This is a genomic window from Uliginosibacterium sp. 31-16 (assembly GCF_030730865.1).
Taxonomy (GTDB): Bacteria; Pseudomonadota; Gammaproteobacteria; order Burkholderiales; family Rhodocyclaceae; genus Uliginosibacterium.
Window position 1 is genome coordinate 115,343 of sequence record NZ_JAVALZ010000001.1, and the last position, 114,401, is coordinate 229,743.

Below are 114,401 nucleotides of genomic sequence, written 5' to 3' on the forward strand. Positions count from 1 at the left end.
GGTGCGCACTGCGCACCGCATGGATGGTGCGCAGTGCGCACCCTACGGAACGAATATGCTGACCATCGACAACCTCAACCAGTACTACGGCGGCAGCCATACCCTGCGCGGCGTGTCGCTCGCCTTGAAGCAAGGTGAAATCACCACCCTGCTGGGCCGCAACGGGGTGGGCAAAACCACGCTCCTCAAATGCCTGATGGGCCTGCTGCCGGTAGCCAAGGGCTCTGTGCTTTTTGACGGCAAGGACATCACCAAGGCCGCGCCCTACACCCGCGCCGGGCTGGGCATGGCCTATGTGCCGCAGGGACGCGAAATCTTTCCGCGCCTCACGGTGGAAGAGAATTTGCTGATGGGACTCGCCAATGGCAAGGCCTCGCGTGGCGTGCCAGCCTACATCTACGAGATGTTCCCCGTTTTGCGCGACATGCTCAAGCGCCGTGGCGGCGACCTCTCCGGCGGTCAGCAACAGCAGCTCGCCATTGGCCGGGCGCTGGTCATGCGTCCCAAACTGCTGATCCTCGATGAACCAACCGAAGGCATCCAGCCCTCTATCATCAAGGACATCGGCGCCGCGATCCGCAAACTGGCCGAAGGTGGCGAAATGGCCATCCTGCTGGTCGAACAGTATTATGATTTCGCCGAGTCGCTGGCCGATCAGTACGCAGTCATGGCACGCGGCGAGATCGTCAAGGCCGGGCCGGGCAGCGAGATGCAGGAACAGAATGTGAAGTCACTCGTCGCGATTTGAGCGATTGGTGACCATAGGGTGGGTTGGCGAAGCGTAACCCACCGGTTGTAAAGCATGCAGGCGCAAAGCGCCCGGAAAAATCAGGATCGGTGCGTTACGCTTCGCTAACGCACCCTACGCAAACCCGCGAAAACCGTGAACGCAGTTACCGAAGCTTCCCTTCCGCACTCCCATCAGCACGGCTGGCAAGCCTCGCTTGCCCTGCGCGTGGAGAGCCGCACGGGCCGCAGCGTGCTGGCGCAGAACCGGCACCAGGGCCCGCTGCGCGTGCAGAAGGCGCTCTACCCGGAAGGCGATGGCGTGTGCCAGATCCTGATGCTGCACCCGCCTGCCGGCATCGCCGGGGGAGATCAGCTGCGCATCGATCTTGAGGTCGGCACAAACGCCCACGCCCAGCTCACCACCCCAGGCGCGGGCAAGTGGTACAAGAGCCTCGGCCCGCTGGCCACGCAGGACATCACGCTGAACGTCGCTGCCGGCGGCAAGCTGGAATGGCTGCCGCAGGAAGTCATCGTTTTCGATCAGGCCAAGGCCCGTTCCTCGACGACCATCAGCCTCGCCGAAGGGGCTCGCGCCATCGGCTGGGACATCCTGTGCCTCGGGCGGCAGGCCAGCGGCGAAGCTTTCAATACAGGCTCATTCCGCCAGCGCTTGCGCCTGCAGCGACCGGACGGCACGCCGCTGTGGCAGGAAAGCATGCATCTGCAGGGCAATGACACAGCCATGCGCTCCGCTGTCGCCCTGAATGGCTACAGCACTTTCGGCACGCTATGGCTTGCCGGCATCACGCCAGATGCGGCCCTGATCGAGGCGCTGCGCGCACTCACCATTAGTTCTGGCACATATGGGCTATCTGCCTTGCCGCAAACCACGATCATTCGTGCCATGTCAGACTCTGCTGAAGCAATCCGTCAATATTTTGAAGCGGTCTGGGCGCTGGCCCGTCCCCAACTCATTCACCGCGAGGCTGTCCCCCCGCGCATCTGGAGCACCTGAATGGAACTCACACCCCGCGAAAAAGACAAGCTCCTGATCTTCACTGCCGGTCTGCTTGCCGAGCGCCGCAAGGCCCGTGGCCTGAAGCTGAATTACCCGGAATCCGTCGCCTTCATCAGCGCCGCGATCATGGAAGGCGCGCGCGATGGCAGGAGCGTGGCCGAGCTGATGCATTACGGCACCACGCTGCTGAGTCGTGCCGATGTGATGGACGGGATCGCCGAAATGATCCCCGAGATCCAGGTCGAGGCGACTTTTCCTGACGGCACGAAACTCGTCACCGTCCATAATCCAATCATCTGAATTCAAACCAAGGAGACTCCCATGAAACGTATCCTGATTGCGCTCTGCGCCCTGCTGCCCGCCCTCGCCTTTGCCCACATCGGCGCGGACGCCGGTATCCACCACGGCTCCGCCTTCATCATGGGTCTCACCCATCCTTTCACCGGGCTGGATCACATGGCGGCGATGATCACCGTGGGCGTGTGGAGCATGCTGGCCTTTCGCCACAGCCCGCGCGCCGCACTGACGGCCCCTGCTGCCTTTGCTTGCCTGCTGCTGGTCGGTGGCCTGCTCGGTTTCGCAGGCATCGCCTTTGGCGGGGTTGAGCCGATGATCGCCGCCTCGCTGCTGGTACTGGGCCTGATGGTGGCCTTGCGCGTGAAGCTGCCCGCCGCAGTCGGTGCGCTGATCGTTGGCGCCTTCGCGATTTTCCACGGCATCGCCCACGGCGCCGAGTTGCCCGCAGAGCGCGCCGCAGCGGCCCTCTCCGGCATGGTTCTGGGCACGCTCATCCTGCATGTTTCCGGCATGACCCTGGCTCGCTTCGGTCTGGAGCGCAATGTATGGCTGCCGCGCATCGCGGGTGCCGGCGTAGCCCTGTTTGGCCTGAGCCTGCTGACCGCCTGATCTGTTCTGTTGCGGGTACCTCCTCCCTCGCCATTGAGGGAGGCGGGCCCGGCTCGCCCCAAGCATGAAGAAAGGAATGCGATGATCCCCGGAGAATTGCTCGTTGCCGAGGGCGAACACACCCTCAATGCTGGTCGCCGCAGCCTCACGCTGAGCGTTGCGAACACCGGCGACCGGCCGATCCAGGTCGGTTCGCACTACCACTTTGCCGAAACCAATGCCGCGCTGAGCTTTGACCGTGCAGCAGCGCACGGCATGCGCCTGAATATAGCCAGCGGCACCGCGGTGCGCTTCGAGCCCGGCCAGAGCCGCACGGTGGAGCTGGTGGACTACGCCGGCGAGCGCAAGGTGTATGGCTTCCGCGGCCTCGTGCAAGGCGCGTTGTAATTCGTAGGGTGCGCATTGCGCACCATTGATTGAATCGATGTCTCGGTGCGCAATGCGCACCCTACGGGGAATCAAAATGGCAACCATCTCCCGCCGCGCCTATGCGGAAATGTTCGGCCCCACCGTCGGTGATCGCCTGCGGCTGGCCGATACCGACCTGATCATCGAAGTCGAGAAGGACTTCACCCTCCTCGGCGAGGAAGTGAAGTTCGGCGGCGGCAAGGTGATCCGCGACGGCATGGGCCAGAGCCAGCTGCCCGCCGCGGAAGTGGCCGACACCGTGATCACCAACGCGCTGATCATCGACCACTGGGGCATCGTCAAGGCCGACATCGGCATCAAGAACGGCTACATATCCGGCATCGGCAAGGCCGGCAATCCGGATGTGCAGCCAGGTGTGACCATCGCCATCGGTGCGGCCACCGAAGTGATCGCCGGCGAAGGCCAGATCATCACCGCCGGCGGCATCGACACCCACATCCACTTCATCTGCCCGCAGCAGATCGATGAAGCGCTCATGAGTGGCGTGACCACCATGATCGGCGGCGGCACCGGGCCAGCCACGGGGACGTTTGCCACCACCTGCACGCCCGGCCCCTGGCACATCGCGCGCATGCTGCAGGCAGCGGATGCCTTTCCGATGAACCTGGGCTTTCTCGGCAAGGGTAATGTGAGCCTGCCCGGCCCGGCGGCTGAGCAGATCGAAGCCGGTGCGATTGGTTTGAAGCTGCACGAGGACTGGGGCACCACCCCGGCAGCCATCGACAACTGTCTGGCGGTCGCCGAAAAGTATGACGTTCAGGTTGCAATCCACTCCGACACCCTCAACGAATCCGGCTTCGTGGAAGACACCGCAGCAGCCTTCAAGGGCCGCACCATCCACACCTTCCACACCGAGGGCGCCGGCGGCGGCCACGCGCCGGACATCGTCAAACTCGCCGGCATGAAGAACGTGCTGCCCAGCTCGACCAACCCGACGCGCCCCTACACGGTGAACACCATCGACGAGCATCTGGACATGCTGATGGTCTGCCACCACCTTGATGCCTCGATTGCCGAGGACGTGGCCTTTGCCGAATCGCGCATCCGCCGCGAGACCATCGCCGCCGAAGACATCCTGCACGACATCGGCGCGCTGTCGATGTTCTCGTCCGACTCGCAGGCCATGGGCCGCGTGGGCGAAGTGATCATCCGCACCTGGCAGACCGCGCACAAGATGAAGCAGCAGCGCGGGGCGCTCCCTGGTGACGGCGCGAACAACGACAACTTCCGCGCCAAGCGCTACATCGCCAAGTACACCATCAACCCGGCCATCGCCCACGGCATCAGCCATGTGGTCGGCTCAGTGGAGGTCGGCAAGTTCGCCGACCTGGTCGTCTGGCGTCCGGCCTTCTTCGGCGTAAAGCCCAGCACCATCATCAAGGGCGGCATGATCGCCGCCGCCGCGATGGGCGATGCGAACGCCTCGATCCCCACGCCGCAACCGGTGCACTATCGCCCGATGTTCGGTGCCTTCGGCGGCGGACTGAAGACCTCGCTGACTTTCGTATCGCAAGCGGCACTGGACAAGGGCACGCTCGCCGGGCTGGGTCTCGCCAAACCGTTGGTCGCAGTGAAGAACATTCGCAACGTCCAGAAGAGCGACATGATCCACAACGACTGGTGCGGCGACATTCAGGTTGACGCGGAAACCTATCAGGTGCGCGCCGATGGCGAGCTGCTGACTTGCGAACCAGCGACCAGCCTGCCGATGGCGCAAAGATATTTTCTGTTTTAACCGCCGTCATCCCGGCGAAGGCCGGGATCCAGCACCACGCGCCCACTGGATTCCGGCCTTCGCCGGAATGACGCCCTGAACATGGTTTCCGACCTGAACATGCTCCTCATCGAATCCCTCTGCCCCACCGACACCCCGGCCAGCGAACAACTGATCCTCGATTTCGACGCCCGCACCAAGAGCCGCCTGCGCACCAGGCTCGCTTCCGGCGAAGAGGTCGGCCTGTTCCTGCCACGCGGCACGATCCTGCGCGGCGGCGACAAGCTGCAGGCCAAGGATGGACGCATCGTCGAAGTCGTGTCTGCACCCGAAGCGCTGGTCGAAGCGCGCTGCACCAGCGCCTTCGAGCTCGCCCGCACCGCTTACCACCTGGGCAATCGCCACGTCGCTGTGCAGGTCGGTGAAGGCGCGCTGCGGATCCAGCAGGATCACGTGCTCGAACATATGCTCGAAGGCCTCGGCGCCGAACTGCAGCACATCGTCGCCGCCTTCGAACCCGAAGCCGGCGCCTACGCCCCCGGCCATCATCACGCGGAGCGCGGCGCTACCGAAGCCAAGATTCATGTCATGGGCGGCCATGCCTGATCGCCTGCAGACCCGCATGCAGCGGTCGTCTTCAGGCAGCCATGCCGGACAAGCCCGGTTGACGTGCCTCTTCACGACACCTGCCTGCAGAGGATTGCTGCGAGCGGCTCTTCAGGCAAGGCCTCGCACATGAATCTACAACTCGTCCGCCTGCTGCATCTGGCCAGCCCGGCTTTGCCGGTCGGCGCCTTTTCCTACTCGCAAGGGCTGGAATGGGCGGTCGAATCCGGCACGGTCACGTCTGAAGCGGCTGCTCAGCAATGGATTCGCGACGCCCTGCATTTCGCCTTGGCGCGCTGCGAAGCGCCGGCCCTGATCGGCCTGCTGCGCGCCTGGTCGTCCAACAACGCGGCAGAAGTTGCGCGTCTGAATGCCGAATTCATCGCCACGCGCGAGACCAGCGAACTGCGCGCCGAAACCCTGCAGATGGGCTACTCGCTGGCGCGCCTGTTGCGCGATCTGCCGGACACACCGGAAGCCACCAAAATCACCCTGCTGAGCTTGAGCGAAATCGCCTTCCCCACGCCCTGGGCGGCGGCGGCCGCACACTGGCAGATTGAAGAAGCCGATGCAGCCAGCGCCTACCTGTGGGCCTGGCTGGAGAATCAAGTGATGGCGGCCGTGAAGCTGGTGCCACTGGGCCAGACCGCGGGCCAGCGCATGCTCGTCGCCCTGGCCGTAGATTTGCCAGCGCTGGCCGAAGAAGCGGTGCGCCGTGCGGACAGCGAAGACTGGGAAAACTTCACGCCCGGCATGACGCTGGCGAGCTGCCAGCATGAAACCCAATACACCCGACTTTTCAGATCCTGAGAATAAACATGACCCAATCCCAACCATTAAGAGTCGGCATCGGCGGCCCCGTCGGCTCCGGCAAAACGGCCCTGACGCTCGCCCTGTGCATTGCCCTGCGCGACAAGTACAACATCGCGGTGGTGACCAACGACATCTACACGGCGGAAGACGCGCAGTTCCTGGTGCGCAACGAAGCACTGCCCGCCGAGCGCATTCTTGGCGTGGAAACCGGCGGCTGTCCGCATACGGCGATCCGCGAAGACGCCTCGATCAACCTTGAAGCCATCGATCAGCTCAACCGGCGCTTCCCGGGGCTGGAGATCATTTTCGTGGAGTCGGGCGGCGACAACCTCGCCGCGACTTTTTCACCTGAACTGTCGGATCTCACGCTGTACGTGATCGACGTTTCTGCGGGTGACAAGATTCCGCGCAAGGGCGGGCCGGGCATCATGAAGAGCGACCTGCTGGTGATCAACAAGATCGATCTCGCCCCCATGGTTGGCGCTTCACTGGAAGTCATGGATCGCGACTCGAAGAAGATGCGTGGCGCCAAGCCCTTTGTTTTCAGCAATCAGAAAACCGGTCAGGGCCTGGACGAGATCATCGCCTTCATCGAGACGCAGGGCATGCTGCGCGCGGCCTGAACAACAGGAGCGCTCAGTCCCTGAGCAGGCGACGCCAGTTGCGCAGGCGGGTCTGCTGCCAGCCCTGACGACGGTAGAAATCCAGCGCGGGGAGATTGCCTTCATCCGCCAGCAACTGCAGACGCGAGCAGCCACGCCGGCGCGCCCAGGCTTCGGCGCCTTCCAACAGACGCTGGCCGATGCCGGCGGCGCGCCAGCCTTCGGCCACCACCACATCCTCGATCAGGCCCACCGGGCCGCCTTCGGCTGTCGAAATCAGGCACTGCACCGAACAGAAGCCCACCACTTCAGCCTCCCCCTCCAGCGTTTCCTCGGCCACCCACAGCAGGATGTCTTCGCGCGGCAGCATCAGCTTGAGCGCGGCAATCTGGCGGGCGGGATCGGGACTGAAATCCTGTTCAATGGCGAACAGGCTGGCAAGCAGGGTGGCAATCGCTGGCACATCGGCGAGCTGGGCAGGGCGAAACTTGATACTCATTGATACGGAGGGCATGGGACTACAGGGCGGTCAGGATAAGCGAGAGGCTGCGGGATTGCGAAAACAATCTGTAGCAAGATGTGACGTGCTGCACAGCCGCTTGCAGCAAGCGTCTTCAGGCAGGCATTCCGCTCGGGCAAGCAGGGCTTTGATCTCCGAGCATGCTACCTTGAAAGTCTTGCTGCGCGCGGCTCTTCAGGCGGAATCAGACCCGGACGCCGGCGCACCCTGACCCGGCCTCATTCATCCTCGCTCAGCTCGAATCCTGGCCGGCGCGGGACCGTCAGCGGGTCACAACTGATTGGCCGATAGATCTCGACCCGGTCCCCTGCCCGCAATGGCGCTTCGAGCTTCACGGCCTTGCCGAATACGCCGACACGCTGGGCATTCAGATCGATGTGCGGATACAGGTTGAGGATGCCGCTCTTGTGGATGGCGTCCTGCACGCTGGCGTCATCGGCCACATCGATATTGAGCCAGACCTGGCTGGCCGGCTCGGTATAGGCAACAGCGACTTTCATGCTCTTTCTCCTTGTTACACGCTGCAATGCGCAGCCGCTTCCGGGGCGGCACGGCCACGCTTCGCCAGACGCTGATCCACCCAGCGCTTCACCGCCAGCAGCAACCCCAGCACCAGAAAGCCTCCGGGCGGCAGGATCATCATCAGCACGCCGGCGTAGTTCGGGATCACTTTCATCTCCATGAAGGAGAAGGCCGGCCCGAGCAACAGACTGGCTTGCGCAAACAGCGTGCCGGCGCCGATCAGCTCGCGCACCAGTCCCACCACGGTCAGCGCCAGCGTGAAGCCCAAGCCCATCGCCAGGCCGTCGATGGCCGAAGCCCACACGCCGTTCTTGAACGCGAAGGCTTCGGCCCGGCCGAGGATGGCGCAGTTCACGACAATCAGTGCGATGAACAGGCCTAGAACCTTGTGCAGGCCATGCACCCAGGCGTTCAGCGACATGTCGACCAGCGTCACCAGGGTGGCGATCACCACCACGAAGATCGGGATGCGGACCTGATCGCTGACGAAATTGCGGATCGACGAAATCAGAATGTTCGACACCACTAGCACCGCCGTGGTCGCCAGCCCCATGCCCAGACCATTGGTGCCGGAGGTGGTCACCGCCATGGTCGGGCACATCGCCAGCAACTGGGCGAAGACCACGTTCTGATCCCACAGGCCATCACGAAAGAGTTTTCCGGCGCTCACCGATTCGCAGCTCATGATTTTTCTCCGGCAATTTCAGCTTTATGCGCGGCGTAAAACTCCAGCGCTTCCTTCACGGCCTTGACCACGCCACGCGGCGTGATCGTGGCGCCGGCAAACTGGTCAAATTCGCCACCATCCTTCTTCACGCCCCAGCGCGCAGTGCCCAGTGTCTTGCCTTTGAAGGAGTGAATCCAGTCGGCCTTGGCGACTTCGATCTTGTCCCCCAGGCCCGGTGTTTCGGCGTGCTTGAGCACGCGCACGCCCTGCACCACGCCCTCCGCATCCAGGCCGACCAGCAAGACGATTTCGCCGGCATAGCCACGCCCGCTGTACTGGAACACCGCAGCTGAAAAGGCACCGTTCTTGCGCCCGCGATACACGGTGACCTCCTTGCCTGCGGCGGCAATGCTCACGGTATCGGCAAGCAGATCGTTATCCGCCATGCCTTCCGGCAGGACCTGCACCAGCGATGTCTTCAGGTCATCCTGAGCGGCCTGCGCGATGGCCGGCAGGGTCAGGTGATTGGCGCTCATCAGGGCGGCGCCCGTGAGCACCGTAGCCAGCGCCAGCGAGATGCCGTGATAGCCGATTTTTTCGCGCAGGATGGCGAGCTCCATGTCACTTCCCTCCGGTCTTCAGAACAAGTGGCTGGCCCTTGAGATCGCGGCCATACACACGCGGCTTGACCAGCCGGTCTATCGCCGGGGTCAGTGCATTCATCAGCAGTACCGCGAAAGCCACACCTTCCGGATAGCCTCCGTAAGTACGGATGACCCAGGTGAGGAAGCCGCAGCCGATTCCGAACACGATCTGTCCGGCGCGCGAAGTCGGCGAAGAGACGTAGTCGGTGGCGATGAAAAAGGCGCCGAGCATCGCCGCACCTGAAAGTACATGCGTACCGGCATCCAGATAGCGCGCCGGATTGATGCCATGCGCAATCGCCGCCGGGATCGCCAGCGCGGCCAGCATGGCGAGCGGGATGTGCCAGGTGATCACCCGCATCAGCATCAGCGCCACTCCACCGGCGGCAATCAGCAGCACAGCGGTTTCGCCCATGCTGCCGGGGCGCTCGCCGGAGAAGGAAGTCGGCAAGCCACTGGCGAACACATGCAGCAGATCGACCCCGCGCGACAGCTCGCTCTTGGCGTGACCGAGCAGTGAAGCGCTGGAGATCGCATCCGGAATCGCCCCGCCGCCGAAGGTGACCTGCAGCGCATCCAGCAGCCCCGGCGCGTGCGCACCCGTCATCGGCATCACCCAGGCCGTCATCTGCACAGGGAAGGACACCAGCAAAGCCACCCGCGCGATCATTGCGGGGTTGAAGAGGTTCTGCCCCACCCCACCGAAGATCTGCTTGCCGATGACGGTGGCGAACAGCCCCCCGAGCACACCGATCCACCAGGGCGCCCAGGGCGGCAGCGACATCGCCAGCAACCAGCCGGTCAGCACCGCCGAGCCGTCGCACAGGGTGCTCGTGACCGGCTTGTTCATCAGGCGCAGACAGGTAGCCTCGCCGACCACTGCGGCACCGACGGTCACTACCCACAAGCTCAGTGCCGGCAGACCGAAAAACCAGAAACCGCACAGCGTGGCCGGGGCCAGCGCCAGCATCACCTTGGCCATCACGCTGCTGATGCTGCCCTGCGCCTGTGCGTGCGGCGAGGCAGCGACGGCAGGCAAAACTGATGAGAGGGAGGTATTCATGCGGACGTCTCCTGAGAACCTGTGGCAGCAGCTGTCTGGGCTGCCCGTGCTGCCTTGCGTTTGGCCGCGGCTTCGGCGCGCTCGCGGGCTTCACGCTCCAGCCGCTCGGTGCGGGCTTGCGCCAGCCCCTTGGTGAATTCGTTACGCTTCTTCTGCTGCGCGCGCTTCCAGATTTCGCCCTTGGCATGCGAGAAGCTCTGCACCAGCGGGATGTGCGAGGGGCACACATAGGCGCAGCAACCGCAGGCGAGGCAGTCGTCGATAGCAAGCTTGTCCGCGCCTTCGTAATCGCCGGCATGGATGCGCGCCACCATTTCAAGCGGCACCAGACCCATCGGGCACGCCTTCACGCACGAGCCACAGCGGATACACGGCGAGGGATCTGCCACCGTGATTTCGGCTGCTGTCAGCGCCAGGATGCCGCCACACCCTTTCACCGTCGGCACCTGTGCGTGCGGCAGCGCGGCGCCCATCATCGGCCCGCCCATCACCAGGCGGGCGGGCGTTTCCTTCAGACCGACAAAGGCCAGCAGATCTTCAATCAGGGTCCCGATCGGCACGAACACATTGCCAGGCTGCGCCACCGCGCCGCCATTCACGGTGACGATGCGGCGGTAAAGCGGCTCGCCCGTGCGCACCGCGCGATGGATGGCTGCGCAGGTGCTGACATTGTTGACCAGCACGCCAATGCTGGCGGTGCGCGCACCGGAGGGCACTTCCTTGCCGGTGAGCACCTGCACGAGCTGACGGTCGGAGCCCATCGGGTAGCGCGCCGGCACCGGCCGCACCTTGATCGCGGCGAAAGGCTCGGCAGCCTTGCGCATCGCGACAATGGCTTCGGGCTTGTTGTCCTCGATGCCGACCAGCGCTTCGGCCGCGCCGGTGGCATGCATCAGGATACGCACACCGTCGATCACCTCGCCCGCCCGCTCGCGCATGATGCTGTCGTCACTCGACAGATAGGGCTCGCACTCGCCTCCATTGATCACCAGGGTCTGCACGGCCAGCTTGCGCCCCAGTTGCGCCTTGGGTGCCGACGGGAAGGTAGCCCCGCCGAGGCCGACAATGCCTGCATCCGCGATACGCTGTGAAACCTCGGCCGGCTCCAGACCGAAAGGATCCACAGACTCTGCCGTCGGAAGGCCTTCGTCCTTGCCATCGAGCTCGATCGTGATCGCAGCAAACGGCAGGCCGGACGGATGTGGCGCCGTCACTTCACCAATCGCCGTCACGATGCCGGAACTGGGCGCATGCACCGGTGCGGAAACATTCCCCTGCGCACGGGCGATCAGCTCGCCCCGCAGAACCCGTTCCCCGACCGCGACACAGGGTTTGGCCGGCGCCCCCACATGCTGCAGCAGCGGTACGCACAGCCTCTTCGGCAGGGGCATCACGCGCAGTGGCACATCGGCCGCCGGGCGTTTGTGATCGTCATGCGGATGCACGCCCCAGCGCGCTCCGTTCAAGAGTTCAAGCAGACCCATGCTGTTCTCCTCAGGCGGCCAGAGCCGGTTTGGTCCAGTTCCAGTCGCGCAGCGTCACCGGCAGCGGGCGCAGAACAATCGCACCCGTTGGGCAATCCTCCATGCAGCCCCCACAGCCGGTACACGCTTCGTGCAGCACGCCGTGAATCTGCTTGGCCGCACCGACGATGGCATCCGTTGCACAGTGCTTCATGCACTTGCCACAACCAATGCAGATATCTTCCGCCACCTCGGCCACCATCGGGCCTTTGTCTTCCATGCCTTCGAGCGACAAGGTGATGCCCAGCTTGGCGGCAATGGCCTGGGCCAGTGCGACACCGCCACCGGGGCAGACCGTCGCCGGCACCGTGCCGCCAGCCACCGCTTCGGCCGCCGCGCCACAACCGGCCAGACCACACTGGCCACAGTTGGTGCCAGGCATCATGTCTGCCAGTTCGCTCACCAGACTGTTGCCCTCGACGGCAAACACCCTGGCGGTGTAACCCAGGCCCAAGCCCAGAGTCAGGCCCAGTGCAGTCAAACTCAGAATTGCAGCCAGCATCGCACTCTCCTCAATTGAAATTCAGGCCGGCAAAGCCCATGAAGGCCAGTGACAGGAGCGAGGCCAGTACGAAGGTGACCGGCACACCATCAAAGGTTGCGGGCACCTTGACCAGCGCCAGACGTTCGCGCAAACCGGCGAACATCACCATCACCAGCGTGAAGCCCAGTGATGAGCCGAAGCCATACACCAGACTTTTCACAAAACCATTTCCCTCCTGCACGTTGAGCAGGGCTACGCCGAGTACCGCACAGTTGGTCGTGATCAATGGCAGGTAGATACCCAGCGCGCGGTACAGCGCCGGCACCGACTTCTTCACCACGGCTTCGACGAACTGCACGGTGGCCGCAATCACCACGATGAAGGTCAGGATGCGCAGGTATTCCAGCCCCAGCGGGGCGAGCAGGAAGTGATCAATCACCCAGCCGGCTCCCGCTGACACGGTAATCACGAACGTCGTCGCCAGGCCCATGCCCAGCGCGCTATCAAGATTTTTGGAGACCCCCATGAAGGGGCACAGGCCGAGAAATTTCGCCATCAGCACGTTGTTCACCAGCGCTGTGGTCACCAGCAGGATCAGGTATTCGCTCATGTCGGGTACTACCTCCTGAGCCCTGTTTTGCAGAAAACATGCCAGCTCTCCGAACCGGCACCGAAGCGGTGCGTGCATGCCTTGCACAGCGGCCATTTGCGGGCATCTGCAGGCAGCATGGCTGGCGAGACAGGCTGCGCGCGGCCTGTAGGGGATGCGACAAGCCGACAAGCGGATGCAACAAAGCCCGCACTGGCAGAAAGGTTTGCGCTGGCGCAAAGAATTTGCGGCTCGGCACAGAGACGGCACGGAATCTGCATTGAGCAGACAGAACACACGCCCGAGCCAGCGCCATGCCCAGCAAACCGAAAACACCGAAGCCCAGCAATACAGCGTCTTCAGTCCGCAGCATTCCGGCGGCGCTGTACCGTGCCGCCGTGGAGCAGGCGGACATCGCCATCTCGATCACCGATCCACGCGCCGTGATCGAATACGTGAACCCCGCCTTCACGCGCAAGACCGGCTTCACCCCCGAAGATGCTGTCGGCCTGAACCAGAGCATTCTCTCCAACCGCACCACGCCACCCGAGGTTTACAAGGGTTTGTGGCATCAGATCACGCGCAAGCAGGCGTGGAGCGGGCGCCTGGTAAACAGTCGCAAGGATGGCAGCAAGTATCTGGCCGACCTGACCATCACCCCGGTGCTCGACGATGCCGGTGAGATCTCGCATTTTCTTGGTCTGCACCGCGACGTAACCGAGCTGCATCGCCTCGAATGCGCGGTGCGCAACCAGAAAGCGCTGATCGAATCCGTGGTCGATGGCGCGCCGCTGGTGCTGGCGCTGCTCAGCATGGAAGACCGCGTACTGCTCGATAACCATGCTTACAAGGCCTTGATGGCTGACCTGCGCATGCAGGAGCCAGCCAGCGTGCTGCTGGAAGCGGTGCGCGCCCAGCTCGGCAGCGGCTTCGGCCCCTTCAAGCCCGGCGCTCATGCCTTCCTCGATCAGCAGATCCGCCTTGATCGCCCACACTGGCGCAACCCGCGCTGGTACGCCTGCTCCGGCGTATGGGTGGCGGCCGACAAGGATGGCACCGACGCCTTCTACGACGAACAGGCCGAGGCCTATCTGCTGCTGGTTGCCACGGATGTCACGCGCATGGTCATGGAGCAGGAGAAATCCCGCGTCGCCGCGCTGCACGCCCTGCTCGCCGACGAGAATCGCCAGCAGGCCCTGCGCGAAAGCCTGTCGGCAGCGGTCTACCAACTGGAGGGACCGCTCAACGTCCTCAACTCGGTGGTCACCGTAATGGGCCGGCGCGGCTGCGACCCTGCCCAGGCGGCCCTCGCTGAAGCACTCAAGGCCGGCCAGAGCGCACTTGAAACCCTGCGCGCGGCCGTGCCGGCGCTCGGCAGCGGGGTCGATTCGCCGGTCAATCTGAACGAAGCCGTGCGCGATGTGCTGGATCTCTCGGCGCAGAAATTCCTCGCCACCGGCATCTCGGTGCAATGGGATCCGCAGCTTGTGCTGCCCACCCTGCAAGGCAACCCCAAGCGCCTGCGCACCCTGATCAAGGCTCTGGTCGACAACGCCATCGAAGCGATGAACACCAGGGGCTGGCAGCAGCGCCTGCTGGGCATCCGCACCCATGCCGATGCACAGAGCATTGAAGTCTCGATCACCGACAGCGGCCCCGGCATCTCGCCCGAGCTGCGTCTGAAAGCCTTCGAGCCTTTCTTCAGTACCAAAAAAGGTGGCGAGCACCATCTGGGCACCGGTCTGTCCTCCGCCCAGCAAGTGGCAGTCGATCACGGCGGCAGCATCGAGTTGAGCGAGGGGCCGTCCGGTGGCTGCGTCGCCAAAGTCGTACTGCCGCTCAAACGGCAGGGCATGTAGGCCGGGCTTCAGCCCGACTTGCGCAACCGATATGCAGCACCGAAGCAAAAGGTAAGCATCATGGCCATGGACGCCGAAGGCGCACTGAAACATACGCTGATGGAAACGCTCTACAAGGTGAGCGTCATCCTGTCACGCTCGCTCGATGTAAAACTGGCGCCGCAGGAAGTGCTGCGCGTGCTCGAAGAGTCCGCCGGGCTCACGCGTGGCATGCTCAGCGTCATTGATCCGGAATCAGGAGAGCTGGTCGTCAATGCCGTGCAGGGCATCGAGCCGCAGGAATTCGAGCCGGTACGTTACCAATCCGGCGAAGGCGTACTGGGACTGTTGCTCGAAGAAGGCAAGACCGTGGCCCTGCCGCAAGTCTCCGCCAACCCACACTTCCTGAACCGCCTGGGCATCTACGAACGCCGCCTGCCTTTCATTGCTGCGCCGATCCATGTCGGCGGTGCGCTGCAGGGAGTGCTGGCGGTACAACCCAATCGCCTCGATGACGGCCTGCTGGCAGTGCGCGCGCGTTTTGTCGAGATGGTCGCCAACCTGATCGGTCAGAGCGTCAAGCTCTCGCTCGACGTGGCCGAGGAAAAGAAAATCATTGCCGAGGAGCGCGACACCTTGCGCCGCACGGTGCGCGTGCAGCACGGCTTCGACAACATCGTCGGCCACTCCGCCGGCATGCGGAAGATTTTCGAGCAGGTGCGCATGGTTGCCAAGTGGAACACCACCGTGCTGATCCGCGGCGAAACCGGCACCGGCAAGGAACTCATCGCCAACGCCATCCACTACAACTCGCCGCGCGCGCGTGGCCCCTACGTCCGGCTCAATTGCGCATCACTCCCGGAGAACCTGCTCGAATCCGAGCTTTTCGGCCACGAGAAAGGCGCCTTCACCGGCGCCGTGAATGCTCGCAAGGGGCGCTTCGAGATGGCCGATGGCGGCAGCATCTTCCTCGACGAAATCGGCGAGATCTCCCCCGCCTTCCAGGCCAAGCTGTTGCGAGTCCTGCAGGAAGGCGAGCTGGAGCGCGTCGGCGGCGGGCGCACCCTCAAGGTGGACGTGCGCATCATTGCGGCCACTCATCGTGATCTGGAAGATGCAGTCGACGACGGCAAGTTCCGCGAAGATCTGTACTTCCGCCTTAACGTCATGCCGATCAAGCTACCCGCATTGCGCGAGCGCCTCGAAGACGTGCCCGAAATCGCCCGCCACCTGATGAACCGCATCGGCCAGATGCAGGGCCGCCCGCTGGAGTTGAGCGAGGCCGCCATCACCCGCCTGACCCAGTATCCCTGGCCCGGCAACGTCCGCGAGATGGAAAATTGTCTGGAACGCGCGGCAGTCATGTCCGAGTCCGGTCGTATCGATGTCGACCTGATCCGCATCGACCGTCAGCGCGAAGCCCCCGTCATGTCCGCGACCAGCACCGGTCCGCGCATCGACTTCGACGACCCGAACGTGGACGAGCGCAGCAAGGTCATCGCTGCGCTGGAACAGGCCGGCTGGGTGCAAGCCAAGGCTGCACGCTTGCTCAACATGACCCCGCGGCAGATTGCCTACCGCATCCTCACCCTGGGGATCGAAGTGAAGCAATTCTGAAGACCGAAGACGGAGCCTGAGTAACACAGCCCCCGCAACGTTCACCTCCGCTTGCCCTGAAGCAGGCAAAGCTGGATGACGGGCCCGGCCATTTTCTTCGCCATGAACAAAGGGGGGTTCAGGCACGTGCCGGTCCCCCGCTACCCGCGCCGTTCTCCGGCCCGGAACCGGAACACAGCCGTCTGGCAAGGCTGAACAGATGGGCAGATTTTCAAACCTCAGGCTCAGATGCCGTTAACTGGTCATATCTGTTCATTGAGCAAACATCAGGATGGGCCTGCGCACAAAACTGATCATTGCCCTGTTGCTGGTCTTTGGCGCCCTTGGTTTCGTCATCATCACAACGATCCAGAGTCGCGTCATGAAGAGCTACGACGCGATCGAGTTTCAGGCGGCGCAAGCCGACATGGCTCGCTTGATCGAAGTGCTGGACGACTCCATCCGGCAACTCGATGACTCGCTGCTGGAATGGGCCACGTGGACCGAGCTCTACGACTTCATGCAGTCGGGCGAACCGAAGTTCAGGGCCACCAACATTTCACCGGAGAGCATCCCTCAGGCAAAGTACTCGTGGCTGGGCATCTACGACGTGCAGGGGCGCATGCTCGCCCATATCGGCCGGGATCCTGACAGCCGAAAACCGCTTTCCCTGCCGGAACTGGAAGACTCCAGCACTCCGCTGGCCCTGGCCCTCAAGAACCCGCTGGCAGTTGGCGTCGTTGATTGCGGGCTGATCAGTATCCAGAAGCAGATCTATGCCATGTGCCGGCGAGCCATTTCGGATTCACGCGGGGTTCTGGCGCCGCGTGGCGTGGTCGTGATGCTCAAACTCATCGGCCCCGGCTATGTGAGCCGCGTGGTCAAGCAGACCAAACTTGATTTCCGGCTGAGTGCTCCTGAAAACCTCGATGACCAGGCCTGCCGGCTGTGCACGAGCTTCATCCACTCCGGCATTGGCGACGGTCGCGCCCATGTGCAGCACAGCTCCGATACCTACGAGTTCCGCTGGAATCTGCAGGATGTGCTGGGCAACAACATCAGCACCCTTTCGATGACATGGACTCGCTCGATTTCACAACAAGGGCGCCGCACCATCGACGAATCAGCAATCCTGTTTGCCATCATCGTAGGGTGCGGCGCCCTGCTCATGCTGCTGATCATTGACCGGCTGGTGGTTTTGCGTATCCGGAACCTCGCCGTGAGCCTGCACGACATCTGCAATCTCCGGAACTGGGGGCTGCGCACGAGCGATTCGCGACGCGACGAAATCGGCGAACTCAGCGACCGCACCAACGACTTGCTGAGTGTCATCGAGCAACAGGTCGAAGAACTGGAAGACAATTCCCGCACCGATCCACTGACCGGCCTGTCAAACCGGCGCCACCTCGACGAACAGCTGCCAAAGCTGATGCGCCAGCATCAGCGCAGCACACAACCGCTGAGCCTGATCGTCATCGATGTGGATTGCTTCAAGGACTACAACGACCACTATGGCCACGCGCAGGGCGATGCCGCACTGCGCATCGTTGCCGACTGCCTGCGCCAGAGTGCCCGGCGCAGCGTAGACTTGCCCGTGCGCATTGGCGGCGAGGAATTCGTGGTGGTCCTGCCTGACAGCACGATGCAGAACGCCTGCGTCATCGCCGAGCGATTTCGCGAAACCCTGCACAGCCGTCAGGTTGAACATGCTTTCTCGCAGGCCGGACCTTACCTGTCAGCCAGCCTTGGGGTCAGCACGATGCGCCCGGATGACTCACCGGAAGAGTTCTTCACGCGCGCCGATCTGGCCATGTATCGCGCCAAGGGACTCGGGCGTGACAGGGTCGAAACCGCCTCTGACGACTGAGCCTGAACAGGCTTGCACGCTGTCACAAAACCTTCACTCATCTCATACGCAAGCGTACTGCTCCCGTAACAATTCCTGCGGATGATTGCGCCCTTCGTTCAGCCCCTTCGGGCATAACAACAGGGAGCCATCAAGTCATGCAGGACGCTTTGATTTTCCGCCGCCGCGCGGCCGCCATCGCAGTATTTGCCACCCTGGGGCTCAGCGCCTGTGGCGGTGGTGGCAGTTCGTCTTCCGACAGCACCAGCAGCAATGCCCCGGAAACCATCAGCGTCCCGGCAGAGCCGGCGGGTCTGGGCTACATCGAAACCGCCGATGCCCCCAGTGGCGTGCTCGCCTATGTCGACACTGGCGCCACCAATCAGCGCAACAATCCATGCATGGTCACGCTCGACACCAACGCCGGCGTACGCGTGCTCAAGGGCTTCCTCGACGTCTGGGCCCCCAGCACCACGCTGGTGGATGCGGGTGTAACCCTGGCCGCCGCCAATGGCTGTGCGGCGGTAACCGCCTCGACCTGGTCCGGCGTGCCAAACGACGCCACCGACGGAACGGTCAAGAACAGTGATCTGCACACCGCCAACATCGGCTATGTGAAGACCGTCACGCAGAGTCGCAGCACCGCGCAGGCCCTCGCCGCCTACATGGATGACCGGCGCGCCAAGGGTTACAGCGTCAGCGACGGCATGGGCCCGCTGACCAGCATCTGGCGCAGCGGCACCGGCCAGACGAGTACGATCGCAGCCGTCGATCCGGCCAGCGCTGTCGCTGTCGTCAACGAGGGCGGCAACAACCTCGGCCTGACGACCTCCACCCTCGGCCCGGCCGTCAGCTTCATCGACAGCGGCAACATCACGGACGGCTCCGGCGAACCCGCCAAGCGCTTCTACAAGTACGCCCGCCCCTGGCGCTGGAGCAGCGATGTGCGCGTCGTGCCGGCACTCGAGTCCGCCAAGAGCGCGACACCCGCGACCGATGGCGGTTTCCCCTCCGGCCACACCGCCGAAGCCTGGCGTGACACCCTGCCGATGGCTTACCTGTTCCCGCAGCGCTTCCAGGAACTCATCACCCGCGCCATGGAAATGGGCGAGAACCGCATCCTTTCCGGCATGCACTCGCCGCTGGATGTGATGGGGGGCCGCGTCCAGGCAACCGCCGTGGTGGCCTACAGCCTGAACAAGACCGCGATGGACAAGGCCGCCACCTACAAGCTGGTGCAGGACTATCTGATGGCACAGACCGGCACGAGCGACTTCAACGCGCTCAACACTTACGCCCACACGGTCAAGACCACGGATACCGGCAACGCCAACTACGACCGCTTCGCCGACTACACCAGCAACAAGAGCTTCTTCACCCAGAAACTCACCTACGGTCTGCCGAAGATCGCCGCCAACGACGGCAAGGCGGCCAGCGTGCCCAAGGGTGCCGAAGTCCTGCTCGAAACCCGCCTGCCCTATCTTACCGCCGCCCAGCGCCGCGTGGTGCTGAAGACCACCGAGATCGACTCCGGTTACCCGCTCGCCAATGACGAGGAAGGCTGGGGCCGCCTCAACCTGTTCGCCGCGGCTGACGGTTATGGCGCCTTCAACGGCGACGTGGCGGTAAGCATGGACGCCAGCCTCGGCGGCTTCAATGCCCGCGACAGCTGGAAGAATGACATTGCCGGCGCTGGCAAGCTCACCAAGCTGGGCACCGGCAGCCTGCGTCTGAGCGGAGCCAACACCTATACCGGTGGCACGGTGATCGCGGCCGGGACCCTGGCCGCAGATGCGGCCAGCGCCTTCGGCAAGGGTGATGTGTTCGTGAAAGGCGGCGCTCTGGAATGCGCAGCGCCGGCTGCTCTCGCCATCGGTGGCGCCTACACCCAGACGGCGGGCAACCTGAATCTGGTCATGCGCGGCGCCAGCAAAGGCGTGCTCGCCATCAACGGCACAGCCACGCTGGCAGGCGGCACGCTGTCGGTCAGTTTCTCGGGTTACACCCCGGCGGTGGGCGACACGCTGACCGTGCTGACCGCTGGCAAGCGCAACGGCAGCTTCAGCAGCGTGACGGTCGCCGGCTTCAGCAAGGTCACGCCGATCTACACGGCCACCGGCGTACAGCTACGACTGGACGCAATCTGAGCGGATCGCCCGTCAAGCGGCATGCAGTCTGCCTGTGCAGGCAGCATGCCGCGAGACCCGCGTCCATGGTGGCTGTGCGAGCACGCTGCCCGCACAGCTCCGCCAGAAGCGGGTCTTCAGCCTTCCGTCATCTCACCCTGCCGAGCTGGAAGCGCGCAACGCTGGCTCTGAGCGTGCCGGACAATTCGTTCATGTCCGCAGAAGCGCCCGACATCGCACTGGCCGCCGCCGTATTTTCGTCAACCATCTGCACGACCGTTTCAACACGCACGGCAATATCCCGACTGGCTGCAGATTGCTCTCGCAGCGCCGAAGAAACTTCGTCAATCACCCCCATCACAGCCTGCGCTTCGGCATCGATTTCGCTCACCGTTTCGCCGGCGCGATGGGCCATCGCCAGCCCGTCCTGCACCGAGGCAACTGCACCTTTCAGGCGGTCCATCATGGCCTGCGTGCCATTCTGGATGGAGCCCACCATGGCACTGATCTCGCTGGTCGAGTTCGTCGTCTTTTCCGCAAGCTTGCGCACCTCGTCAGCCACCACCGCAAAGCCGCGCCCCTGCTCGCCGGCGCGGGCCGCTTCAATAGCGGCATTCAGGGCCAGCAGATTCGTCTGATCGGCGACTTCCTTGATCACCAGCACGATCGAAGAAATCCGCTCGGACTCCCTCCCGAGATCCTGCGCTTTCTCGGCGCTTTCGCGCATGGTCTGCGCGGCAGAATCGATCTGGGTAATCATTTCCTGAATGGCGCGCGAGCCCGAATTGGCCTTGTTGCTGGCCAGCGTCGAGGCCTGCCGTGCGGTCTGTGAAATCTCGGAAATATGATCCACGCTGGTAGACATTTCCTCCAGCGCTGCGGCCATTGCGGAAGCCGACTCGGACTGGCTTTCGATACTGTTCAGGACCGTCCGGGAACTGCCCGCCAGCTGCGTTGCCGCCACCCCGACCCGCCCCGCGCCATCGCTGACTTCGGCCAACGCCTGATTGAGCGAGTCCGTCATCCGGCCGAAAGCCGTTTGCAGCTGGCCGATTTCATCGCGTGAAGTCACCGTCACGTGCCGGCTGAAATCGCCATGCGCCAGGCAGGCTGCGTATTCCACCAGCTCGCTGACGGGCCCGGTAATCGAGCGTGTCACCAGCCAGGCGCAGCCCAGCCCGGCCAAGGTCGAAATCACGAACGCCACGACCAGCGTCACCAGAATGGCGCGGGCGTCAGCCTGTAACTGCGCCATTTCTTCGCGGGAGCTCTGCTGCACCGACTTGATGAGCTTGTCCGCCGCCCCCTGCAAAGCCGCCGCATGCACCCCGCCCTTGCCCACCGATGCGATGGCGGCAGGCTGGTCTCCGGCGATGGCAAGGCGCGTGGTTTCATCCGTCGCGGTTCTGAGAATTTCAGCCGCTTTTGCAATCACCGTGGCCTGCTCTTTCGTCTCCACCACCGAAACGCTCAGAAACGGCTCAACCCCCTTCTGGACCGACTCGATCGCGGCGAGCAGCTTGGGCGCCACATTCGCAACACCGGCGGCATCCTTCTGCAACAGCAGATCACGCGCGGTAATCCGGAAGGCCATCACCTCGCGCAGTAGTGCCGCCGCCGCCTCCGTGCGATCAATGCCTTCCCGCTCAACCCGCTGCGCCCGCTCCCGGATGTCCAGCGCCTCGAATCCGACCAAGGCCGTCGCACAGCCAAACAATACCAATACGGCGGCAAACGCCAGCAACAGCCGTTTCCCGATGGCAAGATCCCTCATGGCATACCTTTCATTTGAATTTTGATTACAACCCGACAAAAACCCACGGCGTTCACTCCCCTTTGCGAACACCGGACAAAATGGCGCGCAAATCCTCCGTCTCGCCCCTCCTCGCCGACATGCAGTTATCGAGACAACGACGGACCGGCCTGTTCCCTGAAGCACCCAGGAAAACAATGCCCTTCTGGGCATGAGACATGCCGGCGCACCGTCTGCCCGGCGGAGAGGCTTGCCGGCACACCACACCTTGTCACCAGGGCTTGTCCGGAAACCGGGGAATTCCGGGCAGGCTGAAAACCCGCAGCCCGCCTGACTCTCCAGCCACCTTGCCCGCACAGGCCCGCCAGAAGCGGGTCTTCAGCACACGCTGTTTTTCGCCCGCTCTTTGCTCCTGCGGCCCCCCGTGCGGCCGGCTGACGCGCTATCCTTGCGCCCCGTTCTGCGCCGATGCACCGCACCACCATGTCCCAGTTCCAGATCGACCCTGCCACCTACGAAACCCAGCTGGCCGAGAAACTCGCCCGCTTCACGAGCGATTTCGCCGCCCATGCCTTGCCCGAGCCGGCCGTATTCCGCTCGGCAGCGCTGCATTACCGGCAGCGCGCGGAATTCCGCATCTGGCACGCCGGCGCGGATCTGCACTATGCGATGTTCGATCCGGCGGCACCGAAAACGCCGGTGCTGATGGACGCATTCCCGGCCGCCGCGGAGTCGATCTGCACCCTGATGCCGCGCTTGAAAGACGCACTGCAGGTCAGCGAGGAACTGCGCCGCAAGCTCTTCCAGGTCAATTTCCTGGCGACCCGCAGCGGCCAGATGCTGGTCACCCTGATCTATCACCGCAAGCTGGAAGACGCTTGGGAAGCAGCCGCCCGCGAGCTGGCAGCAGCGTTCGGCATCAAGCTGATCGGGCGCAGCCTGAAGCAGAAAATCGTGCTCGACACCGACTGGCTGCTGGAGGAACTGGAAGTGGGCACACGGCGCCTGCGATACCAGCAGATCGAGGGCTCTTTCACCCAGCCCAATGCAGGCGTGAACCAGCAGATGCTGGGCTGGGCCTGCATGCAGGCAGAAAACCTGGGTGGCGACCTGCTGGAGCTGTACTGTGGCAACGGCAATTTCACGGTAGCGCTGGCTCCGCACTTCGGCCGCGTGCTGGCCACCGAGATGAGCAAGCCCTCCGTCAAGGCGGCGCATTACAACCTGGAGGCCAACGGGATTGGCAATGTCGCCATGGTGCGCATGGCCAGCGACGAGATCAGCGATGCGCTGGCGCGGGTACGGCCCTTCACGCGCCTGAAGGATATCGATCTGGACAGCTACCGCTTCAGCACGCTGTTCGTCGACCCGCCACGCAGCGGGCTGGACGCGCCAACCATTGAGCTGGCGCGCGGCTTCGAGCGCATCCTGTACATCAGCTGCAACCCGCAGACCCTGCGCGAAAACGTGGCGGCACTGGCCGATACGCATGTCATCTCGGCCTCTGCCGTATTCGACCAGTTCCCCTACACCCATCACCTGGAATGCGGCCTGCTGCTTACGCGCAAACCTGCGGCAGCCTGACTCGGGCCCGGACGCTCAGACCAGCACCTGCCGGGTTTCGGCAAGGAAGCGATGAATCTGCGCTTCGACGCCTGCGTCGATCATCGTCCCGGGGCGCCGGCCCTGCGGACATGGCATGCGCGGCGTGGTGCCGAACAGGCGGCAGATCAGCGGCCGCTCCTGATACACCGTGCAGCCTTGCGGGCCGAGATGCGGACAGTTCAGGGCCGCCAGGGCGGCCTCATGCACGGCAGCGCTGAGGCGTGGCAGACGTGCCATTTCTTCGCTCGACGTAGTGACCGGGCCACAACAGTCATGACAACCCGGCACGCATTCAAAGGCGGGAATGCGTTCGCGGAAGAAGCGGATTTTCTGGCTGTTGCGGGTCACGGCCGGCTCGGTGAAAACGAATGGCGCCACCATACTGATCCCGCAACAGCAGCACAAGCTTCACCGCAAACTCGCCGCTCTGCTGCCTGAAGACCCGCACCCCGCGGCCCTCTCCGGCCTGCCCCTGTAAACACCCACAGCGGCGTGCAGGCTGGACTAAACTCGTGGTTCACCGCCCCGGCGGGATGCGCCCACGAGAGGAAACCCCATGAAAACAATCAAGGTTCTGGCCATCTGCGGCAGTCTGCGCCGCGCTTCACGCAATCTCAAATTGCTGCAATACGCTCAGGCCCATGCGCCAGAGGGCATGAGCATCGACATCGCCGATCTATCGGCCGTGCCGTTCTACAACATGGATCTCGCCGACAAGCCCGCCGCCGTGCAGACGCTGATCGCTCAGATCACGGCGGCCGATGCCCTGCTCTTCGGCTGCGCGGAATACAACTACTCGATCGCTCCGCCGCTGAAGAACGCGCTGGACTGGGCTTCGCGCGAGCCGGAAAACCGTGCGCTGGCCGGCAAACCGGTGGCCCTGATGGGTGCGGGTGGCGGCATGGGCACTTCGCGCGCGCAATACCATCTGCGCCAGGTCTGCGTGTTTCTCGACCTGCATGTGCTGAACAAGCCGGAAGTCTTCGCCAATGCCTTCAGTCCCAGCTTTGATGCCGACGGCAATCTGACGGACCCGGCACTGCAGGGTCTGATCGTTGCCCAGCTCGGCGCCTTGCAGGCTCTGGCTCAAAAACTCGGCGCACGGTGAGGTCTGCATGATCACGGTTTACCCCGCAGAGAAGATGGGGCGTTCGGATCTGGGCTGGCTGCAAAGCTGGTTCCATTTTTCGTTCGCCGATTACGAGAATCCGGCACGCGTGCATTTCGGCGCGCTGCGGGTGATCAATGACGATCTGGTCAAGGCCGGCACCGGTTTTGACACGCACGGCCACCGCGACATGGAGATCATCTCCTACGTGGTAGACGGCGGCCTGACCCACGCCGACAGCATGGGCAACCAGCGCACGCTGACGCGCGGCCAGGTGCAGTACATGAGTGCCGGCACCGGCGTGCGTCACAGCGAGCACAACCGTGGCAGCGAGACCACTCGCCTGCTGCAGGTGTGGATTTTCCCGGACCGCAAGGGCTACGCCCCGCGCTACGGAGACCATGCCTTCGACTGGCGCGCACGCGAAAACCAGTGGCTGCATCTGGTTTCGCCCGATGGCGGGCCGGCACCGGTGCAGATCCATCAGGACGCGAACTTCCACGCCACCGCGCTGTCTGCCGGGGGCGAGACGCGCTTTGAAGTTGGCGCCGGCCGCCAGGCTTATCTGGTACTGATCGAAGGCGACGCCCGCATCAACGGCGAAACGCTGCAGGCCCGCGACGGGCTGGAATCGGTGGAAACCACGCTGGAGATCCTCACCGACACGGGCGCGCACATGCTGGTGATCGAGATGGCGGCAGGCCCGGTCGATTGACACGCACACGCTGGAGTTTCGCGCTCAAAAGCGTGATTTTTCTGGCGATCCGATGCAGATCGCATCAGCAGGACAACCCCGCCGGCTACGTCCGGCGGTATTCTTGCGTCCGCACGTCCGCCATACCGGCCAGACCACTCTCTCTGCCACAATGAAACCTTTCCTGACGCTCGCTTTCACCACTGTTCTGGCGGTTTTCTCCGCTCCGTCGCTGGCCATCTACAAATGTACGGACAGCGCCGGCAAGCCCACTTTCTCGGATATCCCCTGCCCTGCCAACACCTCGGCCACGACTGTGCGCGGCGCCGATTACGTAGAGCAAGACGAGCAGGCGCGCGCCCGCCAGCGCCTGAGACGAACAACACAGGAAGCGCAGGATCTGGACTATCAGCGCGCCCGGAAACAAACCGGCGGCGCGGTCGGCGCGCAGCCCGACCCCAAGGATCAGCGTTGCGCGGAAATCCGCCGCGGCAAGGCAGACGCCGAGCGGCAGATGGGCCAGAGCAGCAATCGTGAATACCGGGCCAGCGCGGCAGCCAGAGTCAAGCAGTGGGAAGACCGGGAGTTCTCCGAGTGCTATGGCAGCGCCAACGGCAATCGCTGAACACCGCCAGGCACCATCGCGCAGAGCCGCCACTGACAAGCCTTTCAAGGCGACCATCCCCAAGACTGGCCGTTTTCGCCAGTTTCCAGCCAGCCTGCCCGGAGAGGCCCGCCCCATGCGGCTCAGCGAACGGGCTCAGAAATCCACCGTTGGCCCGATATGCCCGGGCCGCACGAATCGCCAGCGCCCCACGACACATCCCATGAGGATGGCGATCAGCCCGGCCAGCGCGACCATCAGCAGCGGAAACGCCCAGGCCCCGGCATAGGCGCCGAACATGCTGGCCTTGATGGCACGCACCGCCCAGGTCAGCGGCAGCCAGGGGCTGATGTGCATGAACAGGCCGCCACTGAGTTCGACCGGCAAGATCCCGCCCGAGGAGGTGAGCTGCACGGCCAGCAGGATCATCGCCAGCCCCTTGCCGGCATCGCCGAAGGCACGGGTCAGGGCAAACACGATGAGCAGGAAGGTCAGCGCCGAAACACCCAGAGTGAGAGCAAAAGCGCCGGGGCTGACGATATGGATCTTCAGGATGTAATGCACCATCGCCAGCAGGAACAGGGTTTGCAGCAAGACCACTCCCGCCGGCAGGCACACCTTGCCCAGCAGCTGCGCCGGGCGCGAAAAATACAGCGCGTGCCGCGGCAGGACGCGCACATGCAGCAGGAAAACCGCCACCCCGGCGCCCAGCCACAAGGCGCCGGGAAGCACGTTGGGCGCGAAGCCGCTGCCACTGTTGCCCACCACCGCATCGGTTTCCACCAGCGGCTGCACTGAATTCGCCAGCCCCTGCGGGCTGCCGTCGAGTTTGGGCAGCGCCGCCGGCAGGGACGCGGCCAGCTGCTCGATACCCTGCGCAATGCGCTGACTGCCCCGGGCGAGTTGCCGTGTGGCCCCGGACACTTCATTGCTGCCACTGGCCAGCCCGCCAGCACCTGCCGCCAGCTCATCAAGCAGACGCTCCTCGGGAATCGCCCCGGCCGCCGTCTGGATGCCATTGCCCATGACAAGCATGCCACCGGTGAGCGAATCCACTCCGGAACTCAACAGACTGGCGCCTTCAGCCAGTTTTTGCTGGGCATCCCAGGCGGATGTCAGCCCGGTGTCGATGCGTGACATGCCGTCGGCAAGCTGCTCGACGCCGTCGACAGCCGTCGCCGGGATGAACAGGCTATCGCGTGCCTCATCCCGCAACAGGCTGAGCCCGGCAAACAAACGGCGCGAGCCATTCTGCAGTTCGGCCATGCCCCGCACCATTTCGCCATGCCGCAGCGCCAGGGTCTCGGCGCCGGTTTTCAGGCGCACCAGTTCGGTACTGGGTGGCAGGCTTGCATCCATGGCTTTCAGGCCGGCACCAAGCTGTTTGACCCCAGCGGTGAGCTGCCCGACGCCACTGCTGAGGTGCGCACTGCCACTGGCCACGGCCTTGGCCCCGGCAGCCGTCTGTTCAGCACCGCGGCTCAGTTGGCGGGCACCGTGCTGCAACTGGCCGACGCCGTCGCGCAAGCGCTCCACGCTACGCTGCGCATCGGCCGCATTGCCCAAGGCCAGCGCCCAGCGGCGCTCATTGAGATTCTGATTGACCTGCTGCCCCAAGGTTTCCGCAAAGTGACGCGAGATGGCCGCGCCCTCGAAACTGTTGCCCTCGGACGCAAAGACCACCGGCTTGCCGCCGCCCACCTGATTTCCCGGAATGGCATGAGCGCTGAAGTCGCGCGGAATGATCAGGGCAAACGCCAACGTGCCCTGGCGAACGGCCTGGCGCACCTCCTGCTCATCAGCGTAATCGCGGAAGCCGAACCGGCTGCTGGTCTTGAGTGTGGCCACCACCTCCTGGCCGACATTGAACTCCTGCCCGCGATAACTGAAGCCCTGATCCAGATTGACCAGGCCCACCGCCAGCGCGCCGGTATGCGCCGCCGGGTCCCACAGGCTCGACAGATAGATCAGTGCATACAGGGCCGGAACCAGCGTCACCACCGCCGCAGCCAGCAGCAGTTTGGGATGGCGCGCAAAGAATTGCGCCTCAATCCGGGCGATCGTCAGTACTTGCAGAAACAGTTTCATGGGATAAACCGGTACGTTCATCGGCATTGACTCCACACTCTTCGGCGGCAATGACAGCAGCTTGAGAAGGCGGGTCTGAACAGATTGAACGGCCGTCTGCCGGTTTCGGGTGAATGGACGCTCAAACCTTTGATGCCACAAGGGTTTCATGCTGGCAAATGGCAAGCCGCCAAACCACCGCACTCATGGGCAAGCGACCGGAGACCACGTCACAGACAGTCCGCTTTACCAATTCCCGCAACGGGAAATTCTGCTGAGCTTCCTGCTGGCTGTCGCCGTATTCCTCTCCTGCGAGCTGATCACGCCAGGAGTTTGCACACCCTATCTGCGGCGCCCGCAGCAGGCTGCGCGGGCGCACAGCTGCTCGACCACCACATCCATGAGTCCCCGGGCACGCCGGGGGGAATTTGCTTGAGTCTTTCAGATCTTGAAGCGCCCCACCTGTCGATTCAGGTTGAGTGCAACACGTTCGATGCTCGAAGCAGAGTCTGCAACGATGGAAATTGTCGAACTGGTTTGTTCGGCCATCTGAGAAACTTCCTCGACCTTCATCGCGATGCTGTTGCTGGCCACGCCTTGTTCCCGCGTAGCGGAAGCTACATCACGCAGATTGCTCAAGCTGGACTCCGAGCCAGAATTGATGTCGGACAAGGTAACGGCGACGGCACGGATCAATTGAACCCCCGCATCGACCTGCGGCCTGATCTCTTTCATTACGACCACGACCGATCGGGTGTCATCCTGTACGGCAGTCAGCATTTTCTCGATACTCACGGTGGCATTGGCGGTTCGCTCGGCCAGCTTGCGCACTTCATCGGCAACCACCGCAAAGCCGCGTCCCTGTTCGCCTGCCCGGGCGGCTTCAATGGCCGCATTCAGGGCCAGCAGGTTAGTCTGTCCGGCAATTTCCTTGATCTCGGATGCAATGCCGGAAATCTCCCGGGCCTTGCCATCCAGTTGGCGAATCTGCTCGCCTGCCAATCCAACGCTGCTGGAAATGCTCTCCATCGACTCGGTCGTTTCGCCCACTTTTGTCACACCTGCGCGTGCCTGGGAGGCAGCCTGCTGCGAAGCAGCTTCGGCAACGCCCGAGCTGCTGGCAATGATGTTGATGCTGACAGTCAGCTCCTCCATGGCCGCAGCCATGGAGGCGGTGGCATCGGCCTGGCGAACGGAAGCGGTAGCAATTTCCTGACTGGAGCGCGCCAGTTGTACCGAACTGTCGCCAAGCGTGTTGGCATCACGCACGATCTCACCGATCATCTCGCGCAAGCGTGCCACCATCAGCCCCAGCGAGGCGAGCATGCTGCCTGCAGGGGCTGAAGCCAGCTGGACCTTCATGTCCCCCTCGGCGACCCGGTTCATGATCTCGATGCCGAAAGCCGGCTCGCCACCCAACTGCCCCAGTATGCTTTTTCTGGCCAGAATCGCGACCGCCAGCATCAGCAACGACACACCGACAGTCAGCGCACCAATGATCAGGGCAAGCTGCCAGAACGCAGCATCCAGATCGTCGATATACACCCCGGAGCCAATAACCCAGTTCCAGGGAGCAAAACCCTTGACGTAGGAGAGTTTGGGGAAAAGTGTTTCGGTCACGCCGCCCCCTTGCTTGGGCTTGGGCCACTCATAAGTCACGAAGCCATCGCCATGCTTGCTGACCGTCTGAACGGCGCTGACAAACAGATTCTTGTTATCCAGACGTTCCTGACCACTGCCATCACGCGCATAAAGGCTGGTGGCTTTGTTGAAAGAGTCCTTGTCGAGACGGGTCCCATCCAGCGCAGGCACCGTCGGGTGCATGACCATGCTGGGGACGGGTAGGCCCATGTCATTGATCCAGAGATATTCCGTCCCGGCGTAGCGCATGGCCTTCAGATCCTGTCGCGCACTTTCCTGCGCAAGCTCATGGCTCAAGGTCCCTGCAGACTCAAGCTTCTGGTAACGCTCGACAACCGAGTGCGCCAGTTCCACCACCGCGATCAGTTGCTGTTGCTTGTCTTGCCTGAGTTTGTACTCAACCAGTTTCAAGGACAGGAAACCGAAGAGCATGAAACACAGCAGGGCGGCCACCGGTGCGAGCAACAAACGGAACCGGAGTGATCGGCCGGACAGCAGCGTATCAAGCATGGAGCATCCCTTTCGTGACAGGAGGTAGCGACGGCTTAGGCGGGAATACCCTCAACCGGAGAGCAGGATATTCAGATGCACCTCTGTCATCCGCTTGTTCCGGTCACACAGGCCCAGAAAATCTCTTAACGGGTTACGACACAGCGAACTTGAACGACCCTTGCTGCGAATGCGCAGGGGGCACGGACCAGGTCCGCAGGCATTCGACAGAAATCGCCGGAGCCACCCACTGCGCATCGAGGTCCCCGGCGGTGAGTTCATCGGTGCGCACCAGCCCTGCACAGCAGCTACCGGAAAAACATACGCCCCGAAACTGTGCCCTTCCCCACAAAAGGCCCTGTCGCCAAGCCGACATCGGCACCTGACAAATCGACACAAACCTTGATACAAGCGGGCTGCACGCGCCCGGCACGGCATTTGCACAGAGGAAGACAAACAGATCATCGGGAGCCAGACATGACCATTCCCCACCTCGGCACGCCGGTCAGCGCCAGCGGCTGCAGCGCCGGCAGTTGCGGCTCGAAATCCGCACAGATGGACGCCCTGTCGGCCGACACGCTGAAGAAGGTGCAGGATCATCCCTGCTACTCGGAAGAGGCTCACCACCACTTCGCGCGCATGCACGTGGCCGTCGCCCCTGCCTGCAACATCCAGTGCAATTACTGCAACCGCAAGTACGACTGCAGCAATGAATCCCGCCCCGGCGTGGTCTCCGAGGTGCTGACGCCAAAGCAGGCGGTGAAGAAGACACTGGCCGTGGCCGCCGCGATTCCGCAGATGAGCGTACTGGGCATCGCCGGGCCGGGCGATGCGCTGGCGAATCCGGAGCGCACTTTCAGCGTATTCCGCGAGCTGCAGCAACGCGCACCGGACATCAAGCTGTGCCTGTCCACCAACGGTCTGATGCTGCCTGAGTACGTGGCGCAGATCGCCGCCGCGAATGTGGATCACGTCACCATCACCATCAACTGCATCGACCCGGATGTAGGTGCGCAGATCTATCCGTGGATCTTCTGGAATCACCGCCGCGTGATGGGCCGCGAGGCCGCCGAAATCCTCATCGCCCAGCAGCAGAAGGGCCTGGAGATGCTGGTGGCGCGCGGCATTCTGGTGAAGGTCAATTCGGTGATGATCCCCGGCATCAACGACGCGCATCTGCAGGAAGTCTCGCGTGTCGTGCGTGCCAAGGGCGCCTTCCTGCACAACGTGATGCCACTGATCTCTGAAGCCGAACACGGCACCCACTTCGGCCTGACCGGCCAGCGCGGGCCTACACCGGAAGAGCTGCAGACCCTGCAGGATGCCTGCGCGGGCGACATGAACATGATGCGCCATTGCCGCCAGTGCCGCGCCGATGCGGTCGGCATGCTCGGTGAAGACCGCGGCGCGGATTTCACCATGGACAAGGTGGAGGCCATGGAAATCGACGCGCAGTTCGAACAGGCAGCCATGCAGCGCCGCCTCGCCCTGCGGGAAGCCATCAACGCCGAGCTGGAAGCCAAACGCAACGCCCGGCATGCCGCACCTGTACTGCAATTCCATGCGCCCAAACGCGGTCGCCCGGTGCACATGGCGGTGGCCAGCAGTGGTGGCGGCCTGATCAACCAGCACTTCGGTCACGCGAAGGAATTCCTGATCTACGAGGCCAGCAGTGCCGGCGTGCGCTTCCTTGGCCCCCGCAAAGCCGCGCAGTACTGCGGCGGCGAGAGCGATTGCGGCGAGGCCGAAAACACGCTGGCCCGCACCATCGCCGTCCTCGCCGATTGCGAAGTGGTGCTGTGCTCGCGCATCGGTTTCGAGCCCTGGGGCAAGCTGGAGTCCGCCGGCATCATGCCCAACGGCGAGCACGCCATGGAGCCGATCGAAGAGGCTGTCACGGCAGTCTGGAGCGAGATGCTCAAGGCCGGCAAGCTCGATGTGGCGGCGTTTGAGGATCAGAAGAGGGCTTGAATACCGTAGGGTGCGCAATGCGCACCCTACGTCTTTCCAAAGGAACGGGGGAAAAGATGGCCCTGGAAATCGTTGAAGGTTGTGTAAATTGCTGGGCCTGCCTGCCCTTGTGCCCGAACGAGGCCATCGTCGAAGCCCACCCGCATTTCCTGATCGAGCCCTCGCTGTGCAGCGAGTGTGTGGAAGCTTTCGCCACCCCGCAGTGCGCCGCCATCTGCCCGGTGGAAGGGGTGATCATCGATGAACTGGGCCAGGCCCTGAACCCGCCGGGCTCGCTCGGTGGCATCATCGCCGGCCTGCCCGCCCCGGCCGCAAACCCGCAGGTGGGAGCCTGACATGAGCGTCATTCATTTCTGGCAGAAACCCGGCTGCTCCACCAATGCCAGCCAGATGGCGGCCCTGCGCCGGGCAGGGCACGAGGTGATTCCCCACGACCTGCTCAGCGAGGCGTGGACGCCGCAACGCCTGCTCGATTTCTTCATCGATCTGCCCATCGAAGGCTGGTTCAATCCGAACGCGCCGAAAATCAAATCCGGCGAAGTCGTGCCGGGCATGTTCGACACCAGCTCGGCACTCAAAGCGCTGATCGCCGATCCCTTGCTGATCCGCCGTCCGCTGATCGAGATCGGCAAACTTCGCCTGGCCGGATTCGACCCCGCACATCTGGCCCTGGCACAACCCGCCCCGGACGAAAGCTGCTCCGGCAGCCCGGACGCGTGCCAACACTGAGCCCGCCCAGCATGCTCTCCAGCCTGTCACTCCTGCAAAGCATGGCGCTGAGCCTGCGCGGCGTGAGCAGCAATCCTGCCCGTCTGCGGCTGCGCAGCCATGCACGCGGCGCCATGCTCGGGCTGGCGCTGGGTGATGCGCTGGGTGCCACGGTGGAATTCCTGACCCCGCGCGAGATCCGCAAGCAGTATGGCCGACACGACCGCATCCGTGGCGGTGGCTGGCTGCGCCTGCCGCCGGGGCAGGTCACCGACGACACCACCATGGCGTTTGCCCTGGCAGAAGCCTGGCTGCTGAACCGCCATGCCCCCTCTGACGAAGACTACGCCAGGGCCTTCGACACCTGGATGCGCGGCAAACCCGTGGATATCGGCAACACCGTGCGCCGCGGCATCGTGCGCTTTCGCAACACGGGCCAAGCCTGCATGCCTCTCTCGGAAGACGCCGGCAACGGCGCCTGCATGCGCTGTGCACCGACCGCCCTCGTCCTGCTCGGCGCGCCCTCCGACACCATCGCCCGCGCCACGCTCTCACAGGCCCGTGTCACCCATCACCATCCCCTCACCGACGCCGCCACCCTCACCGTCGTCAACATGGTGCAGGCCGGCATCCTCGGCAGTGCCGCCGGCGCAGGCTTGCGCACCGTAATGGCCCAGGCCAACCTGCTGGCACGCGAATTCCCCCTCTTCCGTTTCCGTGGCAAAGCCGCCGAGAATCCAAGCGGCTACATCGTCGACACGATGCGCGTGGTGCTGCAAGCCATCGATCTGAACGACAACTTCGAGTCAGCCCTGATTCAGGTCGTTAATTGCGGCGGCGACGCCGACACCACCGGCGCGATTGCCGGCATGGTGATGGGTGCGCTGCACGGCGAAGCCGGCCTGCCCGAACGCTGGCTGCGCGACCTGAACCGGGACGCCTGGCGGCGCTGCATCGATTACGCGGACGGCCTGATCGAGCGCTCGCCAGCCTGGCAGCGCCTCTGACCAGACCAGTCTAGAACCCGCCCCCAGCCTTGATCTGCCGGCACACACCGCGCCAATCCGCATGCAGCAAGCCTATGCAGCCTTGCATGCTCGAAAGGCAGGCCAGAAGCGGCTGTACAGCCTCCCCCGGGCCGTGCCCAAGACCCCCTGTCAGCCCGCCAGGCTTTTCGCCACGCGGTACCAGTAGTGATACGCGTAGCGATAGCCCAGGCTTTCATAGAGACGAACCGCTGCGGTATTCGCCCCGACGACCTGCAGATAGGCTTCCGAGGCGCCCTGAGTCCTGGCCCAATCCAGCAGACCACGGCACAACTCTCGCGCAAGCCCTCGCCCGCGATGCGTGGCACGCGTCGCGATGTCGAACAGCCCCACGCGCCCGTCAACCACCACCGCCAAACCACAGCACACGGGGATATCGCCCTCATGGCTCACCGCATAGGCACACGGATGCTGGATGCTGCGCAGGATCTCGAGATGCACGTCCTGCCCCGCTACTGGCTTGCCGGAGACCGCCTGAAACAGATCCAGCCATGCCGCCGCATCGTGCATGAAGCGCAATGCCGGCGACGGTGCTGCGGCGTCCAGCGATGCCGTCATGACCAGCGAGAGATCGAAAAAACGGTAGCCGCGCGCGATCAGGAGTTCGTCCGTGCTTGCGAACACGGGGTCGGAGACGAGACGAAAGATGGGCGGCAGGCCGCGCGCTTCGAAGCGCGCCTCGATCGCCGCAATATCCGCCTCTGTCAGCGGCTGCGCCGTGGCGCCTGCGTTCACAGAATTCGCCCGCTTGGTGTAGCCCTTGGCGAAACGCAACAGCCAGCCGGCCCGGGTTTCCTCCTCCAGCGCCGGCCACGACGCCAAGGCCGCGCATTCAATTGACTTGATTTTCATGCGTACAGGTTAAACAAATAGCGCCGAGCCGGGTAGCTACGGCAATTGGCGGGTTTGGCGCAGGCTGGAGCGCCGACGCCGCCATTTCGATCATTGCATGCGAAGCGCTTGACACCGCCCCCTGCGACAGCGCCGTACGCACAGCCCGGAAACGCCCGCCCCGCGCCGCGCTGCGGGCAGGCACTCCGCACAGGCAGGCTGGGCGCGGCTCAGCAAGGGAAGCCTCCTCCATCAGCCTCGCCCTGCCAGCGGGCAAACCATTCGGTCAGCGGGCGTACCTCGCCCATGCCGGCCAGCTCGCGCTCCACTGCCTCGTGATTGCCCCACACCACCGTGGCATGCAGCCCTGCCGCCACCTGCGCCTCGATCTCGCTGCAGTACAGGCCGCCATCGCGCCGCGCGTAGAAGCCGTAGCTGCGGCACACGACTGGCCGCTGCAGATACACCGGACAGGCATTCGTCGCCTCATCCAGCATCGGGCACGTCAGTGGCCGCGTCGTCTGCTGCGCCAGCGCCTGCATGCGCTGCGCGATCAAGGCCAGATGCTCAGTCGACAAGGCCGCCAGCCCCTCGTGCAACAGCGCCCACTCAGCTTCCGTCAGCTGCGGCACTTCGGCCAGACGCCGGCAGCAGTTCGCGCAACCCTTCGCACACAGCCAATCCGGCGCCTCCGCGCGGATCGCGACGACGCGCTGGTCGATGGAGAGGTGAAGATCAGTCAGGGACATGGCACGAGGATACGGCGATTGGCAGGTTTGGCGTAGGGCGGAGTGCCAACTCCGCCACTTCGATCACCACATGCGGTGCGGTTGGCACCGCACCCTACGACTGCGCCGTACTCGATATTTCGACCTACAACTCGGAGCGCACTCCTAGTTACGGCCTTCTTTATTACGCCGTACGCGGTGCATCCGGACTTGCTACGAAACACACCAAAGATCATCCTGCTGCGCTTCAAATTCGCGGGTCAATAACTTCGCTGCTTCACCTAGAGGAAACTGATTAACCTCCAGGGCTAATCGAGTTGCCGCGATCAAGACCTTATGCGTAATCAAATTGAATTGATCAACCCACTGAGGAAGCAGCGATTTCTCCATTGAACCGCGAAGACCTATTTCACCGGTTAGCGAATACATCTCGGTAACTACCGGATATGCGCCGTGAACAAAATTCGAAAAAAGGTCGTTTCGGAACAAACCAGTTTGTTGCAACGTATGAGTGTCGCCAACGCCATATTTTTGGAACGTTCTCCCCGCTGCCGCGTACATTTTCTTTCGGCCAACCCCATGTTCTCTTTTGTTTAGTTCTCTGCCTTTCGATTGCTCCGTGCTGACTTCTTGGTAGAAATCTTTTAGAAAACACCGAGCAGCGGTGATGTCGCTCTCAGTTGATGCGTCGAGAACAAAACTGATCTCGTCACAAAAGTCGATAATGGTTCGGCAAAGCACTCCGGCTTCCTGAAAGTAGGAGTTTTTAATGAAAAGCTTCATTGCATTCAGCCCACTGATCACTCGTGCCAGCTTCAAATAGCAAGCCAGCACCGAGTTCTTCGACTCGTGATCAAACTTAACGCCCCCATCAAACGTAACAAGCTTGGGCTTTTCGACATAGGACGTAATCCTCTTAAAAAGTCCTTCTGTCTCACGCACATAGGAATCCAGAATTTCTAACGATTCTTCGCAGGTTTTCATTTTTATCCCTTCACACAAACCACCTGCCTCAAGGTATGCACCTCGTACGGCGCAGTCCGCATACTCCGGCTACCTTCGTAGGGCATCAATTAGCAAGTAGCCCAAATGCTGCATGGCGGAATACGGATGGACGTCACAAGCAAGCCCCGAATTGCCAGCCTGCGGCCTTCATCTGGGCTACGCCCTCCCGACAACCCACCTACTTTATTTCAACCTCATACCACAACGTCCGCCACGCCTCACCAATCTCCAGCGTGGCGCGCTCGCTGCCGCCTACCTTGATTTCCTCGCGCCGGTTGCCGCGTTCGTCCAGCGCCCAGGCGCGCACGCGGCGGGCCTCGACGGGTAGCGTGACGCGCGCAGCGAGGCCTTCGACCACGGTCGGCGCGCTGCCGAAATTGCGACCGACAGTCGTTTTCTTGTCGTCCAGCCAGCGCTGGCCGCTGTTCTCGACCTGCCCCAGCGCGCTGATCAGCACCTTGCCCGGCGAGGCGAAATCACGACCTTCGATCAGCGTGGCCATGAGCACGCCCCAGTCGTTGCGCGCGCCAAGCAGTTCGAGTTCCACGCCGTGTGCATCAAAGGGCTGGCCCAGCCGCGCGCCGATGAGGCCCTTGCTGCGCGGGCTGTCGATGATGACAGTCTTGCCGCCGATGCCCGCCAGCCCCCAGAGCAGTTCGCCGGTTTCGCTCCGTACCGGCAAAGGCAGGGGCGCAGCAGCAGGCGTGGAAATGTTCACCGCGCCTTGCAGGACGGCATTGCGCGGCGCGCCGAGGCTGTCGGCACCAGGCATCTTGTAGCTGGCACGCAGCGCATCGATCCACGCCTGTTGGGCGGGCTGCGCCTGCGTCAGCGCCTGGGCGGCACGGATGTCGCCGCGTCGGAAGAGTGCGGCGGCGCTGAGAAAGCTCGTCATCTTGACCGGGTTGGCGTGGCTGTCGAAGAAGCGGTCGATCATGCCGCTGTCCCATTTCTGATCGTGCGCGCCGAAGCTGTACAGAAAAATCCCGTCCCAGTCCTGCAGCGCGCCGTAGGCGGCGACCAGTGGCAGCGCCTCACCCTGGAAGTGGCTGGGCGCAGAGTGGTTGTATTCGGTGACGATGAAGGGCTTGCCGGGCACGCGGCGCAGGGCCAGATCGGCCAGCGTGCCGGCGCCGTCCACGCCCGCCATGGGCGTGTTGGCGATCTTCCAGTTGTCGATGTCCCAGGGCTTGCCGGGGAAGTTCGGATGCTGCCAGTAGGCATGGCCATCGACCACGTCCAGCGCGGCCTGAATCGGTGCGGGGCTGTAGCTGACCTGGGTGCCGACGATGAGCGGCTTCGCGCCTAGCTCTTCACGTAGCCATGCCTGAAAGCCGCGCCAGTAGCCGCTCTCCACGTCCCACAAGAATTGAATCCAGTCCTGCTGACCAGCACGAGTGCGGCTCATCAGATCGCCGCTGCCGATGATGTCGACCGTGCCGGCTTCCAGCGATTCGCCCGGCTTGAGGCCCAGCACGCCACCGGGACGCAGGCTGGCGGTCGCGATCTGCAATTGCCCGGTGAGCTGACCGAGCCCACCGAGGGTGAGGCGCGCCACCTCGTCGCCCTGAGTGGGCGCGAAGCTGATGCGGAAATCCTGCCAGCCCGTGCCGACCTCGATGGTCTGCGCCCACAGATGTTGCCAAGGAGCGTGCGCCTGCATGACTTGCAAGGCCAGCCTAGTTGGCTTGTCTGCACGCAGGCGCAGCGTCAGCGTGTAAGGCTGATCGGCCTTGAAGGCGAGGCGGTTCTGGTGGAGCTGGGTGTGCCAGTTCTCGCGGCTGGGCGCGGTCATGGCCAGATCGAGCACGCCGTCGGGCGTTGTGCTCAGGCGGGCTTTGGCGGACTCCACCAGTTGCAGGTTCCAGCCCGCCTCACCGCCTTTCACGTTCGGCGTGGCGGTGAGCATCTCGGCACCCAGCGCCTCTTCACGCAGCCCCCAGGCGGCGCGCAGCGCGGAGGTATCCGGATACTTCGCACGCAGCCAGCTTTGCCACTGGCGCTGCAGCTCGCCGCGATAGGGCTCGGTGATGCCGTTGAGGCCGCCGGTGCGCCACTCGCGCAGCAGCCCGTTCTCGTTGTTGATCTCGATGAGCGCCACCGCCGGCTCTTCGATGTAGCGATTGCCGGTCCAGGGGTTACGGTGCAGCAGCAGATCGCGGGCAAACTCGCGCTGCATGGCGATCATCGGCGGGTAGAAATTGTCCACGCCCTTCCAGTATTTCGGCGTGTCTTCGCCCCAGTCCTTGAAGCCTGGATACTTGCGGCCTACGTGCAGGTTCAGGTCGCTGTAGATGCCTTCGCGCTTGAGGGCGGCGATGAAGTAGTCCAGCCGCTCCAGCATGTCCGCATCCAGCGTGCGCATGTCTTTCTGCAGCAGCCCGCGTGGAACAGGCTGGGAATCCATGTGATGGAAGCGCACGATGTTGATGCCAAACCGCGCCATGCGCGCGGCGAGCCTGTCTGCCGTGGCGTGATCCGGCGCCACTGAGCCAAAGACGATGTTCACCCCGAGCAGGCGCAGGCGTTCGTCTCCTGCGTAGAGGTGGCCGTTTTCGACGCGCGCGAAGCCATGCCTGCCAGCCGGCCTGTGGTTCCAGTCCGTCAGGTTGGTAGCATTGGCGCTCGCATCATCCCAGGGCATGCCCCAGGGAAAGAGCTCACCGGCCATCGCAGCCGGAGCTGGCAGGCCCAGCGCCACCAGCATCAACAAGAAAACCATTCCGTAACGCGACATCGGGCTGACTCCTCGTGCATGACCTTCCTCGCGGAAGGGCTTCCGGGCTTACAAACACTTACAACTGCGCTGTCACCGCAAATGTCCTGCCCCGCGTTATTCGCTACGGAGGACACAATTTTGCATTACGGAGAATATCCATGAAAGCCATACGCGTTCTTTTCGTCACCCTGCTGGCAAGCACTGGTCTGATGCTCTCGACGGCCAGTCAGGCCGAAACCATCTTTGAGCGTTTCGCCCCTCCGCTGCTGCCCATTCCGGTGCCTGTGCCAGTGCCCGGCCATGTGCGCGGACCGGACGTACGGATTTCCACGCCTCCCGTCACTGTCTGGTACGACGATGACTACCGTGATGACCGTCGCGACTACCGGCGTGACTATCGCAGGGACTACCGACGCGACTACCGCCATGATTACCGGCATGACCATCGCGACTATCGCCGCGACTACCGGCATCACGATCACGGACATCGCTACTGAACCGCACCGCCTTTCCGGCGGCTCCCCCCATAACAATCCAGGAGACTCCCTGTGAAAACCAACCGACTGATCCTTGCTCTGCTCCTGTCAGGCGCCGGCCTGCTCGGCTCCGCAGTCAGCCAGGCCGAAGTGAACATCGACATCCGCCTGCCCGGCGTTTCCATCGACCTCTTCCCCGCCCCGCCACCGCCACGCGTGGAAGTCATGCCCCGCCCGCGCCGTGGGCATGTCTGGCACCCCGGCTACTGGCGCTGGGATGGTCACCGACACATCTGGGTCGGTGGCGTCTGGCTGAAGGAGCGCCCCGGCTATGTGTGGATTCCCGAGCGCTGGGAACCACGCGGCAGCGGCTGGTATTTTGCCCCCGGCCGCTGGGATCACCGCCCTGATCACTGGCGCGAGGAACAGCGCCGCGAACATGAGCGCTGGAACGAATGGCGCCGCGAAGACATGCGCCGTGAAGCCGATTGGCGCAGGGATAATGCCCGGCGTGAAATGGAACAGCGCGAACGTGAACGAGACAGGCGTGAAGCAGACCGGCGTGATCGCGAACAGGATCGTCGCGAAGCAGATCGCCGGAGTCGCGAACGCCAGGAAGAACAACGCAACGACCAGCGCCACGAAGAGCAGCGGCGCGGCCCGGATCGTCCGGACAATCGCGGCGGCAACGACCGGCACGATGATGGCCGTGGCGACCACGGCGACCGCGGCCACCGCCGCTGATCGAGCACCTGCCCGGAGAGCCGCACCTGACGTGCCTCTACGGGCACCCCCTCTGAAAAACAAGGCGGGATGCGGCTCTTCAGCCACCCTTTACACCATACACCCCACCGATCACCAGATATTCGCCCTCGCCCTGCAGCCTGCCGGGCAGCACTTCGGCGCAGCAGATGATCTTGGCCAGCGGTACCTCGGTTGCAATCACCCGGTCGCCGAACTCTCCCGCCCGCTCCGCATCGCCGGAAAATGAATTCACGTTATTGAGCAGCACCAGCGTCTCGCCATCTTTCTGGCCCAGGAATTCGTGCGCTTCCCAGCGGTTCACGCCGCGATACAGACGGAAGTGCGACAGGCCCGGATGACAGCGCGCCAGTTCCAGCTGCGTCCAGGTGTAGACAAGGTCAAGCTGGGATTCGAGCGCATTGGTGTTGTACAGGCCAGTCGCACGCTGCTCCAGATACAGGTTGTAAGCCTCGCCCGAGAAATCACGGATCGGCGCGCGATGGTGGCGTGGCAACAGGCCGAATCGGGATTCAGCCCAGGCCTTTAGCACCGCCCCTTCGACACTGTCGGCATTGAAATGCCAGCCGCGGATCAGCTTCAGATAATTGAGCTTGCCACGGTTCTTCGGCATGTCAGGCGCAAAGCCGGCGTCTTCAAGCGAATCCAGCCTGAAACACATCGACATGTAATCGTAGAAGAGCTGCACACGCTCCTCTGCAGTGTCCCGCAGATGCAGCATGCGGAAGAAATCGCGATGCAGCTCCGCCACCCCGTCAATCACCAGCGGAGCGGGATTTTTCTGAAAGGTGTGACTGCCCAGAATCACCGCCGGCAAGTTGCAACGGTTGATCGAAATCCGCGCCCAGGTCGGCAAGGTCGGATTGTCATGAGCGCCTTTCCCGCTGGCGCCATCTGCTTCAGGCGCTGCTCCGCGGGGATCAGCAACATCCCGGGGCGGGGCGGCATTTTTCTCGCACGCATTGTCATCATTCCGACATTGAGCAACGTCTTTGTCCCACGCCGCACTGCCGCAAGAGTCGGTCATTTTTACAGTACTTCCTGCCGGACAAGGCTCAAAGGGTATTTGCGAGACGCTGGAACAGGCGTTCGACATGCGTTGCAAGTCGTCAGAACCCGTACAGCTCCATAGCACGCAACACACATGCCTGAACCGGATCACGGCCTCCAGGCTGGAACCGCCCGGCAGAGCGGCAAGTCAGCCCAAAACCGGATACGCGCCTCGTCCCAGCAAAAAAGCGCGAGCAGCATCGCTCGCGCCTTGACTGGAATTCGCAGCCTTTGAACTTCCGCCTCAATTCAGCGAAGGCAGCAGTACCCGGTAAATGTGGACGAACCCTGGGCCCATCAAAACCAGCAACAGCGACGGGAAAATGCAGAAGATCAGAGGAAAGAGCAGCTTCAGTGCGATCTTCGCAGCGGCTTCTTCAGCTCTCTGGCGGCGCTTGGTGCGCAGCATCTGGGAATGGATACGCAGCGTCGACGCGATGCTGGTGCCAAACCGGTCGGCCTGAATGAGCATGCTCACCAGACCGTCGATTTCCTCCACACCGGTACGCGAAGCCAGATTGCGCAAGGCACGTTCACGATCACTACCGGCACGCAATTCAAGCCCGACCAGGCGCAATTCCTCGCTGAGCACCTCGCTCTTCTGCTCCATATCCACGGCAACACGGCTCAAGGCCGCATCGACGCCAAGCCCGGCCTCCACACACACGGTCATCAGATCCAATGCATCCGGGAAACTCTCGAAAATCTCCCGCTGACGCGTAGCGACCATGTGCGAAAGCACTGCATTCGGCAGGTAGTAACCGATGGTGGCCACCAGCAACAGGAATAGCAGCAAGGGGGTCATCGGGAACGCGCGCGAGCCCATTGAAATCAGCAGATACGCAATCAGGGGGAACGCCAGCGCCAGCAAGGTCTTGGCACTGAAGAACACGATTGGCGCAGAGGGGCTGCGAATGCCCGCATTGAGAAAGCGCGTGCGAATGCCTGATTTTTCCCAGCCTTCATCGGGCACAGAAAGCTTGCTCAAGGGCATGAACACCTTGGCAAGGCGCTCGTGCCAGTCATGTTTCTGTGGCTTTTTCAGCTCATCGTGAGCGAACGGATGAGCTCCCACCATTCGCAGGCGTTTGCGCGTCTCACTGGGTGAAAGCCTGCCCAGGAAAAAAGTGACCACACCGAATACGGCGACGAAAACCAGCGCCAGAAAAGTCATTTGTACGAGAGTCATGATGCAAATCTCCTACTGGCCGGGCGGTAAAGAACCCGCACGGCGATCAAACATGTATCTTGATGATTCGGGTCATCCACCAGATACCGAATGCCATCAAACACAGCGCACCGTAGACAAGCTTTATGCCAAAGGGGTCAGTCCAGAGAACTTTCAGGAACCCCGGGTTGGCCAACTGGATCATGACGCCCGCAGCAAACGGCAATATCGAGAGAATCCACGCCGACATCCGGCCTTCCGCAGACAGGGTACGGACCTCCCCCATCAGAACGAGACGCTGACGCACGATCGAAGAAATGTTGTCCAGCAGCTCGGCAAGATTACCGCCCGTCTCGCGCTGGATCAGGATGGCCACGACCAGATAACGCAGATCTCCGGTCGGCAGACGTGTCAGCAAGTTGAGCATGGCATCATGGACAGACACACCATAGTTGACCTCATCGAACAGCACCTTGAATTCACCACCCAGCGGGTCGCGCATCTCTTCACCCACCATCTGCAAGGCCGCCGGCAGGGCATGGCCTGCCCGGAGCGCACGCGACATCAGGTCAATCGCATCGGGCAGTTGCTGTTCAACCATCGCCAGACGCCTTGAGCGAGCGTGCAGGACGTGAAACAAGGGCAACGCAGCCAGCACCAGACCAATCAGGAAGGCGAAAACAAGATTGTGAAGACTCAGCAGGATCGACACAAATCCGAGAACAAACAGCATGCTGGTGATGCCCACAAATTCGCCGACCGAAAGATTCAAGCCAGACTGCACCAACGCGCGGTCGATGCTATGAATCCGGGGCAACAGAATCAGGAAGCTATCCAGCCCGCTCGACTCGCTCAAGGCACGCTGCTTGAGGATGGACAACTGGCTTTGCCCATGCGCTCCTGCCGAAGCCGCTCGCAGACGACGTGAAATACGCTGAGCCTCCGGACCACGGGTCGTGTTCCACCACATGAAAGCGCTTTCCAGTCCCAGCGCCACCGCGACAAATATCGCAACACCAAACATCAGGAAGACTGTATCGACCATCATCTCTACTCCTGAAAAAACTATGCATAGCGTCGTGCAGGGTCAAACAGCGAATCTGCCAGGTTGATACCGAAGGTCCGCAGACGCTCGCCGAACTTCGGTCTGACCCCGGTAGCAGAAAAATAGCCCTGCACCACTCCGGATTCGGACACCCCGGTTTGCCTGAAACTGAAAATCTCCTGCATGGTGATGACATCCCCCTCCATGCCGGTCACCTCCTGCAGCCCGATCACTTTGCGCTTGCCATCGCTCAGGCGAGCGACCTGGATCACCACATTGATGGCCGACGCGATCTGCGCGCGCATGATCCTCGGGGTAACCGACATCCCCGCCATCCCAAGCATGTTTTCAAGGCGCAGCAAACCGTCACGCGGAGAGTTGGCGTGAACCGTACTCATGGAGCCTTCATGGCCGGTATTCATCGCCTGCAGCATGTCAAAAGCTTCCGCACCACGAACCTCTCCCAGAATGATCCGGTCGGGGCGCATCCGCAGCGCATTGCGCACCAGAGCACGCTGGGGGACTTCTCCCTTGCCCTCGATGTTTGCCGGACGGGTTTCAAGGCGCACCACATGCGGTTGCTGCAGTTGCAACTCGGCGGCATCCTCAATGGTGATGATCCGTTCGGCGAGGGGAATATAACCAGACAGGATATTGAGCAGCGTCGTTTTGCCGCTCCCCGTTCCGCCGGAGATCAAGATGTTGATCTTGGCGCGTGTCAGACTCGCCAGAAGCTCGGCCATCTCCGGAATCAATGAGTTGAACTCGACCAGGTTATCCATGGTCAGCGGCACGGTGGAGAACCGCCGGATCGACAACACCGGTCCGTCCAGTGACAAAGGTGGAATGATGGCGTTGACACGTGACCCATCCTGCAGACGCGCGTCCACCATCGGACTCGACTCATCGATGCGCCGGCCAACGCGCGAGACAATCTTGTCGATGATCTTCATCAGGTGCGCATCGTTGACGAAGCTCACCTCGGTACGCTCGATGCAGCCACCGCGTTCGACATAGACCTGGCGGTAATTGTTGACCAGGATGTCAGACACCGAAGCGTCAGCGAGCAAGGGCTCAAGCGGCCCCAGTCCCATCATCTCGTACTGCATGTCCCGGACCAGACTGCGCCGCTCCGCTTCATTGATGACGATGTTTTCTTCCTGAAGAATCGTCTCGACAAGGCTGCGCAGCTCAACAAGAAGATGGTCAGGCGTCATCTTTTCAAGCGCTTCCAGATCAATCCGATCCAGAAGCGTCTTGTGCATGTGGCTCTTCAGGTCCTGATAGGCCTGGGTGCTGCGCGCAACAGGTGGGCGCGGAGAGCTCGCTTCGGCAGATATTGGCGCCGAAACGGCATTGACCGCTTCAAGTCGTTCCCTGAGAGACACAACCGCCTCCGTAATTCTTCTTCTCTGCCTGCGTTTCTGATGCGATCAAATCAGGAAAATACCCGCGACAACCAACCGCCACGGGTCGCCTCTTCTTCCGCTGCCGGAACAATCGCATGGGCCATATCGATCAACTCCTTGCTGAGCGGGTCCGTGCGTCGGCCCTTGATGATCGGAATGCCGAGATTCACCGAGGTAGCCGCTGCCTGATAGCTGTTTGGCAAGGTCATGAAAACCTTCAATCCGACCGTGCGCTCTATATCCGTCAGCGAGATTTCGCCACCTTTCTGGTAGCGATTCACAACCAGGTGGATCTGGTCCTGATGGTAGTCCAGCGAGCGGAATACGCTGATCAGGCGCTTGCTGTCGCGAACGAATGGCAGGGTCAGTTGCACGACGGGAAAGATCAGGTCTGCCATGTCCAGCGCCTGAAGAGTGATGGCATCCAGCGTGCGGGCCACGTCAACGACAACGAAATCATATTTGCTGCGTGCCAGGCGGATGATGGCTTCCACATGTTCACGTTTCACATCCGGCGAGCTGGACGGATCGTCCGGCGAGGCCAGTACATGGAAGCCGGATTCGACCTCCAGCATGGCAGACGACAGAAACGACGCGTCCAGCCGATGGATTTCCCGCGCAACCTCCGCCACGTTGCTCGGCGGAATCTGATCGGAGACGAACATCGCTGCATCACCAAACTGCAGATTGAGGTCGATCAGCGCAACACGCTGTTTCCGCTCAGCCGCCAGCGCATACGCCACATTCGCGGCAATGAAGGTTGCCCCGCTTCCACCTTTGCATGAAATGAAGGCCAATACCTTGCCGTCACCGCGCATGCCAAGAAGATGATTGCGCTTTTGCCGGATCCGGCCGATGGCCTCCTGCAAAGGCACACTGATCGCCGTCATGGGCAGAACCTCACGCACATTGGCGCGCATGGCCCGCATCAAAAAATCCACCGAGGTTTCGGTCGAAATCAGCAGCACATCAATATCAGGTCTGCGCTGGATCAAGATCTCCAGCGTGTCCAGACAGTCCGCGGTGGCCTGATCAATGATCAGCACATCCGGGCCTCCACCATCGATGAACGCCGGCAGCTCCTCAACGCGCCAGCCACCGCCAGAGACTTCCGCCTCCGGATCCTTTTCAACAGCTGCGCGCTTGATCTCGGCGAAGCGCTGACTATCGTTGCAGAGAACCTTTATCTTCATGACGAGCTCTATTCAATCAAACACGATGCCTCCGGCACACGCCGTCCATGCAGATCGGCATGCGCCGATCTGCTGCTCCCCGCCTTTGGCTATCGAGTGCTGCCACCAGAGCCGCCACTGGAGAACGAACTACCCGTATCGGATTTCGGTTTGCGGAAGCTCTCGTGATAATTTTCCATCGCACCTTTGGCCGACTTGCTGTCCAGCCCGCTGACCGGATCACGATTGCGCGCAGCTTCTGGATTCACGATCTGCTGCGCCTTGATGATGTGCAGTGAATCACCCATCTGATCATCCGTTCTGGGCGTGGTGGTTGCCGTACATGCAGTGAGGCTCGCCGCCGCGATGATGAGCATGCACCTAATCGAAAGTTGTTTCATGTCTGGCTCCCGTCATTACTTCAGATCTGAACCGCTCTTCGCGGGGTCCGGGTTGTTACGCGATGAGTCATCATCGCTGCGTGAACCTTCCTGCTTTCCACCCATGATCATGTCGTAACGCGAGGGCGGCACATAGGCGTCCGTCGGCAGCGGATAATTCTCCGGCAATGGTTTGACGAGGTGCGGTGTGATCACGAATACCAGTTCCGAGCGATCATTCTGGAAGCTGGTGCTGCGGAACAATGCGCCAATCACGGGCAGCTCACCCAGGAAGGGGAAAGCGGCTATGCTCGAAGTCACGTTGTTCTTGATCAGCCCACCGATTGCGAAACTCTGACCGTCGCGCAACTGAACCGTGGTGCTGGCTCGCCGCGTCGTGAAGGCCGGCAGGATTGAAGTCCCCGAAACGGTAGACGCCGTGATCGCCACCCCTTGGGCGCTCAGCTCCGACACCTCCGGCGTGACCCGCAGGTTGATGCGGCCACCCGACAACACTGTCGGCGTGAACTTCAGGCTTACCCCGAACTCCTTCTCTTCCAGAGTGACCGATGTACTGCCATTGCTGTTCGAAGACACCGGGATGAAAATCTTGCCGCCAGCCAGGAAAGAACCTTCCTGACCGCTGATCGCCATGACCGTCGGCTCAGCCAGAATCTTCACCAGCCCATCCTGTTTCTGGGCATCGGAACTGACCGTGGTCATGTTGGTACCGGTCGCCGTTGAGGTGCTCCCACCTGAGGTTGAAACCCCACCCGGAACGGATCTCGAAACCGTGTTGCTGCTATTGGATACCGATCCAGTCACCCCCAGTCCCACGCCTCCCGCCGCACCGGAAAGCTGGCCGGTCAGCAGGCCATTCCCGCCGAACAGGCCGGAGAAAAACCGCAGGGAGCCATTGCTAGACATCAGCGCACGCGTGAAATCGAGGCCAAACTGATCCAGCAGGGATTTGGAGATTTCCGCCACCTTCACCTCCAGCATCACTTGCTGGGGAGCAGCCACTTCAAGCATGTTGATGACTCGCGGATTGTTGCTTGAAGCAGAGCTGCCGGTGCCGCGCACGTAGGCATTGGCAATCTCGACAACCCGGTCAACCGCCTCGGCATCGCGCACGGAGCCGGAAAGTACGACCGAATCGGCCGCTGACGTGATCTTCAGATCAGCCTCGCCCGGCATCAATTCCTTGAACGAAGCGCTCAATCCCGCCGTATCCATGCCCACCACGATGTCGAGCATGGTGCATAGCCCCGTGCGGTCGACCAGCAGCACATTGGTTGAGCCGATTGATTTGCCCAGCACATAAATTTCAGTCGGGCTCAACAGCAGCACATCCACATCGGCTGCGCCTGTCCGCTGGTTCTGCTGTGCCGTCGTCCGCGACTTGTCGTCGTCGGTCTTGCTGTCCTCGCTGGGGCGCCCCACACGGGAATTCTGCGGATTGCCCAGCAACATCCTGGAAACAGCGTTCTGTGGATGGATCAGGCTGGATTTACCCACAGCGATCCTGACGACCTGCCCCATTTCCACGCGATGACAAGGCGAAGCACTGGCTGCCGGAGTTCTTGCAACACCCGCTTTGCCCGGCTCAGCCTGAACAGCGCCACACGCAAGAACAGACGTGATCAGTGCAGCCAGAGCATGCAACTTGAATTCAGATGACATGATTTTTATCTCCGCTCATTTCATTCAGAAACATTCGACGGATCGGCTGGTTCCGCGGATGATTTCCACACAGTCGCGCGACGCCTGCGCCACCGGCTTCGGAGCTGTGCTCGGAAGCGGCTTGCGCACCACGGCTTTCACCGGCGGCTGCACAATTACAGGTGCTGTCGGAGCGACCTCTTTCGGCGGATAAACCGTGAGCAAGGATTCCTTGGTTGCGCCAGAAGTCTGCAACGCCACCTGGTCGATCTGGTTACGCAACACCAGTGAAAGCGTTCCGACCGAGCGCGCCAGATCCAGCTTCTCGGCCTGCTCCGGCGTTACTTCAAGGGTGACCGCGTTGACCACCTTGGGCTTTGTTTCATCCCGCCCGGCCTCTTGCGCAACGGCCAGCACCAGGATGTGCTCAAGCACGATCTTCGAGATGGAACGATCCTTGTCGTTACTCTTGGATCCCTCTTCCATGGTGTTGACCATGATGTCCACAAAATTGCCTGGCAGCGCGAACCCCGCCACACCAATGACATCATTGACCCGCACGGTAATGGCACGCTTGCCCTCGCCCACCACGGCGGACAATCCACCCTTCGTCCCTTGTGGAGCGAGCTTTCCTTCGAGAACGACTTCGCCACGGGTGATGCTGGTCTTGGCCACCCGAGCTTCAAGATTCTTGGGGTCTTTGAAAACGCCGACCGGCTCGTTGCCTGCCGGCCAGGAGACCATCTGGATCATCTCCGGAGTAATCCGTGCGCCGAACTGGATGTCGACGGATGCGACGGCGACTTTATCTCCGCCGGTCTGACCTTTCTCGTGGATCCAGCGTGCAGCCAGCAATACCGCTGCCAGCCCCGCCAGTAAGGCCACCACGAGCATGACTACGCTTCGTGTGTTCTTCATGACAAACCTCTCCCGACCAAACTACCGTTAAGGAAGCTTTCATTTCATCGGGAAACGTATTTGCTTATCCGCTCATGCCAACGGAAATTTCGGCGGCAGGCTTTTTGTAACCTGATTCTGGTTTTCGATCCTGAAAAATCCCGACCCACACCCTTTTGTCTTGTTATTTTCACCACCTGTCATCAGGACCGTGACTTAAGTCACGGATAAACAATGCAAAACAGAGGCAGCCCTTTCGCGCATTTGTATTGCGCCGGGCGTGACCTAAAGTGGCGGTGAACCATCGCGGTTCAGGGCACTGATTCCGGGTCCGGAAAATCAGCCTCCAGAAGTCGCCAGAATGCGTATGGCGTGCTGCAACAAGCCTTCATGCACAACGTGTTCTGGCTATGTCGGCCGGGCCTTGGCTGGCATGCGTACGCACCGATCTGATCCAGCGCGGAAAGTACCAACAGCCAGAAATATCCGACCACTCCATGGCGACAGCTTTGCCAGCATCGCGCGTGGTCTATTTTTCCTGTTTCGCCCTGCGCAAAAGAGCGGAACACACAGGCGGGGCTGTTCAAGTGGAGGCAGCAATGAAACTCAGAAAGCAAGCAGGAGCATCTGCTGTCGAATTCGCTCTCGTCGCACCGATCTTCTTCCTGCTCATCTTCGCCATCATCGAATTCGGTCTGCTGTTCTGGGTGGACATCACCATGCAGCACGCCGTGCGGGAAGGCGCCCGCTACGCCATCACCGGGCAGGTCAATCTCGACCCCAACACATCCGATCAGCAGCGCTACCGCGCCATCATCGCGAAGATGAACGACAGCTCGATGGGCCTGTGGGCCAAGGTCGACCCGGACATCAAGATCACGCTTAACGGAACCACAAGCACGGAGTACGGCGACGCCAGCAGCTACAACGCCGGAATGTTTGGCCGTGAGGGGGATATCGTCACGATCCAGCTCAACTGCAAATGGCCGCTGTTTACCGGCTTCATCAGCAAATTCTTCAGCAATGGCGAGCACGATTTCAGTGTCGCAGCCACCATGAAAAATGAGGCCTTTGGATCATGATCTCCCACAAACTCCGCATACCTCACGCATCCCGCAGCCAGGGCATTGCGGCCATTGAATTCGCTCTGGTGCTGCCCTTCCTCATCCTGCTGTCGCTCGCCGTGGTCGACTTTTCACGCTACATCCAGGCCCAGCTGATCATCAACAACGTCAGCCGCGAAGGCGCCAGCTTGGCCGCCCGATCAACCAAGTCGATGGTGAACCTGGACTACCAGGCCATCATGGACGGTCTTGCAGCCTCCATGCCGCCACTGCGCATGAGCACGGCCGGCATGATCTACATCACCGAGGTCACCGCCATATCAGCCAACAACATCGTCACGAATACGGTCACCAACCAGTTCCGCTGGCAACAGGGCTGGAGCAGCAGCCACTACGTGCCGGACAGCTCGATCTGGAATTGCGGAGAAGACTCCACCCACTGGGACGCCGATGGCAGCTGTGCGATGAACACCGGGCCGAACAAACCAACGGCCAATCTCATGACCGGCCAACTGAATGCCGGCGATCAGATCTATGCCGCCGAGGTTTTCTACGAGCTCCCCTCTCTCTTCGGCGGGATGCAGATCAGCGCCAACATCAGTATCCCGAATGTCGGCCCTGTCCTGCATTCAATGAATGTCTTGTGATCCCGCCAATACGGAGGACAGATCATGCGCACAGCTGGCTTCAGAAAAATGCAAGGGCAGATCGCCATCATGACCGGCCTGCTGATTATCGTGCTGGTCGGGGCCGTCGGTCTGGCGATTGATTCCGGGCTGGGTTACATCATCCGCGCCAAGCTCAACGGCGCCGTGGATGCTGCCGCGATTGCCGGCGCCCGGGCGGTGGTGATCGGCAACAATCAGGCCGAACAGACCGCCAGTGCCAAGGCGGCAGCCGTCAATTTCTTCAACGCCAACTATGCCAACGGCTACATGAACTCCATCCCGACCTTGAACCCGGGTGATATCAGCGTCACGTTCGATCCACCGCCAAATAACGGACGGATCACCGTCGGCGTGACCGCCTCTGCCAGGGTGCCGGTCAACCTGATGGGCGTTTTCGGCTTCGATATCATGCAGGTCGGCTCCAGCGCCGAAGCCATCCGCAAGGATCTCGACATGGCTTTCGTGGTGGACACCACAGGGTCAATGAGCGGTGTAGCAGGCACTGTCAGAAGGGAAGCCAAGAATTTCCTGACGCTGTTCAACGCGACGGTTGACCGCGTAGCGCTGATGCACTTTTCCAGCGGCGGCGTACTGGATGTCGGCTTCAAACCTGGTTACACCCGCGGGTTTGACCGCGGCACCGACATAAACAGCACTACCGGCGGCAGTATGTACACCAAGATCAACAGCTATCGGTTTGAAGGCTGGACCAACTACGCCGAAGGCATGTGGCACGCCCGGAATCAACTCAACAGCATTCCCTCGGGGAGCCGCTCCAGCCTGCGGGTGATCGTGTTCTTCTCGGACGGGTCGCCGAACACGATTTCGTCTTTCTATACCTACAGGAATGCAAGTTACTGCACACAGGCAGGTTCAATTGCTTCGAACGAGGGAGCAACGGGAACACCTACCGGTTTGTTCTCTTACAACCTGCAGGATGAGATTTTGCCTGGCAATTGTGGGGGCCGTGATGATGACATCTGGCAATTTCTCAGCACAACGGCCGCTTTGCCGGAGTATTACAACGCACACGCTAAAACGGATCAGGAATTCAGGTTTGCGCCAAACCCGACGACGAACCCCTCCGGTTTGCGCACAGTGACCAACAACAACAGCACGCGCCAAAGGCTCTATACCAACATCAACAATGCCTCCCGCAACATTGCCGAGCAGATGGCCTGGAAATCGCGCTCGGAAGGTATTTACGTCTTCACCCTGGGCCTGGGCAGCAACCTGACCCAGCGCAATGGCCCCAATAACGAGCTTGGTTCAGATGTACTCAAGTGCATGGCCAATACCAAAGACGCACCTGTACGCTGCCGCATGACAGCACAACCAATCGGCGAGTATTGCTACGCGGCCACCACGTCCGAGTTGCAACCCTGCTTTGACAGGCTGGCCTCACGCATCCTGCGCCTGAGCAAGTAAGCCGCTGCCCGCCACACGCCCGCGCAAGCCGCACCGGCTTCGCGGGCACTGCTGCAACTTGAAGCAAGGCAGCCTGAAGAGCCGCATGGGACGGACGTCTTCAGCCATGCATGCGGCACAGCGTTTATCCATGAGCCTCTTCAGCAGACCTTCCTGAAGAAGTCCGCCGGAAGCGGCTTGGCGAGGGCGCTTGATCTTTGTACCCTAAAAACCGTTCGTGCCGAGTGCCGGCCGCAGGCCGGTGTATCGAGGCGTGGGCCTTACCCTCGACGTGACCTGTCCTGAGCCTGTCGAAGGGCGCCCTGCGGGCGCACTCGGGCCGAACGGACTTCAAAACCAGGCCGGATCAATAGTTAAGCGTCACCCCTCTCCACTTGGCGTCATCCCGGCGCAGGCCGGGATCCAGAGCTCGGCCTGCCTCGCCTGAATGCAGCTTTCAAACGCAAACCATCAAGGGGAATGCGAAATGGCGCCACGGCAACGTATAGCACCTACCGCCACTCGCATCCTCCTGGATCCTGGCCTGCGCCGGGATGACGGCATCAATGGGCGCATCACACGGCGCTATTGATCCGGCCTGAATCATAAGCCGAAGGGCCAGCCTGCCACACGCGCCAGCAGCAGTTGCAGCAACGTACCGATGGCGATGGCCACGGCATACGGCAGGCGACCGCTGGTGGGCGCATCGCTGACCCTGAGGCCGGCTTCGCGGCCGGAGGCGAGATACAGCAGCATGAGGCGCAGATTGTTCAGCACCTGCGGCAGCGAGCGCGCAAACAGCGCGGCAGCGAGCGCGAGCAAGCCCCCTGCGAGGAAGGTGAGCAAGGCGGCGCCAAAGGCTTGCAGAGGGCCAAGGAAGGCCCCCACGACGGCCATCAGCTTCACGTCCCCCGCTCCCATGGCACGCAGCAAATACAGTGGCAGCAGCATGGCGCCACCTGCGAGCATGCCGAGCAAGGCTTTACCCAGCCCCAGCCCGCCCGCATCTGCCATGAACAGGCCCGCCCCCTGCGACAGGAGGGCATTGCAGGCCAGCCCGGCAAGCAGGCCGGCCAGTACGAGGCGATTGGGGATGCGCCGGGAAATGATGTCCTGCCACAACGCTGCGGCAAGCAGGGCCAGGAGCAGGCACCAGGGCAGGAAGAAAATGGCGTTCATGCTTGAGCTTAGACCAGACAAATAAAAACCGGCGGCCTGCCGGCCACCGGTTCATGCACCCACGCGTTGAAGTTCTATCCCAAACGCCAGATGACTATTGCAGATTCGTGTTAACGGTGGTGAATACACCATTGAGACTGCCGCCGACCAGCGCAACAGCTGCAACGATGACAACAGCGATCAGCGCAGCGATCAGGCCGTATTCAATAGCCGTCACACCGTCTTCGTCCCGCAGGAATTTCGTCAATGCTTTCATGATGTCCTCCTTGAATACAATTCCCTCACCTTGCGGTGAAGATCCAAACCGGCACCAGCGTTCGCCGTACCGGGCTTTCTGCTGCGATGGCGGCCACAGCCGCCCACTACCAGAAACTTGTGTTGCTCAATTCGCTCATGTCGCATTGCCGACTTCGGTTGCCACATGCGTCCAGGTCGCCCCGACATGCACACCCAGAGCGGCGATTCCGCCCAGTGCTGCAATGGCGATCAACGAGGCAATCAGGGCGTATTCAATGGCCGTTACGGCGTTTTCACCTGCCAGGAAACGCGTGACCTGCTGCAATGCTTTCGCAAGGAAGGCCGTGCCACATGAATGCTGATGAAATGTGCGGTGTGTCATGACCAGACCTCCTTTCATCTCACTATAGAAAGGGCCCGGTGACTCACACACGGCGCTTCCGCCCGTCACACCCGGGAGGTTTGTTCCGGTGTGGGCAGGACAAATGTCATGGTTTATCGCGTTGCGGAAATTGCGCGAATTCCCCCCGTCGCAGACACTTCAGCTTGCTTGGTGATCCGACCCGGCGATGCTTGAAGACTGTTCGGCCCGAGTGCGCCCGCAGGCGCCCTTCGACTATTGATCCGGCCCGATTTTGTTTGATCTTTGCGTACCCCCCAGCCGTTCGAGCCGAGTGCCGTGCGAAGCACGGTGTATCGAGGCTTGGGCCGCGCCCTCGATACACGCCCTGCGGGCGCACTCGGGCCGAACGGACTTCAAAACCAGACCGGATCAATAGCCCAGGACAGGCCAAGTCGAGAGCCAGGCCCACGCCTCGATACAGCCGGCGTTGCCGGCCACTCGGCACGAACGGTTTTGGGGGCGCAAAGTTCAAACCGCTCAGACCGGATCTATCGTTAAGCGTCAACGCTCTCCACCTGGCGTCATCCCGGCGCAGGCCGGGATCCAGAGCTGGGCCTGCCGCGCCTGAATGCTGCCTTCAAGCGCAAACGATCAAGGGAAATGCGAAATGGCGCCACGGCAACGTATAGCACCTACCGCCACTCGCATTCTCCTGGATCCCGGCCTGCGCCGGGATGACGACATCAATGGGCGCATCACACGGCGCTATTGTTCCGGCCAGGTTTAGTTTGAAGTCCGTTCGACCCAAGTGCGCCCGCAGGGCGCCCTTCGACAGGCTCAGGACAGACCACGTCGAGAGCGGGGCCAAGCCCTCCCGACCTCCCCTTGACAGGGGAGGAGCAAACAAAATCGGGCTGGATCGAGCTCCCTCCCCTGTCAACGGGAGGGCTAGGGAGGGGTTTGAGTGACCAACAAAAGATCCTGAACAGTTTCTTGCTGCTGAATCAGTAAGGTCCGTTAGAAGCGGGTTGTGAGGCACCCGGCGAAAAACGCACATGCACGACGGCCACCGGGTCTGCATACAGGCGCCGCCAACCCGGCATCTGGTCCATGGCTGCGACAGCGGGCATGGCCGGGATGAAGAGTGTCCAGCCGATACCGGACTCTTTGAGCATTTCGGCGAGACGTTCTGGCGAACGCGTCACCGTGGCGATGTAATGTCTTTTCTGGAAGGCATCGCCATAGACGGCACGCGAATCAACCGAAGGAGCAATCCCCACAAAAATCAGGTAGCCGCCGAATTCGTAGGCATTCAGCACCGGTCCGGGTGGCTTGGCCGCCAGCCCGACTGCCACGGCCCGGGCTGGCGACATGGCCGCTGCAGGCTGCAGGAGCTGAGTGCGCCCGATGCTCAGGGAGAGCACGGCGAGCATGAGCAAAGTGAGCGCCTGGGTGAGTTTTCGCGCGGGTTGCGCCAGCGTGGCAAACTGCCGGTCAAGCACAGAGGCGGGCATTTGCGCAGCGGCGCTGGCAAGCCCCCACTGTGCCGCCAGTGGCTGCGCCACGATGATCGGGGCCAGCAGGCCGAGCAGCTCACCATGCCGTACATGCCAGAGCGCCAGGTGCAGCAGGCCCAGCAGCAGCACGATCCGGATTGGCGGCAAGCGCAGGCCGTTTGCCAGGGTCAGTGCGGCGGCGGCCAGCAGCCAGATTTCCAGCGGTTCCAGACCGCGGAAAGCTGGCGCTTTCCATTCCGTGATGGTGTTGAGGCTGAAACTCATCTGATGCTGGTCGTACACGAATCGCCAGGCGTCGAGGCCATGCGGCGTCAGCAATGTGGCCAGCGATACGAGCAGCAGAAAAACTGCCCATCGGGACACGACGGCACGTCTGGCGCTGGCTTCGGCATTGAGAAGGGCTTCCAGCGCGAAAGCGGCTGTCAGCCCCAGCGGCACCGGGAACCCCCCGTGCAGATTGGCCCACAGAACCATGACGGCAACAAGCCACAGCGGTGGCGCACGCTGCAATTCAACGGCCTGCACCAGCGCAATGGTCCAGATAACCAGCAGCGGGATGGTCAGTGCATGGGGACGTGCCAGCATGTGCGGTGCGACAAGGCATAGCGCCATGGCAACGCAGAGCAACGCACGGATGGGCAGCAGATGCCGCAGCAGGTAGCGGGTGAGGATAGCCAGCGCAGCGGCGTAACACGCCGCGGTCAACGCGACGACACCGGTCCATCCCCCCGCATCGAAAACCAGCGCATACAGCACGGCGGCAAGCCAGGTGTGTACGACCCAGGGCTGGCCACGAACAGTGTGGGAGAAAGGATCCGTGGCGGGCACCGCGCCGTGATCAAGTATCCAGCGGCCGGTGGCGATGTTCCAGTAAGTGTCGCCATCGTTGAGTAACCCCGGATGCAGGATCAGCCACAGGAAAATGAGCGTGCCGATCATGAGCGGCCACGACAGCCAGGTACGCGTGGCAGACGCGGATGAACCGATGGCACAGAGACATTTCAGTTTCCACATGATGTCCCCTCGCAGGGCGTGTCAGCCTCGATCCAGGTCATGTTCAGTGGCAAATGCGAACAGATCTATCCGGTTGCGCAGACCGAGTTTGTCGTAGATGGCGGTGAGGTGGTTGCGCAGGGTGTGTTCGCTGATGCCAAGGGCCTCGGCGATGACGATGCTTTTGGCCCCGCGGTTGCGCACGATGGCGCGGATGATCTCGCGCTCGCGCGCGGTGAGGCTGGCGATGCGACTGTTGCCCGCAAGGGCATCAGGCGTAGCGCGTGAGGCAAGCATGCCGACCATGCCCCCCGCGATCAGCGGCGAAGCCCAGAATTGCGCGGCATGCACATGCTCGATGGCTTGCAGCACGACGTCGGCGCCTTCGTCTTTGAGGACGACGCCGCGCGCGCCCGCAACAATTGCGGCCTGGTGCATGGCTGGATCACGGTCGCCAGTGAGGATCAGCACTTGCGCCTGACAGCTGCGGCGCAACTCGGGAAGACTGGCGAGGCTGTTCGTGCCGTTCAGGTCCAGATCAAGCACGATGACATCTGGCTGGCAGTCCGCCGCAACGCGGAGCATTTCGCTGCAGCTCGATGCGGTGGCGATGGACTGGAGACGGGGCTGAGCGCTTTCGACAAGACGCTCCAGGCCCCACAGGATGGCCTTGTGATCATCGACGATCATGACCCGGATGGGGCGGGGTTCCACTGTTTCGGCAGTGCTGGCGAGGGGCATTTGTGGCCCTCCGAAAACAGTTAATTCAACGGGATCGTGACAGTTATCGAACAGCCACGGGGATCGATATCCACACGGGTTTCTCCCCCCAGCAGCGCGGCGCGCTCGCTGATGGAGCGCGGGGTGAAGGTCGGCAACGGAGGCTGGTTACCGTGTTCGTTACGTATCCGTAATTCAAGCACGCCTTCTTCACAACGCAGCGCTATCCAGGCCATGTGGGCACGTGTGTGGCGGCGGATGTTGCTGAGACCTTCAGCCACGAGATGGAACAATTCGTCGGCAATATGTCGATCCACGGGCAGGGTGCCCTGGATATCGACACTCACCTCAATCCCGAACAGCTGCCCGAAGCGCAGCGCCTGGCGCTGCACTGCGCTGGCCAGCAGTTCCCCACCCTGCCCTGAGCTGCCGCGCAGGCCGCTCACGACATCACGCATGGCGGCGAGTTCGGTGCTAGCCATGGCGAGCATGCGCTGCAGGTCTTCGCTGAGCGGATTATCCGGACCGGCCTTGCGTACCAGCGCTTCGACCGCGAACTTGAGCCCGATGTAGGGCTGGATCGCGCTGTCATGCAATGTGCGGCCAATCTTGGCCCGTTCGTTTTCGACCGCTTCGGTGGACAGGCGCTCAAGGAGCAGCGCGTTATCGATCAATGGGGCGATCTGCTCGGTCACGCGCATCAGAACCTCCAGCCCGTGCGTACGCAGATGCCCGGATGCACTGCCGAGAATAAGGGTCATGTTGCCTACGCTGCGACAGCGTACCGGGGTGATCATCAGACAATCCTGTTCGAGCAGCCTGGCGAGCTGCTCGAAGACAACAGGCTCCGGCATGCCCGGCAATTCGTCGCTGCCTGGCATGGGTTCATGATGCGTGCTGGAACGCCCGAAAAGATGGGTGCGCCGCCGGTGCAGGAAGGCATGTTCTTCACTCAGGCTTGTCACGCAGGCCAGCAGGGATTCCGCACTGGCTTCGGAGAGGCGGCTGCAGCCTTCGCCCTCTTCCCAGCACAGGGCGTGTTCGCCACCCTCGACATCGCGCATCAGCAGCAGTGCGCTTTGGGCATCGAATTCATGGCAGATGGGTTCCAGCAGCTTCGGCATGATGGCGTCAAACCCGCGGCGCGGATCGAGGCGCTCCACAAGATGGGTGGAGAAGGCATAAGCCCTGCGGCTATCGGCTTCGGCACGCGCCAGAACGGCCACCAGCGAACCAGTCACCAGCAAGGAGAGCGGCAACGCCAGCAAGGTAGGCCAGGAAATCCCGGGGGCACGCAGGCAGAGGATGATCAGGGCCGCCGAACTGCTGAAGATGGCAACGGCGGTACTTTCGCCCACGCCACGCTGCCAGGAGGCGAACAGGACAGGGAAGAACAGGAACAGGAAGTAGTGGAAGCCGCCCGGCCCGGCCAGCGCGATGAGCAGCAGGAACCAGCAGCAATCCAGCCAGGGGAGGATTCTGAGTACGGGCAGGACACGCCCGCTGGCCGAAAACCATAGCAAGACCCCGGCATATACGCTGAAGCCCGCAATACCGGCAAACAGGTAGGTATGCGACGCGGCCTGCGTGTCGAGCATCAACTGGGCGGCAATGATCGCCAGGACGACACGCATGCTCTCGATCAGCCGGCGTTCATCGGTGAACAGGTCGGTGACGCGGGCACGCGCGGGCACGTCACTCCTCGCACTGAACGGTGTTCGCGCCCCCGACTCCTGTGGGTACGGCTTCGTCACAGATTCCCCTGGCATGCTAAACGTGGCGGGCCAAACTGGCACCAGATCAACTCATACAGTCTAGACCGCCATTTTTTCAGGTTCTGAGCGACCACCCTTCACGCCATGTTCACCACGCAGTGCAGTTACCTTACGGCGCCAGGGCATGCGAGGACTCGAAGTCGCGGATCTCCTGCAGCGCCTCGCTCAAAGTCATTTCATGGACGTTCAGAAGCTTGCCTACAAGATGCTCGGTCAAGGGTTTGAGAGCCGCCAGAACAGCCTTGGTTTCGCTGTACAGGCGTTCGTTCTGGGCTTCCATGATGTTGCGCGTTTCCTCATCCAGCGCACGGCCACCGCCGTTATCACGATTGAGCGCGCCAAAATTGAGACGGGTCTTGCGATACATCCCCATCTCGCCGACAGCGTGGTGGAGCAGCTGCGTCACGCGAGTGATGTCGTTGTGCGCACCGTTGGTTGTGCCTTGCTCGCCAAAGAACAGCTCTTCATTGGCCATGCCCCCCAGCAGCACCCGCACGTCGTGTTCGATATCTCCTTTGGTCTTGAGCAGGTTTGCCCCTTTTTTATGAAAAACGAAACCCAGGGCATTGGTGCGTGGATTGGCTTTGAGTGAAATCTTGATGACCTTCATGTCTGCCAGAATTTTTCCCCAATCGTCGTGATTGAGCTTGCGCTCATAGTCGAGATCAACCAGAAAGTGCCCCCATTCATGCACGGCAATGATGCGGCGGTCACGCTCACGTTCCTGGGTGGTGCTGAGATTGACGTTCCCCAGTAGAACCCGTTCGGCGGCCTGCATCAGGGTTTTGGCGCCAATCATCTCGCCGGTTTGCACCGCCATGATGCCGGCCTGATTGACGATGGTTTCAAGGTCTGCCGGGCTGCAGCCTTCGGTCACCGCGATGTGTTGGCGAAGATCGAGGTCGGGCATCACTTTATCGGCGCGTTGCGCCAGATAGTGCTCAATGATCGCCAGTCGCTCTTCCCTGTTGGGCAGACGGAAATCCACTTTCATCTGGAAGCGACGCAGCATCGCTTCGTCCATCTGCATTGTCTCGCTGTTGAAATTACTGGCAACGATCCAGATGATTTTCACGTCGCTCTTGCTGCGCACGCCATCGAGCACAGACAACAGCGTGTTGGCGGTGTCGTCATCGAATTTGTGATGGCGGCTGCCACGCTTCATGAAGAGGTCCTGCGCCTCATCAAGGAAAATGATGCAATGTTTGCGCCGCTTTGCCATGGCAAGAATCCGGCTCAGGGTATTTGAACCACCGGCAACGAAGCCCGTTTCCAGATTGGCGGCGGAATGGAACAGAATCGGCAGATTGAGCTCTTTGGCGAGATAGCTGGCCAGCTTGGTCTTGCCGGTGCCTGCAGGCCCGCTGAACATCACATTGAAGGGTTTGCGGATGCCGTACTCGGCGTATTCGTCGCGACGCTGATACTGGTCCTTGATCTGGGAGACCTCTGCCTTGATGTCGTCCATGCCCACCAGTTCGTCGATGGAACCGTTGATCTGGGAGGGCTCGATGAACTTGAGCGACTTGAACTGCCCCTTGAGCTGGAGATACAGAAAAGCCACCAGACTGAGCATCAGCGCGGCTGAGAGCACGCCACTGGCCGCACTTTTCCAGCCATCCTTCTCGGACAGGGGGCGCGCGTCAGAAAACCGCAGATCCAGACGCTCGACCATCTGAAGATCTTCGGGGCCGAGCTCGCTGCGGGGAAGGAAAACGAGCTTGCCGCCCCACGATGCGGTGACAGCCTTGTCGGTGAAAATCCTGGTTTCCATGTCACCCGGGTAATACGCATACAGCTTCCCTTGCGACTCGATCAGGACAAAACGATCCGACAGGTTCCACATCAGCGTTTTGTAGATCACAACGATGCGCTCGACGGGATGCGACTCCAGAAAGCTCAACACCGAACCGGCTCCAATGACCACAGGAAGATTACGCCCGAGAACTCCCGCGCCCTCGCCCGCCTTGCCATCAACGGCCATGGCCCTGACCTGTTCGGCCAGTGCGGCATTTTTCTGCATGAGAGTCAAAGAGTAGATGGCAGAGCCGGGAATCAGGATGGCCGCGACCAGCACGCCAAGCCTGACGAGGAGCGACTGGATCGCAAACCAGTCCTGCATCCGGCCGATGAATTTCCTGATGGCGAACCACGGGCTCGTGGGACGAGCAAGTGGAGCAGTGCTGGGTTTGGATGAATTGGACACGGCAGTCCTTCGCTCTGTGAAACATTGAGTTTCGGCGTCGGCACACATGGAGCCAGACTTGGCCATGCGTGATGGACGCGTCTCCTTTTCCAGGCGCAACCAATCTGCTCAGGGTTTGCCAGCCCTCGCGCCAGGTCAGGTTGCAGCGTTCAGCCTGTGGTCTCTTCTGGCGGTCGCGGGGCCAGGTGCGCAGAAAACGAAGAGGACGATCAGCGAAAGGGCGTAAAAAAGGGCGTAAAACCTGTGCCTGGATCTTCTCAAAGCTTAGTGGATCGATGACGCGGGAGCTTGCCTGGTCTGCCCACCAAGGCAGTCATGCGCATGCGGAGTTCTTCCCTTTGCCATCGCCAGCGTCCCGGGATGGGCTATCCGTCGGCGGAAAAGAACCGGTAGCCATTCCCCCCGGCTTCCTTGGCGCGATACATGGCGGAATCTGCGTGCTTGATCAGCCGGTCAGCGTTATCACCATCCAGCGGGTAAATGGCGATGCCGATACTCGGGGAAACGCGGGCCTCCTGCCCACCCAACAGGAACGGTGCAGTCAGGGCTTCGATGATCTTGGCTGCGACAGTGACAGCATTTTCAGGCGTGGAGATCTGCTCAAGGATCAGCGTGAATTCGTCCCCCCCCAGACGCGCCACCGTGTCTACTTCGCGCACGCACTGCCGCAGGCGCGATGAGACTTCCCGCAGCAACAAGTCGCCCGCACTGTGGCCCAGGGTGTCATTGACCGCCTTGAACTGGTCCAGATCCAGAAATAGCAGCGCAATCAGCCCGCGGTTACGTTCGGCTCGTGCCAGAGCTTGCTTGAGGCGATCGTGGAACGCCAGCCTGTTTGGCAAATGTGTCAAAGCATCAGAGTGCGCCATGAGCTGAAGGCGATCCTCTGCCTGATGACGTTCAATGACAATGCGGGTCAGATGAGAAGCCACCAGCATCAGGTCAAGATCACGGGGAGACAGTACGGCTGGATTGCGGTAATGCACAACAATCAGAGCCAAAGGATTGCCGCTCGATGCTCGAACCGCCACGGCAAAACAGGCGTGAATGCCATATCTGGCGGTCAGTTCGCAATAGCCTGCCCAGATCGGGTTGCTAGCGAGATTCTCGATCAGCTCGTTCGAATCTCCGTGCGCCAGAGCTTCACCGGATTCAGTAATGGCGGCAAAAACATCATTCAGGACCTTCTGACCGTGATGAACGATGTCCTCCGCCACACTGCCTGGCAAACTGCGCCCAGTAGCACAACTCAGATCGCGAGCCTCTGTGTCGTCCCGGAACAGGATCGCGCAGAAAATTTCGCCGGAAAATGCTTCCACATGGCGGACAAGCGCCCCCAGAGAGGTTTTCAGGGAGCTGCCGCAGACGACCATTTCAAGGGTTTCTTTCTCAATCGCCAGAAGTGCTTCGGCCAGCCACCTCTCGCTGATGTCACGAAAGCTCGAGACCCGCCCGACAACCTTGCCATCAACAAACTGAGGCTGGGAGTTCCACTCGAATCGACGCCCATCCCGCAACTCAAGGATTGAATCGTGATGCCGGTCGGGATCATTTATCAACTCTTTCAGCGTCAGATAAAAAGCAGTTGGATCCCGCAATTGCTGCGCCACCGCGATCATGGTTTCACTGCTGGAAGTGGAGAGCCCCCTTTCACCCTGCAAACCCCACATTTTCAGGAAGCGTTGATTCGTTACGACTTCCTGCCCGGAGGTATCCGTCACGAAAATGCCGTCGACAGTGGACTCCAGCGTCGCGGAAAAAATGCTCAGGGATTTTGCCAGTCTTTCCTCAGCCTCCTTGCGCACGACAACCTCCTGCAAGGCCACGCGCAGGGATCGCATCGGAAGGTCCTTGAGCGCCATGAAGGTTATCCCGCCGAGCAAAAGGCCCGGCAAAAACATGGCCATGGAATACAGCAAAAGAGTAGCCAGAGAGCTCTCTACCTCCAGCAGCACACTCCCGGCGGCGCCGAGATCAAGCGGTGCAACCCGGGTCAGGAGTGGAGGGCGCAGATCGTGCTGCTTTTCGGCCAGCAATTGCTTGTCCGCAGTGATGATGCGGAAATTGACGGTTTCGTCCAGCCAACCCATGGCGGCCAGAACATCCCGGGGTGACGCTGGTCTTCCTGTTCCGGCTTTGCCTGGATGCCCATCCGACTGTTTTGCAACGCTGTGGGCGCCGACCTCAAGCATCAAATCCAGACGTGCGGCTTCCCTCTGGTACCCGATAGCAAAAAAGATCGTGGAAACCAGACAGGCCACAACCACTCCGCCTCTCCACGCAAACCGGGAAATAACCCCGGGCAGCTCAGGAAGATTGATCTGATGAGAAGGTAATGACTTGAACACCATGAGATTTCGTCATGGCCGGGCATGACTCCAAATGGTTTAACGGGTATTCATGATTTGTCGTGCTTATCCGGGTCGCTATTCAGCTCCTGACATGAAGCAAGGAAGGACTCTGCACGGAACCGCGCCGCATCTTTCCGGAAAGTTATCAAACAGTCCGGCGAGTCACCGCAATGCATAGCAATTTACTGTAGTAAGCACGCGCCAAAGTTCAATTGCCCAGGCCTGTGTGTACAGGAGAAAGCCGGCTTCGTTGATGCTTGGATGTCATCGCTCCGCCCGCCTGATCAATGCTTGCTCATGCTTATTGATCCGGCCCTGAACTTTGCGCCCCCACAAACGTTCGTACCGGGCGGCCGGTAAAACCGGCTGTGAGAGGTGCAGCCGTTGATCCAGATCCGGGCTCAGAGTGGCAGGATCGGATTGTCGCGGGCCTTGTCGTCATCCTTACACTCCTCCGCCTGTTTGTCGCATGCCGCACCGTCTCCGGCGTCCTGGAATTCAACATTTATCCTTTTTATTCATTGGCTTGCCGAATCACTCTAGCATCTGGCACAGCCGTTGCGACATGTGTTGCGAGTCGTCAGCGCCCATGTTGATCTGTTTCACGCAGCACACATGCCTGACCCGAGTCACTGTTTCCTCAAGGAGAAGCACCATGGCAAAACTGCGTCAATGCGCAATTTACGGCAAGGGTGGGATCGGCAAGTCCACTACCACCCAGAACCTCGTGGCCGCACTGGCCGAGGCGGGCAAGAAGGTCATGATCGTCGGCTGCGATCCAAAGGCCGACTCCACCCGCCTGATCCTGCACGCGAAAATGCAGAACACCGTCATGCAGCTGGCTGCTGACGCCGGTTCCGTAGAGGATCTGGAACTGGAAGACGTGCTGCAGGTTGGCTTCAAAGGCATCAAGTGCGCTGAATCCGGTGGTCCGGAGCCGGGCGTGGGTTGCGCCGGCCGCGGGGTGATCACTGCCATCAACTTCCTCGAAGAAGAAGGCGCTTACGACGAAGAACTCGACTTCGTGTTCTACGACGTACTCGGTGACGTGGTGTGTGGTGGTTTCGCCATGCCGATCCGCGAAGGCAAGGCACAGGAAATCTACATCGTCGTTTCCGGCGAAATGATGGCCATGTACGCCGCCAACAACATCGCCAAGGGTATCGTGAAGTACGCCAACTCGGGTGGTGTGCGTCTGGCCGGCCTGATCTGCAACAGCCGCAAGACCGACCGCGAAGATGAACTCATCATGGCTCTGGCCGAGAAAATCGGCACCCAGATGATCCACTTCGTACCGCGTGACAACGCCGTGCAGCACGCTGAAATCCGCCGCATGACGGTCATCGAATATGACCCGAACCACAAGCAGGCCAATGAGTACCGCGCACTGGCCCAGAAGATTGTGGATAACAAGAAGTTCGTGATCCCCAATCCGCTCGAAATGGAAGAGCTGGAAGAGCTGCTGATGGAATTCGGGATCATGGAAGTGGAAGACGAAGCCATCGTCGGCAAGACCGCCGCCGAACTGGCAGCCTGATCCGCACCGGATCTGTTTGACGTGCCGTTACCCCGTCAGACGGGGTAACGCAGACACAAAGCTGTTCAACGCTTGTGCCCCGTGGCGAGCTAGAGCCCGGAGCAAAGGAGAATCAAATGTCTGAGCTCACCCGCGAGCAAGCCCAGGCCCTCATCGAAGAGGTGCTGGAGGTTTATCCCGAGAAGGCCAAGAAAGACCGGGCCAAACACCTGATGGTCAATGACAAGACCATCGAGCAATCCAAGAAGTGCATCACCTCGAACCGCAAGTCGGTGCCGGGCGTGATGACCCAGCGCGGCTGCGCCTACGCCGGTTCCAAGGGCGTGGTGTGGGGTCCGATCAAGGACATCATCGACATCTCGCACGGCCCGGTCGGCTGTGGCGCCTACTCGCGTGGGGGCCGCCGCAACTACTTCTCCGGCACATCCGGGGTGGATTCGTTCTGCGACATCAACTTCACCTCCGATTTCCAGGAGAAAGACATCGTCTTCGGTGGCGACAAGAAGCTCGCCAAGCTGATCGACGAACTGGAAGGCCTGTTCCCACTCTCCAAGGGGATCTCGGTGCAGTCCGAATGCCCGGTCGGCCTGATCGGCGACGATATCGAGGCCGTCTCCAAGAAGAAGGCGGCAGAAATCGGCAAGGTCATCGTGCCAGTGCGCTGCGAAGGCTTCCGCGGCGTGTCGCAATCGCTGGGCCACCACATCGCCAACGACGCCGTGCGCGACTGGATCATCTCCAACCGCGACGACAAGGCCTTCGAAGGCACACCGTATGACGTCGCAATTCTTGGCGACTACAACATCGGCGGTGACGCCTGGGCTTCGCGCATCCTGCTTGAGGAGATGGGCCTGCGCGTGGTTGCGCAATGGTCCGGCGACGGCACCCTCACCGAAATGGAAAACACCCCGAAGGTGAAGCTGAATCTGCTGCACTGCTACCGCTCGATGAACTACATCGCGCGCCACATGGAAGAGAAGTACAACATCCCCTGGCTGGAATACAACTTCTTCGGCCCGACCAAGATCAAGGAGAGCCTGCGCGAAATCGCCTCTCACTTCGACGAAAAGATCCAGGAAGGTGCCGAGCGAGTCATCGCCAAGTACACGCCGGCCATGGACGCCATCATCGCCAAGTTCAAGCCGCGCCTGCAGGGCAAGAAGGTCATGCTCTACGTGGGTGGTCTGCGTCCGCGTCACACCGTCGGTGCCTACGAAGATCTGGGCATGGAAGTGATCGGTGCTGGTTATGAATTCGCGCACAACGATGACTACGACCGCACCATGAAGGAAATGAAGGACGCCACCCTGATCTATGACGACGTCACTGGTTATGAGTTCGAAGAATTCGTCCGCCAGCTGAAGCCGGATCTGATCGGCTCGGGCATCAAGGAAAAGTACGCCTTCCACAAGATGGGCGTGCCTTTCCGCCAGCTCCACTCCTGGGATTACTCCGGCCCGTATCACGGCTTCGACGGCTTCGCCATCTTCGCCCGCGACATGGACATGACCGTGAATAACCCGTGCTGGGGCATGCTCAAGGCGCCCTGGCTCAAGGATGACGCCGAAGGCGAACTGAAAGCCGCTTAAGCCGGACCGTAGGGTGCGCATTGCGCACCATTCGCCCGAAGCGCACATGTGGTGCGCGGTGCGCACCCTACCTATGAGCCGTGGCACGTAAGCGCCGCGATCAATCAACCTTCACCCGCGTCCACAGCTAGCTGGCCGGGCAAGGAGATGCAAGATGCAAACCGTCGAAGATACCAAACCCTGTTTCCCGCTCTTCAATGACCCGGAATATCAGGACCTGCTGGCCCGCAAACGCGAACAGTGGGAAGAAATGCCCTCCAAGGACAAGGTTGCCGAAACCTTTGCCTGGACGACTTCTCAGGAATATCAGGACCTGAACTTCAAGCGCGAAGCGCTGACCATCAACCCGGCCAAGGTCTGTCAGCCCCTGGGCGGCGCCCTGTGCGGCATGGGCTTTGAAAAGACCATGGTGTACATCCACGGCTCGCAAGGCTGCGTGGCCTACTTCCGCACCTACTTCAACCGGCACTTCAAGGAGCCGATCGCCTTCATCGCCGACTCGATGACGGAAGACGCTGCCGTTTTCGGCGGGCAGAAGAACGTGCATGAAGGCCTGCAGAACGCCACCAAGCTCTACGGCGCGAAGATGATCGCGGTGTGCACGACGTGTATCGCCGAAGTCATCGGGGATGACCTTGGAGCCTTCATCGGCAACGCCCGCAAGGAGGGCAACGTCGAAAAAGACTTCCCGATTCCTTACGCCAACACCCCGTCCTTCGTCGGCTCGCACATCACCGGCTGGGACAACATGTTCGAAGGCATCGTCAGCTACTTCACGCAGACGACCATGGACGGCAAGGTGGTTGGCAGCAACAAGAAGATCAACATCGTTCCGGGCTTCGAAACCTACTTGGGCAACTACCGCGTCATCAAGCGCATGCTGAAGGAAATGGATGTCGATTACACCTTCCTGTGTGACCCGGAAGAAGTGCTCGACACTCCGGCCAACGGCGAATACGAAATGTATGCCGGCGGCACGACCATCGACGAAGTGAAGGATGCACCGAACGCCATCACGACCTTCATGCTCCAGCCCACCAGCCTGGAAAAGAGCAAGAAATTCGTGGAGGGCACCTGGAACCACGAAGTTCCGAAGATCAACATCCCCATGGGCGTGGAGTGGACCGACGAGTTCCTGATGAAGGTCTCCGAAGTCACCGGCAAGCCGATCCCGGCTTCGCTGCTCAAGGAGCGTGGCCGCCTGGTCGACATGATGACCGACTCCCACGCCTGGCTGCACGGCAAGAAGATGGCGGTCTTCGGTGATCCTGATTTCCTGCTGGGCCTGGTCAAGGTGATGCTGGAACTGGGCATCGAGCCGACCCACATCCTGTGCAACAACAGCAACAAGCGCTGGGAAAAGCGGATGAAGGCCCTGCTCGAATCCTCGCCCTACGGCGTACATGGCAAGGTCTATGCAGGTTGCGATCTGTGGCACCTGCGCAGCCTGTGCTTCACCGACAAGCCGGACTTCATCGTCGGCAGCACCTACGGCAAGACCATCCAGCGCGACACCCTGCACAAGGGGCCGGAGTTCGAAGTGCCGCTGATCCGCCTGGGCTTCCCGATCTTCGATCGTCACCACCTGCATCGCATGACCACGCTGGGCTACGAGGGCGGCATGTATCTCGTCACCACGCTGACCAACGCCGTGCTGGAGTTGCTCGATGAGAAAACCAAGCTCATGAACAACACGGATTACAACTACGACATCGTTCGCTAACCCAACCGCAGGGTGCGCAGTGCGCACCCTGCAACGCCTAACCCAGCACCCGGAACTTCCCCATGGCCAACATCATGGTTCGTAAAAGCGCCGACGGCGGATTGTCGTTCTATCTGCCCAAGCGCGACATCGAGGACAGCATCACCTCCATCGAATTCGACACTCCGGAGAAATGGGGTGGCGAAATCAGGCTGGGCAACGGAGGCGTGTATTACATCGATCCGATTCCCGCTCCGCGCCTGCCCATTTCAGTACGGGCCAGGCGTGTGGATGGGGTGGAGTGAACTTGAGTCCAAGGAGTACATCATGGCAATGAAAATCCTCGTCGCGGAATGCAGCAGCTGTGGCGACTGCATCAAGGTTTGCCCGACCAACTCGATCTTCGACAAGGGCGGCATCGTCAAGATCAAGGCCGACACCTGCAACGAATGCGAAGACAGTGACGACGGCCCCAAGTGCCAGGCCACCTGCGCTTCGGGTGATGCCTGCATTGTTTACATGTAAGACCGTAGGGTGCGCATCGCGCACCATTTCAAGCGGCGCACGCTCGGTGCGCAATGCGCACCCTACATCCTTCCCTGGGAGCCCGCCATGAGCAACACATCCATCACCCGCGAAGCCGCACTGCGCATTGGTCTGGCCGCCCGTGAATTGAACGTCACCCCGCGCGAGCTGACCCTCGCGCTGGCCGAAAAGATCGACCTGCCGCTCACCGAGACCAAGCTCGCGGCGTGCTCGGTAGAGATTCTGCGCGAAGCCATGGACGGCGACGGCGGCATCTGCGTGGCCGAGAAGGAAGACCTCAAGCGTGCCGTGCGCCTGCTGTGGGGCGAAGGCGTTTCGGGCAGCGATCTGCCCGCGCTGGATGCTTATGCCGAAGGTGACATGCCAGGCTCAATCCGGCTGGCCTGCGCCTCGAACAGCGGCGAGATCCTCGACGGCCATTTCGGGTCCTGCGAGCGCTTCCTGATCTATCAGGTCTCCGCGACCGAAGCGCGCCTGATCGGCATGCGCTCCACGCTCGAAACCGAGAGCGCCGAAGACAAGAATGTCGCCCGCGCCGCCCTGATCTCGGATTGCGATGTGCTCTACGTGCAATCCATCGGCGGGCCAGCCGCCGCCAAGGTCATCCGCGCCAATATCCATCCGGTCAAGATTCCGCAGACCGGCCCGGCCCGCGCCAGCGTCTCGCGCCTGCAGGCCAGCCTGGCCAGCCCGCCGCCCTGGCTGGCACGCGTAATGGGCATTGCACCGCCGTCGCTGGCGCAGTTCGCGGCCATGGTCGAAGAGGAGGAAGTATGACGGTCAGCGTCACACCCGAACTGCTCACCACGGTCAGAGCTGCGCTCGCCAACGGCAAGGTGCAGCGCCCCGGCGTCGATGCACAACTGCGCGAAGCCTTCCCCGGCATCGTCTTCAGCGTCTGCAGCGACAACGACATCCCGTCGCGCCTCAAACCGGTGGCCGAAGGTGATGGCTTTGCGCTCTACGCCATCAACACCAGCGGCCATTGCGCCCAGCTCACCTCGCAACTGGAAGGCGCCGGCGGCCTCGCCATCGGCCTGATCGACGATGAAGACTGAAGCCCCCTGCGGCTGCCTGCAGCACAAGGCAGAAGAGCGCGATCGCTACGCCAGCTTCATCGGCCTGGATTGCAACGGTCAGGCACGCCGGCTTGTCGCCCTGTTGCGCCCGTACATGGATGATCCTGCCCGCAGCAACGCCTTCTGGCAGCTCTTTGCAAAGAAACTCTCGCCCACCAGCGGCCCGAAACACGACGAGCTGTTCCTGATCCACGCCCACATCAACATCCTGCGCGACCAGCTCGAACAGCTTGACGACGTGCAAGCCCTGTTGCTGCTGGACCAGATCGAGCAGGAGTGCTGCTGATTTCATGCCCGGATCAATCCGCTCTTTGTCGACTTCGCCTTGCCGTGGCCTTACCACTGTCTGCGGCTCGTCTTCGCGATCGTATTGATCTGGACATGAAATGACGCCAACCAGGAAAAACCCATGTGCCAAGCCCGTACCGATGACAGCCCGGCCACCCTGCATGAGAAATTCTGCCGGACCACGCATGGCGTGCCCTGCAAGGCAGCACACGCCATCGGCTCGCTGTTCAGCATGATTCTTGGCCGCACGCCGAAACCCGATTGCTGCAGTGGCCCCGGCCAGAAGGCCGGCTGCGACTGCCAGTCCCCCAACCCCTGATGACCCCTGAGGATGATTCCCCATGCTGCTGAAGAAATACGATGAAGCAGGCTGCCTGATCAACGCCAACCTGAACGAAGCCTGCAGTGGCGGCCTCAAGGCCTTCCGTGGCGAGCTGATCGTGGTAGAAGGCGAGATGCTCGACAACTCCGGCCGCCGCAAGCCGCCACTCAAGGTCCTGCAACAGGCGGCCATCCTGGCGGACGACAGCCGGCTCAGGTTCGTTTCAGGCATGCTCGACGACGTGGCCGACGTACCGGTGTTTCTGGAGCGCTATGGCAAGGATATGGGCAGCGACACGCTGGTGGTGATTTTCGTGCCCAACATCGACAAGCCTGCCAGCCTCGCTCTGGGTGGCACGCTCGTTCATCTGGTGTCGATGGATGATGGCCTGCCCTGGCCCGAACTCATGCAACTGGCCGGTCTGGAAAAAGCCGACATCAAGAGCCTGTCGCCTGCCGACAAGGTGCAGGCGGTCTTCAAGGAGCTCACCGGTTTCCGCCCGCGCAACGCCGTCAGCGTCGAGCTCGCCAGCGTCGCTGCGCTCAACAACGGCAAGCGCCGGGAAATCCGCGGCGCCGTGTAAACCGGCATTCAGCCACCTGCCTGAAGAGCCGCATCCAGTCCCGGTTTCAGGCAGGGCTTGCCGCACACCCAATCCCGGCGGTCATTTCCGGAACGGCATGCCGCAGAAGCCCGCCGCATGCGGCTCTGCAGCCACCTTGAGTTTTTTTCAAACCGCCCCAGATCGGCGGGACTGCAACGTTTCCGCCTGCGTCCCCAGCCACAAGGCGATTCCCAGCCAGGCTGCCGCCAGCGGCACCGACAGCCAGGCAATCTGGCCGGCGCTCCAGCCCAGCGCGCGCAGGCCATTGAACATCCACGCCGAGGCCGTGTCGCCAGTACGGTGCACCAGCGTGTCGATCACGTTCTTGGCCCGGTATTTCTGCGCGGCGGGCAAAGCATTGAACAGGGTCTCGCGGGCCGGCTTGCTGATCGAATACTCACCGGCCCGGCGCAGCACGCCGAAACCGACCAGCACGCCCAGCACCGGCCACAGGGCAAACACCGCAAAGCCCAGCAAGGACACCAACGGCATCGCCGCCAGCAGGGCCCGCGTGCCCAGACGCCGGATCAGGCGCCCGAATGCCGCCGTCTGCACCAGCAAGGTCAGCACATTCACCGCCAGATCGATCTGCGCCAGCAACTGGGTACGAACGGCGCTGTCCGCGATATGCCGGGGCAGGAGTTCCGCACTCTGGAAATACAGAAAGGTCGACAGCAGCGCATAGCTGAACAGGAAGGCGCAGATCGCCAGCAGGTAGCCCGATCGGCAGACCTCGCCCAGGCCGCTCCACACGCCTCCGGCCAGCACCTGCTCTTCACCTTCCGGCGCAGTCTGCCCGGTCGCGCCGGTGTGCCGCGCCCAGGCACGCAAGCGCAGGATGGCGACAATCGCCAGCCCGAGCAGCGCGGCAGAGACCAGCATCAGCAGCTTCGCACCGACCAGCCGCACCAGCCCGGCGGTGAGCAGCGGGCCGAGCAAGGCCCCCACGGTCCCGCCCGCGGCAATGAAACCGTACAGGCGTTGCGCCTGCTCCGTATCGAACAGGTCGGCCATGAAGCTCCAGAACACCGACACGACGAACAGATTGAACACGCTGACCCACACGTATAACACCCGTGCCAGCAGTGGCCCGGGGTGCCCACCGGTCTCGAAGACAGCGTAGAAACCAATCAGATTTGCCACGCAGAACGCATACAGCCAGGGCAACAGGCGGCGACGCGGAAAACGCCGGGTCAGCCAGCCAAACACCGGCACCAGCACCAGCATGCTCAGGAACACGGCAGAGAACAGCTCCTGCAACGCCCCCGCCCCGACCTGCATGGCCATCTCGTCGCGGATCGGGCGCAGCACGTAATAGCTGGCCAGCAATGCCAGGAAATACACGAAGGCCCATAAGGCCGCCGCCAGCTCTTTCGGGGTGGCGCCACTCAGGCGCAGGGCCAGAGCTTTCATGGCAGGACCGGGCCTCCCTGTGCAAACGCCCCTTGCGGGGCGTTCGGGTCCATCATGTCTAGCGCAGAATCAGTCACGCCCGCTAAGCTGCATCAGCAAGCGCAGCACGTACCACAACATCAGTGCCACCGACGCGAACAGGTGCAGCGCGGCACCGGCCGGACGATCCACCGGGTAGTGGTGAATGATCTTGCCCGTGTCGAACAGCACACAGCCGCCGGCAAAGACGATCATGATTGCCGAGAACCAGATGCCCAGCGAGAAGCCGAAGATCACACCGGTAACGATGGCGCCGATGGCGCACAGACCGGCCACCTTGAGGATGCCGCCAAGGAAGGAGAAATCGGTCTTGGAGGTAAATGCGGTCCAGGTCAGCGCAGCACACAACAGCACGGTCAGAAAGGCTGCCGAACCGATGGCACCAGGCGCCACGTACTGGGCCAGGGCAAACATCGGTGCAAAGATCACGCTCTCGGCCACCACGTAGATGCCCAGCCCGCCGAGCTGGGCCGCATTGCTCGCGGCGCCGTCAGCCATGCTCGTCGCCAGCCAGCCCACCACCATGAAGCCCCCGAGGAACAGCAACCATCCATACTTGGCGCCGGCCATCCACTGCAGCATCTGCACGCCCACGCCCGCAGCATTGAGAATGAAGGACAGCAGCACGAACCCGGCGATCGCGCCGGCAAGATGCAGATAGGTTGCGCGCAGGAATGAGGCGCGTTCGGACAGACCGCTGAGCGCGGCCTGACCATCCGGATTGACTGGTTCCATCGGTTTTCCCCCCGTTTGATTGAACGAAATGCCGTCAGCCACAAGACTGACGGCATGAGCCGGATGGTACGCGACTCCGGCTGCAGGGCAAGCGTCCGTCTGGCCGCTGCTGATCCGCTCCTGGGGCTGCCTGCAGAGCCGCGTCGCGCCTGCCTCTCCAGCCTGCCTGCCCGCTCAGGCTTGCCGGGCGCGGCTCTTCAGGCATGCCCGGTCGGCATATTGCTGCCAGCCTAGCCATAGCGCCGCGCCGCTTCCACCGCCAGCCCCGAACCGATGCTGCCGAACAGATCCCCCTCGCAGGTGCGTGCATCCGGCAGCAGCGCCGCAATCTGTGCCCGCAATTGCGGCACGCCGCTGCCGCCACCGGTGAAGAACACGGTATCAACCGCACGGGCCGGGATGTTCGCCTGCACCAGCAACTCGCCAACGGTTTGCGCCACGCGCGAAACCAGCTCGCCGGTCGCCGCACTAAACAGGGCCTGATCGATCTCGCCGCCCAGCTCCGGCCACAGCTCGCCCAGATCCAGCCGGGTGCTGTCGGCGGCAGACAGCGCAATCTTTGCTTCCTCCACCTGCAGCGCCAGCCAGTGGCCGGCGCGCCGGTCGATCAGGCGTGCCAGGCGTTCGAGCTTGTCGCGCTCTGCGCTCATGCGATAGAGCTGCTGGAAATCGGCATAGGCCGCGCGCGAATAGGCCAGCGGAATGGTGTGCCAGGTGGCGAGCTGGAAAAACAGCTGCGAGGGCAGCGCCGCGCCGTTCTGCGTGCGGCTGCCCAGCCCGAGCAGCGGCATGGCCGCCGCCAGATTCAGGGCCCGGTCGAAATCCGTGCCGCCAATATGCACGCCACCGTTGGCGAGCAGATCGTCGCGGCGTTCATCGAGCTGCGCCCGCTCGGGCGACAGGCGCACCAGGGAAAAGTCCGCCGTGCCACCGCCGATGTCGGCAATCAGCACCAGTTCCTCGCGGGCGAGCGTGCGCTCATAGTGAAAGGCCGCGCCGATCGGCTCGAACTGGAAACTCAGCTCGCGAAAACCCGCCGCCCGCGCAATCTCCGCCAGCGTGTCTTCAGCCAGTTTGTCCGCCTCCGGTTTGCCATCCACGAAGAACACCGGTCGGCCGAACACGGCGCAATCGAAGGGCCGCCCGGCGGCCAGCTCGGCACGCCGCTTGAGTTCGCTGATGAAGGTCGCCAGCAGTTCGCGGAAGGCCAGCGCCCGCCCACCGACCTCGGTATTGGCATCAATCAGGCCGCTGCCCAGCAGACTCTTCAGCGCCCGCACCAGACGGCCTTCATAACCATCCAGATACTGCGCCATCGCATCGCGGCCAAAGTGCGTGCTGTTTTCGTCGGCATTGAAAAACACCGCCGAAGGCAGCGTCGGCCGCCCGCCTTCGAGCGCCAGCAGCGTCTCTGCGCCGGGACGCAGCTGACCCACCGTGGAATTGGAGGTACCGAAATCCACGCCACAGGCGCGGGCAGGTGCTACAGACATCGGAAAGCTCGGGAAGGGAAACGGGGGCGGATGATACCGGAGTGTCGGGAACGTTGGCAGGAAGGCTGAAGAGCCGCGCCCAGCAATGATCCGCAGCCGTATGGCCAGCACAGGCAACAGGGAAGCCACTGTTCACGCCACATCCCTCAAGAGCCTTGCTGCATGCGGCTCTGCAACACCCTGCAATGGAAGCGACTCCCGCTCCCACACCCCGACGTATAACGGAAGCAGTCCATTTCGCCCGGACTCAACAATCCAGCCACGAAGTCCGTCCATCACAAGCATGCCGCAAGAATTCAAGCTTCATGGAACCGGATCAACAGATAACGACCATGCCCAAAGGGTTCATCCCATGCTCCGAACAAGTCATTACTTTTAGAATGGTTTTATCGCTCTGGCTCTCCACCTGACGTGAAAACCATCCCATATATGAAAACAGCAATCCGTCACACACTTTCTGGAGTAAACATGAAGCCACGCCTCCTGTCTGTCGCCCTTGCCACACTGGGGCTCGCCGCCACCTCGCCGGCCCCCGCGGCCGGCAACGTATTGATCTACGACGGCGACTACAGCGATGTCGCCACCAGTCTGGCCGCACGCCAGACTGCAGCAGGCAACACGCCAACGGTCATCAGCTGGAGTGGTGGCAGCCTTGCCGCACTGCCAGCGTCCCTCTCGGGCTACACGCAAGTCTGGGATGTCAACGGGCATCTCGCGCTTAGCACCTCCCAGGAGACGGCCTATCTGAGCTACATACAGGGAGGCGGCTCGCTGTTCCTGATGGGCGAAAACACAAGCTATGGCGCAGCCCGCAATGCCTCGCTGATCAGCTTCATCGCCACCGCCGGTGGCGGCACGCTCAGCATCGTGGGCAACGGCGGCGCTGCGGAAACGGTCTCCAGTGCACTACAGAACCCGACCCCCCTCACGACCGTGAGTTACGCGGCTTCTGGCTCCTTCAGCTCCCCCGGCACCGGCATCTGCCTGACATCCAATTCTTCAGGCACGTGTTCAGCCATTGCTTTCAATGTGGGCACACTCAGCAATGCCCGCAACGGTTCGCTGGTCAGCGTGCTGGACATCAACTTCCTGGAAAGCTCGCGTATCGCCTCATTTCAGGGTTTTATCGACAACCTGATCGCCTACATGGCAGCCCAGGCCGCTGCGGGCGAAGCCGCTGCCAGTGGCGGGGCGGGGAACTTCGTCACCCTCTCCAACAGCACCAGCCGCGGAGCAGCACGCGTTCTGGATGAACGCACCAGCGCCAGCATCATCGATGCGGACATGGCGCTGGCCATCGGGCGTCTCTCGTCCCTGCCCGCCGATCAGAAGGTCGTGGCCCTGCAGCGACAGGCCCCGCAGACCGGACGTGCGGCCATCGTGGCGTCAAATCAGGCGGTAAGCGGCTCGCTGGATTCGGTAGCCATGCGCCTTGAAGGCGTCCGCGAGCAGGGTTTCATCGTGGGGCTCGACGAAGACCTGATGAAGGGGCGTCTCAAACTGGCCGCAGCCGGTGACAACGTTGCAAGCCAGCTGGCTTCAGAGAAGACCCGCCGCAGCAACGCCTGGGTGAAGGCTTTTGGTGCCTATGCGAACCAGAATCTGGACGGCGACTACGCTGGCTACCACGCCTCGACAGGCGGCATGGCACTTGGCGCAGACACCTTGCTGGACAGCAAACTCGTCGTTGGTGGCGCGTTCTCCTATGCAAAAACCGATGTAAGGATGAGTGACTTCCGCAACGGAGACAGCACGAACATCAACAGTTACCAGTTCACCGCTTATGCCAGCCGTGACTTCGGCAAGTTCTATATCGACGGCATGCTGGCCTATGCCCGCCACCAGTTCAACGCCAACCGCGACACAGCCGTTTCCGGAACCGCAGCAGGAGAATTCGAAGGCAGCGAATATGCAGCCAAGGCTACGGTGGGGCTCCCTGTCAAACTGAGCGAGAAACTCACGCTCACTCCGGTGGCGGGCCTCGAAGCCAATCATATCTACTTCGAGTCTTATACCGAAACGGGAGCCGGAGCTCTCTCACAACGCGTCGACAATGACTCGGTTACCCGCGTACGCAGCATGCTGGGCAGCAAGCTATCGACGGAGTTGCAGACGGCGGGCGGAATCAGCATCAAACCATCCCTTGATCTGGCATGGCGCCATGAATTCGAAAACGACGGCATGGACTCGACATCAACCTTCACCGGTGGTGGCGGCAGCTTCTCGACTGCCGGCCAGAAGCTCGCCAGGAACACGTTTGCTCTGGGCGCCGGTGTAGCCATCCAGAAGACCAGGGACTTCAACCTCAAGATCCGTCTCAATTCAGAACTGGCCAAGGGCTACCAGTCTTTCGCCGGACAGATCCAGGGACAGTGGCTGTTCTGACTCAAGCTGCACCCACAAAAACAGCAGGGGCAACCCTGCTTTTTTTACGCTGTTTGCAGGGCACGTGCGCCAAGAGGCTCTTCACCCGCCTGTCGCAAGACGAAGGCGGCATGCGCCTCTCCAGGCAGACCGAGAAAGGCGGCGAACTCAAGCCAGCCCGCCGAAGCACAGGTACTTGATGTCCAGGTACTCGTCCGTGCCGTAGTGCGAGCCCTCGCGCCCCAGCCCGCTCTGCTTGATGCCACCGAAGGGCACGACCTCGTTGGTAATCAGCCCGGTGTTGATGCCGACCATGCCGGTTTCCAGCGCCTCGGCCACGCGCCAGCAGCGCGCCACGTCGCGACTATAGAAATAGCTGGCCAGGCCGGATTCGCTGGCATTGGCCAGGCGCAGCAATTCTTCTTCGGTGTCGAAGCGGAACAGCGGCGCGACCGGACCGAAGGTTTCCTCGCGAGCCACGCGCATGTCTGCCGTGGCACCCGCCAGAATGGTTGGCTCGAAGAAGCCATGTCCGAGCGCGTGCCGCGTGCCGCCCATCACCAGCTGCGCGCCGTGAGCCAGCGCGTCAGCCACATGCGCCTCGACCTTGAGCAGCGCACGCTCGTCGATCAGCGGGCCGAGCGCGACCCCCTCCTCCAGCCCGTTGCCGACCTTCAGCTTGCGCACGGCCGTGGCGAGCTTGCTGGCGAAGGCGTCATGCACGCCGCTTTGCACGTAGATGCGGTTCGCGCAGACGCAGGTCTGGCCGTTGTTGCGGTACTTGGAGACGATGGCGCCTTCGACCGCCGCGTCCACATCGGCGTCGTCAAACACGATGAAGGGTGCATTGCCGCCCAATTCGAGGGACACCCGCTTGACCGTCCCCGCGCACTGCGCCAGCAGCTGCTTGCCGACTGCGGTAGAGCCGGTGAAGCTGAGTTTGGCGACAACAGGGCTGGCCGTCATCTCGCTACCAATGGCGTGCGCGTCGCCCGTCACCACATTCAGCAGGCCCGGCGGCAGGCCGGCTTCCTCCGCCAGCACCGCCAGAGCGAGCGCCGAGAACGGCGTCTGCGGCGCAGGTTTGAGCACCACTGCGCAGCCCACGGCCAGTGCCGGCGCGGCCTTGCGCGTCACCATCGCGTTCGGGAAATTCCACGGGGTGATCGCCGCCACCACACCGACCGGCTGCTTGATCACCACGATGCGCTTGTCGGCCTGCGGACTGGGAATGCTGTCGCCATAGGTGCGCTTGGCTTCCTCGCCGAACCATTCGATGAAACTTGCGCCATAGACGATCTCGCCACGCGCCTCGGCCAGCGGCCGGCCCTGCTCGCGGGTGAGGATCTGCGCAAGATCCTCCTGATGGGTCATCACCAGCTCGTACCAGCGCCGCAGCACCGCCGCACGCTCCTTGCCCGTGCGCTGTTTCCATTCGCGCTGGGCAACCTGCGCAGCAGCAATCGCGCGCTGCGTCTCGGCAGCGCCCATGTGCGGCACGTGTCCGAGCAGCTCGCCGCTTGCCGGATTGTGAATCGGCTGCTGCACGCCGGAATCGGCCGCGCACCACAGGCCACCAATCAGGGCTTGCTGACGGAACAGGGAAGGATGATGAAGCGGGATGGACATGACAGACCTCTTGGCAGTAAAACGTCAGGAAAACAGACCGAAGTGTAGTCGACGGCTCAGCGTGCAGGCTTCTGCGACAATCCGGACATTGCTTGCTGAACAGCCGCGCCGGATGGGCGCCTGCAGGCAGGCCACCTGAAAACCAAGACTGCGCGCGGCTCTCCAGTCACCCCACTGTTAACTTCCCACTGCCGACAGCCCGACACCATGCCCTTCGATCTCTCCGACAAACTCGTCATCGGCATCTCCTCCCGGGCGCTCTTCGATCTGGAACTGGAGAACAGTCTTTATGAAAAGGAAGGCGTAGGCGCCTACGCCGATTACCAGCGCAGCCACGAGGATCAGCCGCTGGCGCGCGGCACGGCCTTTCCGCTGGTCGAAGCGCTGTTGCGCCTGAACAGCCTGCTGCCGGAGCGTCAGCTCGTGGAAGTGGTGCTGATGTCACGCAACACGCCGGACACCGGCATGCGCGTATTCAACAGCATCGAGCATTATCAGCTGCCGATTACCCGCGCTGCATTCTCGGGCGGGCACCCGATTGCTGGCTACCTGCAATCCTTCAAGGTCGATCTGTTTCTCTCGAAATCGAATGACGACGTGCAGACCGCCGTCGACGCCGGAGTGGCCGCCGCCACCCTGTATGCCCCGCCAGACGTGAGCGCTGCAGCGCACGAACAGATCCGCATCGCCTTCGACGGCGACGCCGTGCTGTTCTCGCCGGAGTCCGAACGCATCTTCAAGGAACAGGGACTGGAGGCCTTTCAGGCCCACGAGCAGGCGCACCGTTTCGAATCGATGCAGGAAGGTCCGTTTGCCAAACTACTGGTGCTGCTCGCCCAGCTGCAGCAGAAATTCCCTGCCGAACGCTGTCCGGTGCGGATTGCCATCGTCACCGCCCGCTCCAGCCCGGCACATGCCCGCGTGGTACACACCCTGCGCGCCTGGGGAGTCAGTGTCGATGAAGCCTTCTTCCTCGGCGGCGTGGCCAAGGACAAGGTGCTGGCGGCCTTCGGGGCACACATCTTTTTCGACGATCAGGATGTACACCTGAAAAGCGCTTCACGGGTCGTCCCCTCCGGCAAGGTGCCTTATCGAGGCGGCCATCTGGGCTGATGCCAGAAACCGGACACGAGCGTGACGTATTACCGCGCATGACATTTGCGATTTTGTTAAATTCTTCAAATAGCCATCCCTGCAGTACTGCATCCCCCTGAAACGACCTTTTACAGGACGATCCCATGCCCGCGGCCCTTCGCACCCTGAGCCTGCCAGTGCTCGCCTGCCTGCTCACGCTGGGCCTCACCGCCTTCGCCTGGCAACAGCAGCACAGTCTGGCCGAGCAAGAACTGCGCACCCGTTTCGATGCCCAGGTGAGTGAAACCACCCTGCGCCTGCAGCAGCAAATCGATGCCAGCGCACAACGCCTGCAAGGCGTGCACGCCCTGTATGGCAGTCACAGCAACATCAGCCGCGAAGCTTTCGCCAGCTTCCTCGAACAGCAGCCTTCGCTCACCGGCCTGCGCAGCATTCAGCTCGCCGCACTGATTCTGCCCGAGCAGCGCGATGCTTTCATCGAGAGCCAGCGCCAGGCCGGGTTGCGCGACTACATCATCCGCGCCGGTAGCGGACGCGCCCTGTACGCGCCGGTCAGTCAGATCGTGCCGGCCGCGAATGCCGGCCCGCTGGATTTCGGTCGCGATCTGCTTGCCGACCCGGAACAGCAGCGCGTACTGACTCAGGCACGGGATACGGGCGAACCCGCTCTCTCCGGCAAGCTGAACCAGGGCACCGGGGGCGCCAGCAGTTTCATCATGGCCACCCCCTTGTATGCGGCAAGCAAAGCACACAGCAGCATCGACGAGCGTCGCAGCGCCATCATCGGCTGGGCCGTGGCCAGCTTCGACGCAGCCGAATGGCTGGCCGGCGCCTTCGACGACCGCGGACCCACGCTAAGCTACAGCCTGTTCACGGGCCAGGACGACACGGAAGACAGTCACCTCGCTCAGAGCGATCCAGGCGCCAAGAGCCCGGCCAGCAAGCCGCTGTTCAGCGCTCGCCAGACCCTGCGGCTGGGTGATCAGAGCTGGACCTTGCAGGCCAGCAGCCCGCCAGACTTTGCTGCGACGTACGGACACGACTCGAGCACGCTGATCGCCCTGCTCGGCAGCGCGCTTGCCGTCGCGGTGCTGCTGCTCTGCCAGTATCTGAGCACTCGTCAGGCGCTGGCCAGCACGGCCGCCGAAAAAGCCGCCGAGGCTCTGCATGAAGCGGAAGAACGCTGGCGCTTTGCGCTGGAAGGTTCAGGCGATGGCGTGTGGGACTGGGATCTGCAAACCGGCAGCATTCACTTCACGCCTCGCTGCGACAGCATTCTCGGCGTCCCCACCAAAGGCGCCGCCGCCGCACTGATCCACCCCGAAGATGAAGCTCCCGAAAAAGCGGCCATGCAAGCCTGCCTTGACGGCAAGAGCAGCCAGTACAACAGCGAGCACCGCATGCAGGGCGAAGACGGTCAGTGGCGCTGGATTGCCGCCCGCGGCATGGTGCTGGCGCGAACCACCAGTGGTGCTGCTGCGCGCATGATCGGCACCGTCACCGACATCACCGAGCGCAAGACGGCGGCGGATCGCCTCAGCAACATGGCCCAGCACGACGCCATCACCGGCCTGCCCAATCGCACCCTGTTCTTCGATCTGTTGCAACACGCTCTGTTTCAGGCCAAACGCCATAAGGAAGTACTGGCCCTCGCCTATATCGATCTGGACAATTTCAAAGGCATCAACGACAACTTCGGTCAGAGCGTCAGCAACCGGCTGTTGCGCGAAGTCGGCGAAACCCTGGGCGCGACTCTCCGCGACTCGGACGCCGTGGCACATTTCGGCGGTGATGATTTCGCGGTCATGCTGCCCAGCCTGGCCAGCGAAACAGACGCGGCGCTAGTCGCCGAAAAACTGCGTCAGGCGCTGGACCGCGATTTCAACATCAATGGCCGCCACATCAAGCTCACCGCCAGCATCGGTGTCGCACTGTTCCCGCAACACGCCCGCTCAGCAGAGCCATTGATCAACTGCGCGGCCCGCGCCGTGCTGCAGGCCCGGAAAATCGGGCGCAACACGGTGTGCTTCGGCTTGAATGCGGGGAAAGAGTAGCGCGCCGGACTCAGCGCCCCAGATGCTCGCGCAGCATACGCGCCACGCCAGCCTTCCAGTCCGGCAGCGTAAGGCCGAACGCGGCCTGCAGCTTGCGGGTATCCAGGCGCGAATTGAGCGGACGCCGCGCCGGTGTCGGGTAGGCACTGGTCGGGATTGCACTCACCTCGCGCACTTTCAGCTCCACGCCCAGCGCACGCGCCTGCGCAAACACGAACTGCGCATAGTCGTACCAGTTCGTCTCGCCGGCGGCCACGCAATGATAAAGACCAAAAGGATAAGAGCCGGCGGCGGCGTGGCGAGTGCCGAGATACTGCTTGACCGCGTGTGCGCTCACGTCGGCCAGCAGGTCTGCTCCGGTCGGAGCGCCAATCTGGTCGGCGATGATGCTGAGCTGCTCGCGTTCGCCCGCCAGCCGCAGCATCGTTTTCGCGAAATTGCCGCCACGCGCGGCATACACCCAGCTGGTGCGCAGGATCAGATGCCGGCAACCGCTCTGCTGGATCAGCTGCTCGCCTTCCAGCTTGGTTTGCCCGTAAACGCTGAGTGGGCCGGTTGGCGCCGTTTCATCGCGCGGGGCAGCGCCGCAGCCATCGAACACATAATCCGTCGAGTAATGCACCAACAGCGCGCCGATTTCGGCGGCCACCTGCGCTACAGCCCCCGGAGTCGTGGCGTTGAGCAGGCGGGCCAAGTCCGGCTCGCTCTCAGCCTTGTCCACCGCGGTATGCGCGGCCGAGTTCACGATCACATCCGGCCGGATCGCCCGCACGGTGGCTGCCACCGCCTCCGGCTGGCTGAAGTCGCCACAGTAATCCGTGCTGTCGAAATCCAGCGCAATTACCTCGCCCAAAGGCGCCAGCGCACGCTGCAGCTCCCAGCCGACCTGACCGCCACAGCCCAGAATCAATATTCGGGGCGCTTGGGTGCAGGGGGCTGGGTACTGAGTGGTTTTGGCGAATTGCTGCGACATGAATTTCTCTTCCGTTTCGGGTATGACCAGTTTTTCAAAGACCTGCCCGGAAAGCCGCCCCCCGCCTGCCTCTGCAGGCATGCAGGCGGGAGAGGCCCGCTGCGCGCGGCTCTTCAGGCGGATGCCACCAAGCCGCTACACTCTTTGCTCGGTCCGGCGCACAGCGCTCAATAGATCTTCTCGCCCATGATCTGCAGCAGATACTGACCATAACCACTCTTCGCCAGTGGCTTGGCAATGGCTTCGAGCTGGGCGTTGTCGATCCAGCCATTGCGCCAGCAGATTTCCTCCGGGCAGCACACCTTCAGCCCCTGGCGCTTCTCCAGGGTCTGGATGAACTGACTGGCTTCAAGCAGGCTGTCGTGCGTGCCGGTGTCCAGCCAGGCATCGCCACGCCCGAGCATCTGCACGTCCAGCTCGTTGCGCTCCAGATAGATCCGGTTCAGATCGGTAATTTCCAGCTCGCCACGCGCGGAAGGTTTCAGGTTGCGGGCGAAATCCACCACCTGATTGTCGTAGAAGTACAGCCCCGTCACCGCATAGCGGCTGCGCGGCTGTTTCGGCTTCTCCTCCAGGCTGACGGCGCGGCCTTCGGCATCGAACTCGACCACGCCATAACGCTCGGGATCGGTCACCGGATAAGCAAACACGCTCGCTCCGCTCGCACATGCGTCTGCCGCTTTCAGGCGCTCGGCCAGGGCGTGGCCGTAGAAAATGTTGTCACCCAGCACCAGCGCCGAAGGCCCGTTGCCGACAAAGTCCGCGCCAATGATGAAGGCCTGCGCCAGTCCGTCAGGACTCGGCTGCACCGCGTATTCAATTTTCACGCCCCACTGCGCGCCATCGCCCAGCAGCTGCTGGAAACGCGGAGTGTCTTGCGGCGTGGAGATCACCAGAATCTCGCGAATCCCCGCCAGCAACAGCACACTCAGCGGGTAATAGATCATCGGCTTGTCATACACCGGGATCAGTTGCTTCGAAAGTGCCAGCGTCGCCGGATGCAGACGTGTACCGGATCCACCTGCGAGGATGATCCCTTTGCGTTGTGCCATACCAAATCCTTTCAATCCTGATCGTTTCAGAGCGTCCTTACCGGCAGCGCTCCATCCGTTCAACGAACGCTGTAGTTCTTGTCCAGCCAGTCGCGATAAGCACCGCTCTGCACGTTTTTCACCCATTCCTGATTGGCCAGATACCACTCAACCGTCTTGCGGATACCGGTCTGGAAGGTTTCGGCCGGGCGCCAGCCCAGTTCGCGCTCGATCTTGCGGGCGTCAATCGCGTAGCGACGGTCGTGACCGGGGCGGTCGGTCACGTAGGTGATCTGCTCGCTGTAGGACTTGCCGTCCGCACGCGGCGAAAGCTCGTCGAGCAGCTTGATGAGGGTCTGGACGATTTCGATGTTCGGCATCTCGTTCCAGCCGCCCACGTTATACACCTCACCCACCTTGCCCTTGGTCAGCACGGCGCGGATCGCGCTGCAGTGGTCGGTCACGTAGAGCCAGTCGCGGATCTGCTGGCCGTCGCCGTAGATGGGCAGCGACTTGCCAGCGAGCGCGTTGGCAATCATCAGCGGGATCAGTTTCTCGGGGAAGTGGTAGGGGCCGTAGTTGTTGGAACAGTTGCTGGTGCTCACCGGCAGGCCGTAGGTGTGATGCCAGGCGCGCACGAGGTGATCCGAAGCGGCTTTGCTGGCCGAATACGGGCTGTTGGGCTCGTAGGTGTTGGTTTCGGTAAAAGGCGGATCGGTGGGCTTGAGCGAGCCGTAGACTTCATCGGTACTCACGTGATGGAAGCGGAACGCTGTTTTCGCCTCGCCCTCAAGCTCCGACCAGTAGCCGCGCGCTGCCTCCAGCAAGGTGAAAGTGCCATCGATGTTGGTACGCATGAACTCGCCGGGGCCATGAATGCTGCGATCCACGTGGCTCTCGGCGGCGAAATGCACGATCGCCCGCGGCTTGTGCGTCGCCAGCAGCGAATCGATCAGCGCGCGATCGCAGATGTCGCCCTGCACGAAAATATGGCGCGCATCGTTTTGCAGACTGGCCAGATTCTGCAGATTGCCTGCATAGGTCAGCTTGTCCAGATTGACCACGGGCTCATCGCATTGCTTGAACCAGTCCAACACAAAATTGCTGCCAATGAAGCCGGCGCCACCTGTCACCAGAATCGTCATTCCACGCTCCCGAAAATGAAGCGCGGATTATCCCAGATACCTCAGAACAAAGGAAACGATCGCCTCACAAAGAATACCAACGCGCAGAAAGGCCTTGGCAGTCACGGCAACCAACCGCATTGTGGCGCGTGACCCCGCCATCACGAACCACGTCAGCACCTCCGGCAACACGGAGGTTTTATACAGAGGCGGCCCGCATCAAGGCCAGCGAATTCGCAGCTGGACGGCAAAGGTCGCGGGGGTTTTGGTCATTTCGGGAATGTACATCAGCGCGATTTCCGCATAACGCGTCGTCGCTATGAACTCAGGCACCGCCATCAGGTTGATGCCATGTTCATGGCCAAATGTTATTCCGTCGAGGTAGCCGGAGACGGCTCCTGCCACAACACCGAAATTGACCCCATTATCGCCCTCGCCCAGCAGGCGCCACTGGAATTCGCGCCCGGCATAGACCGAGTAACGACGGTAACTGTTGTAGTACTCACCAATGACCCAGCCACCTTCGGCACGCACTCCGATACCCCGGTTATGTTCATTCAGCTCCGAATGACCGCCTACGTGCTGCGACTCAAAACCGGTCACCACAGCCCAAGGCAGCGGCTGCATGGAATTGACAATCTTGCTGAAGCTCGTGGTGATCATGCCATCCTCTTCGGCCCGGGCAATGCTGGCGGCCAATAGAAGAACCAAGGCTGACAACCAGAATCTTGTTTTCATTTTTTCCTCCAGCTGCAAACACCCCGAGCTACCCGCCTGCAGCCTCCGGATCACGTTTCTGCAAAACCTCCGCACGGAGGCAGAAACGGATATGCAGCACTGCTCGCGTGCCCGGCATGAACCGCACGAAATGCGGCGCCAGATCCATCGCTGCAAAAGCAGCGCAGGATGATTTCATCTACGGCCATTCCGACAAGCTGCGCAACCCGAACACCCTTATAGGACGGGGCTTTCCGGCTTTCAGGTAAATTTTTCTTACAGGGATTAATGCGCGTTCTGAAGCGGAAAAATTCTTTTCAAAAGGCGAAAAAAAACACCGCCGGGTGGCGGTGTTTTTCATGGCAGGAAACGGCTGCTTCAGCTTGCGGAAAGGGCCTGATCGAGATCGGCGAGGATATCGTCGATGTGCTCGATACCGATCGACAAACGCACCATATCTTCTGACACGCCCGCGCGCTTCAATTCCGCCTCAGAAAGCTGGCGGTGCGTAGTTGAAGCTGGATGGCAGGCAAGTGACTTTGCGTCACCTATATTCACAAGCCGGGTCACAAGCTTGAGCGCATCCTGGAATTTCGCTCCGGCTTCACGCCCGCCTCTCACGCCGAAGGTGAACAGGCCGGAGGCTTTGCCACCGAAATACTTGTCGACCAGCGGACGGCTCGGGTGATCGGTCAGACCGGCATAATTGACCCACGCAACCTTCGAATGCTGTTTCAGGAACTCGGCAGCCTTGAGGGCGTTTTCGCAATGGCGATCCATGCGCAGTGCCAAGGTTTCCAGCCCTTGCAGGATCAGGAAGGCGTTGAAGGGCGAGATGCACGCACCCATGTTACGCAAGGGTACGGTGCGAGCGCGCCCGATGAAGGCCGCCGGGCCAAGGGCTTCGGTGTAGACCACGCCGTGATAGCTGACTTCCGGCTCGTTGAGGCGGCGGAAGCGCGCCTTGTGCTCGGCCCATGGAAACTTGCCACTATCCACAATGATGCCGCCGATGCTGGTGCCGTGGCCACCCATGTATTTGGTCAGGGAATGCACGACGATGTCGGCGCCATGTTCGATCGGACGCGTCAGATACGGGCTGGGCACTGTGTTGTCGACAATCAGCGGCACGCCGTGGGCATGGGCTATTTCGGCAAAGGCGCCGAAATCGACCACGTTGCCAAGCGGGTTGCCAATGGATTCGCAATACACGGCCTTGGTACGTGCATCAATCTGGGCGGCCACGCTGGCCGGATCGCTGGCGTCGACAAACCGCACTTCGATGCCGTACTGCGGCAGGGTGTGGGCAAACAGGTTATAGGTGCCACCATACAGCGCGCTGGTAGCGATGATGTTGTCGCCAGCCTCGGCTATCGTCAGGATTGCGTAGGTAATCGCGGCCTGACCGGAAGCCAGGGCCAGACCACCGATGCCGCCTTCGAGCGCGGCCACGCGCTGCTCCAGCACATCGGTCGTGGGATTCATGATGCGGGTGTAGATGTTGCCCTTGACCTTCAGGTCGAAGAGGTCGGCGCCATGCTGGGTGTCGTCGAAGGCGTAACTGGTGGTCTGGTAGATCGGCACCGCTACGGCCTTGGTGGTGGGGTCCGGCGAGTAGCCGGCGTGAATGGCAAGGGTGTCAAAGCGCATGAAGGTCTCCCACAAAACCTCGCAATCTACGCCATGCGACATGTCTGGCAAAGGCCAATTTCCTCTATCCAAATAAGCTTTTCTGCTTCAATGAGATCCGTTTGAAACGTAGTCCTCCGCCAATCACCGTGCAGACACGGACGCGACGGACTGGAATTTCGTACGCACGGCAAGCATTGGTGGGCCGCACGGGCTCGCGCCCTGAAATTGCTCCGTATCAAGGCACCCCCTGCTGCTTGCGCGGTTTTATTGCATACCCGTCTGAGGCCATAATGCAGCCATGATCGCCACCGAAACCCGCATTCCGCTCTCTGCCTTGCGTCGCAATACCGCCGCGCTGGCAGACCCTGTGCTGACGGATCGGCTCGGACGACCACTGCGCGATCTGCGCATTTCGGTGACGGATCGCTGCAATTTCCGCTGCAGCTACTGCATGCCACGCGACAAATTCGGCCGCGAGCATGCCTTTCTCAGTCATACCGAAATCCTGCGCTACGAGGAAATCACGCGACTGGCAAAGGTTTTCGCCGGACTAGGCGTGGAAAAGATCCGTTTGACCGGTGGCGAACCACTGATGCGCAAACACCTGGACCGGCTGGTTTCGATGCTGGCCGAGATTCCCGGCCTGGATCTGACCTTGACCACCAACGGAGCCCTCCTCGCCCGCCACGCAGCCACGCTCAAAGCGGCCGGTCTGCGCCGCGTGACCGTCAGCCTGGACGCGCTGGACGATGCGGTTTTCCGCCGGATGAGCGATGCCGGCTGTGGCGTGAATGAAGTGCTGGCAGGTATCGACGCGGCCGCCGCGGCGGGGCTCGGGCCGATCAAGATCAACATGGTGGTGCGCCGCGGCGTGAATGATCAGGAAATCCTGCCGCTCGCGCGCCGCTTCCGCCACAGCGGACACATCCTGCGCTTCATCGAATACATGGACGTGGGCAGCAGCAATGGCTGGCGCATGGACGATGTAGTGCCGGCGCGCGAAATCCTCGCACGCATTGCTGCCGAGCACCCACTCGAAGCGCTCGACCGGGACACGCCCGGCGAGGTGGCCGAGCGCTGGCGTTATGCCGATGGCGCAGGCGAAATCGGTGTGATTGCCTCGGTAACCCAGGCGTTCTGCAAGGATTGCACGCGGCTGCGCCTGTCACCCGAAGGCAAGCTGTTTACCTGTCTGTTCGCCAGTCAGGGGCATGATTTGCGGGCCTTGCTGCGTGAAGAGCGCGACGATGCTGCGCTGGCCGGCTGGATCAGCAGCGTATGGCGCGAGCGCGGCGATCGTTATTCGGAGTTGCGCGGCACGGCACAGGCACCCACACAGAAAATCGAAATGAGTTACATCGGCGGATAGGTGACATGCTCGCCCCGGCCCTCTTTGCAGAAAGAAACGTGACATGAAACTCACCGGAGCCATCCTCGCCGGTGGTGCCAGCCGCCGCATGGGCGGGCAGGACAAGGGGCTGGTCGAGTTTCGCGGGCGCCCGCTGGTCGCCTGGGTCATCGATGCACTGGCGCCGCAGGTTGATGAAGTCCTCATCGTGGCCAATCGCAATCTTGAGGTCTATCGGGCCTTTGGTCACCGTGTGGTGAGTGATATTCGCCCGGACTTTCCCGGGCCGCTCGCCGGTTTCGAGGCTGCGCTGGCGCATGCACAGCACGACTGGATACTGACCTGCCCGACAGACGCACCGCTACTGCCTCCCGACTACGCCTGCCTGCTGAGCCGCGCAGCGCCTGCGTCTCCAGCAGTGGTGCTCGTAGATGGCCACTGGGAGCCGCTCTTCAGCCTGCTACCCAAAACAGCGCTGCCCAATCTGAGCACCGCGCTGGATGCCGGCGAGCGCAAGGCCCAGCGCTGGCTGGCCAGCCTGGATCCCGTGCGGGTAAGTATGGACAGCCATGCAGCACAGCTGCGCGACGCAGACTCGCCCGAGGATCTGGCTCGACTTGACGGGGCCAGCTGATGCTTATGCATAGCCGCTCTTAAGTTCACTGGCGGTACGGCCGTAAAACCCTTTCAGCATCAGCGATATTTCTGTCTGAGGCCCCGAAAAAGGAAGGATGAACGGCATGAAACTCTCTACTCGCCTGAGCATCATCGTCGCCTGCAGCATTGCAGGTCTCCTGCTGATAGGTGGCCTGGGCCTGCAGAGCCTGCGCAGCAGCATGATGGCGGAACGCCACGCCCAGATTGAAACATTGCTGAAACTCTCGGTCGGGCTGGTCGAAAGTTTTCAGAAACAGGAGCAAAGCGGCAAGTTGAGCAAGCAGGAAGCACAGACCCGCGCCGCCCAGGCTCTGATGGGTCTGCAGTCGGGCACCGACTACGTGTTCGCCCGCGATGACAGCGATGTACTGGTCGCCCACTCCAGCGCAGCTCGCGTCGGAAAAGTGGATCTGGGCAGCAAGGTGCCGGACGGACGCACCACGGTACAAGTCTATCGCGACGGACTGGCCCAGCAAGGCAAACTGGCTTTCGTGGAAATCCTGACGGCCAAACCGGGTGACAAGTCCGACAACAAAATCCCCAAACTCAACGGCGTCACGCGCTTCGAGCCCTGGGGCTGGACGCTCGGCACCGGCTTCTTCCTGGACGACATCGACGCCGCCTATCGCCGCTACGCCATCACAATGGCGCTCGTCGGCCTCGTCATTCTGGCCGTCACGGCCGGCCTCTCCTTCGTATTCTCGCGCCAGATCTATGCCCAGCTTGGCGGCGAACCGGACTATGCCGCGGCCATGGTAAATGCGGTGGCTCGCGGAGACCTGACCCAACAACTGGCGACCGCCCCCGCCGGCAGCCTGATTCATGCGCTGGGTGAAATGCAGCGCGCCATGAAAGACCTGATCTCACAGATCCACAGTCAGTCCGAAGCGCTCAAACATGCCGCCAGCGAGATCAACACGACGATGGAAGAAATCAGCGCGTCCTCGCAGCAATCCTCGGACGCCACCTCCGCCACAGCCGCTTCGGTGGAAGAAATGGCAGTCAGCGTCGGCATGATTGCCGACAGTGCCCGCGACACAGAATCCAATTCAAGCCGCGCCGCCGAACTGGCCAGAGGCGGCACCACCCAGATTTCGGCCGCCGCGGTGGAAATCCAGAAGGTTTCCGAGCAGATCGAAACCGCCTCGGCCCAGATCGGCGAACTGGCCGAGCGCACGCATCACATCGGCGGCATCGCCAATGTGATCAAGGAAATCGCCGCTCAGACCAATCTGCTGGCTTTGAATGCAGCCATCGAGGCCGCACGTGCCGGCGAACAGGGGCGCGGCTTCGCCGTCGTGGCCGACGAGGTGCGCAAGCTGGCGGAACGCACGACCAAGGCCACCAGTGAAATCAACGACACCATCCTGGCGGTGCAGTCTGATACCAGTGCCGTCGTGACCAGCATGCAGGCTGTCGGGCCGCAGGTGGCGCGTGGCGTATCGCTGGCCGATGCCGCCGCCCGCTCCCTGAGCGAAATCAGCTTGAGCACCGAAGCGACGCTGGAAAAGATTCACGATGTAGCACACGCCACCTCGGAGCAGAATCAGGCCAGCAACAACATCGCAGCCAACATCGAGCGGATTGCCACGATGGTTGACGAATCGGATCGCTCGGTCCGCAGTGCCAGCGATGCGGTTGCCTCACTCAGCCGCATGGCTCACGACATGAACAGCGCACTGGCCCGTTTCAAACTCTGACCGGCGATTCAACAACCTGCACGGGCGGTCTGGCGCGGCAGCCAGCGCGCCGCGCATGCTGACATCAGCAGGCACGCGAGTCCCATGCCGACAAAGGCAGGGGTGAGCCCGAAGCGGTCTGCCGCATGGCCAATCGCGATCGTGCCCAGCGGGCCGGGCAGGATGGTGGCAAAGCGCATCGAGGTGACCATGCGGCCAAGCATGCCATCTGGCGTCACCGCGAGGCGCAGACTGAGATAATTGACCACGTAAAGCGTGCTGCCAGCGCTGAACACGAACAGCGCGAGGCCCGCCGCGAGGGCCACGAAATACCAATCCGGCTGGGGCAGCACGTACAGCAGGTAGCCGGCAGCGGCGAGCGCCACCCCTGCCACCAGTGCATTGCGGATACCGAAGCGCAGCTCCATGAAATGCGCCAGCGGCGCGCCGGCCAAGCCCCCCAGCGCCCCAAGCGTATTGATCAGGCCGATGGCGGCCTCACTCAGATGCAGATTGCGCGCGGCGTGCAATACATACAGCGCCTTGAACGAATCCGATAGCAGGATCCACACGGCCACCACGCCGACCAGCCCGCGCAACATGGGGGTTCGCCACACCAGCAGGAGCCCCTCGCGTATCTGTGCCAGCACCGAGGCACCGGCATGTGAAACGATCACTTCACGCAGACGGATGCTGCCGATGAGCAGGCCGGCGATCACAAAGCTGACGGCATCCACGCTGACCGCCAGAGGCGCACCCACGGCGGCAATCAGCAAAGCCGCCAGCGCCGGGCCGCAGACCTGCGCAACGGAGCTGGCGGCAGACAGTTTGCTGTTGGCCACCACCAGGCGCTCGCGCCCGACCAGCAACGTAACCAGCACCTGCGTCGCAGAGCCCCCGATGGCTTCGGTGCTCGACACGATGAAGCCCACCACATAGAGCACCCCCATCGAGAGGAAGCCGGTTTCAAAGCCGATCGGCACCAGAGTCAGCCCGGCCGCAGCAATGAAATTGAAGAGCACCGCCAGCCGCTTCTTGCTCGCCCGGTCGATCCACACTCCGGCGGGCAGGCCAATGGTGATGAAGGGCAGCAGCTCGCAGGCGGCGAGGATGCCCATCTCGGTAGCACTGGCATGCAGCAGGCTCACGGCAGTCAGCGGCAGTGCCATCATGGACACGGCCGTACCCAGCGCGGACAGGGTGCTGGCGAGAAACAGGCGCAGGAAGCCGGCATCACGCCACAGCGAGTCGGCCGGAATCGAGGAAAAAAGGATGCGGTGCAGCATGGGGGCGGCAGTTTGGCGCGACGCCTGCGCACCGTCAAGGCTCGCTTGCGGAGCAAGTGCAGCACCCGCCCGGGACCCGCGCGCAGCGGCCTTCTTCAGGCAGGCATGCGGCAGAACAAGGCGCAGTGCGGCTGCCCGGACCGTTCCCTCACGCGTCGCAGCGCTTCATCGCGCTTTCCCAGAATCCGCGACAATGCTCTAATCACGCCTCCCACCCGGCGTCACTTCTGGTTTGCACATGGATATCAAGAATTACATGCAGGATCTCGGCCGCCAGGCCCGCGCCGCCTCGCGCCTGATGGCGGCCGCCTCGACCGAAGCCAAGAACACCGCGCTGTGCGCCATCGCCGCGAAGATCCGCGAGCGCGCCGGCGAACTCCTCGCCGCCAATGCGCGCGACCTCGAGCAGGCCCGCGCTGACGGCCTTGAGCCCGCGATGCTCGACCGCCTGACCCTCACGGCCAAAGGCGTTGAAACCATGGCCGCCGGGCTTGAGCAGATTGCCTCCCTGCCCGATCCGGTCGGCGAAATCACCGATGTAAAACGTCGCCCCTCGGGCATCCAGGTGGGTCACATGCGTGTGCCGCTGGGCGTCATCGGCATCATTTACGAAGCTCGTCCGAATGTAACAGCAGATGCCGCCGGGCTCTGCCTGAAGAGCGGCAACGCGGCTATTCTGCGCGGAGGCAAGGAAGCCCTGCACTGCAATCAGGCGATTGCCGCCTGCGTGCGCGAGGGGCTGGAAGAAGCCGGCCTGCCCGCGGCGGGCGTGCAAGTGGTGGAAACCACCGATCGCGCCGCAGTAGGCGAACTGATTACCATGCCCGCGTTTGTGGATGTGATCGTGCCGCGCGGCGGCAAGGGCCTGATCGAAAGGATCAGCCGCGACGCCCGCGTGCCGGTGATCAAGCATCTGGATGGCAACTGCCACGTCTATCTGGACGACGCGGCCGATGCCGCCAAGGCCCTGCCCATCGTGGAGAACAGCAAGACCCAGCGCTACGGCACCTGCAATACGGCCGAATCGCTGCTGGTGGCCCGCTCGCAAGCCCCTGCCCTGTTACCGGCCATTGGCGCCATGTTCGAGAGCAAGGGAGTGGAGATGCGCTGCTGTCCTGAGTCTCTGGCCATACTATCCGCAAACCCAAGCCTGACTCGGCTCTTGAAGGAGGCGACCGAAGCGGACTGGAGCGAGGAATATCTCGCACCGGTCATCGCCATCAAGGTCGTGGCCGGACTGGATGCCGCGATCAACCATATCAACACCTACAGTTCGCAGCACACCGAATCCATCGTGACCGAGAATTACAGCCACGCCATGCGCTTTCTGCGTGAAGTGGACTCGGCCTCGGTGATGGTGAATGCCTCCACCCGCTTTGCCGACGGCTTTGAATACGGGCTGGGTGCCGAAATCGGCATCTCGACCGACAAGATTCACGCCCGTGGCCCGGTCGGTCTGGAAGGCCTCACCTCACAGAAATGGATCGTGTTCGGCAACGGAGAAGTTCGCAAATGACGCGTGAAGGAATTTCCACCCTCCTGATGGTCACCGCCATCATCCTGCCACTGGCCAGCTGGAAGAATTTCCGCAGGCCTGGCGTCCCGTTCTGGCGGTTTGCGCCGCTGCACAGCGTGCACAAATTCCTGTACCCGGTCGGCACCGCCTTGTACTGGATGGGCCTGGTCCTGGCCATCATCGGTCTGGCCGTGCGCTGGCTGCCCATCTGAGAGCCTCCCCCATGCGCCTGAAACCGCTGCTGTTGCAAATCACCCTGTTTGGCTTGAGTGCCAGCGCGCTGGCGATGGATGTGGCAGGCGTCAGCTTCGAGGAGAAAACCCGTCTCGGTGACAGCGAGCTCGTGCTCAACGGCGCCGGCATGCGCAACAAGCTGGTATTCAAGGCCTATGCAATGGGCCTTTACCTGCCACAGAAGATCGACACGGCGGCCGGCGTCCTCGCCAGCAAGGGGCCGCGCCGGATCCAGCTGGTCACGCTGCGCGACCTGACGGCCGAACAGCTGGCCGACGCCCTGATTGAATTCGTGCACAAGAATCACAGCGCCGCCGAACTTGAGAAACTCAATCCGCGCATTGAAACCCTGCGCGGCATCATGCTCGGCATTGGCAAGGCGCCGGAGAAAACCCGCATCCGTCTGGATTATTTTCCCGCCAGCGGCACGCGGGTTTATGTCGGCAATGAGCAAAAAGGTGCCGATATTCCCGGCGAAGATTTTTACGCCGCCTTGCTGAAAATATGGCTGGGCGAACATGTACCGCAGGAATCCCTGCGCGACGCCTTGCTGGGGCGTAAAGGCTGACGCAAATGAGCCACGTCCGCGTGCTGGCCAGCCTGCCGACCTGCCATCTGGGCATGCGTCAGAATGCGGCGGGCCTGATTGAAGAAATTCTTTTCCTGCCGCTGGATGCCACACCTGAAATTGCCAGCGATGCACTGGCAAAATCATTTATCGCCCAGATCGAGCAGTATCTAACGAGCCCTCAGCACACCCTTTCCTTGCCACTCGCACCGTGCGGCACAGCCTTTCAGCAACGCGTCTGGCACGCCATTCGCAGCATTCCGGCAGGTTGCACACGTAATTATGGTGAATTGGCGGAGATTCTGGTTTCGGCACCACGCGCCGTCGGCCAGGCTTGCGGCGCCAATCCCTTTCCGTTGATTACGCCCTGTCACCGGGTTCTGGCCAAAACCGGGCTGGGCGGCTTTGCCCACGCGCAGAACGGCTGGCTGCTGGACACCAAGCGCTGGCTGCTGCAGCACGAAGGCGCACTCTAGATGGCTGCGGCGGGCAGCACACATCCCGATATCGACGCCTTCATTGACGATGTGTGGCTACAGGACGGGCTTGCAAAAAACACGCTGGAATCCTACCGCAGCGATTTGAATCTGTTTGCCCTCTGGCTGCAGGCACATTCAGCCAGCGAGCTCGTCCATGCCAGTCAGCAGGAACTGGCGCAATATCTCGCTGAAATTTCCTCGCGCAGCAAACCCTCCACCCAGCGCCGCATCATGTCGGCGCTGCGGCGCTTTTATCGCCTGCAATTGCTGAATCAGCGCATCCAGCAGGATCCGACGCTGGATCTGGGCAATCCGGCTACGGTTGAGCGCTTCCCGAAAACGCTCAGCGAAACCCAGATCGAGAATCTGCTCGCCGCACCGGATATTGAATCGCCTTTCGGACTGCGTGACCGGGCGATGATTGAAACCATCTACGCCAGCGGTCTGCGGGTTTCGGAACTGGTAAATCTGAAAATTTCGGAAATGGATTTGAATCAGGGCCTCGTACGCATCACCGGCAAGGGCGCCAAAGAACGACTGGTACCTTTGGGCGAATGGGCGCTGGAATGGGTTCGGCGCTATTTGCAGGAAGCCCGCCCGGCACTTCTGAAAACCCCTTGTGATGAGGTTTTCCTGACCCGCTTCGGCAGTGCCATGAGCCGCCAGATGTTCTGGAACACCATCAAGCAGCATGCCCGCCAAGCCGGAATCGCCGAAAACCAGATTTCGCCACACACACTGCGTCACGCCTTCGCCACACATTTGCTGAACCACGGCGCCGATTTGCGTGTGGTGCAATTGCTGCTGGGTCATGCAGATATTTCAACCACCCAGATTTACACACACGTCGCCCGGGAACGCCTGAAACAACTGCATCAAATTCATCATCCGCGTGCGTGACATATTCCACAGGGCAGGCAGGCTATTGCCCTCAGGAATACCTCCATTCAAACGATGATTTGCGTTGATTTAAATATTGGTGGCAAAATTGGCCCCTTGGCATCCGCTACGCAACATTCAATAAATTCAAGCGGAGCCCATACGAATCGGCCGGCCATATTCTTGAGTTCTTAATCAGGCCGACCATTGCAACGGAAAAAGGAAAAATATGCTGCTGACCAAATCCCAATTGAACAAGGCTTCCGACAAGGATCTCGATCAGGCCGTCGTCGCCATCAAGGCAGAAATCACCAAGCGCGCCAGCAATTCCAAGGAAAAAGCGCTGAAGGAATTGAAGGCTGTCGCAGCCAAGCACGGCATGTCGCTGGATACGCTGCTCGGCGGAAAACCGGGCAAGGCTGCTGCTGCCAAGGCTCCGCGCGCCAAGAAGGTCGCCGGCAAGGTCAAGGGCAAGGTCGCTCCGAAGTATCGCAACCCGGCCGACGCTTCGCAGGTGTGGACCGGCCGTGGCCGCCAGCCGCTGTGGGTGGGCGCAGCGCTGTCGGCAGGCCAGAGCTTGGACTCTCTGCTGATCAAATAAATCTGCGGCGGTCAGAAACAGAAAAGGCGACCAGACGGTCGCCTTTTTTTCATCGGTACAGCCCAGCCATTCAACTACGCGGCATGCCCATCTGCAGCGCACCGGCGGCCGGCGGGCCATCACCATTGCGACCGCGTTCGATATACACCCCGACCCGGCGCACATTACGCAACACGCCGGGCTTGGCAATCGACACCCGCACCCACGGGGCGTTGAATTCTTCGAACATCAGCGCCACCACGAATTCGCCCAGGGTTTCGAGCAGATTGAATTGACGTTGCGCCAGCACTTCACGAATTCTGTCGACAACCAGGTCATAACTGATGGTGTCCGCGATATCATCGCGCTCTGCCGCTGCATCGGGCACACCGAAAGTCATGTTGATTTCCAGCGCTTGAGCCGCCGAGCGCTCACGCGGATAAATGCCGACGTGTGCGTCGACCAGCATGCCTTCGATGAAAATGAAATCCATGAATGACCAACCCGGCCTGTGGCCCATTTGAGAAATGTCGCTGATTCTACCCCTGCTGCTTGCTGCCTACCTGATTGGCTCCATCCCGTTTGCTGTGGTCGTGAGCCGCGCCATGGGCCTGACCGACCCACGCAGTTTCGGCTCCGGCAACCCCGGCGCCACCAATGTCCTGCGCAGCGGCAACAAAACTGCCGCTCTGCTGACCCTGATCGGCGATGCGGCCAAGGGGGGCCTGGTGGTATGGGCTGCCCGTGCGTTTGCCGCCCCCATCGGCCTCGGTGCCACAGATCTGGCGCTGATTGCGGTGGCCGTCTTCCTCGGCCACGTGTTCTCGGCTTTCCTGCGGGGCAAGGGCGGCAAGGGCGTGGCCACCGCAGCCGGCGTGCTGCTGGGAATCAACCCGCTGCTGGGCGGCGCGGTGCTGCTGGTATGGCTGGCTACCGCATTGATTTCGCGTTACTCCTCGCTGGCCGCTGTCGTTGCTGCAATAGCCGCCCCGGCACTGACCCGTGGCATTACCGGATCGGAGTATTGGACGGTGGCAGTGATGGCCATGGTGACCGTGCTGATCTGGCGTCACAAGGACAACATCCGCCGCCTGATCAAGGGAGAAGAGAGCAAGATCGGCAGCAAGAAAAAAACCCCAGCAGAAACCCCTGAGGACAGCGCCGGCTGAAGACCCGCCCCCTGCCTTGAGCTACAGGCATGCCCTTTGGAAAACCGCACCCAGCGCGGTTTTCCACGAAGCCTCGCCGAAGCGCCTTGCTGGAAGTGCCTCTGCAGGAAGGCGGGTTACCCGGAAATTTCGGCCAAGGGCCAGCGCGGCTTGATTGCGAAAGCGCCCATTTCACTCGACACCGCCTTGCCCGCCTTGACCCGCATCGCGCAGGCAAAGGCAATCATCGCCCCATTGTCCGAGCAGTATTCCAGTTCCGGGAAATAGACTTGGCCGCCACGCTTGCCGACATCTTTCGTCAGGCGCTCGCGCAGACGCGCATTGGCACCCACGCCTCCCGCCACTACCAGCTGCGACAGGCCGGTTTGCGCCAGCGCAGCCTTGGCCTTGGCGCACAGCACATCCACCACGGCCTCCTGGAATTCGGCCGCCAGATCAGGAATCTGCGCCTCGGAAAAATCCGGTTTCTTCGTGGCCGTGAGCACCGCGGTCTTCAAGCCGCTGAAGCTGAACATCAGGTCGCCGGAGCTTTTCATCGGACGCGGCAACTTGAATTTGCCTGCCTCGCCCTGCCCCGCCAGTTTCGACAGGATCGGCCCGCCCGGATAAGGCAAACCGAGCAGCTTGGCCGTCTTGTCAAAAGCCTCGCCGGCGGCATCATCCACACTTTCACCAAGCAATTCGTAATCGCCAACAGCGCCTACACGCATCAACTGGGTATGCCCACCTGACACCAACAATGCCACAAAGGGGAAAACCGGCGGCGTAGCCGAGAGCATCGGCGAAAGCAGGTGCCCTTCCAGATGGTGAATCGGAATCGCCGGAATGTTCAGCGCCAAAGCCAGGGATTCGGCCACGCTCGCCCCGACCAGCAGCGCGCCCGCCAGGCCGGGACCGGTGGTGTAACCAATCGCATCCAGTTCCTGCAGGGAATGCCCGCTCGCCGCCATGGTCTCGCGAATCAGCGGCACGATGCGCCGCACATGGTCGCGCGAGGCCAATTCCGGCACCACACCACCATAGGCCGCGTGCATGTCGATCTGCGAAAATACCCGGTGCGCAAGCAGACCACGCTCAGTATCGACCAGACCAATACCGGTTTCGTCGCAGGAGCTTTCGATGCCAAGAACGAGTTGGGGCTTCATCATGCGGCCGATTTTATCCCATCGCGCTTGACAGTCCTGAACAAGATGCTTGGAATTTTGCAAACTTCCGGATAGACTGGCGAGCTCTTCTCATAGTTTGTCCAGCAAGGAATACAGAATGCCTGGTGTACGCGTTAAGGAAAACGAGCCGTTTGAAGTCGCCATCCGCCGCTTCAAGCGCACCATCGAAAAGGCTGGCACGCTGACCGAACTGCGTGCTCGCGAGTCGTACGAAAAGCCCACGACCGAGCGCAAGCGCAAGAAGGCTGCGGCCGTCAAGCGTCTGCACAAGCGTCTGCGCAGCCAGACCCTGCCGCCGAAGATGTACTGATCGGTCGAGCGTCGTCCGCGACGCTCTCCCGCAAGCGGTAGAAGCAAAACCCGGAGCCCTCAGGGCGGCCGGGTTTTTGTGTTCATGCACACTGGAGATTCACCTCATGAGTCTGAAAGAACGCATTTCCGAGGACATGAAGTCCGCCATGCGCGCCAAGGAAACCGCCAAACTCGGCGCAATCCGTCTGCTGATGGCCGCCATGAAGCAACGCGAAGTCGACGAGCGCATCACGCTGGACGACGCAGCCGTGATTGCCATTACCGAAAAGCTGATCAAGCAGCGCCGCGACTCTGTCAGTCAGTACGAGGCAGCCAACCGCCAGGATCTGGCAGACGCGGAAAAAGCTGAAATCGCCGTTTTGTCGGCGTACATGCCTGCCGCCCTGTCGGACGCAGAAATCGACGCGGCAATCAGCGCCTCGATCAGCGAGGCGGGCGCCACCGGCCCGGCCGACATGGGCAAGCTGATGGCCGCTCTCAAGCCGAAGCTGGCAGGCCGCGCTGACATGAGCGCCGTCTCTGCACGCGTAAAGACCGCACTGGCCACCAAGGCCTGATCTGCCAACACCTCACCGCATCAGCGGCGAGGCCATCGTTTTTGGAGCAGGAATGATTCCCGAGTCGTTCATTCAGGATGTTCTGGCGCGCACCGACATCGTCAGCCTGATCGAACGCTACGTTCCACTGAAGAAAGGCGGCGCCAATTACATGGCCTGCTGCCCCTTTCATAACGAGAAGAGCCCCTCGTTTTCGGTTAGCCCGACGAAGCAGTTCTATCACTGCTTCGGCTGCGGAGCACACGGCACCGCCATCGGATTTCTGATGGAATACAGCGGCATGTCTTTCCCGGAAGCCATCAAGGATCTCGCCCAGCAAGCCGGCCTTAAGATCCCGGAAGACAACGCACCGCAACAGGATCGCGCCCAGATCAGCTCTCTGCTCGACGTCATGGGGCGCGCCACACGCTTTTATCGCGAACAGCTCAAGCACTCCCAAAAAGCCATCGAATACCTCAAGCAGCGCGGCCTGACCGGCGAGATCGCCGCCCGCTTCGGAATCGGTTACGCCCCGGATGACTGGCAGGGCCTGCATGCCGTATTCCCGAATGATTACGACAGCCCAGCCCTGCTGGAGGCTGGACTGGTTATCCAGAATGAGGCAGGACGTCGCTACGACCGCTTTCGCGACCGCGTAATGTTCCCGATTCTCGACCAGCGCGGCAACATCATTGGCTTTGGCGGCCGGGTCATCGGCCAGGGCGAACCCAAATACCTGAACTCACCGGAAACGCCGCTGTTTGAAAAAGGGCGCGAGCTCTACGGCCTGTTCCAGGCGCGCCAAGCCATTCGCGAAAGCGGTGTGGTGGTGGTAGTCGAAGGCTACATGGATGTCGTCGCTCTGGCACAGTACGGCTTCGGCAGCGCCGTCGCCACACTGGGCACCGCCACCACAGCCACCCACATCCAGAAACTGTTCCGCCAGTCAGAACGGGTCGTTTTCTGCTTTGACGGCGACAAAGCCGGCCGCAAGGCCGCGCGGCGCGCCCTGGAATCCTGCCTGGATCAACTTGCTGATGATCGCGAAGTCCGCTTCCTGTTCCTGCCCCCCGAACACGACCCGGACAGCTTCGTGCGCGAGCAGGGGCTGGAAGCCTTTCACCGTGCGATTCACGACGCACTGCCGCTATCGGAATTCCTGCTGCGCGAACTGCGTGGCGAACTGAATCTCGCTACCGCCGAGGATCGAGCCAAGCTTGTGCACGAAGCCAAAGCGCTCATTCCTAAAATTTCTGCTCCGGTGCTGCAACTGCAGACAGTACGCATGCTCGCCCAGGACGTCGAGATGAGTTCCGATGAGGTTTCACGCGCACTGGGCCTCCGCGTCACAAGCCCCCGCAATAAAGCAGCGGCACGCCCTGCAGGCCGCCGCACAGCCCCCGCCGGCCCGCTACGCCAAATGTTGCGCCTGCTCGGCACTCAACCACAACTGATCGAACATCTGCCAGCCGATGCGGTCAGCCTGGCCGGCGACGGCCCCGAGGCAAGCATCCTGCAAACATTCCTGGATGCCCACGATCACCACGGCTTCAGCACCTCGACCGTTGCTGCCCTGTTTGAATCCTGCCAGGACGAAACCCAAAAATTCATTCTCGGCGAACTCCTGCAAGCCTCCGATGAAGCGCGCGCAGACGATGCGGCAGCGCGCGAGGAACTGGAGGGGCACATTATCAATCTACGCATAGCCCTGCTCAATCACGAGCACGCAGAATTGACACAGCGCATCCAGCAAGGCGAACGCCTTAACCAGGAAGAAATGCTGCATTTCAAGGCGCTTTCTGCACAAAAACAGACGCTTAGGTCTGGACAAAAGTCAGCCTGATCGACTAAAATTTACGGTTTCCCAGAATTAACCCGCCCTTGAACCGAGGACCCTGATGGCCAAGGAAAAAGCAAAAGAAACGCGCAAAGATCTCCCCAAGGCGAAGCCGGGGCGGGGCAAGGACAAGAGCAAGGATCTGCCCCTTGAGATCGCGCCGCTGGACAATAGCAACGACGCTGAAGTCCGCCGCACCCGCCTGAAGAACCTGATTGCGCTGGGCAAGGAACGCGGTTATCTCACCTACGCCGAGATCAACGACCACCTGCCTGATGACCTCGTTGACGCCGAGCAGATCGAATCGATCATCTCGACCTTCAACGACATGGGCATCCGGGTCTTTGATGTCGCCCCTGCGGCAGAAGATCTTCTTCTCTCCGACAACGTGGCCACAGCCTCCGTTGACGAAGCCGCCGAAGAAGAAGCCGAGCAGGCGCTTTCCGCCGTCGACTCCGATTTTGGTCGCACAACCGATCCGGTGCGCATGTACATGCGCGAAATGGGCACGGTAGAACTGCTCACCCGCGAAGGTGAAATTGAAATCGCCAAACGCATTGAGGAAGGCCTCAAGCACATGGTGATCGCCATCTCGGCGTGCCCATCCACCATGGCTGAAATTCTCGGCATGGCGGAGAAGGTTTCCAAAGACGAGATGCGCATCGACGAACTGGTTGACGGTCTGGTCGATCCGAATGCCGTCGAGGCTGCTGCCGAACTTCCTGAAGAGGAAGAAGAAGAGCTTGAGGCCGAAGAGGAAGATGAAGAAGACGAAGAAGGCAAAGCCAGTGCGGCCGTCACAGCGTCCCTGCTTCAACTCAAGACGGAAGCCCTTGAACGTTTTGACATCATTCGCTCACTGCACACCAAGATGATGCCCGTGCTGGTCAAAAAAGGCCCGCACGACAAAGCTTGCGAAAAACTGCACGAACAGATCAGCGCCGAGCTGATGAACATCCGTTTCACCGCTCGCCAGATTGAAAACCTGTGCGACGGCGTGCGCCACATGGTCGAAAACGTCCGCAAGCATGAACGCAAGATCCTTGATCTGTGCGTGGAACGCTCCGGCATGTCGCGCGCCCACTTTATCAAGGTGTTCCCGGGCAACGAAACCAATCTCGACTGGCTCAAGGGCGAAATTAGCTCAGGCGCTGCTTACGCCACAGTCCTGATGCGCATGCAGCCTGCCATTCTGGAAGAACAGCAGAAACTCATCGATCTGCAGAATCACATTCAGATCCCCCTGAAGGATCTGAAGGAGATCAACAAACAGATGAGTACTGGTGAGGCCAAGATGCGTCGCGCCAAGCGCGAAATGACCGAAGCCAATCTGCGCCTCGTGATTTCCATCGCCAAGAAATACACCAATCGCGGCTTGCAGTTCCTCGATCTGATTCAGGAAGGCAACATCGGCCTGATGAAGGCGGTGGACAAGTTCGAATACCGCCGCGGCTACAAGTTCTCAACGTATGCCACATGGTGGATCCGTCAGGCCATCACGCGCTCGATCGCCGATCAGGCCCGCACCATCCGCATCCCGGTGCACATGATCGAAACGATCAACAAGATGAACCGCATCTCGCGTCAGATCCTGCAGGAAACCGGTGCGGAGCCGGATCCCGCAACGCTGGCGATCAAGATGGAGATGCCGGAAGACAAGATTCGCAAGATCATGAAAATTTCCAAGGAGCCCATCTCCATGGAAACCCCGATCGGCGACGACGACGATTCCCATCTTGGCGACTTCATCGAAGACACCGCTACCCTGGCTCCGGCCGAAGCAGCGCTGTACTCGTCACTGAAGGACACCACCAAGGAAATTCTCGACTCGCTCACGCCGCGCGAAGCCAAAGTGCTGCGCATGCGTTTCGGTATCGAAATGAACACGGATCACACGCTGGAAGAAGTCGGCAAGCAATTCGACGTAACCCGCGAACGCATCCGCCAGATCGAAGCCAAAGCCCTGCGCAAACTGCGTCACCCCAGCCGTTCCGAGAAGCTTCGCAGCTTCCTCGACGGCGAAGGTTGATTTGTTTTACGGGTTTGTGCGGTCTCTGACCGCACAAGCTTGGGCCTCTAGCTCACGCCTGGTTAGAGCAGCGGACTCATAAAATTTGTGCCGTACGTTTGGAAACTGCGTACGGGATGGTGTCAAATTCGGCGAAACCTACGTGCGGCAACGCATATGGCAACACCGAGCCAAGCTTCAGCGTGAAAACGCTGCAGAAGGTGTAGAGACTAGACGGCACCCACCTAAGGCAAAAGCTATGGTGAAGGCATAGTCCAGGGAGTGGCGAAAGCCACACAAACCAGAATCCGTTGGTACCGAGTTCGACTCTCGGGGGGCCCACCAAAACATAGTCCAACAAGGACTTCTAAAAGCCGGAATCCTTTTACAGCAAGGATTCCGGCTTTTTATTGGTCGCGCCATCCGGGCAAAATCAGCGTCGGTAGAGTTCGGAGAACCGAAGCAGCAGCTCGCCATGCCGAGGCTGCAGTTGCGCCCAGTCGAAGCGCCATTGCCAGTAGCCTTCAGATTTTCCCGGGAAGTTCATCCGCGCCTCACCGCCTAGCCCCAGCACATCCTGCATGGGATGGATGGCTGTATCAGCCACACTGGCGCAGGCCGCGCGGATCAAACTCCAGTGAATATCGTCACCGCTGCAGGCAAGGTAGTCACGCACATGCTGGCGCTCAATCTCGCTGATCTCGTGCCACCAGCCGCGTGTCGTGTCATTGTCATGAGTGCCGGTATAGACCACCGTGTCCGGGCTGTAGTTGTGTGGCAAATAAGCGTTTTTATTGTCACCGCCAAAGGCAAAGTGCAGGATGCGCATGCCGGGCAGGCGGAACTGCTGGCGCAGTGCGTCGACCGCCGGGGTGAGGATGCCGAGATCTTCGGCGATGATCTTCTGCGGCCCAAGTGCAGCGTCGATGGCTTCAAACAGCGCGGCGCCCGGACCGGGCAGCCAGCGCCCCTTTATGGCGTTGGGCTCACTGGCCGGGATCTCCCAGTAATCCACAAAGCCACGGAAGTGATCGATACGCACGATGTCGACCAGCTCGAATGTGCGGCGGATGCGGGTGATCCACCAGGCGTAGTTTTCCGCAGCGTGAGCAGGCCAGCGATACAGCGGGTTGCCCCAGCGCTGGCCTTCGGTACTGAACGCGTCAGGCGGCACACCGGCCACCACTTCTGGTTTGCCTGTAGCGTCGAGTTCGAAGAGCTCTGGCCGCGCCCACACTTCGGCGCTCTGGTAAGCGATGAAGATCGGTGCATCGCCGATGATCTGGATGCCTTTTGAATTGGTATAGGCCTTCAACGCGTGCCACTGGCGGAAGAAGGCGCACTGGCAGAACTTCCAGAAATGAATGCGCTCGGCGTGGGCGATACGCGCTTCGGCCAGTGCCGCTGGTTCTCGTCTGGCGAGTGGCGCAGGCCAGTCGCACCAGTCCTGCCCGCCGTAGTGATCGGCCAGTGCCATGAACAACGCGTAGTCATCCAGCCAGTCAGTCTGCGCGGCACAGAAATCGGCATAGGCCTGGCGCGCGGCGCTGCTCGCGCCGAGGGTGAAATTCAGCGCGGCCTCATTCAGGCGGGCCATGCGCCAAGGCACCACCGCGGCGAAGTTGGTGCTGCCCGCGGAGAAGCCCGGATCGGGCGTGAGATCAGCAGGGAGCCAGCCCTGCGCCTGCAGCTCGGCCAGATCAATCAACAATACATTGCCCGCAAAAGCTGAACTGCTCATGTAGGGCGAGTTGCCGGGGCCGATGCCCCCCAGCGGCAGGATCTGCCACAGCGATTGCCCGCTGGCAGCAAGCCAGTCTATGAACTTGCGCGCCTCAATGCCCAGATCACCCGAGCCGTGCGGCCCCGGCAACGAGGTAGGATGGAGCAGGATGCCACTGGCACGAGGAAGTCGCATGAAACTTATCCTGACTTATGACAGATGAAGCTTTGCGCCACCGGCAGCCAACAGCACCATGCTGTGCGCGCCAAGCGGGAAAGGCGTTTCGCCCGGACCATGCCAGTCGCGCTCGCCGCGTGTATCAGCCGTGTCCAGCCACACCCGCCATTCCCCGGCAGGCAAGGTGAAATGGCAATCAACAGGCTCGGCGTTGATCAGCAACAGCAACGGCACACTGGCGCGCCCGGGATGATTGATCAGGCAACCGAGTGTGCGAGCGCCGTTGTCGCGCCACTCATGGCTGTGCAGAGCCTCGCCATCCTTGCGCAGCCAGAGCAGATCCTCGACACCGCGCCGGTACCAGTGGGTGGCAAAAAGCATGGCCTTGCGACGCAGCGCCAGCAGCCGGGCGGTATAGGCAATCAGATCCTGATCGGCGCGGGCCCAGTCGATCCAGGTCGTTTCGTTGTCCTGACAGTAAGGGTTGTTGTTGCCCTGCTGGCTGTGCCCAAGCTCATCACCGGCGGCCAGCATGGGCATGCCTTGCGAGAAAACCACGCTGGCCAGCAGCACCCGCTGCATCCGGGCGCGCAAGGCGAGCACAAGCGGATCGGTGCTGGGCCCTTCTTCACCGCAGTTGTTGCTGAAGTTGTGGTTGTGACCGTCGCGGTTGTCTTCACCGTTGGCCTGATTACGGCGGACCGCGTAGGTGAGCAGATCGCGCAAGGTGTAGCCATCGTGTGAAACGATGTAGTTGATCGAGGCCAGCGGCTCGCGGCGGTTGGCCTGAAACAGATCGGACGAACCACACAGGCGCATCGCGAAATCGCCACGCGTGCACGGCGCGTTCAGCCAGAAAGCGCGCATGGTGTCGCGGAAACGGTCGTTCCACTCATGCCAACCGCGCGGGAAGCCGCCGAGCTGATAGCCGCCGGGACCGATATCCCATGGCTCGGCGATCATCGTCACGCGCGACAATACGGGATCCTGCGCCACCGCAGCGAAGAACGCGGAGCGCGGATTGAAGCCGTTGTCGTCCCGGCCAAGGATGGAAGCGAGGTCGAAGCGGAAACCGTCGACATGCATTTCGCTGACCCAGTAGCGCAGGCTGTCCAGCACGAGCCGCAATACATTGGGCTGACGGATATCGAGCGTGTTGCCGCAGCCGGTGTCGTTGATGAAGATGCGCTTGTTGTTGGCGTCCAGGCGGTAGTAGCTGGCGTTGTCCAGTCCGCGAAAGCTGATGCTCGGGCCCGTGGCGTCACTCTCGGCGGTGTGGTTGTAAACCACATCCAGGAATACGCGGATGCCAGAGGCGTGCATGGCGCGAACCATGCAGCGGAACTCGTCGCGCACGGAAAGCTCCTCTGCCCCGCTGGCGTAGCGCGGGTCAGGTGTAAAGAAATTGAGGCTGTTGTAACCCCAGTAATTCACCAACCCCATCCTGGTGAGGCGCAGTTCATCAAGGTGGTAATGCACTGGCAGGAGGCTCAGTGCTGTTACGCCCAGACGTTTCAGATGCGCAATCGAAGCCGGATGAGCCAGACCGGCATAGCTGCCACGCAAGGCTTCCGGGATGGCCAGGTTGCGCTGCGAGAAGCCTTTGACATGCAACTCGTAGATCACCGTGTCGGCCGCACTGCTCTCCGGCGGCTTGTCGTCGCCCCAGTCGAAGGTATCAGGGGCAGGTACGCGGGCCTTGAGCGCATACGGACCATTATCTTCGGGACACGGCTGTTCATGGCTCTCCGGGATCGCGCAGAAGTTCGCGTCATCCCAGTTGAAGCGGCCGACAATTTCGCGGGCATAAGGGTCGAGCAGCAGCTTTTCCGGATTGAAGTAATGCCCTTCCTGCGGCGCCCACGGCCCCTCGCAACGCAAGCCGTAGATGAGGCCCGGTTTCGCTTCGGGCAGGTAGCCGTGCCAGACGTCGAGCGTATGACTGCGCAGCGGCAGGCGCGCCAGCTCGGTGGCACTGTCGGTGTCGAACAGGCACAGAAAGACAGCGCTGGCATTTGCCGAGAACACCGCGAAATTCACGCCTCCTTCATCGGCTTGCGCGCCAAGTGGCCAAGGTTTGCCGGGCAGGAGGGTATGCAGTTCCATCCGTGACTCCTCAGGGCTGCCACTCGAAGATAACGGTGGCCAGCGGTGGCAGATCAATCAGGATCGAATCTGGCTTGCCCTGCCAAGGAACGAACTGACTGCTTGCCAGGGGTGTACCGACGTTGCTACCACCATAGTGCTGTGAATCCGTATTGATACGTTCGGCGTAGGTGCCGCTGCGCGGCACACCCAGACGGTAGCCACGATGCACGGTCGGCGTGAAATTGCACACCACCACGACCGGGCGCACATCATCATGACCGTGGCGAATGAAGCTGTAGATCGAGTGCTCGGCATCGCTGTGCTCGATCCACTCGAAGCCGCCGCCCTCCACGTCGCGCTGATGCAGAGCAGCGCTGCTGCGGTAGAAGTGATTCAGGTCGCGTACCAGATGCTGCATGCCGGCATGCAGGGCGTCTCCGGTCAGATGCCAGTCCAGGCTCTGGTCATGATTCCACTCGCGTTCCTGCGCAAACTCGCCGCCCATGAAGAGCAGCTTCTTACCGGGGTGACCGAACATGAAGCCGTAGTAGGCGCGCAGGTTGGCAAATTTCTGCCAGCGGTCGCCGGGCATCTTGCCAAGCAGTGAGCCCTTGCCATGCACCACTTCGTCGTGTGAGAGCGGCAAGACGAAATTTTCGCTGAAGGCATAGACCAGCCCGAAGCTCATTTCGTTGTGGTGATGCTTGCGGTGGATCGGATCGCGCGCCATGTATTGCAGGGTGTCGTGCATCCAGCCCATGTTCCACTTGTAATGGAAGCCCAGCCCGCCGGCGAAGGTCGGGCGCGACACGGCAGGATAGGAGGTCGACTCCTCGGCCAGGGTGATCGCCTGTGGGCGTTCGCCGCCAACGATCTCGTTCATGCGCTTGAGGAAGGCAATGGCTTCCAGATTCTCGCGCCCGCCCTGGGCGTTCGGAATCCATTCGCCCTCTTTGCGGCTGTAGTCGCGATAGAGCATCGAAGCCACGGCATCCACGCGCAGACCGTCGACGTTATAGCGCTCCAGCCAGTACAGCGCGTTGGCGATCAGGAAGTTGCGCACTTCGGTACGGCCGAAGTTGTAGATCAGGGTGTTCCAGTCCTGATGAAAGCCTTCGCGCGGATCGGCGTATTCATAGAGATGCGTGCCATCAAAATTGGCCAAGCCGTGTGCGTCGGTCGGGAAGTGGGCCGGCACCCAGTCCAGCAGCACGCCGATGCCGGCAGCGTGGGCCCGTTCGACAAAGCGGGTGAAGCCAGCGGTATCGCCAAAACGTGCGGTCGGTGAATACAGGCCAATGCTCTGATAGCCCCAGGAACCATCAAAGGGGTGCTCGCTGATCGGCATCAGCTCCAGGTGGGTGAAGCCCATCCACTCAGCGTAGGACACCAGTTGATCGGCGAGTTCATCCCAGTTCAGCCAGTCGCGGCCGTCGTTCTTGCGCCGCCATGAAGCCAGATGGACCTCGTAGATGCTCACCGGCTGGTCAAGTGCATTCGCGCGCTGACGCTCGGGCGATGACGCGACGGCGGGCGGCAGATGGCTGACCACGCTCGCGGTGGAGGGGCGCAGCTCGCTCTGCAGCGCGTAAGGGTCGGCCTTGAGCGGCAAAATGTGGCCGTTGGCAGCGCGGATCTCGTACTTGTAATGCGCGCCTTCCGGCACATCGGGCAGGAAGATTTCCCACACCCCGCATTCGCGGCGCAAGCGCATGGGGTGGCGGCGATTGTCCCAGCCGTTGAAGTCGCCGAGCACGGCAACGCGCGAGGCATTCGGCGCCCACACCGCGAAGCTGGTGCCGGTGACGCCATCCATCTCGCACCAGCGCGCGCCAAGGATTTCGTAAGGGCGCAGGTGCGAGCCTTCGCCGAGCAGCCAGGCATCGGTTTCGCCGAGCACGGGCGGAAAGCGGTAGGGGTCTTCGAGCGTCACCGTGCTGCCGTCCTGCCAGGTGACGCGCAAGCGATAGTGAAAAGGTTTCTTTGCGTCGACCGGACCTTCAAAGAAGCCGGCCGGATGGCGTGCGACAAGCTCACCCCGCTTCTTGCGCGCACGATCCACTACGCTGATTGCTGCGGCGCCGGGGATGAAGGCGCGCAGCTGATAGCCGCCCCCGGCACCGGTGTGCAGGCCCAGAATGGCGAAGGGGTCGTCGTGGCGGGCTTCGCAGAGGGCGGTGATATCAGTGTCGGTCAGCATGCCTTGAGCTTATTCCATTTCCGCTTGCGTGGTTGCGATGTGCCTTGTTGTGCGCATGAAAGCCTGCTTGCCTGAAGAGCCGCCTCCAACAAGGATCTTCAGCGCCCCATCCCGAAGGCCCCTGCCCCGCCTTGCTGTCCAGGCACTCCGCCCGAAGAGCCCTGCTGCGCGCGGCTCTTCAGGCAGGTATTCATCAGGGCGCCACCGGTATGTTCCAGATTTCCCGGGCGTATTGCGCAATCGTGCGATCCGAGGAAAACGTGCCCATGTTGGCCATGTTGATGATGGCCTTGCTCGCCCAGGCCTCGGGTTGCGCGTAAAGGGCATCAACCTTGAGCTGTGTATCGATATAAGACGCGTAATCGGCCAGCAGCATGTAGTGGTCGCCGCCCCACAGCAGGGCATCGACCAGACCGCGGTAGCGCCCGGGTTCGTCCGGCGAGAACTGGCCGCCAGAGATGGCGTCGAGCACCGTCTTGAGGCCCGGATTGCTCTCGTAGAGACGCATCGGCTGGTAACCACCTTTTTTCATGGCCTGCACTTCTGGTGTGCGCAGGCCGAAGATGAAGATGTTGTCGTCGCCGACGTTCTCGCGGATCTCGATATTGGCCCCGTCATCGGTGCCGATGGTGAGCGCACCATTCAGTGCCAGTTTCATGTTGCCGGTGCCGGAGGCTTCGGTGCCGGCCGTCGAGATCTGCTCGGAGAGATCTGCGCCCGGCATGATCACTTCGGCCACCGATACGCCGTAGTTGGGGATGAACACGAGCTTGAGCTTGTCGCCGATGCGCGGATCATTGTTGATGATCTCGCCCACGTCGTGGATCAAACGGATGATGGATTTTGCCGCCGCATAGCCGGAGGCCGCCTTGCCCGCAAAGATCGTGACGCGCGGCACCCAGTCGGCCTCGGGCGCTGCAATGATGGCCTGGTAGCGCCAGATCACGTGCAGCACGTTGAGCAGCTGACGCTTGTACTCGTGAATGCGCTTGATCTGTACATCGAACAGGCTGGCCGGATTGACCTTCACGCCGGTCGTGCGCTCGATCAGCGCGGCCAGGCGGACCTTGTTTTCACGCTTGATTGCCATGAATTCGGAGCGGAATGCGGCATCGTCCTTTTTCGCCTCGACCTGCTTGAGCAGATCGAGATGGTTGCGCCAGTCCGGGCCAATGTTCTGGTCCAGCAGCGCAGCCAGCCCCGGATTGGCTTGAGCGAGCCAGCGGCGCGGGGTGATGCCGTTGGTCATGTTGGTGAAGCGCTCGGGCCACAGGAAGGCGAAGTCGGCGAAGAGCGTCTTGATCAGCAGATCCGAGTGCAGGGCTGACACGCCATTGATCATGTGGCTCCCCACCACCGAGAGGTTGGCCATGCGCACGCGGCGCTCGCCGTGTTCGTCGATCAGTGACAGGCGGGCCAGAAAGCCTACATCCCCGGGACGGCGCCTTTCGGCTTCGGCCAGAAATTCGGCATTGATGCGGAAGATGATTTCCAGATGACGCGGCAGCACGTGCTGCAGCAGGCCGACCGGCCAGGTTTCCAGCGCCTCCGGCATCAGGGTGTGGTTGGTGTAGGAGAAGGTCTTCTGACAGATGCTCCAAGCCTGTGCCCAGGGCATGCTGTGCTCGTCACAGAGCACATGCATCAGTTCGGCCACGGCAATGGCCGGATGCGTGTCATTCAGATGAATCGCGACCTTTTCGTGCAGGTTGGCCAGGCTGCCATGCTCCATAATGTGGCGCAGCAGGATGTCACGCACCGAGGCGGCAACGAAGAAGTATTCCTGGCGCAAGCGCAGCTCGCGCCCGGCCGGAGTGCTGTCGTTCGGATAGAGTACCCAGGAAATGTTCTCGTACTCGTTCTTCACCTGCGCGGCGCGGCCATAGTCACCCACGTTGAAAGCCTGCAGATCGAGGTCAGCCGGGGCGACGGCCTTCCACAGCCGCAAGGTGCTGACTTTCTGCGTACCGTAACCCGGAATCACCATGTCGTAGGCCTTGGCCGCCACCTCGCCGGCGTGGCGCCATACGGCACGCTCGCCAATGTGCTCGACCCAGCCGCCGAAGCGCACCGGGAAGCTGATGTCGGCACGCGGGAATTCCCAGGGCGTGCCATCGGCCAGCCAGGGATCAGGCAGTTCGGTCTGCGCGCCGCCGACGATTTTCTGCTTGAACATGCCGTACTCGTAGCGGATACCGTAGCCAAAAGACGGCAAACCAAGGTTGGCCATGGAGTCCAGAAAGCAGGCCGCCAGCCTGCCCAGGCCACCGTTACCCAGTGCGGCGTCGGGTTCGTGGTCCCTTACATCCTCGAGCGTGTGAGCATGGTCCATCATGCTCTTGGAGGCCGCATTGGTCAGGCGCAACGCACCCAGAGCATTCGAGAGGGTTCGGCCGATCAGAAACTCCATCGACAGGTAATACACGCGCCGCGCCTTGTTCTCACGATCAGCGCTCTGGGATTGCACCCAGCGCTCGGAGAGCTGTTCTCGTGCGACCTGCGCCACAGCCTTCATCAGGTCCGTGGAAGTGGCGTCATGACTTGCAACACCAACGGTCTTGAGCAACTGCGCATCAATGGCCATGTTCATGGCCGTGCTGGAGTCTGGGATCGGGGTATTCACGGCATCTCCTTGAATCAGTCCGCTGGGGATATCCAGTTTGTTGTTTGTCATTTTCAGGCAAGACGATACAAATTTGCCACATGCCCGCACGCCCGCCTTGTTTCGGTGCATGGAGCGCAATAGACTCTGATCCATGCAATTTGCGGGCCTTGCTCAAGTGGGGCCGTACATGCTCTGTGCGCATGATAGTCATAGCGCTGTCTTGATGCAGGCACATTACATGCTCGTATCCGCTGTTTCATTTTTTGAACGAATGGACAAGGAAAACAAATGGCTTACTCCGACCTGGCGCAGAGTCTTGATCTTCCAAAGCGTACGGTTGCCTTGGTGCTGGCCGGAGGACGCGGGAGCCGTCTGAAAAACCTGACCGACCGCCGCTGCAAGCCCGCGGTGTATTTCGGGGGAAAGTTCCGGATCGTTGATTTCGCCCTGTCGAACTGTCTCAACTCGGGCATCCGTCGCATTGGCGTGATCACCCAGTACAAGTCGCACAGCCTTCTGCGCCATCTGCAGCGTGGCTGGGCCTTCCTGAAGCCCGAGATGAACGAGTTCATCGATCTTCTGCCTGCGCAGCAGCGCACCGAAGATGAGCGCTGGTACAGCGGAACGGCGGACGCCGTATTCCAGAACCTGGACATCATCTCCGGCTATAGCGCCGACTATGTGCTGGTGCTGGCGGGAGACCACATCTACAAGCAGAACTATGCACTGATGATCGCAGACCACGTTGCCAAGGGGCGCGAGTGCACCGTGGGATGCATCGCCGTACCCCGCAAGGAAGCCCGTGATTTTGGCGTGATGGCGGTGGATGAGAACAACAACATCATTGATTTTGTTGAAAAGCCGGATGTCCCGCCGGCCATGCCCGATAACCCCGAGATGTCGCTGGCCAGCATGGGGATCTATGTTTTCAACTCCAGCTATCTGTACGCGGAACTGGTGCGCGACCTTGCCGACCCCAACTCCAGCCATGACTTCGGCAAGGACATCATCCCCCGTGCGGTGCGGCATGGGCATGCCGCCGCGCATCCGTTCGCACTCAGTTGCGTGCGCAATCGGGCCGGCGAGGTTCCATACTGGCGCGATGTGGGCACCGTCGATGCCTACTGGGATGCCAATATCGATCTCACGGCGACCGAGCCGCAACTGAACCTGTATGACACCAACTGGCCGATCTGGAGCTACCAGGCGCAGTTGCCGCCCGCCAAGTTTGTCCACAATGAACCGGGCAGGCGCGGAGCGGCAACCGAATCAGTCGTCTCCGGCGGCTGCATCGTGTCTGGTGAAGTCCTGCGTACCCTTCTTTTCAGCAATGTACGAGTGCACTCGCATGCTTATGTGAGCTGGTCGGTACTGTTGCCCGGGGTGCAGGTGGGACGCAATGCACGTTTGAACAAAACCGTGATCGATCGCGACTGCATCATTCCTGATGGGATGGTGATTGGCGAAGACCCGGAACTTGATGCCAAGCGGTTCTACCGTACGGCTGGAGGTGTAACGCTGGTGACGCGCGACATGTTGATCGCCCTGCAATCGTCATGAAAGTTCTGCATGTTGCGGCGGAGATATTTCCGCTGGTAAAAACGGGCGGGTTGGCCGATGTATTGGGCGCTTTGCCGCAAGCACTGATCGGGCAAGGAACGGATGTACGCCTGCTTCTGCCTGGTCTGCCTCCCATTCTCGAC

General features: G+C 61.6%; 103 protein-coding genes (1 of these 103 cut by a window edge). 55 read left to right on the forward strand and 48 right to left on the reverse strand.

Annotated elements, in window-relative coordinates:
- The first annotated feature begins 55 nt into the window (after nt 1-55).
- From urtE to ureG, 9 genes are all read left to right on the forward strand, one after another.
- The gene (gene urtE / locus Q9Q94_RS00530) at nt 56-748 is read left to right on the forward strand and encodes an urea ABC transporter ATP-binding subunit UrtE (protein WP_305978064.1); all 693 of its coding nucleotides are present in this window, start codon (nt 56-58) and stop codon (nt 746-748) included.
- 135 nt (nt 749-883) lie between these two features.
- The gene (locus tag Q9Q94_RS00535; protein WP_305978065.1) at nt 884-1,744 is read left to right on the forward strand and encodes an urease accessory protein UreD; all 861 of its coding nucleotides are present in this window, start codon (nt 884-886) and stop codon (nt 1,742-1,744) included.
- Nucleotides 1,745-2,047: an urease subunit gamma gene (ureA, locus tag Q9Q94_RS00540; RefSeq protein ID WP_305978066.1), complete on the forward strand. Its 303-nt coding sequence runs from the start codon at nt 1,745-1,747 to the stop codon at nt 2,045-2,047. It abuts the gene before it with no gap.
- Between the two features lie 21 nt (nt 2,048-2,068).
- Nucleotides 2,069-2,653: a HupE/UreJ family protein gene (locus tag Q9Q94_RS00545; RefSeq protein ID WP_305978067.1), complete on the forward strand. Its 585-nt coding sequence runs from the start codon at nt 2,069-2,071 to the stop codon at nt 2,651-2,653.
- Nucleotides 2,654-2,734: 81 nt separating this feature from the next.
- Complete coding sequence (locus Q9Q94_RS00550) at nt 2,735-3,040, forward strand: urease subunit beta (RefSeq protein WP_305978068.1); 306 nt, start codon at nt 2,735-2,737, stop codon at nt 3,038-3,040.
- 76 nt (nt 3,041-3,116) lie between these two features.
- The gene (gene ureC, locus Q9Q94_RS00555) at nt 3,117-4,817 is read left to right on the forward strand and encodes an urease subunit alpha (protein ID WP_305978069.1); all 1,701 of its coding nucleotides are present in this window, start codon (nt 3,117-3,119) and stop codon (nt 4,815-4,817) included.
- Between the two features lie 81 nt (nt 4,818-4,898).
- A complete protein-coding gene (gene ureE, locus Q9Q94_RS00560) occupies nt 4,899-5,402 on the forward strand; it encodes an urease accessory protein UreE (protein ID WP_305978070.1) in 504 nt (167 codons plus the stop codon).
- 129 nt (nt 5,403-5,531) lie between these two features.
- The gene (locus tag Q9Q94_RS00565; protein ID WP_305978071.1) at nt 5,532-6,212 is read left to right on the forward strand and encodes an urease accessory protein UreF; all 681 of its coding nucleotides are present in this window, start codon (nt 5,532-5,534) and stop codon (nt 6,210-6,212) included.
- Nucleotides 6,213-6,220: 8 nt separating this feature from the next.
- Nucleotides 6,221-6,838: an urease accessory protein UreG gene (gene ureG, locus Q9Q94_RS00570; protein WP_305978072.1), complete on the forward strand. Its 618-nt coding sequence runs from the start codon at nt 6,221-6,223 to the stop codon at nt 6,836-6,838.
- A gap of 13 nt (nt 6,839-6,851) precedes the next feature.
- Here ureG and Q9Q94_RS00575 read toward each other — a convergent pair whose 3' ends face one another.
- The 8 genes from Q9Q94_RS00575 to rsxA form a co-directional block, all read right to left on the reverse strand.
- Nucleotides 6,852-7,316: a GNAT family N-acetyltransferase gene (locus Q9Q94_RS00575; RefSeq protein ID WP_305978073.1), complete on the reverse strand. Its 465-nt coding sequence runs from the start codon at nt 7,314-7,316 to the stop codon at nt 6,852-6,854.
- A 239-nt stretch (nt 7,317-7,555) separates the two neighbouring features.
- Entirely contained in the window at nt 7,556-7,837 is a 282-nt protein-coding gene (locus Q9Q94_RS00580; protein ID WP_305978074.1) for an RnfH family protein, read from the reverse strand.
- Nucleotides 7,838-7,851: 14 nt separating this feature from the next.
- On the reverse strand, nt 7,852-8,544 hold the full coding sequence (locus tag Q9Q94_RS00585) for an electron transport complex subunit E (RefSeq protein WP_305978075.1): 693 nt from the start codon (nt 8,542-8,544) through the stop codon (nt 7,852-7,854).
- Entirely contained in the window at nt 8,541-9,146 is a 606-nt protein-coding gene (gene rsxG / locus Q9Q94_RS00590; protein ID WP_305978076.1) for an electron transport complex subunit RsxG, read from the reverse strand. Before rsxG ends, Q9Q94_RS00585 begins: the two co-directional genes overlap by 4 nt.
- Before the next feature lies 1 nt (nt 9,147).
- Nucleotides 9,148-10,233, reverse strand: a complete 1,086-nt coding sequence (locus tag Q9Q94_RS00595) for an RnfABCDGE type electron transport complex subunit D (protein ID WP_305978077.1) — start codon at nt 10,231-10,233, stop codon at nt 9,148-9,150.
- Nucleotides 10,230-11,717, reverse strand: coding sequence for an electron transport complex subunit RsxC (gene rsxC / locus Q9Q94_RS00600; RefSeq protein ID WP_305978078.1), 1,488 nt, complete (start codon nt 11,715-11,717; stop codon nt 10,230-10,232). Before rsxC ends, Q9Q94_RS00595 begins: the two co-directional genes overlap by 4 nt.
- 10 nt (nt 11,718-11,727) lie before the next feature.
- Nucleotides 11,728-12,258 carry an RnfABCDGE type electron transport complex subunit B gene (locus tag Q9Q94_RS00605; RefSeq protein ID WP_305978079.1) on the reverse strand — a complete coding sequence of 177 codons (531 nt, stop codon included), beginning with the start codon at nt 12,256-12,258 and terminating at the stop codon, nt 11,728-11,730.
- A 10-nt stretch (nt 12,259-12,268) separates the two neighbouring features.
- The gene (gene rsxA / locus Q9Q94_RS00610; protein WP_305978080.1) at nt 12,269-12,850 is read right to left on the reverse strand and encodes an electron transport complex subunit RsxA; all 582 of its coding nucleotides are present in this window, start codon (nt 12,848-12,850) and stop codon (nt 12,269-12,271) included.
- A gap of 293 nt (nt 12,851-13,143) precedes the next feature.
- Between rsxA and nifL the strand changes: the two genes are divergently transcribed.
- From nifL to Q9Q94_RS00630, 4 genes are all read left to right on the forward strand, one after another.
- On the forward strand, nt 13,144-14,688 hold the full coding sequence (gene nifL, locus Q9Q94_RS00615) for a nitrogen fixation negative regulator NifL (protein ID WP_305978081.1): 1,545 nt from the start codon (nt 13,144-13,146) through the stop codon (nt 14,686-14,688).
- A gap of 60 nt (nt 14,689-14,748) precedes the next feature.
- A complete protein-coding gene (gene nifA / locus Q9Q94_RS00620; protein WP_305978082.1) occupies nt 14,749-16,284 on the forward strand; it encodes a nif-specific transcriptional activator NifA in 1,536 nt (511 codons plus the stop codon).
- Between the two features lie 271 nt (nt 16,285-16,555).
- Nucleotides 16,556-18,130, forward strand: a complete 1,575-nt coding sequence (locus Q9Q94_RS00625) for a diguanylate cyclase (RefSeq protein ID WP_305978083.1) — start codon at nt 16,556-16,558, stop codon at nt 18,128-18,130.
- Nucleotides 18,131-18,267: 137 nt separating this feature from the next.
- The gene (locus Q9Q94_RS00630) at nt 18,268-20,256 is read left to right on the forward strand and encodes a phosphatase PAP2 family protein (RefSeq protein WP_305978084.1); all 1,989 of its coding nucleotides are present in this window, start codon (nt 18,268-18,270) and stop codon (nt 20,254-20,256) included.
- 127 nt (nt 20,257-20,383) lie between these two features.
- Here Q9Q94_RS00630 and Q9Q94_RS00635 read toward each other — a convergent pair whose 3' ends face one another.
- Nucleotides 20,384-22,009: a methyl-accepting chemotaxis protein gene (locus tag Q9Q94_RS00635; RefSeq protein ID WP_305978085.1), complete on the reverse strand. Its 1,626-nt coding sequence runs from the start codon at nt 22,007-22,009 to the stop codon at nt 20,384-20,386.
- Between the two features lie 462 nt (nt 22,010-22,471).
- Between Q9Q94_RS00635 and trmA the strand changes: the two genes are divergently transcribed.
- Nucleotides 22,472-23,572 carry a tRNA (uridine(54)-C5)-methyltransferase TrmA gene (gene trmA, locus Q9Q94_RS00640; protein WP_305978086.1) on the forward strand — a complete coding sequence of 367 codons (1,101 nt, stop codon included), beginning with the start codon at nt 22,472-22,474 and terminating at the stop codon, nt 23,570-23,572.
- 15 nt (nt 23,573-23,587) lie between these two features.
- Here trmA and Q9Q94_RS00645 read toward each other — a convergent pair whose 3' ends face one another.
- Nucleotides 23,588-23,941, reverse strand: a complete 354-nt coding sequence (locus Q9Q94_RS00645) for a YkgJ family cysteine cluster protein (protein WP_371929825.1) — start codon at nt 23,939-23,941, stop codon at nt 23,588-23,590.
- Nucleotides 23,942-24,149: 208 nt separating this feature from the next.
- Between Q9Q94_RS00645 and Q9Q94_RS00650 the strand changes: the two genes are divergently transcribed.
- The 3 genes from Q9Q94_RS00650 to Q9Q94_RS00660 all read left to right on the forward strand — a co-directional run bounded on the left by Q9Q94_RS00650 (nt 24,150) and on the right by Q9Q94_RS00660 (nt 26,020).
- Nucleotides 24,150-24,701, forward strand: a complete 552-nt coding sequence (locus Q9Q94_RS00650; RefSeq protein ID WP_305978088.1) for an NADPH-dependent FMN reductase — start codon at nt 24,150-24,152, stop codon at nt 24,699-24,701.
- 7 nt (nt 24,702-24,708) lie between these two features.
- A complete protein-coding gene (locus tag Q9Q94_RS00655) occupies nt 24,709-25,416 on the forward strand; it encodes a pirin family protein (protein WP_305978089.1) in 708 nt (235 codons plus the stop codon).
- Nucleotides 25,417-25,519: 103 nt separating this feature from the next.
- Nucleotides 25,520-26,020 (forward strand): DUF4124 domain-containing protein, encoded by a 501-nt coding sequence (locus tag Q9Q94_RS00660; RefSeq protein WP_305978090.1) that lies wholly within the window; start codon nt 25,520-25,522, stop codon nt 26,018-26,020.
- 135 nt (nt 26,021-26,155) lie between these two features.
- Here the strand turns inward: Q9Q94_RS00660 and Q9Q94_RS00665 are convergent, their stop codons facing one another.
- Both Q9Q94_RS00665 and Q9Q94_RS00670 read right to left on the reverse strand, forming a co-directional pair.
- Nucleotides 26,156-28,087, reverse strand: a complete 1,932-nt coding sequence (locus tag Q9Q94_RS00665; protein ID WP_305978091.1) for a YhgE/Pip domain-containing protein — start codon at nt 28,085-28,087, stop codon at nt 26,156-26,158.
- Nucleotides 28,088-28,507: 420 nt separating this feature from the next.
- Complete coding sequence (locus Q9Q94_RS00670) at nt 28,508-30,217, reverse strand: methyl-accepting chemotaxis protein (protein ID WP_305978092.1); 1,710 nt, start codon at nt 30,215-30,217, stop codon at nt 28,508-28,510.
- A 456-nt stretch (nt 30,218-30,673) separates the two neighbouring features.
- Between Q9Q94_RS00670 and nifB the strand changes: the two genes are divergently transcribed.
- The 4 genes from nifB to draG are packed head-to-tail and all read left to right on the forward strand — an operon-like array spanning nt 30,674 to nt 33,882.
- Nucleotides 30,674-32,167 (forward strand): nitrogenase cofactor biosynthesis protein NifB, encoded by a 1,494-nt coding sequence (gene nifB / locus Q9Q94_RS00675; RefSeq protein ID WP_305978093.1) that lies wholly within the window; start codon nt 30,674-30,676, stop codon nt 32,165-32,167.
- A 56-nt stretch (nt 32,168-32,223) separates the two neighbouring features.
- Nucleotides 32,224-32,502, forward strand: coding sequence for a ferredoxin (locus Q9Q94_RS00680; RefSeq protein WP_305978094.1), 279 nt, complete (start codon nt 32,224-32,226; stop codon nt 32,500-32,502).
- Between the two features lies 1 nt (nt 32,503).
- Nucleotides 32,504-32,896: an ArsC/Spx/MgsR family protein gene (locus tag Q9Q94_RS00685; protein ID WP_305978095.1), complete on the forward strand. Its 393-nt coding sequence runs from the start codon at nt 32,504-32,506 to the stop codon at nt 32,894-32,896.
- A complete protein-coding gene (draG, locus tag Q9Q94_RS00690; protein ID WP_305978096.1) occupies nt 32,884-33,882 on the forward strand; it encodes an ADP-ribosyl-[dinitrogen reductase] hydrolase in 999 nt (332 codons plus the stop codon). Before Q9Q94_RS00685 ends, draG begins: the two co-directional genes overlap by 13 nt.
- Nucleotides 33,883-34,032: 150 nt before the next feature.
- On the opposite strand, the gene Q9Q94_RS00695 is transcribed toward draG, so the two are convergent.
- The 4 genes from Q9Q94_RS00695 to Q9Q94_RS00710 form a co-directional block, all read right to left on the reverse strand.
- Entirely contained in the window at nt 34,033-34,773 is a 741-nt protein-coding gene (locus Q9Q94_RS00695; protein ID WP_305978097.1) for a GNAT family N-acetyltransferase, read from the reverse strand.
- A gap of 209 nt (nt 34,774-34,982) precedes the next feature.
- Entirely contained in the window at nt 34,983-35,501 is a 519-nt protein-coding gene (locus Q9Q94_RS00700; protein ID WP_305978098.1) for a YkgJ family cysteine cluster protein, read from the reverse strand.
- A gap of 192 nt (nt 35,502-35,693) precedes the next feature.
- A complete protein-coding gene (locus Q9Q94_RS00705; RefSeq protein WP_305978099.1) occupies nt 35,694-36,464 on the reverse strand; it encodes a hypothetical protein in 771 nt (256 codons plus the stop codon).
- Nucleotides 36,465-36,663: 199 nt separating this feature from the next.
- The gene (locus Q9Q94_RS00710) at nt 36,664-39,222 is read right to left on the reverse strand and encodes a carbohydrate binding domain-containing protein (RefSeq protein WP_305978100.1); all 2,559 of its coding nucleotides are present in this window, start codon (nt 39,220-39,222) and stop codon (nt 36,664-36,666) included.
- A gap of 140 nt (nt 39,223-39,362) precedes the next feature.
- On the opposite strand from Q9Q94_RS00710, the gene Q9Q94_RS00715 reads away from it, so the two are divergent.
- Complete coding sequence (locus Q9Q94_RS00715) at nt 39,363-39,701, forward strand: hypothetical protein (RefSeq protein WP_305978101.1); 339 nt, start codon at nt 39,363-39,365, stop codon at nt 39,699-39,701.
- Nucleotides 39,702-39,752: 51 nt separating this feature from the next.
- A complete protein-coding gene (locus Q9Q94_RS00720) occupies nt 39,753-40,424 on the forward strand; it encodes a hypothetical protein (RefSeq protein WP_305978102.1) in 672 nt (223 codons plus the stop codon).
- A 79-nt stretch (nt 40,425-40,503) separates the two neighbouring features.
- Here Q9Q94_RS00720 and Q9Q94_RS00725 read toward each other — a convergent pair whose 3' ends face one another.
- The 8 genes from Q9Q94_RS00725 to cpaB form a co-directional block, all read right to left on the reverse strand.
- Nucleotides 40,504-41,469 (reverse strand): NAD(+)--dinitrogen-reductase ADP-D-ribosyltransferase, encoded by a 966-nt coding sequence (locus Q9Q94_RS00725; protein WP_305978103.1) that lies wholly within the window; start codon nt 41,467-41,469, stop codon nt 40,504-40,506.
- Between the two features lie 267 nt (nt 41,470-41,736).
- Entirely contained in the window at nt 41,737-42,681 is a 945-nt protein-coding gene (locus tag Q9Q94_RS00730; RefSeq protein WP_305978104.1) for a type II secretion system F family protein, read from the reverse strand.
- A gap of 46 nt (nt 42,682-42,727) precedes the next feature.
- A complete protein-coding gene (locus tag Q9Q94_RS00735) occupies nt 42,728-43,708 on the reverse strand; it encodes a type II secretion system F family protein (RefSeq protein ID WP_305978105.1) in 981 nt (326 codons plus the stop codon).
- A gap of 17 nt (nt 43,709-43,725) precedes the next feature.
- On the reverse strand, nt 43,726-44,970 hold the full coding sequence (locus Q9Q94_RS00740; protein ID WP_305978106.1) for a CpaF family protein: 1,245 nt from the start codon (nt 44,968-44,970) through the stop codon (nt 43,726-43,728).
- Between the two features lie 173 nt (nt 44,971-45,143).
- Nucleotides 45,144-46,307 carry an AAA family ATPase gene (locus Q9Q94_RS00745; protein WP_305978107.1) on the reverse strand — a complete coding sequence of 388 codons (1,164 nt, stop codon included), beginning with the start codon at nt 46,305-46,307 and terminating at the stop codon, nt 45,144-45,146.
- An 89-nt stretch (nt 46,308-46,396) separates the two neighbouring features.
- Complete coding sequence (locus Q9Q94_RS00750; RefSeq protein ID WP_305978108.1) at nt 46,397-46,687, reverse strand: hypothetical protein; 291 nt, start codon at nt 46,685-46,687, stop codon at nt 46,397-46,399.
- A gap of 15 nt (nt 46,688-46,702) precedes the next feature.
- Nucleotides 46,703-48,349 (reverse strand): type II and III secretion system protein family protein, encoded by a 1,647-nt coding sequence (locus tag Q9Q94_RS00755; RefSeq protein ID WP_305978109.1) that lies wholly within the window; start codon nt 48,347-48,349, stop codon nt 46,703-46,705.
- A gap of 24 nt (nt 48,350-48,373) precedes the next feature.
- A complete protein-coding gene (gene cpaB / locus Q9Q94_RS00760) occupies nt 48,374-49,222 on the reverse strand; it encodes a Flp pilus assembly protein CpaB (RefSeq protein ID WP_305978110.1) in 849 nt (282 codons plus the stop codon).
- A 602-nt stretch (nt 49,223-49,824) separates the two neighbouring features.
- Here cpaB and Q9Q94_RS00765 point away from each other — a divergent pair.
- The 3 genes from Q9Q94_RS00765 to Q9Q94_RS00775 are packed head-to-tail and all read left to right on the forward strand — an operon-like array spanning nt 49,825 to nt 52,385.
- On the forward strand, nt 49,825-50,307 hold the full coding sequence (locus Q9Q94_RS00765) for a TadE/TadG family type IV pilus assembly protein (RefSeq protein ID WP_305978111.1): 483 nt from the start codon (nt 49,825-49,827) through the stop codon (nt 50,305-50,307).
- Complete coding sequence (locus tag Q9Q94_RS00770) at nt 50,304-50,936, forward strand: TadE/TadG family type IV pilus assembly protein (protein ID WP_305978112.1); 633 nt, start codon at nt 50,304-50,306, stop codon at nt 50,934-50,936. The genes Q9Q94_RS00765 and Q9Q94_RS00770 overlap by 4 nt, the downstream gene beginning before the upstream one ends.
- Nucleotides 50,937-50,960: 24 nt before the next feature.
- Nucleotides 50,961-52,385, forward strand: coding sequence for a VWA domain-containing protein (locus Q9Q94_RS00775; protein WP_305978113.1), 1,425 nt, complete (start codon nt 50,961-50,963; stop codon nt 52,383-52,385).
- A gap of 582 nt (nt 52,386-52,967) precedes the next feature.
- On the opposite strand, the gene Q9Q94_RS00780 is transcribed toward Q9Q94_RS00775, so the two are convergent.
- The 8 genes from Q9Q94_RS00780 to Q9Q94_RS00815 form a co-directional block, all read right to left on the reverse strand.
- Nucleotides 52,968-53,543 (reverse strand): prepilin peptidase, encoded by a 576-nt coding sequence (locus Q9Q94_RS00780; protein WP_305978114.1) that lies wholly within the window; start codon nt 53,541-53,543, stop codon nt 52,968-52,970.
- 94 nt (nt 53,544-53,637) lie between these two features.
- Nucleotides 53,638-53,799 (reverse strand): Flp family type IVb pilin, encoded by a 162-nt coding sequence (locus Q9Q94_RS00785; protein ID WP_305978115.1) that lies wholly within the window; start codon nt 53,797-53,799, stop codon nt 53,638-53,640.
- Nucleotides 53,800-53,934: 135 nt separating this feature from the next.
- Complete coding sequence (locus tag Q9Q94_RS00790; RefSeq protein ID WP_305978116.1) at nt 53,935-54,162, reverse strand: Flp family type IVb pilin; 228 nt, start codon at nt 54,160-54,162, stop codon at nt 53,935-53,937.
- A 965-nt stretch (nt 54,163-55,127) separates the two neighbouring features.
- Nucleotides 55,128-56,654 (reverse strand): hypothetical protein, encoded by a 1,527-nt coding sequence (locus Q9Q94_RS00795; RefSeq protein WP_305978117.1) that lies wholly within the window; start codon nt 56,652-56,654, stop codon nt 55,128-55,130.
- Nucleotides 56,655-56,675: 21 nt separating this feature from the next.
- A complete protein-coding gene (locus Q9Q94_RS00800; protein WP_305978118.1) occupies nt 56,676-57,374 on the reverse strand; it encodes a response regulator transcription factor in 699 nt (232 codons plus the stop codon).
- A gap of 20 nt (nt 57,375-57,394) precedes the next feature.
- Entirely contained in the window at nt 57,395-59,047 is a 1,653-nt protein-coding gene (locus Q9Q94_RS00805; protein ID WP_305978119.1) for a sensor histidine kinase, read from the reverse strand.
- Nucleotides 59,048-59,237: 190 nt separating this feature from the next.
- Nucleotides 59,238-61,334, reverse strand: coding sequence for an AAA family ATPase (locus Q9Q94_RS00810; protein WP_305978120.1), 2,097 nt, complete (start codon nt 61,332-61,334; stop codon nt 59,238-59,240).
- Nucleotides 61,335-61,699: 365 nt separating this feature from the next.
- Nucleotides 61,700-63,685, reverse strand: a complete 1,986-nt coding sequence (locus Q9Q94_RS00815; RefSeq protein WP_305978121.1) for a diguanylate cyclase domain-containing protein — start codon at nt 63,683-63,685, stop codon at nt 61,700-61,702.
- Between the two features lie 655 nt (nt 63,686-64,340).
- Here Q9Q94_RS00815 and nifH point away from each other — a divergent pair.
- From nifH to Q9Q94_RS00865, 10 genes are all read left to right on the forward strand, one after another.
- Nucleotides 64,341-65,222, forward strand: coding sequence for a nitrogenase iron protein (nifH, locus tag Q9Q94_RS00820; protein ID WP_305978122.1), 882 nt, complete (start codon nt 64,341-64,343; stop codon nt 65,220-65,222).
- Between the two features lie 116 nt (nt 65,223-65,338).
- On the forward strand, nt 65,339-66,811 hold the full coding sequence (nifD, locus tag Q9Q94_RS00825; protein WP_305978123.1) for a nitrogenase molybdenum-iron protein alpha chain: 1,473 nt from the start codon (nt 65,339-65,341) through the stop codon (nt 66,809-66,811).
- Between the two features lie 154 nt (nt 66,812-66,965).
- Nucleotides 66,966-68,534 (forward strand): nitrogenase molybdenum-iron protein subunit beta, encoded by a 1,569-nt coding sequence (gene nifK / locus Q9Q94_RS00830; RefSeq protein ID WP_305978124.1) that lies wholly within the window; start codon nt 66,966-66,968, stop codon nt 68,532-68,534.
- A gap of 62 nt (nt 68,535-68,596) precedes the next feature.
- Nucleotides 68,597-68,818, forward strand: a complete 222-nt coding sequence (nifT, locus tag Q9Q94_RS00835) for a putative nitrogen fixation protein NifT (RefSeq protein WP_305978125.1) — start codon at nt 68,597-68,599, stop codon at nt 68,816-68,818.
- Between the two features lie 22 nt (nt 68,819-68,840).
- Nucleotides 68,841-69,038, forward strand: a complete 198-nt coding sequence (locus tag Q9Q94_RS00840) for a 4Fe-4S binding protein (protein WP_305978126.1) — start codon at nt 68,841-68,843, stop codon at nt 69,036-69,038.
- Nucleotides 69,039-69,125: 87 nt separating this feature from the next.
- The gene (locus tag Q9Q94_RS00845; RefSeq protein WP_305978127.1) at nt 69,126-69,836 is read left to right on the forward strand and encodes a dinitrogenase iron-molybdenum cofactor biosynthesis protein; all 711 of its coding nucleotides are present in this window, start codon (nt 69,126-69,128) and stop codon (nt 69,834-69,836) included.
- The gene (locus Q9Q94_RS00850) at nt 69,833-70,117 is read left to right on the forward strand and encodes a DUF6129 family protein (protein WP_305978128.1); all 285 of its coding nucleotides are present in this window, start codon (nt 69,833-69,835) and stop codon (nt 70,115-70,117) included. The genes Q9Q94_RS00845 and Q9Q94_RS00850 overlap by 4 nt, the downstream gene beginning before the upstream one ends.
- Nucleotides 70,107-70,424, forward strand: coding sequence for a N(2)-fixation sustaining protein CowN (gene cowN / locus Q9Q94_RS00855; protein ID WP_305978129.1), 318 nt, complete (start codon nt 70,107-70,109; stop codon nt 70,422-70,424). The genes Q9Q94_RS00850 and cowN overlap by 11 nt, the downstream gene beginning before the upstream one ends.
- 123 nt (nt 70,425-70,547) lie before the next feature.
- Entirely contained in the window at nt 70,548-70,745 is a 198-nt protein-coding gene (locus Q9Q94_RS00860) for a hypothetical protein (RefSeq protein WP_305978130.1), read from the forward strand.
- A 22-nt stretch (nt 70,746-70,767) separates the two neighbouring features.
- Nucleotides 70,768-71,331 (forward strand): hypothetical protein, encoded by a 564-nt coding sequence (locus Q9Q94_RS00865; protein WP_305978131.1) that lies wholly within the window; start codon nt 70,768-70,770, stop codon nt 71,329-71,331.
- A 147-nt stretch (nt 71,332-71,478) separates the two neighbouring features.
- Here Q9Q94_RS00865 and Q9Q94_RS00870 read toward each other — a convergent pair whose 3' ends face one another.
- From Q9Q94_RS00870 to Q9Q94_RS00880, 3 genes are all read right to left on the reverse strand, one after another.
- A complete protein-coding gene (locus tag Q9Q94_RS00870) occupies nt 71,479-72,765 on the reverse strand; it encodes an NTP/NDP exchange transporter (protein ID WP_305978132.1) in 1,287 nt (428 codons plus the stop codon).
- A gap of 69 nt (nt 72,766-72,834) precedes the next feature.
- A complete protein-coding gene (locus Q9Q94_RS00875) occupies nt 72,835-73,539 on the reverse strand; it encodes a Bax inhibitor-1 family protein (protein WP_305978133.1) in 705 nt (234 codons plus the stop codon).
- A gap of 230 nt (nt 73,540-73,769) precedes the next feature.
- Nucleotides 73,770-75,032 carry an Hsp70 family protein gene (locus tag Q9Q94_RS00880; protein WP_305978134.1) on the reverse strand — a complete coding sequence of 421 codons (1,263 nt, stop codon included), beginning with the start codon at nt 75,030-75,032 and terminating at the stop codon, nt 73,770-73,772.
- Between the two features lie 468 nt (nt 75,033-75,500).
- Here Q9Q94_RS00880 and Q9Q94_RS00885 point away from each other — a divergent pair, with 468 nt between their 5' ends.
- Nucleotides 75,501-77,417, forward strand: coding sequence for an autotransporter outer membrane beta-barrel domain-containing protein (locus tag Q9Q94_RS00885; protein WP_305978135.1), 1,917 nt, complete (start codon nt 75,501-75,503; stop codon nt 77,415-77,417).
- Nucleotides 77,418-77,564: 147 nt separating this feature from the next.
- Here Q9Q94_RS00885 and Q9Q94_RS00890 read toward each other — a convergent pair whose 3' ends face one another.
- A complete protein-coding gene (locus tag Q9Q94_RS00890; RefSeq protein ID WP_305978136.1) occupies nt 77,565-79,025 on the reverse strand; it encodes an NAD-dependent succinate-semialdehyde dehydrogenase in 1,461 nt (486 codons plus the stop codon).
- 207 nt (nt 79,026-79,232) lie between these two features.
- On the opposite strand from Q9Q94_RS00890, the gene Q9Q94_RS00895 reads away from it, so the two are divergent.
- Entirely contained in the window at nt 79,233-80,138 is a 906-nt protein-coding gene (locus Q9Q94_RS00895) for a 5'-nucleotidase (RefSeq protein WP_305978137.1), read from the forward strand.
- A gap of 125 nt (nt 80,139-80,263) precedes the next feature.
- Complete coding sequence (locus Q9Q94_RS00900; RefSeq protein WP_305978138.1) at nt 80,264-82,174, forward strand: GGDEF domain-containing protein; 1,911 nt, start codon at nt 80,264-80,266, stop codon at nt 82,172-82,174.
- Nucleotides 82,175-82,184: 10 nt separating this feature from the next.
- On the opposite strand, the gene rfbD is transcribed toward Q9Q94_RS00900, so the two are convergent.
- The 5 genes from rfbD to Q9Q94_RS00925 form a co-directional block, all read right to left on the reverse strand.
- Entirely contained in the window at nt 82,185-83,147 is a 963-nt protein-coding gene (gene rfbD, locus Q9Q94_RS00905) for a dTDP-4-dehydrorhamnose reductase (protein ID WP_305978139.1), read from the reverse strand.
- Between the two features lie 167 nt (nt 83,148-83,314).
- Nucleotides 83,315-84,199, reverse strand: a complete 885-nt coding sequence (gene rfbA, locus Q9Q94_RS00910; protein WP_305978140.1) for a glucose-1-phosphate thymidylyltransferase RfbA — start codon at nt 84,197-84,199, stop codon at nt 83,315-83,317.
- A 59-nt stretch (nt 84,200-84,258) separates the two neighbouring features.
- Nucleotides 84,259-85,323, reverse strand: a complete 1,065-nt coding sequence (gene rfbB, locus Q9Q94_RS00915; RefSeq protein ID WP_305978141.1) for a dTDP-glucose 4,6-dehydratase — start codon at nt 85,321-85,323, stop codon at nt 84,259-84,261.
- A gap of 198 nt (nt 85,324-85,521) precedes the next feature.
- On the reverse strand, nt 85,522-86,040 hold the full coding sequence (locus tag Q9Q94_RS00920; protein WP_305978142.1) for a hypothetical protein: 519 nt from the start codon (nt 86,038-86,040) through the stop codon (nt 85,522-85,524).
- Nucleotides 86,041-86,397: 357 nt separating this feature from the next.
- Nucleotides 86,398-87,669 (reverse strand): O-acetylhomoserine aminocarboxypropyltransferase/cysteine synthase family protein, encoded by a 1,272-nt coding sequence (locus tag Q9Q94_RS00925; RefSeq protein WP_305978143.1) that lies wholly within the window; start codon nt 87,667-87,669, stop codon nt 86,398-86,400.
- 280 nt (nt 87,670-87,949) lie between these two features.
- Between Q9Q94_RS00925 and moaA the strand changes: the two genes are divergently transcribed.
- The 3 genes from moaA (at nt 87,950) to Q9Q94_RS00940 (ending at nt 91,356) form a co-directional block, all read left to right on the forward strand.
- Nucleotides 87,950-89,020 carry a GTP 3',8-cyclase MoaA gene (gene moaA / locus Q9Q94_RS00930; RefSeq protein ID WP_305978144.1) on the forward strand — a complete coding sequence of 357 codons (1,071 nt, stop codon included), beginning with the start codon at nt 87,950-87,952 and terminating at the stop codon, nt 89,018-89,020.
- A 43-nt stretch (nt 89,021-89,063) separates the two neighbouring features.
- A complete protein-coding gene (gene mobA, locus Q9Q94_RS00935) occupies nt 89,064-89,633 on the forward strand; it encodes a molybdenum cofactor guanylyltransferase MobA (protein WP_305978145.1) in 570 nt (189 codons plus the stop codon).
- A 106-nt stretch (nt 89,634-89,739) separates the two neighbouring features.
- Nucleotides 89,740-91,356 carry a methyl-accepting chemotaxis protein gene (locus Q9Q94_RS00940; RefSeq protein ID WP_305978146.1) on the forward strand — a complete coding sequence of 539 codons (1,617 nt, stop codon included), beginning with the start codon at nt 89,740-89,742 and terminating at the stop codon, nt 91,354-91,356.
- Nucleotides 91,357-91,364: 8 nt separating this feature from the next.
- On the opposite strand, the gene Q9Q94_RS00945 is transcribed toward Q9Q94_RS00940, so the two are convergent.
- Entirely contained in the window at nt 91,365-92,621 is a 1,257-nt protein-coding gene (locus Q9Q94_RS00945; protein ID WP_305978147.1) for an MFS transporter, read from the reverse strand.
- A 238-nt stretch (nt 92,622-92,859) separates the two neighbouring features.
- Between Q9Q94_RS00945 and Q9Q94_RS00950 the strand changes: the two genes are divergently transcribed.
- The 6 genes from Q9Q94_RS00950 (at nt 92,860) to Q9Q94_RS00975 (ending at nt 96,898) form a co-directional block, all read left to right on the forward strand.
- A complete protein-coding gene (locus Q9Q94_RS00950; RefSeq protein ID WP_305978148.1) occupies nt 92,860-94,137 on the forward strand; it encodes a glutamate-5-semialdehyde dehydrogenase in 1,278 nt (425 codons plus the stop codon).
- On the forward strand, nt 94,134-94,349 hold the full coding sequence (locus Q9Q94_RS00955) for a hypothetical protein (protein ID WP_305978149.1): 216 nt from the start codon (nt 94,134-94,136) through the stop codon (nt 94,347-94,349). The genes Q9Q94_RS00950 and Q9Q94_RS00955 overlap by 4 nt, the downstream gene beginning before the upstream one ends.
- An 11-nt stretch (nt 94,350-94,360) precedes the next feature.
- The gene (locus Q9Q94_RS00960) at nt 94,361-94,939 is read left to right on the forward strand and encodes a chalcone isomerase family protein (protein ID WP_305978150.1); all 579 of its coding nucleotides are present in this window, start codon (nt 94,361-94,363) and stop codon (nt 94,937-94,939) included.
- Between the two features lie 5 nt (nt 94,940-94,944).
- On the forward strand, nt 94,945-95,415 hold the full coding sequence (locus Q9Q94_RS00965) for a methylated-DNA--[protein]-cysteine S-methyltransferase (RefSeq protein ID WP_305978151.1): 471 nt from the start codon (nt 94,945-94,947) through the stop codon (nt 95,413-95,415).
- The gene (gene xerD / locus Q9Q94_RS00970) at nt 95,416-96,318 is read left to right on the forward strand and encodes a site-specific tyrosine recombinase XerD (protein WP_305978152.1); all 903 of its coding nucleotides are present in this window, start codon (nt 95,416-95,418) and stop codon (nt 96,316-96,318) included.
- Nucleotides 96,319-96,526: 208 nt separating this feature from the next.
- Nucleotides 96,527-96,898 carry an H-NS histone family protein gene (locus Q9Q94_RS00975; RefSeq protein ID WP_305978153.1) on the forward strand — a complete coding sequence of 124 codons (372 nt, stop codon included), beginning with the start codon at nt 96,527-96,529 and terminating at the stop codon, nt 96,896-96,898.
- Between the two features lie 70 nt (nt 96,899-96,968).
- On the opposite strand, the gene Q9Q94_RS00980 is transcribed toward Q9Q94_RS00975, so the two are convergent.
- Entirely contained in the window at nt 96,969-97,370 is a 402-nt protein-coding gene (locus tag Q9Q94_RS00980; protein WP_305978154.1) for a dihydroneopterin aldolase, read from the reverse strand.
- A gap of 34 nt (nt 97,371-97,404) precedes the next feature.
- Here Q9Q94_RS00980 and plsY point away from each other — a divergent pair, with 34 nt between their 5' ends.
- Nucleotides 97,405-98,046 carry a glycerol-3-phosphate 1-O-acyltransferase PlsY gene (gene plsY, locus Q9Q94_RS00985; protein ID WP_305978155.1) on the forward strand — a complete coding sequence of 214 codons (642 nt, stop codon included), beginning with the start codon at nt 97,405-97,407 and terminating at the stop codon, nt 98,044-98,046.
- Nucleotides 98,047-98,162: 116 nt separating this feature from the next.
- On the opposite strand, the gene tsaD is transcribed toward plsY, so the two are convergent.
- Nucleotides 98,163-99,194, reverse strand: a complete 1,032-nt coding sequence (gene tsaD, locus Q9Q94_RS00990) for a tRNA (adenosine(37)-N6)-threonylcarbamoyltransferase complex transferase subunit TsaD (RefSeq protein WP_305978156.1) — start codon at nt 99,192-99,194, stop codon at nt 98,163-98,165.
- A gap of 115 nt (nt 99,195-99,309) precedes the next feature.
- Here tsaD and rpsU point away from each other — a divergent pair, with 115 nt between their 5' ends.
- The 4 genes from rpsU to rpoD all read left to right on the forward strand — a co-directional run bounded on the left by rpsU (nt 99,310) and on the right by rpoD (nt 103,926).
- On the forward strand, nt 99,310-99,522 hold the full coding sequence (gene rpsU, locus Q9Q94_RS00995) for a 30S ribosomal protein S21 (RefSeq protein WP_305978157.1): 213 nt from the start codon (nt 99,310-99,312) through the stop codon (nt 99,520-99,522).
- 106 nt (nt 99,523-99,628) lie between these two features.
- Entirely contained in the window at nt 99,629-100,081 is a 453-nt protein-coding gene (locus Q9Q94_RS01000) for a GatB/YqeY domain-containing protein (RefSeq protein ID WP_305978158.1), read from the forward strand.
- Nucleotides 100,082-100,133: 52 nt separating this feature from the next.
- A complete protein-coding gene (dnaG, locus tag Q9Q94_RS01005) occupies nt 100,134-101,903 on the forward strand; it encodes a DNA primase (RefSeq protein WP_305978159.1) in 1,770 nt (589 codons plus the stop codon).
- Between the two features lie 55 nt (nt 101,904-101,958).
- Nucleotides 101,959-103,926 carry an RNA polymerase sigma factor RpoD gene (rpoD, locus tag Q9Q94_RS01010; protein ID WP_305978160.1) on the forward strand — a complete coding sequence of 656 codons (1,968 nt, stop codon included), beginning with the start codon at nt 101,959-101,961 and terminating at the stop codon, nt 103,924-103,926.
- A gap of 412 nt (nt 103,927-104,338) precedes the next feature.
- Here rpoD and malQ read toward each other — a convergent pair whose 3' ends face one another.
- The 4 genes from malQ to Q9Q94_RS01030 all read right to left on the reverse strand — a co-directional run bounded on the left by malQ (nt 104,339) and on the right by Q9Q94_RS01030 (nt 112,716).
- Entirely contained in the window at nt 104,339-105,823 is a 1,485-nt protein-coding gene (malQ, locus tag Q9Q94_RS01015; protein ID WP_305978161.1) for a 4-alpha-glucanotransferase, read from the reverse strand.
- Between the two features lie 15 nt (nt 105,824-105,838).
- On the reverse strand, nt 105,839-107,911 hold the full coding sequence (glgX, locus tag Q9Q94_RS01020) for a glycogen debranching protein GlgX (protein ID WP_305978162.1): 2,073 nt from the start codon (nt 107,909-107,911) through the stop codon (nt 105,839-105,841).
- A gap of 10 nt (nt 107,912-107,921) precedes the next feature.
- Nucleotides 107,922-110,093 carry a 1,4-alpha-glucan branching protein GlgB gene (glgB, locus tag Q9Q94_RS01025; protein ID WP_305978163.1) on the reverse strand — a complete coding sequence of 724 codons (2,172 nt, stop codon included), beginning with the start codon at nt 110,091-110,093 and terminating at the stop codon, nt 107,922-107,924.
- Nucleotides 110,094-110,286: 193 nt separating this feature from the next.
- The gene (locus tag Q9Q94_RS01030) at nt 110,287-112,716 is read right to left on the reverse strand and encodes a glycogen/starch/alpha-glucan phosphorylase (RefSeq protein ID WP_305978164.1); all 2,430 of its coding nucleotides are present in this window, start codon (nt 112,714-112,716) and stop codon (nt 110,287-110,289) included.
- Nucleotides 112,717-112,986: 270 nt separating this feature from the next.
- Here Q9Q94_RS01030 and glgC point away from each other — a divergent pair, with 270 nt between their 5' ends.
- Together glgC and glgA are read left to right on the forward strand one after the other, a co-directional pair.
- The gene (gene glgC / locus Q9Q94_RS01035; protein ID WP_305978165.1) at nt 112,987-114,258 is read left to right on the forward strand and encodes a glucose-1-phosphate adenylyltransferase; all 1,272 of its coding nucleotides are present in this window, start codon (nt 112,987-112,989) and stop codon (nt 114,256-114,258) included.
- Nucleotides 114,255-114,401, forward strand: the beginning of a protein-coding gene (gene glgA / locus Q9Q94_RS01040; RefSeq protein ID WP_305978166.1) for a glycogen synthase GlgA. It continues 1,326 nt past the right edge of the window; the window shows 147 of its 1,473 coding nt (coding positions 1-147); the start codon lies at nt 114,255-114,257; its stop codon lies beyond the right edge, outside the window. Before glgC ends, glgA begins: the two co-directional genes overlap by 4 nt.

Coding starts and splice junctions, on each gene's coding strand:
- urtE (WP_305978064.1), top strand. CDS start 56: ATGCTGACCATCGACAACCTCAACCAGTACTACGGCGGCAGCCATACC.
- ureA (WP_305978066.1), top strand. CDS start 1,745: ATGGAACTCACACCCCGCGAAAAAGACAAGCTCCTGATCTTCACTGCC.
- Q9Q94_RS00545 (WP_305978067.1), top strand. CDS start 2,069: ATGAAACGTATCCTGATTGCGCTCTGCGCCCTGCTGCCCGCCCTCGCC.
- Q9Q94_RS00550 (WP_305978068.1), top strand. CDS start 2,735: ATGATCCCCGGAGAATTGCTCGTTGCCGAGGGCGAACACACCCTCAAT.
- ureC (WP_305978069.1), top strand. CDS start 3,117: ATGGCAACCATCTCCCGCCGCGCCTATGCGGAAATGTTCGGCCCCACC.
- ureE (WP_305978070.1), top strand. CDS start 4,899: ATGGTTTCCGACCTGAACATGCTCCTCATCGAATCCCTCTGCCCCACC.
- Q9Q94_RS00565 (WP_305978071.1), top strand. CDS start 5,532: ATGAATCTACAACTCGTCCGCCTGCTGCATCTGGCCAGCCCGGCTTTG.
- ureG (WP_305978072.1), top strand. CDS start 6,221: ATGACCCAATCCCAACCATTAAGAGTCGGCATCGGCGGCCCCGTCGGC.
- Q9Q94_RS00575 (WP_305978073.1), bottom strand. CDS start 7,316: ATGAGTATCAAGTTTCGCCCTGCCCAGCTCGCCGATGTGCCAGCGATT.
- Q9Q94_RS00580 (WP_305978074.1), bottom strand. CDS start 7,837: ATGAAAGTCGCTGTTGCCTATACCGAGCCGGCCAGCCAGGTCTGGCTC.
- Q9Q94_RS00585 (WP_305978075.1), bottom strand. CDS start 8,544: ATGAGCTGCGAATCGGTGAGCGCCGGAAAACTCTTTCGTGATGGCCTG.
- rsxG (WP_305978076.1), bottom strand. CDS start 9,146: ATGGAGCTCGCCATCCTGCGCGAAAAAATCGGCTATCACGGCATCTCG.
- Q9Q94_RS00595 (WP_305978077.1), bottom strand. CDS start 10,233: ATGAATACCTCCCTCTCATCAGTTTTGCCTGCCGTCGCTGCCTCGCCG.
- rsxC (WP_305978078.1), bottom strand. CDS start 11,717: ATGGGTCTGCTTGAACTCTTGAACGGAGCGCGCTGGGGCGTGCATCCG.
- Q9Q94_RS00605 (WP_305978079.1), bottom strand. CDS start 12,258: ATGCTGGCTGCAATTCTGAGTTTGACTGCACTGGGCCTGACTCTGGGC.
- rsxA (WP_305978080.1), bottom strand. CDS start 12,850: ATGAGCGAATACCTGATCCTGCTGGTGACCACAGCGCTGGTGAACAAC.
- nifL (WP_305978081.1), top strand. CDS start 13,144: ATGCCCAGCAAACCGAAAACACCGAAGCCCAGCAATACAGCGTCTTCA.
- nifA (WP_305978082.1), top strand. CDS start 14,749: ATGGCCATGGACGCCGAAGGCGCACTGAAACATACGCTGATGGAAACG.
- Q9Q94_RS00625 (WP_305978083.1), top strand. CDS start 16,556: ATGGGCCTGCGCACAAAACTGATCATTGCCCTGTTGCTGGTCTTTGGC.
- Q9Q94_RS00630 (WP_305978084.1), top strand. CDS start 18,268: ATGCAGGACGCTTTGATTTTCCGCCGCCGCGCGGCCGCCATCGCAGTA.
- Q9Q94_RS00635 (WP_305978085.1), bottom strand. CDS start 22,009: ATGAGGGATCTTGCCATCGGGAAACGGCTGTTGCTGGCGTTTGCCGCC.
- trmA (WP_305978086.1), top strand. CDS start 22,472: ATGTCCCAGTTCCAGATCGACCCTGCCACCTACGAAACCCAGCTGGCC.
- Q9Q94_RS00650 (WP_305978088.1), top strand. CDS start 24,150: ATGAAAACAATCAAGGTTCTGGCCATCTGCGGCAGTCTGCGCCGCGCT.
- Q9Q94_RS00655 (WP_305978089.1), top strand. CDS start 24,709: ATGATCACGGTTTACCCCGCAGAGAAGATGGGGCGTTCGGATCTGGGC.
- Q9Q94_RS00665 (WP_305978091.1), bottom strand. CDS start 28,087: ATGAAACTGTTTCTGCAAGTACTGACGATCGCCCGGATTGAGGCGCAA.
- Q9Q94_RS00670 (WP_305978092.1), bottom strand. CDS start 30,217: ATGCTTGATACGCTGCTGTCCGGCCGATCACTCCGGTTCCGTTTGTTG.
- nifB (WP_305978093.1), top strand. CDS start 30,674: ATGACCATTCCCCACCTCGGCACGCCGGTCAGCGCCAGCGGCTGCAGC.
- Q9Q94_RS00680 (WP_305978094.1), top strand. CDS start 32,224: ATGGCCCTGGAAATCGTTGAAGGTTGTGTAAATTGCTGGGCCTGCCTG.
- Q9Q94_RS00685 (WP_305978095.1), top strand. CDS start 32,504: ATGAGCGTCATTCATTTCTGGCAGAAACCCGGCTGCTCCACCAATGCC.
- Q9Q94_RS00695 (WP_305978097.1), bottom strand. CDS start 34,773: ATGAAAATCAAGTCAATTGAATGCGCGGCCTTGGCGTCGTGGCCGGCG.
- Q9Q94_RS00700 (WP_305978098.1), bottom strand. CDS start 35,501: ATGTCCCTGACTGATCTTCACCTCTCCATCGACCAGCGCGTCGTCGCG.
- Q9Q94_RS00705 (WP_305978099.1), bottom strand. CDS start 36,464: ATGAAAACCTGCGAAGAATCGTTAGAAATTCTGGATTCCTATGTGCGT.
- Q9Q94_RS00710 (WP_305978100.1), bottom strand. CDS start 39,222: ATGTCGCGTTACGGAATGGTTTTCTTGTTGATGCTGGTGGCGCTGGGC.
- Q9Q94_RS00715 (WP_305978101.1), top strand. CDS start 39,363: ATGAAAGCCATACGCGTTCTTTTCGTCACCCTGCTGGCAAGCACTGGT.
- Q9Q94_RS00725 (WP_305978103.1), bottom strand. CDS start 41,469: ATGACCGACTCTTGCGGCAGTGCGGCGTGGGACAAAGACGTTGCTCAA.
- Q9Q94_RS00730 (WP_305978104.1), bottom strand. CDS start 42,681: ATGACTCTCGTACAAATGACTTTTCTGGCGCTGGTTTTCGTCGCCGTA.
- Q9Q94_RS00735 (WP_305978105.1), bottom strand. CDS start 43,708: ATGATGGTCGATACAGTCTTCCTGATGTTTGGTGTTGCGATATTTGTC.
- Q9Q94_RS00740 (WP_305978106.1), bottom strand. CDS start 44,970: ATGCACAAGACGCTTCTGGATCGGATTGATCTGGAAGCGCTTGAAAAG.
- Q9Q94_RS00745 (WP_305978107.1), bottom strand. CDS start 46,307: ATGAAGATAAAGGTTCTCTGCAACGATAGTCAGCGCTTCGCCGAGATC.
- Q9Q94_RS00750 (WP_305978108.1), bottom strand. CDS start 46,687: ATGAAACAACTTTCGATTAGGTGCATGCTCATCATCGCGGCGGCGAGC.
- Q9Q94_RS00755 (WP_305978109.1), bottom strand. CDS start 48,349: ATGTCATCTGAATTCAAGTTGCATGCTCTGGCTGCACTGATCACGTCT.
- cpaB (WP_305978110.1), bottom strand. CDS start 49,222: ATGCTCGTGGTGGCCTTACTGGCGGGGCTGGCAGCGGTATTGCTGGCT.
- Q9Q94_RS00765 (WP_305978111.1), top strand. CDS start 49,825: ATGAAACTCAGAAAGCAAGCAGGAGCATCTGCTGTCGAATTCGCTCTC.
- Q9Q94_RS00770 (WP_305978112.1), top strand. CDS start 50,304: ATGATCTCCCACAAACTCCGCATACCTCACGCATCCCGCAGCCAGGGC.
- Q9Q94_RS00775 (WP_305978113.1), top strand. CDS start 50,961: ATGCGCACAGCTGGCTTCAGAAAAATGCAAGGGCAGATCGCCATCATG.
- Q9Q94_RS00780 (WP_305978114.1), bottom strand. CDS start 53,543: ATGAACGCCATTTTCTTCCTGCCCTGGTGCCTGCTCCTGGCCCTGCTT.
- Q9Q94_RS00785 (WP_305978115.1), bottom strand. CDS start 53,799: ATGAAAGCATTGACGAAATTCCTGCGGGACGAAGACGGTGTGACGGCT.
- Q9Q94_RS00790 (WP_305978116.1), bottom strand. CDS start 54,162: ATGACACACCGCACATTTCATCAGCATTCATGTGGCACGGCCTTCCTT.
- Q9Q94_RS00795 (WP_305978117.1), bottom strand. CDS start 56,654: ATGTGGAAACTGAAATGTCTCTGTGCCATCGGTTCATCCGCGTCTGCC.
- Q9Q94_RS00800 (WP_305978118.1), bottom strand. CDS start 57,374: ATGCCCCTCGCCAGCACTGCCGAAACAGTGGAACCCCGCCCCATCCGG.
- Q9Q94_RS00815 (WP_305978121.1), bottom strand. CDS start 63,685: ATGGTGTTCAAGTCATTACCTTCTCATCAGATCAATCTTCCTGAGCTG.
- nifH (WP_305978122.1), top strand. CDS start 64,341: ATGGCAAAACTGCGTCAATGCGCAATTTACGGCAAGGGTGGGATCGGC.
- nifD (WP_305978123.1), top strand. CDS start 65,339: ATGTCTGAGCTCACCCGCGAGCAAGCCCAGGCCCTCATCGAAGAGGTG.
- nifK (WP_305978124.1), top strand. CDS start 66,966: ATGCAAACCGTCGAAGATACCAAACCCTGTTTCCCGCTCTTCAATGAC.
- nifT (WP_305978125.1), top strand. CDS start 68,597: ATGGCCAACATCATGGTTCGTAAAAGCGCCGACGGCGGATTGTCGTTC.
- Q9Q94_RS00840 (WP_305978126.1), top strand. CDS start 68,841: ATGGCAATGAAAATCCTCGTCGCGGAATGCAGCAGCTGTGGCGACTGC.
- Q9Q94_RS00845 (WP_305978127.1), top strand. CDS start 69,126: ATGAGCAACACATCCATCACCCGCGAAGCCGCACTGCGCATTGGTCTG.
- Q9Q94_RS00850 (WP_305978128.1), top strand. CDS start 69,833: ATGACGGTCAGCGTCACACCCGAACTGCTCACCACGGTCAGAGCTGCG.
- cowN (WP_305978129.1), top strand. CDS start 70,107: ATGAAGACTGAAGCCCCCTGCGGCTGCCTGCAGCACAAGGCAGAAGAG.
- Q9Q94_RS00860 (WP_305978130.1), top strand. CDS start 70,548: ATGTGCCAAGCCCGTACCGATGACAGCCCGGCCACCCTGCATGAGAAA.
- Q9Q94_RS00865 (WP_305978131.1), top strand. CDS start 70,768: ATGCTGCTGAAGAAATACGATGAAGCAGGCTGCCTGATCAACGCCAAC.
- Q9Q94_RS00870 (WP_305978132.1), bottom strand. CDS start 72,765: ATGAAAGCTCTGGCCCTGCGCCTGAGTGGCGCCACCCCGAAAGAGCTG.
- Q9Q94_RS00875 (WP_305978133.1), bottom strand. CDS start 73,539: ATGGAACCAGTCAATCCGGATGGTCAGGCCGCGCTCAGCGGTCTGTCC.
- Q9Q94_RS00880 (WP_305978134.1), bottom strand. CDS start 75,032: ATGTCTGTAGCACCTGCCCGCGCCTGTGGCGTGGATTTCGGTACCTCC.
- Q9Q94_RS00885 (WP_305978135.1), top strand. CDS start 75,501: ATGAAGCCACGCCTCCTGTCTGTCGCCCTTGCCACACTGGGGCTCGCC.
- Q9Q94_RS00890 (WP_305978136.1), bottom strand. CDS start 79,025: ATGTCCATCCCGCTTCATCATCCTTCCCTGTTCCGTCAGCAAGCCCTG.
- Q9Q94_RS00895 (WP_305978137.1), top strand. CDS start 79,233: ATGCCCTTCGATCTCTCCGACAAACTCGTCATCGGCATCTCCTCCCGG.
- Q9Q94_RS00900 (WP_305978138.1), top strand. CDS start 80,264: ATGCCCGCGGCCCTTCGCACCCTGAGCCTGCCAGTGCTCGCCTGCCTG.
- rfbD (WP_305978139.1), bottom strand. CDS start 83,147: ATGTCGCAGCAATTCGCCAAAACCACTCAGTACCCAGCCCCCTGCACC.
- rfbA (WP_305978140.1), bottom strand. CDS start 84,199: ATGGCACAACGCAAAGGGATCATCCTCGCAGGTGGATCCGGTACACGT.
- rfbB (WP_305978141.1), bottom strand. CDS start 85,323: ATGACGATTCTGGTGACAGGTGGCGCCGGCTTCATTGGCAGCAATTTT.
- Q9Q94_RS00920 (WP_305978142.1), bottom strand. CDS start 86,040: ATGAAAACAAGATTCTGGTTGTCAGCCTTGGTTCTTCTATTGGCCGCC.
- Q9Q94_RS00925 (WP_305978143.1), bottom strand. CDS start 87,669: ATGCGCTTTGACACCCTTGCCATTCACGCCGGCTACTCGCCGGACCCC.
- moaA (WP_305978144.1), top strand. CDS start 87,950: ATGATCGCCACCGAAACCCGCATTCCGCTCTCTGCCTTGCGTCGCAAT.
- mobA (WP_305978145.1), top strand. CDS start 89,064: ATGAAACTCACCGGAGCCATCCTCGCCGGTGGTGCCAGCCGCCGCATG.
- Q9Q94_RS00940 (WP_305978146.1), top strand. CDS start 89,740: ATGAAACTCTCTACTCGCCTGAGCATCATCGTCGCCTGCAGCATTGCA.
- Q9Q94_RS00945 (WP_305978147.1), bottom strand. CDS start 92,621: ATGCTGCACCGCATCCTTTTTTCCTCGATTCCGGCCGACTCGCTGTGG.
- Q9Q94_RS00950 (WP_305978148.1), top strand. CDS start 92,860: ATGGATATCAAGAATTACATGCAGGATCTCGGCCGCCAGGCCCGCGCC.
- Q9Q94_RS00955 (WP_305978149.1), top strand. CDS start 94,134: ATGACGCGTGAAGGAATTTCCACCCTCCTGATGGTCACCGCCATCATC.
- Q9Q94_RS00960 (WP_305978150.1), top strand. CDS start 94,361: ATGCGCCTGAAACCGCTGCTGTTGCAAATCACCCTGTTTGGCTTGAGT.
- Q9Q94_RS00965 (WP_305978151.1), top strand. CDS start 94,945: ATGAGCCACGTCCGCGTGCTGGCCAGCCTGCCGACCTGCCATCTGGGC.
- xerD (WP_305978152.1), top strand. CDS start 95,416: ATGGCTGCGGCGGGCAGCACACATCCCGATATCGACGCCTTCATTGAC.
- Q9Q94_RS00975 (WP_305978153.1), top strand. CDS start 96,527: ATGCTGCTGACCAAATCCCAATTGAACAAGGCTTCCGACAAGGATCTC.
- Q9Q94_RS00980 (WP_305978154.1), bottom strand. CDS start 97,370: ATGGATTTCATTTTCATCGAAGGCATGCTGGTCGACGCACACGTCGGC.
- plsY (WP_305978155.1), top strand. CDS start 97,405: ATGTCGCTGATTCTACCCCTGCTGCTTGCTGCCTACCTGATTGGCTCC.
- tsaD (WP_305978156.1), bottom strand. CDS start 99,194: ATGATGAAGCCCCAACTCGTTCTTGGCATCGAAAGCTCCTGCGACGAA.
- rpsU (WP_305978157.1), top strand. CDS start 99,310: ATGCCTGGTGTACGCGTTAAGGAAAACGAGCCGTTTGAAGTCGCCATC.
- Q9Q94_RS01000 (WP_305978158.1), top strand. CDS start 99,629: ATGAGTCTGAAAGAACGCATTTCCGAGGACATGAAGTCCGCCATGCGC.
- dnaG (WP_305978159.1), top strand. CDS start 100,134: ATGATTCCCGAGTCGTTCATTCAGGATGTTCTGGCGCGCACCGACATC.
- rpoD (WP_305978160.1), top strand. CDS start 101,959: ATGGCCAAGGAAAAAGCAAAAGAAACGCGCAAAGATCTCCCCAAGGCG.
- malQ (WP_305978161.1), bottom strand. CDS start 105,823: ATGCGACTTCCTCGTGCCAGTGGCATCCTGCTCCATCCTACCTCGTTG.
- glgX (WP_305978162.1), bottom strand. CDS start 107,911: ATGGAACTGCATACCCTCCTGCCCGGCAAACCTTGGCCACTTGGCGCG.
- glgB (WP_305978163.1), bottom strand. CDS start 110,093: ATGCTGACCGACACTGATATCACCGCCCTCTGCGAAGCCCGCCACGAC.
- glgC (WP_305978165.1), top strand. CDS start 112,987: ATGGCTTACTCCGACCTGGCGCAGAGTCTTGATCTTCCAAAGCGTACG.